Consider the following 112,245-nt stretch of genomic DNA (forward strand, 5'->3'; position numbering starts at 1 on the left):
GGCGGCCCGCGCCGAGCCCGTGGGCGGCTGAGCGCCAAGTGGTGCATCGAGGCCCCGAATCGTACATATCCCGGATACCCAGCGACGCGTACCCCAACGAACCCGTAGGATTCCCACATGGCTGCCCCACGTGACCGACAGCGCGGAGGCGGCGACGCCCCCCGGCGCTCCGCAGCACCCACCGCAGAGCGCGCGACGCCGCCACAGACGGTGCTGGTGCAGATCCGGGCCCTGCTGCCTTCTCTGCCACCCTCCGAGCGGCGGGTCGCCGAAGCCGCGATCGCCGATCCGGTCGGGGTCGCAGGGAAGACCATCAGCGAACTCGCCGCGGAATGCAGCACCTCCGAGACCACCGTCGTCCGGTTCTGCCGGGCCGTGGGCCTCAAGGGCTACCCCGACCTGCGGATCAAACTGGCCTCGGCGGCCGGCAGCGAGGACAGCGGCCCCGCCTGGTCCAGTGCCGGCAGCGACATCGGGCCCGGCGACTCGCTGGCCGACGTGGTCGGCAAACTGGGCTTCGCCGACGCCCGCGCGGTCGAGGACACCATTGCCCAACTCGACCTCAACGTCCTGCAGCGGGCGATCGACGAAGTGGTCGGGGCGAGTGCGGTGGATCTGTACGGCGTCGGCGCGAGCGCGCTGATCGCGCTCGACTTCCAGCAGAAGCTGCACCGCATCGGGCGCCGGGCGTCCGCCTGGCCGGACCCCGACGGTGCGCTCACCTCCGCGGCGCTGCTCGGCCGGGGGGACCTGGCGATCGGCATCTCGCACACCGGCGCCACCACCGACACCGTGGCAGCGCTGGGCGAGGCCTGGGACAACGGTGCCACGACCATCGCCATCACCAACTTCCCGCGCTCGCCGATCGCCGAGGTGGCCGACCACGTGCTGACCACCGCCGGGCGTGAGACCACCTTCCGGTCCGGCGCGATGTCCAGCCGGATCGCCGCGCTGACGCTGGTGGACTGCCTGTTCGTCGGGGTGGCCCAGCGCAACTACAGCCGCACGACACGCGCGTTGGAGCGCACGTACACGGCGGTGCACCGGCGGCGATCCCCGCAGTGACCGGTCTCCGGTGACAAGGATGCCCCGCGACCCGGTGGGTCACGGGGCATCCTTGTCAGCCCTCAGACGAGGGTGCGCAGGGCCGCGCGGACGCTCCCGCCGGCGGCCTCCAGCGCCTCGCGCGCCTGCTGCGGGGAGCAGTCGGCGAGCAGGCCGACCAGAGCCGTCTTCAACTCCCCTCCCGAGGCGGCAAGGGCAGCACCGCAGCGGTCCTCGTCGAGCCCGGTCGCCTCCACCACGATGTTGAGGACCCGGCCGCGCAACTTGTCGTTGCTGGCGGCCACATCGACCATGAGGTTCGAGTACGTACGACCCTGCGCCACCATCACTGCCGTGGACAGGTTGTTGAGCACCATCTTGTGCGCGGTGGCGGCCTTCAGGCGGGTGGAGCCCGCGATCGCCTCCGGGCCGGTGTCCACCCCCAGGTGGATGTCCACCTGATCCGCCAGCTCGGCCCCGGGGTTGGCGCTGACCAGCGCGGTGAAGGCGCCCGCCGCCCGAGCGGCGCGCAGGGCTCCGCCGACGTAGGGAGTGCGGCCGCTGGCGGCAATGCCGACAGCGATGTCACCCGGCCCCACCTCGGCAGCATCGGCCGCCCCGGCGGACTCCTGGTCCTCGACGCCCTCCACCGGTTCGACCAGTGCGCGCAGTCCGCCCGCGTGATGGGCGACCACGATGCCGGGCGGGAGGCTGAAGGTCGGGATCAGTTCGGCGGCGTCCATCACGGCGAGGCGGCCCGATGTGCCCGCGCCGAAGTAGTGCAGCCGGCCACCCGCCCGGACCCGGCGCGCCGTCTCGTCCACCAGCCGGGCCATGTCGGGCAGCACTGCGGCGACTGCCTCGGCCGGGATCCGGTCCTCGGCGTTGAGCAGACGCAGCACCTCCAGGGTGGACACGTCGTCGATGTCGCGGGTGCGGGGGTTACGGCGTTCGGTGGGGGCGTCGATTCGTACCGGAAGCTGCGGGTGCATCGCGGTTTCCTCTCGGTGGGAGGGCGGGGCGGACGAGCGCGCGTAACTTTGCCACATGGATTGACGGTTGAGCGTAAGTTTCCGCCCGAGTGCGTGGTGGCGTTGTCGACCCATCGCCGCGATTCGGGCGATCTCGGGCCTCACGTGCGGCGGTAAATTACGAACTGGATTCAGCCAACGCAACTCATTGACATACCCATGGCGCCGCTCCTACGGTCTGCACACCCCCCAGACCTTGTCCCACACTCCACTTCTGCCTGCCGATCGGAGACCACGCGCTATGGTCCGGTTCAAGCACTTCGTCGCAGCGTCCGCCGCCCTCGCGACCCTCGGTACCCTCGCCGCGTGCGCACCGGATTCCGGTGCGAAGAACGGCGCCAACGGCGGTGGCGTCTTCACCACGGTCGACGCGAACAACCCGATCACCCCGGGCGCGCCGATGAACCCGTACAGCCCGAACGGAAACACGTTCCTCAGCTACAACTCGATGCGCCTCGGGTTCGAGAAGAAGAACCCGATGGATGCGAACGACGCCTTCCCGGGCCTCGCCAAGAGCTGGGAGATCAAGGGCGACACGCTGGTCGCGCACATGCAGCCCGACGCCAAGTGGTCCGACGGCAAGCCGGTCACCGTCGAGGACATCAAGATGTCCATGGCCATCGCGCTCACCCAGGGCACCGCGTCGGTCGGCTCGGGCCAGCTGAGTGAGGGCCTCAACGTCGCCTCCGTGACCGCCGTCGGCAAGCACGACATCGAGTTCAAGCAGGCCGCCGGAACCAACAACGCGAACTTCGCGAAGCAGATCCTGGGCCAGTCCATCGTCCCCAAGTCGGTCTACGGCCACCTCGTGCCGGCCGACATCTGGGACACCATCGCCGCAAGCCAGCAGGTGGACGCGGCCCAGGCGAAAGCCGCCCAGGCCGCCGTCGACAAGCTCAACGAGACCGGCAAGGCCATCGCGGCCTTCGCGCCGAAGAAGGACGTCTCGGCCGGCCCGTTCGTGGTCAAGCGTGTCAACCCCGGCTCGGCCATCCTCGTCCGCAACAAGTACTTCTACGACCTCGGCAAGATCGCTCCGAGCCAGGTGGTCATCCGCCACTACTCCGGCAACGAGCAGATCTGGGGCTTCATGAAGAACGGTGACCTGGACGCCGCGCCCTTCACCGCCATCCCCACGAACGTCCTGAACCAGATCCTGGCCAAGGGCTACAAGCGCGCCGACGGCACCTCCTACGTCAACGCCTCCATCGCCTTCAACCAGAGCAAGGCACCGTACGACAAGAAGGAGGTGCGCCAGGCCCTGGCGTACATCCTCGACCGCGAGGCCATCACCAAGGTGGGCCAGCCGGTCGGCGGCATGGCCTCCACCGCTCCCGCCGGCATGATCCGCAAGTCGACCGAGCAGTGGCTGGGCGCCGACGAGGTCGGAAAGCTCAACCCGTACGCCCACGACGAGGCGAAGGCCACCGAGCTGCTGAAGGGCGCAGGCCTGAAGCAGAAGGGCGGCAAGTGGTACTTGGCGAACGGCAAGCAGTGGAAGATCACGCTGCAGACCGTCAACGGCTTCAGTGACTGGATCGCCGCCTCCACCGTCGTCGCCAACGAGCTCACCGCCTTCGGCATCGAGACCAAGCCGGCCCTCTCCGCCGACTTCGGCGCGTACCAGACGGACATGGCCGCCGAGAAGTTCGACGTCGGCTGGTGGCTGACCGCCGTCGGCGCCGACCCGCGCCAGAACTTCCAGCGCCTGTACGGCGAGAGCGACGGCTTCGTCGCCAACGGCGACAAGGTCACCCACACCGAGAAGAAGGGTGACGGCAACTGGATGCACGGCGACGAGACCTTCACCGTCGACGGGCAGTCCATCAACCCCGGTCAGCTCACGGCCAGCCTCGCCGGCCTCGACACCGAGGCCAAGAAGCCGGTCATCACACAGCTGGTCAAGGCCACCAACCAGGAAGTTCCCGTCATCCCGATGTGGGACTACACCAACGTGAAGTTCACCTACGACAAGAACTTCACCAACTGGCCGAAGAACGGGCAGGACGCGATCCTCGCCAACCAGCCCGGCGTGTGGATGATGCAGGGCTACATCCAGGCCAAGGGCAAGTGATCCAGGCCGGGTAACCACACCGAGCAACTACCGCACGGCGCACCACCGCGGGGCGGCAGCCGCACCAGGCCGTCGCCCCGCTCGCGCGCTGATCTACAACTACCCCCTACGACAAGGAAGGAGGTGCAGGAACGTGAAGGGACTGGCGCGCACCGTCGCGATCCGACTGGTCGGCGGCGCGGTTATGGTCTGGATCGTAGCCACGTTTACGTTCTTCCTCGTCCACGCCCTGCCCGGCAAACCGGGCGACGTGGCGTACGAGAAGTACGTCGCCATGGGAATGAACTCCCAGGAGGCCAAGGCCAAGGCTTCGATCATCTACGGGTACACCTCGCAGGACCCGCTGTTCACGCAGTACACGCACTACATCAGCGACCTGCTCCACGGTCACCTCGGGATCTCGATCTCCTACAGCGGAGTGCCGGTCGCGGATGTCATCGGCGACGCCCTGCCGTGGACAGTCATCCCCATCCTGAGCGGCCTGCTGATCAGCTTCTGCATCGGTGTCAGCAGTGGTGTGGTCGCGGCGGTGAAGCGGTCATCCCGTCTGGGCAGCGGGCTGAGCCTGGCCGCCTCGATGATCGCAGGCATCCCGTCGTTCGTGATCGCGATCCTGCTCATCACCGTCTTCTACACCAACATGGGGGCCTTGCCGTACGGCGGCACCGTCTCCGAGACGCTCCTGGTGGACCCCGGATGGAACGTCGAGTACGTGTCGTCGGTCGCGTACCACGCGATCCTCCCGGTCGCCACGTACGTCCTCATCTCCTACGGCGGCTGGATGCTCAGCATGCGCTCCAGCGTGGTCTCCGTCCTCGGTGACGACTTCATCCTCGCTTCCGAGCTGCGCGGCATCACCCCCAGCACCCGGATGCGTTACATCGGCCGCAACGCGATCCTGCCGCTGTTCACCACCCTCGCCCTCTCGTTCGGCACCTTGTTCGGCGGAGCGATCCTGATCGAGGCCACCTTCAACTACCCCGGCGTCGGGCAACTGCTGCTGAACAGCATCGGCAAGCGCGACTACCCCCTGATGACCGGTGCCTTCCTGCTGATCACCACCGCGGTGGTGCTTGCGAACATCGTCGCGGACCTCCTCTACTCCGTGATCGACCCCCGAGTGAGGCGCTGACCATGACCACCGCGACGCTCACCAAGCCGCCCCGTCCGGCTGATGCCCCCTCGGCGAGGCGTTCCCGCTGGACCGGCATCCGGCGCGTCCTCACGCGCAAGCCCGGCCGGATCATCGGCCTGTCCATCCTGGTGTTCTTCGTCCTGATGGGCACCTTCGGCCCGATGGTCTACGGCGACCAGCTCGCCATCGACCCGGACGCGATCTATCAGTCGCCGAGCGCAGAGCACTGGCTCGGAACCGACTTCGCCGGTTCCGACGTGCTCCAGGCCACTGTCGTCGGCAGCCGCTATGTACTGCTCACCTGCTCCCTCGCCGCCCTGTTCGCCTCGACGATCGGCACCACCGTCGGGCTCCTGGCCGGCTTCCACCGCGGCTTGTCCGACTCCGCGCTGATGCGCGTCACCGACTTCGTGCTCACGGTCCCCGGCCTGCCGCTGCTCGTCGTGCTCACCACCATGTGGAAGTTCGACAGCCCGCTGGAGATGGGCTTCGTGCTCGGCGTCGTCGGCTGGGGCGGCATCGCCCGTGCCGTCCGCTCCCAGGCGCTGAGCCTGCGCGAGCGCGGCTTCCTGGAGGCCGCACGTGGCCTCGGGCTGCCCAGCCGGCACATCATCGTGCGCGAACTCCTGCCGAACATCGCCCCGTACGTGGCGATGCACCTGCTCCTGTCGGTCATCGGCTTCGTCGAGGCCCAGGTCGGGCTGTTCTTCCTCGGCATCGTGCCGTTCACCAGCACCAACTGGGGCGTGATGATCAACCAGGCGGTGTTCTCCGGAGGAGCGCTGCAGAGCCCCGAGGCAATCTTCTACCTGCTGGCCCCGCTCACCTGCATCCTGCTCCTGATCATGGGCGTGGTGCTGTTCCTGGACGCGATCGACGAGCTCTTCAACCCGCGACTGAGGGAGCGCTGATGACCACGCCGACGAAGAAGGCCGCGCCCGAGGCCAGGGAGGCCGAGGTCCGCGTACGCGACCTCAGTGTCCACTACCGCATCAACGGCACGGAGTACCCGGCTGTCGCGAACGCCTCCCTCGACCTGCGCCGCGGTGAGATCACCGGTCTGGTGGGGGAGTCCGGTTCAGGCAAGTCGACCCTGGCCCTGTCCCTGATGAACGCCGTGCCCGAGCCGGGCCGGATCGCAGGCGGCGCCATCCACGTCGACGGTATCGGTGACGTGACGGCGCTCAGCGCCAAGGCGATGCGGACGGTACGGGGCTCGGCGCTCGGCTACGTCTTCCAGGCGTCGCAGAACTCCATGAACCCGCTGAAGACCATCGGCAAGCAGATCCTGGACCTGGGCCGCTCGCACGACGTCGAGGACCTTCCGGGCCTGCTCTCCCGCGCCAAGCAGCTCGCCGAGCGGATGGGCCTGGACGGCAACCGCGTTCTGGACTCCTATCAGCACGAGCTGTCCGGCGGCATGCGCCAGCGCCTCGGCATCGTCTTCGCTCTCGTTCTGAACGCCAAGGTCCTCATCCTGGACGAGCCGACCACGGCTCTGGACGTACTGTCCCAGTCCGCGGTGCTGAAGATCATTCGCCAGGTGCACGAGGAGAACAACCTCAGCACCCTCATCGTCACCCACGACATGGGCGTGGTCTCGGAGCTCGCCGACAACCTGGCCGTGATGTACGGCGGCCGGATCGTCGAGCACGGCCCGATGCTGGATCTCCTCCGCAACCCCACCCACCCCTACACCAAGGCTCTGATCGGCGCCACGGCACGCATCGTCGGCGACCCGGCCGCAGCCCGCGCCCTGCCGGGCCGCCCGCCGGACCTCACCACCATCCCGAAGGCGGGTTGCGTGTTCCGCGACCGCTGCGCCTTCAAGATGGACATCTGCGCCGAGGACGAGCCGCAGCTCGCGGAGCACTCGGCCGGCCACCAGCGGGCGTGCCACGCGGACGCCGCCGTGGTCAGCCCCACCACCTCGAAGGGAGACGCGTCGTGATCGAGGCGCGCGGCATCACCCGCACCTACCACTCCCGCGGGGCCTTCACCGGCGAGCGCACGGTCTACGCCCTGCGCGGCGTCGACTTCACGCTCCCCAAGGGCGGTGCCGTCGCCTTCATCGGCGAATCGGGCTGCGGCAAGACGACGCTGGGCAAGATCCTCACCGGGATCGAGACCTTCGACGGGGGCGAGCTCGTGGTCGACGGCGTGGAGCTCTCCAAGCTCTCGCCGCGCAAGCGTGCCCCGTACTTCCGCCGCATCCAGATGATCCACCAGGACCCGTACTCCGCCCTGAACCCCACCCGCACGATCGAGCAGATCCTGGGCGACCCGCTGCGGATGCGCGCGAAGGAGACGGGCGGCGCCGCTTCGGCGTCCGGTGTGCGGGCACGGGCCTCGGAACTCCTGGAACTGGTGGGTCTGGAGCCGGACGGGGTCCTCCCCAAGTACCCGCACCAGCTCTCGGGCGGTCAGCGCCAGCGTGTGGTCATCGCCCGCGCGCTCACCGTCGACCCCGAGGTGCTCATCGCCGACGAGGCCGTTTCGATGATCGACGTCTCGATGCGCCTGGGTATCCTCGCCCTCCTCCACGACCTGCGCGAACGCCTGGGTATCTCGCTGGTCTTCATCACCCACGACGTGGCGACGGCACGGTACGTCGGCGAGGGCGCCGAGCTGCACGTCATCTACCGCGGTCAGGTCATCGAAAGTGGCCTCACCGACGACGTCATCCAAGGGCCCGTCCACCCCTACACGCAGTGTCTGCTGTCGGCGATCCCGATCATGCGGGGTCTGGAGGAGCCCGGCCCCGACCGGCTGGCGCCACTGGCCCCGCTGGACGAGAAAGTGGCCACGGACGGCTGCCTGTTCGCACCCCGCTGCCCGTTCGCCACCGAGCGCTGCACGGCCGAACGGCCCGTCCTCGAAGCGGTGGGGGAGTCCGGGCAGCACCACGCCTGCTTCCACCCCACGGTGCGGCACGTGGTCGGTGTGGAGATCGAGCCGGCTGCCGTCTGACCTCTCGCCCCCCGGCATCGGGCGGGCCCGCTCCTTCCCTGGGTGCGGGCCCGCCCGCACCCGTGTTCAGAAAGGAACCCTGTGAGAGTCCTGGGACTCAGCTCCGGCACCTCGCACGACGCGATCGACGCGGCCGTCGTCGAATTCCGCCTCGACGGCGACACCTTGCACGGCACCCTCGTCCACGCGGCTGCACACCCCTACCCGGCCGATCTGCGCGCCGAGATCCTGGAAGCGCTGCCTCCGAGGGATGTGACGCTGGCCGCGGTGTGCCGCCTGGACACCCTCATCGGGCAGTCCTTCGCCGACACCGCGGCGGCGACAGTGGCCGCGGCAGGGCCGGTCGACCTGGTGTGCTCGCACGGCCAGACCCTCTACCACTGGGTGGACGACGGGACCGTGCGCGGCACCCTGCAACTCGGCCAGCCCGCCTGGATCGCCGAGCGCCTGGGCGTGCCGGTGGTGTCCGACGTACGCACCGCGGACGTGGCGGCGGGCGGCCAGGGCGCGCCCCTGGTGTCGCTCCTGGACACGCTGCTGCTCAGCGGACTGCCAGGTCCGGCGGGGGCGCTGAACCTCGGTGGGATCGCCAATCTGACATCAGTCGGCCACGGCGCGCCGGTCGCCTTCGACACCGGTCCCGCAAACGCCCTGATGGACGCGGCCGCGCTGGCCGGGACCGGCCGGCCGTACGACGAGGACGGCCGGCTCGCCGCCGCCGGACGGGTGGACCCGGCGCTGCTCGCCGCTCTGCTCGCCGAACCGTACTACCGGCGCGAGCCGCCGAAGAGCACCGGCAAGGAGCTCTTCCACGCCGACTACCTGGCCGGGCACCTGGCCGGACGTCCCCCGCTCCCGGTCGAGGACCTCCTGGCCACCCTGGCCGAACTGACCGCACGCACGGTTGCGGACGCGGTACGGGAGCGAGGCCTGCGGACCCTCGTGATGTCCGGCGGCGGCGCGGACAACCCGGTGCTGACCGAGCGGATCGGGGCACTGCTGCCGGGGGTCGAGCTGCTGCGCTCCGACGCGCTGGGACTGCCCTCGGCCGCCAAGGAGGCGGTGGCTTTCGCGTTGCTCGGCTGGTTCACCGCGCACGGCCTGCCGGGGACGCTGCCCAGCTGCACCGGGGCGACAGGCGGACGGCTGCTGGGCCGGATCACCCCGGGCCACGGGCCGCTGCGGCTGCCGGAGCCGTTGACCGGGGCTCCGGCGGCCGCCCGCTTCAGCTGCTGACTTCGCCTTGGTGCCTGCCGGGCCCGGAGAGCGAACGAACCGTCCGGGTGGCCGAACCGCGACGCTCCTGCGGGCACGGGAGGCTGCTCAGCCCCGCGCCCCCGGCGCTGCTCCGCTGGTGTCCGAGAGGTCGACATGGATGCGCATCGCATGCCCGTACAGCTCCGCCTCGGCGCGCAGTGAGGCGCTCACGCTGGACGCATGGCGGAAGCCGTGTCCCTCGCCCTCGAAGAGCAAGTAGCGGTGCCACAGCCCGCGTCGGGCCACTGCGTCGACGATGCGTTCGGCCTGGTCGGGGCGGCAGATGAAGTCGTCCGCTCCCTGCAGCATCACCAGCGGGCGGGTGATCTGCCCGGCCTTGCGGATCGGCGACACCCGGTCGAACCGCTCCTGGTCCTCGGGCAACTTCCCGACCAGATACTCCATATAGCGGGACTCGAAGTCATGGGTCTGTCCGTAGATCCAGGTCTCCGGGTCACTGATGGGGTAGTACACCGCACCGCAGCAGAAGGTGTCGGTCGACGTCAGCGCCGCGAGTGTCGTCCAGCCACCCGCCGAGCCGCCACGGATCGCGGTGCGCGAAGGGTCCGCGAGCCCGGCGGAGGCCAGTTCCGAGGCCACCGTCACCGAGTCCTCGACGTCGGTGACACCCCAGGTGTGCCGAAGCCGGTCCCGGTATGCGCGGCCGTAGCCGGTGGAGCCGCCGTAGTCGACGGCGGCGACGGCGAAGCCCCGGCTGCAGAAGAGCGAGAACTCCGCATCGGGGGCGGCGCCGTTGGAGTTGGTGGGCCCGCCGTGGATGTGGATCAGCAGCGGCGGCGCCTCGCCTGCCGGGCCGGTGCAGTCCGGGCTGGTGGGCGGGTAGTAGACGTACTGCACCTCGCCGCCGTCCGCGGCCTTGGCGACCCGCCGCTCCGGCACTGCCCGCCAGGCGTCGTACGTGGTGTCGCGCTCACCGTTGCAGCGCACCGGAGCGCTGCCGTCGAACGGCACCCGCAGCACGGCGCGGCCGAGCGTGGGGGAGGCCGCCAGCAGTACGGCGGCGTGGTCGTCGGCCCACAGGTCGGAGCCGAATTCCGTCCAGTCGGGCGCCAGATCGCGCAGCGTGCCGTCGGCGGGATCCCACAGTGCGAGCCGCTGCTCACCGACGCCGTGCCGCAGCACAACTCCGGCTGAGGTGGCCGCGAACCAGCTCGCGCCGACCCGCCACAGGGCACCCGCGCACTCCCGCTCCATGGGCAGTACGCACTCGGCGTGCCAGCTCCCGTCGGACGCCCGGGTGATCCGGAAGAGGTTCGCCCAGCCGTCCGGGTCCGCCATCGCGTACAGCGTGCCGTCGGGCGCCCAAGCGGCCTGCGGTACGGACACCGCACCGCCGCCCAGCACCCGCACCGGCTCGCCCGCGACGCCGTCCACCAGCGGCGCGACCATCAACTCGGTGGTCTCCCACGGCATCTGCGGGTGGTCCCAGCCGAGCCACACCAGGTGCCGTCCGTCCGGGCTGATCCGCGGGGTGGACAGGAAGTGGTGGGAGCGGCCGACCACCCGCAGCCGGTCCGGCGCGGTGGCGGCCGAGCCGTCGAGCGGCACGGCGACGATGTCACGGCGGGTGCGCGGGGCCGGATCCTCGCCCGGTTCCCGGGCTGCCTGCGTGACCTCCCGGACCAGCCAGACCTCGGTGCCACCCGGCGCGAACACCGGGTCCGCCCAGCAGGTTTCGTACTCGGGCGGATCGGCAGGAGTCAGCGGGACCGGGGTGCTCGCAACACCCGCTCCCAGCGGGGCGGTCCCGGCCGCGTACAGCCGCTGGTCGCGATGGTCGGTGAAGACCAGCAGATGCGCGCCGCCGTCCGAGCCGGGCCGGACCGTGTACGGGCGCCCGCCGTAGCCCAGCGAACGGTTGCGCACACTGACACCCGCCGGCAGCACCGGCTCGGGGGCGTGCCCGGGGCGGGTGCGCAGCAGCCGGACGGTGGCCGTGGCCGGATCGTTGGCGCACCACCAGGTCTCCTCGCCGACGCCGGACGGCCAGTTCGTGGCCCCGGAGCCGGCCGCGGCCGAACCGGCGGTCAGCGGTGAGGGCCACTCGCCGTAGGGGAGGACACGGCGCTCGGTCATCGAAGGTCTCCTGAGAGGTCTATGGCGGCGCCGGCGCCGTCGCGGAGCAAGAGGTCGGCGGGGGTCTCGCGACGCACCATGAGGCGCGCCTGCCCGTCGCGTACGGCGACGACGGCGGGGCGCGGCTGGAAGTTGTAGTTGCTGGCCATGACGTGGTGGTAGGCGCCGGTCGCGGGCACAGCCAGCAGATCGCCGACGGCCAGGTCGGCCGGGAGCGCGATGTCGGGTACGACGATGTCGCCGCTCTCGCAGTGCCGGCCGACGACGAGGGAGTGCACGGGGCGGCCGGTGAGCCTGCGGTTGGCGGTCCAGGCGGTGTACGAGGCCTGGTAGAGGGCGGGGCGCAGAGCGTCGCTCATGCCGCCGTCGACGGAGACGAAGCGTCGCTCGAGGCCCTGCTTGACCACTCCGACTTCGTAAAGCGTGACTCCGGCGGTGCCGATCAGGGAGCGGCCCGGCTCCACCGCGAGCCGAACGGAGGCAGGGTCCATCTCCTCGGCGACCCCGGCCCGCAGAGCGGCCACGAACTCGGCGGGCGCCAGCCGTTGCTGGCCGGGCACATAGGCGATTCCGGCGCCGCCGCCGAGGTCCAGTTCTTCGATGCGGATGCTGTGCCGCTCGGCGAGCATGCGGACGAATGCGGCCACCCGCGAGGCGGCCCGCCGGATGCCTGACGGGTCGAGGATCTGCGAGCCCAGGTGGGAGTGGATGCCCGTCAGACGCAACGAGGGGATGCCACTGACGGTGAGGACCGCCCGCTCGGCGAATCCACCGTTGACCGGGAAGCCGAACTTCACGTCGTCGCTGCCGGTGGCCATGTAGTCGTGGGTGTCGGCGGCGACGCCCGGCGCGATGCGCAGATACACGTCCTGGACCCGGCCGGCGTCGGCCGCGTAGCCGGCGAGCCGGTCGATCTCCTCGGCGCAGTCGACGACGATCACCCCGACGCCGTACGCCACGGCCGAGCGGAGTTCGGCGGGGAGCTTGTTGTTGCCGTGCAGCACGATGTGGGCGGGGTCGAAGCCTGCGGCGACGGCGAGTTCGAGCTCGCCGACGCTGCACACGTCCAGGTGCAGATGCTCCTCACCCACCCAGCGGACCATCTCCGGGCAGAGGAAGGCCTTGGACGCGTAGTGCACACGGTCCGCGCCGGACTCCCGCCACTGGCGGGCCCGCTCGCGGAAGTCCGCCTCGTCCACGACGTAGAGCGGAGTGCCGCAGGCCTGGGCGAGGCCCGTCATCGGCACGGAGCCCACATGCAGTTCGCCGTCCATGTCCTTGGCGGTGAGTGGCCAGACGTCCGGTGCTTCGTCCGGGCCCGCGGCGCGGGTGGGGGCGGCGTCGGGCGCGTTGTCGGCGGGTGGAACCACCTGCGTCACTCCTTCGTGAGGACGACGAGCAGGAGCAAGTCGTCGCTGGTCTGCGTGATCTGATGTTCTTCGGATGCGGCGAAGTGGCAGGCGTCGGCCGGATTCAGCACGCGCGCGGTGTCGGAGACGCGGAGCCGGCACTGTCCGGCCAGCACCACCACGAGTTCCTCCCCGGCGTGCCGGATCGGTCGGGCGTGATCGCCCGGTTCACCCCTTATCAGGCGTGAATGGAGCACGGTCGCGTTATGGGCCGTCATGTTCCAGATTCCTTGACTGTCCGACATCTCGGTCAATCCGGGAAGTGTGGTGAAACGCGCCGGGAACGGGCTGTTGTCGGACGTGTCACCACGTTCGGCGCCGAGCAGCTCGTGCAGTTCGAGGCCCAGCACTCCGGCGAGTTGCGCCAGGCTGCGGACGGTCGGATTCGCAGAGCCGGATTCGATCTGCGAGATGTATGCGGGCGAGAGACCCGACCCGGCCGCGGTGGCGGCCAGCGTCAGTCCTGCCGTCCTGCGCGCCGAGGCAACGACCTTGGCCAGTTGGGCGGTTGCCCGATCGGCTGCGGACGCCTCGACCGATGAGTCGACGGTCGTCGGGGCGGGGGCTGGAACATCCCTTGACTCAGGCATGCGGTGACAGTAATACTCGCGCCACCTTAGATCAATGTATCCGCCAGCAAGTGATACTCAGGGAAGAAATCCCTGGTCGCAGCGGTGGAGTTCACGGCATGGAGGGAGGTTTTGATGTCTGTCCTGACGCCCGATCCTGTGCTCCGGCTGTTGGAGCGTGCTGCTGCCCAATGCGGTCCCGGGGCCGCTCGCCTGCACGCCGTACTCGCTGCGGACTTCCCCGCCGCGCTGTCCCGGCGCCCCGCCCAGCTCCTGCGGGCCGCCGACGCGAACGCCGAGGATCTCGACCAACTGCTCGCCATGGCGGGCTTCGCCGACACCGAGGACCTGCGTGCCTGCGCCGCCCGTGAGACGGGCCGCCGGCTACCCGTTCCCGACCAGCGCATCGCCGACCGCGAGGGCGAGCCCGGTGACCGGACCGCGCTGCGCCGCATCCTCGCCCGGGAGCAGGAGAACCTGGCCGGCACCCTCGACGCGCTGCACGCCAACGGCGCCCTGGAACTCGCCGCCCGGGCCGTGGTCGCAGGCCGCCGCCGCTGGGTGTTCGGCGACATGAAGTCCATCGGGTACGCGGCTCTGGTTGCCGCCGATCTCTCCGCCGCGCTCCGTGACGTCACCCTCGTCCAGCCGGGGGTGGGAGCGGCCGTCACCGCGCTCGCCGACGCCGGCGACCAGGATGTACTGATCACCTTCAGCTTTCGCAGCTACAGCCGACACACCGTGCGCCTGGCCCGTGAGTTCCATGCGCTGGGCGGCACGGTCGTAGCGATCACCGACGGCTACGACAGCCCGGTGTGCGCGTACGCCACCCACGTCCTCGCGGTGAACACCCGAAGCGAGTCGCGCACCCATTCGCCGACCGCCGTCACCGCCACCGGCCATCTGCTCGCCTCACTTGCCGCAGCCGGCGCGAAGGGTGCGGCCCGTCGCGCACAGCGCCGGTACGCACTCACCTGGGCCCTGAGCGACGGCGAGAGCGCCACCCCCGCCGGCCCGCCTGAAAGGACTGCTCCGTGATCCAGGAGCCCACCGACCCCTCCGCGGAACAGTTCACCCACCACGAGGCACTGGCCACCGACACGGTTGACCACTGCTCGCGGCTGATCCGCTTCGACACCAGCAACTACGGCGGCGGTGAGTCGCGCGGCGAGCGGGAAGCCGCCGAGTGGGTGGCCGAAGTCCTCACCGACGCCGGATACGCGCCGCAGGTCCTGGAGTCGGAGCCGCGCCGAGCCTCCACCGTGGTCCGGATCCCGGGCGCCGACCCGCTGGCCCCCGCACTGCTGGTCCACGGCCATCTGGATGTCGTGCCCGCCGAACCCTCCGACTGGTCCTTCGATCCCTTCAGCGGCGAGATCACCGACGGCGCAGTACGCGGCCGCGGCGCCCTGGACATGAAGGACATGGACGCGATGATGCTGGCGTGCGCCACCGGATTCGCCCGCACCGGCACCCGCCCGCCGCGCGACATCGTGATGGCTTTCGTCGCCGACGAGGAGGACACCGGCGCGTACGGAGCGGGGTTCCTCGTCGACAGGCACCCCGGACTCTTCGAGGGCGTCACCGCCGCCATCAGCGAGTCCGGCGGCTACAGCGTCCATCTGCCCAACGGCCGCCGCCTCTACCCGGTCGCCACCGGCGAGCGCGGCAGCGCCTGGATGACCCTCAGTGCGCACGGCACCGCGGGCCACGGCTCCCGTCGCAACCCGGACAACGCCGTGGCCACTCTGGTACGCACCGTGGCCGAACTGGTCTCGTACACCTGGCCGGTTCATCTGATCCCGCCGGTCCGGGCACTGCTCGACGGGCTCGGGTCGGAGCTCGGCATCACGATCGACCCGGCCGACCCGGCGAGCATCGCCCAACTCGGCGAGGCCGCCCGGCTGGTGGAGTCGACCATGTCGAACTCCCTCAACCCGACCCGACTGAACGCCGGATACAAGCACAACGTCATCCCCAGCGAAGCCACCGCCGGCATCGACGGACGGGTCCTGCCCGGCGCCGAGAAGGAGTTCTTCGCTGCCGTCGACGCGGTGCTCGGTACCAAGGTGACCCGCGAGTTCGCCAGCTGGACCGAGCCGGTCGCCGCCGACCACAACTCTCCCGAGTTCGCGGCCATGGCGGATGCCCTGCGCGCCCACGACCCGCAGGCCCTGGTCCTGCCGTTCTGCATGTCCGGCGGCACCGACGCCAAAGCCTTCGCCCGGCTGGGCATCGCCGGCTACGGCTTCGCCCCCGGCACCACCCCGCCCGGCTTCAACAGCTGGGACTACGTACACGGCGTCGACGAGCACGTCCTCACCGAAAGCCTCGCCTTCGGTGTCCGGGTCCTGGACACCTTCCTCCGGGCGGATCCCTCCGGCCCCGCAGCGGGCTGACTCAACGGCCGTCACCGGCCGCACGACAGGCGAGCCACGCAGCATTGCGCCGGCTCGCCACAGCAAGGCAGCACACAGCACGTTCACCGGTACGACGCGGACCCCCGTGGTCCGCGCCGTACCCACGCTCCTGGAGTGGCACGAAATGACACACACAATGGTCCGCAGCGCGATACGCCGACGTGCAACCGCACTGGCCGCCGCAGCCCTCACCGGCACTCTCGCCCTCGGCTCGGTCGCCCTGGCCCCCGGGGCCGCCGCCGACACCAAGGGCACCACCCTGCGCGCCGCGATGACCGGCAACGGCATCGACTCGCTGAACCCGTTCCTGGCGTACTTCGCCGGCTCGCTGGATGTCTTCAGCGCCGTCTACCCCTCCCTGAACTCCCTGAACACCGACGGCACCCCCGCGCCGTACCTGGCGACCAAGTGGACGCCTTCGGCCGACAAGCTCACCTGGACCTTCACCCTCCGCAAGGGACTGAAGTGGTCGGACGGCAAGCCGATCACCGCCGAGGACGCCGCCTGGACCCTCAACCTGATCCGTACGAACGAGGTGGCAGGCACTGCCAACGGCTCGCTCGTCGAGAACTTCGCCTCGGTCACCGCGCCCGACGCCACGACGCTGGTCATCAAGACCAAGAAGCCCCAGGCGAACACCCCGTTCGTGTCCATCCCCTACAGCGGTGTGCCGATCGTCCCCAAGCACGTCTGGGAAAAGCACGTCACGGACCTCAAGAACTTCAAGAACGACTCCGGCGACATCGTCGGCTACGGTCCCTGGACGCTCACGGCCTACAAGGCCGAGCAGTACGTCAAGTACGACGCCAACAAGGACTTCGTCCTCGGCGCCCCCAAGTTCGACCACCTGGTCCAGCAGCGCTACAAGGCCGTCGACGGCGCTGTCGCCGCACTGCGCAGCGGCCAGCTCGACTACGTCTCCGATCTGAATTCCACCCAGTTCAAGGCGCTGCAGAGCGACAAGAGGACCACTGCCTTCCAGAACGCCGGCCGCCGCTGGATGAGCGTGGCCCTCAACTCCGGTGCCCGGACCCGCTCCGGCAAGAAGATCGGCACCGGGAACCCGGCTCTCGCCGACGCCGCCGTGCGCCGCGCCATCGCGCTGGCGACCGACAAGCAGACCCTCGTCGACAAGGTGCTCGACGGCCTGGGCCAGGTCGGCGCGGGCTACATCCCGCCCACCTGGAAGCAGTGGGCGTGGAAGCCTGCCCCGGGCGACGAGCAGTCGTACGACATCGCGAAGGCCAACTCCCTCCTGGATGAGGCCGGTTACACCAAGGGCAAGGACGGTATCCGCGTCTCGCCCAAGACGAAGAAGCCGATGAAGCTGCGCCTGGGCACCCACTCCGACGCCGCCACCGACACCCAGATCGCCACCTACCTCACCGGGTGGATGAAGCAGATCGGCGTCGAGCTGACCGCCGAGCCGCTGAGCTCCACCAAGCTCAACGACGATCTCGCCAAGGGTGACTGGGACCTGCTGATGGACGGCTGGGGCACCGGCCCCGACCCGACGTACCTGCTCTCCATCCAGAACTGCGACGCGCTGCCGCTGGACGACGGCACGAGCGGCTCCACGGACTCCTTCCACTGCGACAAGGAGTTCGACAAGCTCTTCAAGCAGCAGGTCACCGAGTTCGACCCGGCGCAGCGCGCGGCGACCGTCGGCAAGATGCAGGACATCCTCTACAAGGCCGACAACAACGTCATCCTGTACTACGCCACGGGCCTGAGCGCGACGAACGCCCGCACCGTGAAGAACCTCGCGGTCGGCAAGGCGGACTCCGCGGGCGTCTACCCGATGCAGTACACCTTCGGCCAGTTCCGCAGCGCCACCCCGGTCGCCGCCGTGAAGGAAGCCTCGTCGGGTTCCACCACTCTGTGGGCCGGCATCGGAATCGGCGTGCTCGTCGTGGCGGGCCTCGCCTTCGGCATCAAGCGCCGCTCGTCGGCCGACGAGCGGGAGTAACCACCTCGCCCGCCCCGCGCGCCCGGTCGCAGCACCGGGTGCGCGGGGTCCACCAGACCGAGCAGATCGAGAACTCATGACCATTACGTCCGATACGTCCGACAGCGCGAGCGCCGTCGGCCCCGTGCCCGGGAGCGACGCGGCCGACGCCGCCTCCCGCCCGGGCTCGGGGCGGGCAGACTTCCTCCGCTTCCTGGGCACCAAGCTCGCCGCAGCCGCCGTGAGCTTCGTCATCGTCCTGGGCATCGGCTTCGTGATCTTCCAGCTGATGCCCTCGGACCCGGTCCAGACAATGACCCGCGGCCGGCCCACCAGCGATGCGCAGATGGCTCATCTGCGCCAGACCCTGGGCCTGGACCAGCCGGTGTGGGAGCGCTTCCTGCACTTCGTGAACGACATCGTCCACCTGGATCTGGGCCGTTCCTGGCAGTACCAGCAGTCCGTCTCCTCGCTCATCGGCGAACGCGTCGGCCCCACCCTGCTCCTGATGGGCACGGCCACCGCGATATCCGTGGTGGTCGGCCTGTGGCTGGGGGTACGCAGCGGGTGGCGGCACGGCAGCCTCTTCGACAAGATCACCTCCTCGGCGGCGCTCACCTTCTGGTCGGTGCCCACCTACTGGCTGGGCATGATCCTGCTCATCTGGCTCAGCGTCGGCCTCGATCTGTTCCCCTCCGGCGGCATGTCCGACCCGTCGCTCGGTGCCACCGGCTTCGGTCACGTTCTCGACGTGGCCCGCCACATGGTGCTGCCGTGTCTGACGATGGTGCTTGTGGTCTTCGCCCAGTACGTGTCGATCATGCGCTCGTCGATCATCGATGAGCTGGGCAGTCCCTATCTGCTGACCGCCCGGGCCAAGGGACTTGTCGACGACGCCGTACGCCGCAAGCACGCCGTGCCCAACGCGCTGCTTCCCTCGGTCACCGTGATCTTTCTTCACCTGGGCACGATGGTCGGCGGTGCGATCACGGTCGAGACCGTCTTCAGCTGGCCGGGTCTCGGCTCGCTGACCATCGAGGCACTCAAGGTGCCCGACATCCCCGTACTGCAGGGCACGTTCATCATCTTCAGCGCAAGTGTGATTCTGATGAACCTCCTCGCCGACGTGCTCTACCGCTTCCTCGACCCCCGGGTGCGTGTGCGATGACGACTTCTGACACCACTGACATCACCGCCGCGGCCACCCCGGCCGGTTCGCCTCCCCGGCTGGCCTCCGTCGGCCGCTTCGCGCGCGCCTATGCCAAGCGCCCGTCCGGTCTCGTCGGCCTGGGCATCCTGCTCGTCGCCACGATCCTCGCGCTCTGCGCCCCGCTCTTCATAGGTCCCGAGCAGCTCGACGTCACCAAGGTCGACGGCCCGCTGCTCTCCGCGCCCGGCTCCGGCTACCTCCTCGGCACCGACCAGGCCGGCCGCTCCGTGGTGGACCTGCTGATCTGGGGTTCGCGCTCCTCGCTGTCCATCGGCGTCATCGCCACCGTGCTCACCATGGTGCTCGGCTCCACGATCGGACTGCTCGCAGGCCACTACCCGGGCAAGCTCGGCAAGGCCCTGATGCATGTCACCGACTGGTTCATCGCGCTGCCCAGCCTGCCGCTGGCCATCTCCCTCGCCGCGGTCCTGGGTCAGGGCACGGCGTCCATCACCATCGCCATCGCAGTGACCTCCTGGACATCCACCGCCCGCCTGGTTCGCGCCCAGACCCTCGCCGTGGAGGCCCGCCCGTTCATCGAGCGCGCCAAGGTCCTCGGCGCGGGCAACCGTCAGGTGATGGTCCGTCATGTACTCCCGAACGTGGCCCCGCTGATCCTGGTCTCCGCCACCCTCACCGTGGCCTCGGCGATCCTCTCCGAGGCCACCCTGACCTTCCTCGGTCTCGGCGACCCGACCGGAGTCTCCTGGGGTTCCATGCTCAATGCCGCCTTCTACCAGGGCGCCATGACCTCTGGTGCCTGGTGGTACGTCGGCACGCCCGGCATCGCGATCCTTCTCGTCGTCCTCGGCTTCACCCTCACCGGGCGTGCCGTGGAACACGTCCTCAACCCGCGGATGGTGGGCTGACCATGACCCTGCTCGACGTACGCGACCTCTCCGTCACCTACCGCGACGGCGACAGCCTCATCCCCGCCGTGCGCGGTGTCAGCTTCACCCTGGACCGGGGCGAGACCCTCGGCGTGGCCGGCGAGTCCGGCTCCGGCAAGTCCACCATGGTGCTCAGCCTGCTGCGGCTGCTGCCCAAGAGCGCCAAGGTCACCGGACAGGTGCTGTACGAAGGCGAGGACCTGCTCACCGCCAAGTGGTCCGCACTGCGCACCGTGCGCTGGAACGGCGCATCCGTGGTCTTCCAGGGCGCCATGAGCGCCCTCAACCCGGTGCGCCCCATCGGCGAGCAGATCTGCGAGCCGATCCTGCTCCACGAGAAGGTGTCCCCGCGCACCGCCCGTGAACGCGCCGCCGAACTGCTCGACAGCGTCGGCATATCGCGGCAGCGCATGGGCAGTTACCCGCACGAGTTCTCCGGCGGCCAGCGTCAGCGCATCATGATCGCCATGGCGCTCGCCTGCCGCCCCGACCTGATCATCGCCGACGAACCCACCACCGCCCTCGATGTGATGGTCCAGGCGCAGATCATGGAGCTCTTCACCGAGCTGGTACGGAACTCCGGGGTCGGCGTCATCATGATCAGCCACGACCTCTCGGTGCTCTCCGAGATGTGCGGACGGCTCGCCGTGATGTACGCCGGTGAGATCGTCGAGACCGGCCCCTCGCAGCAGGTCATCGAAGATCCCCGGCACCCGTACACCGACGCACTGGCCAGGGCGTTCCCCACCATCGGCGACCCCACGTCCCGCTTCGCGCCCTCCGGACTGCCCGGTGACCCGCCGGATGTCTCGGCGCTCGGCGCGGGCTGCGCCTTCGTCCCGCGCTGTGTGCACGCCGTCGACGCCTGCCGTACGAAGGCCGTCGAGCTGTGGCCCGCGGGCGATCGGCGCAGCGCCGCCTGTCTGCGCGTTCTGGACGCCCACACCCCCGTAACCGAAGGGAGCCAGGCATGAGCACCGCCGCCCCGGCCCTGGAGGTCAGCGACCTCCGCATCACCTACCCGGCGCGCGCAGGCCGTGGGCCCGCCCGCGCCGTGGACGGAGCCAACCTGACCGTCGGCGAGGGCGAGATCGTCGCCCTCATCGGCGAGTCGGGCTGCGGCAAGTCCACCCTCGCCCGCGCGCTCGTCGGCCTCATCAGGCCCACCAGCGGCGAGATCCGCTACCAGGGCAAGCCCCTCACCTATTCGGCCCGGGCGCTCAAGGAGTACCGCCGCCATGCCCAGCTGGTGCTCCAGGACCCGGGCGGCGCCCTCAACCCGCGGCAGAACGTGTACGACGCCGTCGCCGAGGGTCCCCGGCTGCACGGCATCACGGAGGAGCTCAACGCCCGTGTGCACACGGCTCTCTCGCGTGCCGGACTGCGTCCTCCGGAGCGGTTCCTGCACCGCTTCCCGCACGAGATGTCCGGTGGTCAGCAGCAGCGCGTCGTCATCGCGGGCGCCCTGGCCCTGAACCCCTCGGTGATCGTCGCCGACGAGCCGGTCGCATCCCTCGACGCCTCGGTGCGCGGCGAGATCCTCAAGCTGATTCTCGAACTCCGTGACAGCCTCGGCCTGTCCGCCCTCGTCGTCAGCCACGACCTGGGCCTGGCCTGGAACATCGCCGACCGGGTCGCCGTGATGTATCTCGGCCGGATCGTCGAGGTCGGCACCGTCGAGGAAGTGCTGCTGCACCCCAAGCACCCGTACACCAAGGCCCTGCTCTCGGTGCTGCCCGAGGCCGGACGCGACCAGCGGCCGACCGTACTGACCGGCGAGCCCCCGGACCCGACCCGTATCCCGTCCGGCTGCCGCTTCCACCCGCGTTGCCCGCTCTGGCCGGAACTGGAGGGTGCCGAGCGGGCCGCCGCCGGCTGCGACACACGCGAGCTGCCCGTACTGACCGCCGACCCGGCGCCCGCCCAGGCGGCCTGCCATCTCGCCCATGGCCGCTGACCCCGCGCTCGTCGTACGCGACGTCGACGGTTCTGCCGCCATGGCGGCCTGTATCGGCCTGTACACCGAGGTGATGGGGCTGCGGCCGTCGGACGGGGGCCTCAACCCCCGCCTGCTGACCGCGCTCCAGTCCAACGGAGGCATCGTCGTCGCCGCCTACGAGAGCGACGCCGACCTGGCGCGGCCGGTCGGATTCGCATACAGCTTCCTCGCCCGCGAGGGGGGCGGCGAGCTGTTCCAGTTCTCGCAGCTCGCCGTGGTCGCCCGCCACCTCCAGGGGCAGGGGGTGGGCCGGCTCCTCAAGCACGCCCAGCGCGAGCGGACCCTGGCCATGGGGCTGACCCGTATCCGCTGGTCCTACGACCCCCTGAAGACCCGTAACGCGCACTTCAATCTGGATGTGCTCGGCGGGCGGGTCCGCGTACTCAAACCGTCGATGTACGGCGGCGAGGGCTTCGGCGACGACGCGGGCGAGCCCACCGACCGGTTCCTCCTCGACTGGGACCTGACGCGACCGGCCATGGTCCAGCCCGGACTCCCCGACCGAGCCTGGCAACCCGGCGAGTGTCTGGCCCAGGGCGACGACCTGCTGATCGCCGTACCCGCCCGGTGGGATCTGCACCGCACCGCCATAGGAGCGCCCGCCGCCGCCGCACTGCGCACCTCGCTCAGGGAAACTTTCACCGAGGCCCTGGCCACCCATGTCGGGGTCTCCTGCCTGCGTGTCACCGACGACCTCGCGGTGTACCGGTTCGTCCCGCGCGGCACCGACCAGGAGGGCGCCTCATGACGATCACCATCACCGAGATCGAACTCTCCCTTGTGCGGCTGGACTTGATCCATGAGTTCGAGACCAGCTCCCACCGCAAGTCGCACCTCGACCACATCGTGGTCAGGGCGACCGCATCCGACGGCACGGTCGGCTGGGGCGAGTGCGCCTCGCCCAGCGACCCGTACTACTGCAGCGAATCCACCGAGAGCTGCTGGTACGTACTGAGCGAGCACCTCGCCCCCATGGTCGTGGGCCGCCCGTGGGAGCACCCCGACGACGCGGCGGGCCTCACCACTCGCCTCTCGGGCAACCACTTCGCCCGCGCCGGGCTCGACATGGCCTGCTGGGACCTGTACGGGCAGGCCCGCGGCGAGACCCTCTCCACCCTCGTCGGCGGCACGGCCGAGAGGGTCAGCGCGGGTGTCAGTCTCGGCATCGAGCCGACCGTCGACGCTCTCCTGGACCAGGTCGCCCGGCATGTCGGCGACGGCTACCGTCGCATCAAGCTCAAGTGCCGCCCGGGCTGGGACCTCGAGCCGGTACGGGCGGTACGGGCGGCCTTCCCCGGTATCGCCCTCCAGGTCGACGCCAACACCGGCTACCGGGCCGACTCCGCCGAGCACCTGGCCGCCCTCACAGCCCTCGACGACCAGGGCCTGCTGATGATCGAGCAGCCCTTCGCCGAGGACGACCTGCTCGGCCATGCCGGCCTGGCCGCCCGGCTCGACACCCCCGTCTGTCTCGACGAGTCGATCACCTCACCCGCCGTACTGGCCACCGCACTGCACCTGGGCGCCGCCGACATCGTCAACATCAAGGTGTCCCGGCTCGGCGGAATCGGACCGTCCGTCGCGGTGCACGACGTGTGCCGCGAGGCCGGAATCCCGGTGTGGTGCGGGGGAATGCACGAGTTCGGCATCGGGCGCGCGGCCAACCTCGCCGTCGCCTCGCTGCCGGGCTTCACGCTGCCCTCGGACGTCTCCGGCTCCGACAAGTACTACCGCCAGGACATCGTCACCCCGCCGATCCGCGCCACCGAGGGCCTGGTCCCGGTGCCCGACGCCCGCCCGGGCCTCGGTGTCCATGTCGACGAGTCCCTGATCCGGGCGAACCGGTTGCGGCACGCCGTACTGAAGGAAGGCTGAGCCGATGCGATTCGACGCCGAGCAACTGCGCGAGCGGGCACTCGCCCGCCTGGAAGCCCTGGTCATGGCCGAGAGTCCGTCCGGTGAACCCGAACTCCTCCGGATCGTCAACGCCGATCTGGAGCAGGCCTATCGGGCTCTCGGAGCCCGGGTCACCCGCGAGAGCGGACCGCACGGCGACCACCTGGTCTGCGAGTGGCCGGGCACCCTCGATGACGCACACATACTCCTCATCGGCCACAGCGACACCGTCCTTCCCGTCGGCACCACCGTCGAGCGCCCCTTCACGCTCCATGAGGACGGCGACACCGTCACCGGTCCCGGCGTGTACGACATGAAGGGCTCCCTCGTCGCCATCGAGCTGGCCTTCGCTCTCCTTCGCGAACAGGGCCTCTCGCCGTCCCGCCCGGTGCGCCTGGTCGTCGTCAACGACGAGGAGATCGGCTCCCCGGACGGCCGCCGTATCATCGCCGCCCACGCCGAGGGCGCCTTCGCAGCCCTCGGCTTCGAACCGCCGCTGCCCGGCGGCACACTGAAGACCGGCAGGCGGGGAGTGGCCCGGGTGCGCATCGACGTCCAGGGCGTGGAGGCACACGCCGGGCTCGACGCCTCGCTCGGCACCTCCGCGATCGACGAGCTCATCGACCAGATCGCCGCTGTGCGGGGGGCCGTCCCGGCGCCACCCGCCGCCGAGTTCAACATCGGCACCATCAGCGGCGGCACCCGCGCCAACGTCGTCGCGGGTACGGCTTCGGCCGAGGTCGGCCTGCGCTTCGCCACGCCTGCCGCCGAGGCTGCCGTACTCGGCGCCCTCGACGCCCTCACTCCGGTCCGCCCCGGCGCAAAGGTGACCGTCACCCGGCTGTCGTACCGCCCCGCCTGGGAGCGTGATCCGGAAAACCCCCTCGCCGCGCGACTTGCCTCGCTCGCCGCCGAGCGGGGCACCGATCTGCTCACCGGCACCTCGGGCGGCGCCGGTGACACCAATCTCACCGGTTCGCTCGGCATCCCCACCGCCGACGGCCTCGGCCCGGACGGTGCGGGCGCCCACTCCATGTCCGAACGCGCCTCGGTCGCCTCACTGCTGGACCGCGCCGCTCTGCTCGCCGCCTACCTCATCGCACCCGAGGAGTCCGTATGACCTCCCCCGAAAACACCGGCCTGCTCCGCCCGCCCGCTCTCGGAGCAGGTGACCGGGTCGTCGTCACCGCCGCCTCGGGCGCGCCGCGCGCCGAGGACCTGGAGAAGGGCGTCGCGGCCCTGGAGAGTCTCGGCCTGATCGTCGACGTGCTGCCCTCGGCGCGCGCCGCCGGCGTCCCTCTCGACTATCTCGCGGGCGATGACGCCACCCGCGCCGCCGACCTCACCACCGCACTCACCGACCCCCGCTACCGTGCCGTCTTCATGGCCCGCGGCGGATACGGCGCCCAACGCACCCTTGAGGGCGTCGACTTCGCTTCCCTGGGCACCCCCACGCCGCGTGTGCTCGTCGGCTACTCGGACGTCACCGCGCTCATCGAGGCGGTCTCGGTGCACCTGGGCTGGGTGTCGCTGTTCGGCCCGATGCCCGTCTCGGACGACTTCACCCCTGGTTCGTATGCCTTCGACTCCTTGGCCAGGACCCTTTTCACCCCGTCCGAGGCCACCCTTCTCACCTTCCCTGCGGCCCGCACCCTGGTGGGCGGCACGGCCGAGGGCATCACGCTCGGCGGCACCGCGAGCCTGCTCTGCTCCTCGCTCGCGACCCCCACCTCGCGCCCGGCACGCGGCGGCATCCTCTTCCTGGAGGACGTCGACGAGGAGCCGTACCGGCTGGACCGCATCCTCACCCAGCTGCGCCGGTCCGGCTACCTCGACGGGGTCGCGGGCATCCTCTGCGGCACCTTCACCGGCTGCGGTGACCCGGCCGAGATCGACGCCCTGCTCATCGACCGGCTCGGCGATCTCGGCGCCCCCGTCCTGGCCGGCGCCGACATCGGCCACGGCGTCCCGATGCAGACCTTCCCGGTCGGCGTCCGGGCCCGCCTCGACGCCGACGGGGGCACGCTCACCTTCGACGGACCGGTGCTCGCCTGAACGGACCGACGGCGGTCAAGGTGCCCTTCGGGCGGTGGCCGGGAACATCGGACGGAGAAGTGCAGAGGCGGCGGGGAGAAGAGTTCCTCGCCGCTTCGGCATGTCCTGACCAGGTCTGATCATTCGTCGGCGACCGCTGCACCGGACGCGATACGGACCACCGCTCATTCAGTTGAAGTTCTTCACTCTGAAGGGTTGTTTTCAATCTAGTGAAGCTCTTCAATATGACCAAGCCCGGGTCGCCGAGGCCGCACATGCTCCGCCGAAGCGCTTGTCGTTCCACGGCGAAGCTCCTTCCGTCCCCACGCCACTGAGGCAGGTCGAAGCTGTGAGTGACGCAACCTACGTACCCCAGGACGGTCAGCCGGATCTGGACGCGCTCGTCGCCACAGTGGGAATCCAGATCAAGGCACTGCGCAAGCAGGCCGGTTACACCCTCGACGACCTCAGCCGAGGATCCGGTGTGAGTACCGGCCTCATCAGTCAGATCGAACGAGGCAAGGGCAATCCGTCCTTTGCCACCCTGGTCCAGATCGCGCACGGGCTGGACATCCCCATCGGCAGGCTCTTCCACCTGACCGAACAGATCAGCCCCGTGGTGCGGCGTGCCGAACGGCGCGCTCTCGATTTCCACGGCACCGATGGACCCGACGACGCCAGCTACGAGCTGCTCACCCCTACGCTGAACGGCGCGCTCGAGGTCCTCTGGGTCGAGACCCAGCCGGGGCATGACACCAGCAGCACCCCCTTCCGCCACAACGGCGAAGAGTTCGGGATCGTCCTCTCCGGCGTCAAGGACGTCTATCTCGACGGCGTCCGGCACCGGCTCGAGGCCGGCGACTCGATCACGTACTCGTCGAGCGTCCCGCACTGGTACGCCAACCCCGGCGACGAGCCGTCCACTTCCGTCTGGGTCATCACCCCGCCCAGCTGGTAGGCCCCGGCCTCCGCCGTACTCCGCTCCCTCAACGCCCCGGCCGTCGGCCCGGGCGCAGGTCCCGCACGGCCTGAGCCGTGCGCCTTTCACTGCGAGGTGCCCCCGCTATGGCATCGCTCCACGAAAGATCAGCTACCGCAGTCCGTACTCCCCTCTCCCAGCGGCGCGCACTGCTGGCCCTCGGCGGCGGCAACGCCGTCGAGTGGTACGACTGGATGGTCTACGGCCTGCTCGCGTCCTCCATAGGACCGCAGTTCTTCCCCTCCACCGACGACCTGTCATCCACCATGTCCGCCCTGGCCGTCTTCGCGGTGGGGTTCGCCGCCCGGCCACTGGGCGCCATCGTGTTCGGCACCCTGGCCGACCGGCTGGGCAGGCGGCTGGTCATGCTGCTGTCCATCGGATCGATGGTCCTCACCACCACCGTCATCGCAGTGCTGCCCACCCACGCGGTCATCGGCGTGTGGGCAGGCGTGATCCTCCTCGCCTGCCGGATCCTGCAAGGGCTGTCCACCGGCATCGAGGCACCGCTCAACTCCGCCTACATCGTGGAGATGGCGCCGGAGGGCCGCACCGCCCGCTTCGGCAGCATCATCAGCATCTACGTCCAGGTCGGCATCGTTGCGGCGTCACTGGTCTGCTTCCTCACCAGCGAGGCCGTCGGCCCCGAGGTCATGGGTGACTGGGGCTGGCGCATCCCGTTCGTGATCGGCGCGTTGGGCGGCCTCTTCTTCCTCTGGCTGCGCCGTTCCCTGCCGGAGACCCTGCACACCGCGGCCGAGGCCGCGGACCCCGACACCACCGGGAAGCCCCGGAAGACGAGGGAGGTGTGGGCAGAGGTCGCCCACCACAAGCTGGCGCTGCTCACCATCATCTTCGTCGTCGCGGCCGCCCAGGCGATCAACTACACCTGGACCACCGGGCTGCCCAACCTGGCCCGCTCCGCATACGCGGAGGACCCCAGCACCGTGTTCGCGGTGACCACCCTGTCGGGTGTGGTCGTCGGCGCGCTCTACCCGCTGGTCGGCCGGCTCGCCGACCGGAAGCGGATCTCGCGGACGTTCATCGTCACTCGCCTCGCGGTCGTCCCCCTGGTGTTCGTCGTCCTCGCCTACCAGGGCAAGGGGATGACCACCTTCGCCCTCGTGATGCTGGTGGGCGCCCCGGTACTGGCCTTCACGATGGGCCTCTACAACACGGTGTCCGCCACCTTGATGCCGACGAGCTGTCGCGTCACCGGCGTCGGTCTCGGCTACGCAGTCGGCGTCGCCGGCTTCGGCGGCACCGCCCCGTACGTCCTGCTGTGGCTGCAGGACGCCGGCGCCGGATGGGCCTTCCCCGTCTACGTCGCTGTGCTGTGCCTGCTCAGCGTTCTGCTCTACATGCTCGCCTTCCGCCGCGGTTCCGTTCGCGCCGGAAGCTGAAAGGAGTCCCACCATGTCCACAACAGCCGCGCCGTCCGGCGCACTTGTCCACGGACAGTCCGTCACACTTGACGCCGTCGAGGCGCCGGTCGTCCGGCGTTCGGACGTGGTCGTGGTCGGCGGAGGCCCCGCCGGTGTGAGCGCCGCGGTCTCCGCCGCCCGCAGCGGGGCGAGCGTGACACTGCTGGAGCGCTACTCGGCGCTCGGCGGACTCGCCTCCGGCGGCATGGTCCTCGTCCTGGACGACATGATCAACGGCAACGAGATCACGGTCACCGGCATCGTCGACGAGTACGTCGAGCGGATGGCCAAGCTGGGACTCGCGGTCTACCCGCCGGCCGAGGAGCGCGTCTCCTCCCAGGAGATGTGGAACAAGTGGGGCCGCTGGGGGGCATTCGACTTCCACTCCCACACCAGCCCCAAGCCGATCTGCTACGCGGTCGCCTTCGACCCCGACGGCTGGAAGCGCGTCTCCAACGACCTCGTCCGCGAGAGCGGGGTCGACCTCCGGCTGCACAGCTGGTTCTCGCGGCCGATCGTCCAGGACGGGGCGGTCAAGGGCGTCGTCTGCGAGACCAAGTCCGGTCCGCAGGCGGTCATGGGCGATGTCGTCATCGACACCACCGGTGACATCGACGTGGCCTCCCGCGCCGGCGCCACGTACGACAAGGACAACTACCTCGTCACCCTGGTCTTCCGGCTCGGCGGCGTGGACACCGCGGCCGCGGAGCGATTCGAGCAGGAGAACCCGCGGGAGGCCCGCGCGATCAACCGCAAGATCAAGCGGCTGCTCGGCGGCGCCTGGGAGCTGTGGTGGCTCAAGACGCCCGTACCCGGCGTGGTGTGGTGCAACGCGCCGCACATGACCGGCTTCGACGGCACCGACCCGGAGTCGCTCACCGAGGCCGAGTTCGAGGCGCGGGGCCGTATCGGCAACGTGCTCGACCACATCAGGTCGGACCTGCCGGGCTTCGAGAGTGCGTATCTGCTCGATGTCGCCGAGCAGATGGGTGTCCGTCAGACCCGTCTGCTGCAGGGCGAGTACGTCGTCACCAAGGACGATGTCACGTCCCGTCGCCACTTCGCCGACAGCGTCTCGCGCGGCCGTGACTACTACACGCCGTACCGCTCGCTCCTGCCGCGCGGCGTCGACCAGTTGCTGGTCGCCGGCCGCCACTACTCGGCCACTCCCGAGGCACAGCGCATCTCGCGCGAGATTCCGCCCTGCATGGCCATGGGCCAGGCCGCCGGTATCGCCGCGGCGACCGCGGTCGAACAGGGCGTGCTGGTACGGGACGTCGACCCGGCCGTGATCCAGAGCCGGATGCGCGACCAGGGCGCCGACCCGGGCGACATCCCCGCCGGGAACGCGACCGTCGACGCAACCATGGAGGCCCGCGCATGAGCACCGTACAGCCGCTGAGCGGCATCACCGTCGTCGATTTCACCCAGGTCTTCATGGGCCCGTCGTGCACGCAGTTGCTCGGCGACTACGGCGCAGATGTGATCAAGGTGGAGCGGCCCGGTACGGGCGACATCGCCCGTACCTCGATTCCGGACCCGGCGGGCCTGGACAATCCCATCTTCCTGTCGATCAACCGCAACAAGCGGAGCATCAGTATCGACACCCGTACCGAGGAGGGCCTCAAGGCCGTCCAGGAGCTGGTGCGCGGCGCCGATGTCGTGGTCAGCAACTTCCGGGCCGGTGTGATGGAGCGTCTCGGCCTCGGTTACGAGGCGCTCCGGGAACTGAGTCCGCGGATCATCTGGGCATCCGGAACCGGCTTCGGCACCTCGGGGCCTTACGCGCACAAGGGCGGCCAGGACGCCATCGCCCAGGCGTACAGCGGTGTGATGTGGCGCCGGGTCGCCGACGACGACCCCGTGACGCTCTACCCGACGACGCTGTGCGACTACACCACCGGCATGCACCTGCTCCAGGGCATCCTGCTCGCCCTGCTGCATCGGGACCGGACGGGGGAGGGGCAGAAGGTCGAGGTGTCGATGTACGACTCCATGCTCCACATGCAGATGCAGGAGGCGTGCCAGCAGCTCAACCGCGGATCCGAGATCAACTGGGCCGCCATGCCGCTCACCGCCGTGCTTCCCACCAGCGACGGTGCACTGATCATGGTCGGCGGCTTCAAGGCCAACCCGCTGCACCACATCAGCCGCGCCCTGGAGCTCGACGAGGACCTGGGCGAGCGCGCCGAGTTCGACACCCTCGAGAAGCAGTTCACCCACAGGCCCGAGCTGCAGCGCATCTTCGCCGAGGCGGTCACAGGAAAATCCACCGACTACTGGGTCAAGCGCCTGGAGGAGGAGGACATCCTCTGCGCCCCGGTGCGGAGTCTGGAGCAGACGCTGGACGACGAACAGACCGCGGTCAACAACATGATCGTCGAGATGGACCACCCGGTCGCGGGCCGCATCCGCGCGCTCAACGCGCCGATCCACCTGTCCGAGGGCGCGGCCACCGTCCGCCGGGTGCCGCCGCAGCTGGGCGAGCACGGCGAGGAGATCCTCGGCGAACTCGGCTACGACACGCAGCAGATAGCGGTACTGCGCGAGAAGGGCATCCTGCGATGAGCGGCGCGTACACCGACGAGGTGCGCTACGAGCGCGACGGGCACGTCGCCCGGGTCACCATCAGCCGCCCCAAGGTGCTCAACGCCGTCGACGCCAAGACACTGGTCCGGCTGAACGAGATCTGGGCCGAGATCGAGGCCGACCGGGAGGTCCGCGTCGTCGTGGTCACCGGCGACGGCGACCGGGCGTTCTGCGTCGGCGCCGACATGTCCGCCGACGCGGTCGACAAGACCGGCCTGCAGTACTGGGCCGACCTCGACCCCAACGGCTTCGGCGGCCTGAGCCTGCGCACCAGCCTCGACGTCCCGGTCATCGCCCGGGTCAACGGCTACGCGCTCGGCGGCGGCATGGAGATGGTGCTCGGCTGCGACATCGTCGTGGCCGCCGAGAGTGCCAGGTTCGGCCTCACCGAACCGCGGGTCGGCCGTATTCCGCTCGACGGCGGCGTCTTCCGGCTCGTCCGCCGGCTGCAGCACACTCAGGCCATGGGACTGCTGCTCACCGGCCGCAAGGTGCCCGCGGCGGAACTGCACCGCATGGGGCTGGTCAACGAGGTCGTACCGGCCGGGGAGCTGGACGAGGCCGTCGACCGCTGGGTCGCCGACATCCTCGCCTGTGCCCCCACGTCGCTGCGCGCCATCAAGCAGATGGTGCAGCGCACCGAGCACCTGTCGGCGCGGGAGGCCCACGCGATGCGGCTGCCCGCCCTCACCGAGGCGCTGGACAGCGAGGACGGCAAGGAGGGCGTGCTCGCCTTCCAGGAGAAGCGCCCGCCCGTCTGGCCGGGCCGGTAAAGGAGAGCAACTCATGGTCGATAATTTGTCCTCCGGCGTCTGGGGAGTGGTCGCCACACCGTTCCTCGGCTCCGCCCTTGAGGTCGACGGGACCAGCCTGTCCCGGCTGGTGAAGCACTACGAGGGGATCGGTGTCACCGGCCTCACCGTGCTCGGCGTCTTCGGCGAGGCCGCCCGGCTGTCCGCCGAGGAGCGCCGCAGGGTGCTCGAGGTGGTTGCCTCATCCGTGGAACTGCCGCTCGTGGTCGGTGTCACCGGACTCGCCACGGCGCCGGTGATCGAGGAGGCCCGGCTGGTACGCGAGGTGGTCGGGGACCGCCTCGCCGGGCTCATGGTCCAGGTCAACTCCCCGGACCCGCGCGTCGTCGCCGCACACCTGAACGCCGTGCACGACGCCACCGGCGCCGGGATCGTGGTCCAGGACTACCCGGAGGCCAGCAAGGTCGCCATCCGTACGGCCGACCTGGTCCGCGCCGTACAGGCAGTCCCCTCGGCGGTCGGCGTGAAGGCCGAGGCACCGCCGACACCGGCGGCCGTCGCGGTCCTCACCGCCGAGCTCGACGTGCCCGTCTTCGGCGGCCTCGGCGGGCTGGGTCTGCTGGACGAGCTGGCGGCCGGGGCCGCCGGCGCGATGACCGGCTTCTCCTGCCCGGAGGGCCTGGTCGCCTGCGTCGACGCCTGGCTCAGCGGCGGTTACGACGCCGCCCGCGAGGCTTACCTGCCGTATCTTCCGCTGGTCAATTTCGAGGCCCAGGCGGGAATCGGACTGGCCGTCCGCAAGGAAGCGATCCGGCGCCGCGGGCTGGTCATGGAGTCCGGCGTCAGGCCGCCGGCCGCTGCCATGCCGGAGTCGCTCGTCCCGCAGCTGGAGCGGCATCTGGGGCCGGCCCTGGCCGCGGTGCAGAAGGAGGTGCGGTGATGGATCTCGGAATCCGTGGCCGTACCGCTGTGGTCGCCGCCTCCACCGGTGGTCTCGGCCGCGCGGTGGCCGAGGCGCTCGCGGCCGAGGGAGCCGCCGTCGTCGTCGCCGGACGGCGCGGTGACCTGGCCGAGAAGATCGCCGCCGGGCTGCCCGAGGCCGAGGGCGTCCAGGCCGACCTCACGGCACCGGACGGGCCGCGTGAACTGATCGAGGCCGCCCGCGAGGCGTACGGCGACCCGGACATCCTGGTGCTCAACGGCCCGGGCCCGAAGCCCGGCCGCGCCGTCGACCTCGACGGCGCCGGCACGGACCTCGGATCGGCCGTGGACTCGCTCCTGCTGGCCCAACAACGTCTGGTGGCACAGGTGCTGCCCGGCATGCGGCAGCGCGGCTGGGGACGGATCCTCGCCATCGGCTCCAGCGGTGTCGCCGAGCCGCTGGCCGGTCTGGTGCTGTCCAACGCCGGCCGGGCCGCCCTCGCGGCCTACCTCAAGACCCTCGCAGCCGAGGTCGCCCGCGACGAAGTCACCGTCAACCTGCTGCTGCCGGGCCGGATCGCCACCGACCGGGTCGCCCGGCTGGACGCCGCGCGCGCCGAGCGGGAGCAGCGTCCGGTCGCGGACGTCGCGGCCGACTCCCGGGCCGCCATCCCCGCCGGGCGGTACGGCACCCCGGAGGAGTTCGCCGCGGCGGCGGCCTTCCTTTGCGGCGCGCCCGCCTCGTACGTCACCGGAACGGCACTCCGGTGCGACGGCGGCCTCGTCCGCAGCCTGTGACCGGCCGGAACCCACCCGATGAAGGACCACAATTCATGAGCACTGTGCATCGGATCAGTAACCTGATCGGTGGCAAGGACTTCCCCGGCGACGGTTACGAGCGTCGCAATCCCGCGGACCCGTCCGACCTGGTGTCCGTCTCGCCGGCCTCCGGCGCGGATGCCGTGGACGCTGCGGTCACGGCGGCCTGCGACGCCCAGCCGGGCTGGGCGGCACTGTCCGCACCCGCGCGCGGCGCCGTCCTGATGGACGCGGCGGAGATTCTGCGCGGCCGTCACGAGGAGATCGCCCGTGACCTGGTGCGGGAGGAAGGCAAGACGCTGGCCGAGGCCCGGGGCGAAGTCCGCCGGGCGATCGATGTGTTCCGCTTCTTCGGTTCCGAGGGCTGGCGGCTCGGCGGCCCGACGCTGCCGAGCTCGCAGCCCGACACCCTGGTGCACACCCGCCGCGAGGCGCTGGGCGTGGTCGGACTGATCACCCCGTGGAACTTCCCGATCGCCATACCGGCCTGGAAGATGGCGCCGGCACTGATCGCGGGCAACGCGGTGGTCCTCAAGCCCGCCGAGCTCACCCCGGTGTCGACCCGTCACCTCGCCGACGCGCTGGTGCAGGCGGGTCTGCCGGCCGGCGTGCTGAATGTGGTGCACGGCGCCGGACCGGTCGTCGGTGAAGCGCTGGTGACCGACCCCCGGGTGTCGGCGGTGTCGTTCACCGGGTCCACGACGGTCGGCATGCACATCGAGCGCACCGTTCACGAGCGACGCGGCCGGGTGCAGGTCGAGATGGGTGGCAAGAACGCCTTGGTGGTGCTCGACGACGCGGACGTCGAGCAGGCCGCACAGATCGCCGCGGCCGGCGGGTTCGCCCTCACCGGACAGGCCTGCACCGCCTCCTCCCGGGTCATCTGCACCCCGGGCGTGTACGAGGCCTTCGTCGCGGCGCTCACCGAGCAGGCAGAGCGCTACCGTCCGGGCAACGGTCTGGACGGGGACACCCTGATGGGCCCGGTGGTCAGCGAGCAACAGCTCGCCGGTATCGAGGCGGCGATCGAGCGAGCCAGGGACGAGGGCGTGACCGTCGCGGCCGGCGGTGTCGCCCCCCAGGGCCTGATGCTGGCACCCACCGTGCTCACCGGTGTCGGCCGGGACAGCGCCGTCGCGCGTGACGAGATCTTCGGCCCTGTGGTGGCCGTACTTGTCGCCGAGGATCTCGACGACGCGATCGAGCTGGTCAACGACTCGCGGTACGGGCTGGCCGCAGGCGTGTGCACCCGAAGCCTCGCCGGTGCCCAGCGGTTTGCCGCGCGGGTCCGGGCCGGCGTGATCAAGGTCAACCGCCCGACGACCGGACTGGACCTGAACGTGCCCTTCGGAGGCGTGAAGGATTCGTCCAGCAATACCTACCGCGAGCAGGGAACCGTGGCCACCGAGTTCTACTCCTGGTCCAAGAGCGTCTACCTGGGCTGGGACGACTGAGCCACTGACCAGCCGCACCATCCCGCGGACCGCTGCGGTTGCCGGGCCCCTTCAGGCCCGGCAACCGCAGCGGTTCAGTCGTGGGCCGGAGCACCGAGGGCGTGACGCCCTCGGTGCTCCGGCCCGGGGGGCTACTCGCGGTCGCCCGCGCCGGCCTTGCGGCGGCGGACCGCCAGCCCGCCGACGACGCCGAGCACCGCCACAGCACCGACACCGGCGGCCACGGTTCCGGTGGACATGGAGGAGTCGGCGCTCTTGGCGGCCGGGGCGGCCTTGGCGTAGTTCCAGAACGCCAGCTGGGTGGGCATCACGCCTGCCGCGTCCGCCTTGCCGGAGATGAGGCCCTTGACGGTGTCCGTGCGGGCCGCGGACAGGCCGTTGTCGTAGTACAGGATCATGTCCTGGTTGTGGCGGTAGAGGATGTCCTGCATCTCGCCGACGATGCGCGCGCGCTCGGCCGGGTCGAAGGCCTGGATCTGCTCCTGGAAGAGCTTGTCGTACGCCTTGTCGCAGTGGAAGGAGTCGGTGGAGCCGCTCGTTCCGTCGTCCTGCGGGCGGGTGTCGCAGGTCTGGATGCCGAGCATGTAGCTGGGGTCGGGGCCGGTGCCCCAGCTGTCCATCAACATGTCCCAGTCGCCCTTGGCGAGGTTGTCGTTCAGCTTGGTCATGCCGAACGGCTGGATGGTGACCTCGATGCCGATGTCCTTGAGCCAGCCCTTGACGTAGGACGAGATCTGCGCGTCGCCGGTGCTGTCGGAGTGGATACCCAGGCGCAGATTCAGCTTCTTGCCGGACTTCGGGGCCGTTCGCACCCCGTCCTTGCCCTTCTTGTAACCGGCCTCGTCCAGCAGCGCGTTGGCCTTGGCGAGATCGAAGTCCACCGCCTTGCCGGCCTCGGGCGTCCACGCCCACTGGCTCCAGGCGGGCGGAAGATATCCCACGCCGGGTGCGCCGAGGTTGTTGAGGACCTTCTTGACCAGGGTCTTCTTGTCCGTGGCGTAGGCGATCGCGGTGCGCACGGCCTGATCGGCCAGTGCAGGGTTTGCCGTGCCGATCGGCTTCTCGTTACGGGTCTTCGCCCCGGCGTTGATCTCGATGGCGGTCCAGTGGTGGCCGGGCGTCTGGAAGGCCGTGACGTCCTTCTCGCTCTGCAGAGCCTTGAACTGCGTGGAGTTCATCGAGGTGACGTAGTCGATCTGACCGCTGCGCAGCGCGGCCACCGCGGCGTCGGTGGTCTTGTACTGCTGCTCGAGCAGGTGGTCGTACTTGGGGGCGCCGAGGAAGAAGTCCTTGTTGGCGTCGAGCTTGGCGTACTGCTCGGTCTTGTAGGTGGCGAGCTTCCAGGGGCCGTAACCGACCAGCGGGAAGCTGTTGTTCTTGAAGCTCTTCAGGTCGCCGGTGTGCTTCTCCCAGATGTGCTTGGGCACGATCGGGATGCTGCTGGGGGTGGAGACGTACAGCATGTTCGACTGCGGGGCCTTGGTGGTGATCACCAGGGTGTTCGCGTCGGTGGCCTCGACCTTGGCGAAGTTTCGGACCAGTGAGCCGTTGGCCGTGGCGGCGGTCTCGTTCGTCATGATCAGGTTCAGCGTCCAGGCGGCGTCCTCGGCCGTGATGGGCCGGCCGTCGGACCACTTCAGACCCTTGTGGATCTTGAAGGTCCAGCTGAGCTTGTCGGCGGAGGTGGTCCAGGAGTCGGCGAGGTAGGGCGCCGCGCTGCCGTCCGGGCGGAGCGAGTTGAGCGACGGGTAGACCTGGCCGAAAATGTCCAGCGCGCCGTCGAAGTACGCGAGGAAGGGATTGAGGGTGTCCACTCCGGACGTGTCCATGGTCACGCGGAGGGTGGTACCGGCGCCGTCGGCTTGGGCGGCGGTCGCGGGAAGCGCGAGGATCGGCAGGGCGAGAGCGGCGAGAGCGGCGGCGGCTCTGCGCGGTATGCGCACGTTCACAGGGGGCAACTCCCTTGGGCGGGGACGGGAATGCAGCGGAGGCGCATTGGCTGGAATGCATCTTCGTAAGTCACCTGCGCCAAAGTCCATAGCGACGGCAAGAATTTACAAAGATCCACTGGCGAAAGCGGCGGCCGGCCCCATCGTGCGGAGCCGGCCGCCTGAGCTGAGCTGAGCGTCAGCCGGTGAGGTGGTAGTAGCCGAGCAGGTCGCTGTGCGAAGCGATGGTGTCGTCGCGCACGTACGAGGCCGTCTGCGGGGCGTTGACCATCATCGCCACCCCGTTCACGGTGCCGGTGTAGACCCCGACGTGGTGCACGGTCGACGCCGAGCCGCCGAAGAACACCAGGTCACCGGGGATCGCGGTGGCAGCGGTTACCTTGGTGAAGCGCGGGTTGACCACCTGGTCCTTGGTGGTCTGGCCGATGTCGCCGGCGCCCGCCCGCCAGTACAGCCAGCGGGCGAATCCCGAGCAGTCCAGGCCCACCTCCTTGTCGGCCGGGCACGGTGTGATCGAGCCGCCGTAGCCGTCGCAGATGCCGATCGACGGGCCGAAGTCCGTCTCGTGGCCGCCGCCCCAGACGTACTGGATGTTCTGGCCGGTGGCCTGCTCGCCGAAATTGACGACCGCCGCGTAGCGGCCCGAGCCGAGGTCGGCCGGCTGCTGGGGCGCCGGGTCGCCGTAGAGCTTCGCCTTGGTGGCGGGGTCCACCACACCGGTGGCCGCCAGCCCCACCGAGGACTGGTAGGTGCGTACCGCGTTGGTGGTGCCGGAGCCGAGGACATGGTCCACGGTCAGCGAGGCGCCATGGGCGTTGAGCTTGTTCTGCAACTCGGTGACGCAGCCGTCGCTCTCGTTGGGCTCCAGGTCCACCGGGCAGCGCAGGCTGCGCAGGTCGATGGCGACCGTGGGGTCCTCGTAGTACAGCGCGGACTTGGTGGCCGGGCCGACCAGACCGTCCGAGGTGAGGCCCTTGGAGGTCTGGTAGGACTGGACCGCCGCAGTCGTCGCCGGGCCGAAGTCGCCGTCCACCGTCAGCGAGGCACCGCCGAAGTTGAGCAGCGTCTGAAGCTCGGTCACACAGCCGCTCAGTTGGCCCTGCTTGACGGTGCTCGGGCAGTCGGAGGAGAGCAGATTGGTCCGTGCGGGAATGGTCGCGGCCGCCGCGGGCATCGCGGTGCTCAGTGCGAGCAGTCCCGCTGCCGCCGCGACCGCGAATCCGCGGCCGGCCCGGCGGAGTTTTCCGTATGCAGGCATGGTTCTCCCAGGAGTCTGAATCGCCATGGATCGGGGGTTACTTGCCGGCTTGCAGGGCGGACCAGGTCAGATTGCCGACGATCCCGTCCGAGGTCAGGCCCTGGGCGGTCTGGTACGCCTTGACCGCGGTGGTGGTCGCCGGGCCGAAGTCGCCGTCGATGCTGAGCGTCTGACCGCGGGCCGCGATCAGCGCGCGCTGCAGACGCTTGACGTCGGTGCCGGTGGAGCCCGACTGGAGGGTCGGCCTGGTGCCCGCGGACAGCAGGGCGGTCCAGGTGTGGGAGTCGACGGTGCCGGTGACCGGCAGCGACTTGGCGCTCTGGAAGGACTGGACGGCGCTCGTGGTGCCCGAGCCGAAGGCCCCGTCCACGGTGCCGGTGAAGTACCCCTGGCGCATCAGCAGGCACTGGGCGGCGCTGACCAGGCCGCCGGAGGAACCCGCAGAAATCGATCCGTACGCCGAGAAGTCGAGGCTCGCCGTGCAGGAACCGGCGAACGGCCCCACGCCGACGTCCAGGTAGTCGCGGTCGATGTTGATCGTCACGCCGCCCCAGGTCTCGTCGGTGTCCCCGCTGAGCTGGTGGATGCGCTGGTGGTCGGCCCAGTACTCGTCGGGAACGTAGGGCGTGGCGTCGTTGTCGGCCTTGCCGTTCCAGCGGGCGAACCAGATGTGGTCCGGCATCGTGTAGGTGCCGGTGGTGTACTCCCCGGCCAGGTCGGCCATGGAGGTGGCGGAGGTGTAGACGCCGGAGAGGTAGCCGCTGCTGTGCAGTTCCTCGGTCCAGGCGCTGAGGAAGGTCATCACCGCGTTACTGCATGCGGTGTTGGTCTGGTCGTACGCCTCCATGTCGTCGTAGAGCACGCTGCCCTGCGGCAGCCCGAGTGCGGCAGCGGCGGCGACGGCTTCCTGCGCCTCGCTGTGACCCTGGCTCGCGGCGGTGGCAAGGGTGGACGACACCTTGTGGCTGAAGGTGTTGCACGGCGCCTGCAGTCCCACATGGATGGGGATGATGTGCCAGCCCGCCGAGGTCTGCGTCTGGATCCACGGCGCGGTCAGGTTCGGCTGGTCGCAGGCGGCGCTGATGCCGCTGATGTACACCCCGATGGCCCGGAACGGCGAGGCGGACCAGGCGGACATCTGCGCGTTGGACGGTGCGGCGCACGGGTCGAAGCCGAGACCCGTGTACGTGCCGGGCTGTGCGGCGACGGCGGACGCGGACGCGGACATGGCCTCGGCCCGGCCCGCCGGGGCTGCGGACAGGGTCACCGCCTCGGCGCCGGCGTCCAGGTCCGCGCTGTCCAGGATGGTCTGCGCGGCGGCATCGTCCGCACCCACCGAGGCGGTGACCAGCACTCCGGCTGCCGGCACCGCCTGGCGTATCCGCCCGGACGGCGCACCGCCGGTCCGCGGTGCCGCGGCCCTGGCAGCGCCCTTGGGTGCGATGCGGGTGGAGCCGTCCACCGACTTCCGGCCGGTCGCGTCCAGCGGTTCGATCACCAGCGCTTCGGTGCGGCCGACCAGCCCGGCCGGGCAGGTGGCCTGACCGGCATCGGTGGCGTGGCCGAGGTAGACCGCGTGGCGATCGAAGCGCACACAGGTATCGGGGTGCGCGGCCAGGTCGATGACCGGCCAACTGCTGGGCACACGTACGTGATAGCCCCGGTAGGAGACATCCTTGGCGCCGTCGGCGGCGCCGGCCGGTGCTGCGGCGGTGGCCAGGGCGGCGGTGCTCAGTGCGGCCAGCGCGGTGAGCACGGTGGTTGCGGCGCGCAGATGCGCTCGTGGTGGTCTGGGCAGTCTCATGGCACTCCAGGTCGGCCTCTGGGATGGACAGGACATGCGCCTTTCACCCGGATCACGGGGCCGGCTCGCATCGTCGTGCGGCGCCGCCGTGAGCAGGGCAGGCGAAAGGTAGCGCGTCATTGAGTTGCGTTGCACTACCTATTGCCGAAAATTTCTTACCAAGCTGCTGAGCCGTGTCGCGCTTCAACAGAACTGGCCGGTCCGGCAGTTCGATGTGAGAACTCATCAGCGCAGTTGTGAGTGCAGTGGTTTCGGGAGTCCCGGCATGGGGAATGACGGCCTGCGCAGCGATGTTGTGATGTCCATGACCTTCTTTGTTGACGTGACGGTGCGCGGCTACGAGCTCGATACGCAGGGACATCTGAACCAGGCGGTCTATCTGCAGTACGCAGAGCACGCCCGGTGGGAGCTGCTGCGAGCCGCCGGCCTGCCGCAGGAGAAGCTGCTGGCCGGCGGCGTGGGTCCGGTCGCGCTCGAAGTGACGGTGAAGTTCCTGCGGGAGCTGCGGGGCGGTGAACGGGTGCGGGTGACCTGTCAGTTCGTCTACGGCAGCGGAAAGACCTTCGAGGTGGTGCAGAAGATCATCAAGGAGGACGGCGCGGTCGCGGCGGAGATCACGGGCGTGGCGGGCATGCTCGACCTGACCGCCCGCAGGCTCATCGCCGATCCGGCCGGCCATCTCGCCTCGCTCGCCGGAAACCCGGACCTGCTCAGCGGCTGATCGCAGGCGGCCGGGCCGTGCGGGAGGCGGTGCGCAGGACGGCCGCCGCCTCGTGCGTGGCGTCGGCGCGGCTCCCGCTCTCGTTCACGGGGTGAGATCCGTCCCGTCCGCCCCGTGCCCGTGGTGCGATGCGGGGCAAAGTACGATGGGTCTCGTACCATGGAGCGTCCGGACGAAGCGACGACAGGAGCCGACGTGACCGCGACCAGCGCCACTGCCGCGAGTGGCACCGCCGCCCCGGGCGCCGGTGCCCGCGTGCTGGCCCACCCGGCACGTGAGGAGATGCGCATCGAGGCCGTGCTCCACGCACTCTCCGACCCGATGCGGTTGCGGGTGGTCCGCGAGCTGGCCGCCGCCGAGGGCGAGCTCACCTGCTCCCGTATCGAACTGCCGGTGTCCAAGTCCACATCCACGCACCACTTCCGGGTGCTGCGTGAGAGCGGCATCATCAGTCAGACCTACCGGGGCACCGCCAAGATGAACGGGCTGCGCCGCGACGACCTGGAAGTACTCTTCCCCGGCCTGCTCGACAGCGTTCTCGCCGCCGCGACCATGCAGGCGGACCGGCTCGGCGAAGGCTGACAGCGCACCGCGGATCCGTCCGCGGCCCTCGACTCAGCGCCGGTCGCTGTGTGCCGCCTCCAGCAGTCCCGCCCAGTCCGGGATCTTCACCGGCCCACGGCCGAGCGACCGCCCCAGCGCGGCTTCCGCCCGCTCGATCGACTGCCAGCCGCCCCACTCCACCGGCTGCAGTCCCCACGCCCGCAGCGCGGCCACCGGATCGGGGGCCGCCGGCCGTCCTGCGAGGAGCGGTGCGTCGTCCAGCAGCGACGCGACCGTCTCCTTTGCACACGACCGGTTCGAGCCGATCACTCCGGTCGGCCCCCGCTTGATCCACCCCGCGACGTACTCGCCGGGCGACGGCACCCCGTCGCGCAGCACCCGCCCCGCCAGATGGGGCACGGTGCCGCGGGCCGGATCGAACGGCAGACCGGGCAGCGGCAGCCCGCGGTAGCCGACGGCCCGCAGAACGAGCTGGGCGTCGATCTCCTCGTACGCACCGGTGTCCTTTATTCCGCCGCCGCCGTCCGGTGCGGTACGCGCGAACCGCACCCCGGCGACCCGCCCGTTTCGTTCGAGGAGCTCGACCGGGCGCAGAAAGAACCGCAGGTGGATCGTGCGCACCGGGGCCGGCCCGGCAGCAGGGACATCGGCTTCCGCCCACCCGCGCAGTACCTCGATATTGCGCCGCGCCACCGCCGGCAGCTGCACCGCTGAATCCGACGGCGCCCCGGCGGAGACGTACGCCGGATCGCGGGCCAGCTCCGCCCTGTCCACCACGACCCGCGCCCCCGGCAGCCCGCCCAGCTCGCGCAGCTCCTTGGTGGTGAACCTGGCCTGGGACGGTCCGCGCCTGCCCGCCATGTGCACCTCGCGCACCCGGCTGCCGGCCAGCGCACCGAGCGCCGGGTGCGGGACATCGGTGGGCCGCAGCTCCTCGGCGCTGCGCGCGAGGATCCGCGCCACGTCGACCGCCACATTGCCGACCCCGATCACCACGACCGAACGGGCCCGCAGAGCAAAGTTGTCGGCAGCCGAATCGGGGTGCGCGCTGTACCACGAGACGAACTCGGTCGCCGAGTGACTGCCGGGCAGATCCTCGCCGGGAATGCCGAGACCGCGGTCGGTCGCCGCCCCGACGCAGTAGACCACCGCATGGTAGAGCTCGCTCAGCCGATCGGGTGGCAACCCGTCCCCGCCCACCTGGACGTTGCCGAGAAAGGTGATCCGCTCGTGCTCCAGGACGGTCCGCAGACTGTTCTGCAGCGACTTGATCTTCTCGTGGTCGGGGGCGACGCCGTAACGCACGAGGCCGTACGGGCAGGGCAGCCTGTCCAGTACGTCCACCCGGACATCGGGCACCCGGGACTGCTGGACCAGACACTGCGCGGTGTAGACCCCGCTGGGTCCGGAGCCGACGACGGCGACACGAAGCACGGTGCACCTCTTCCCGGAGTGTGCCTCCAGCATTGCACCGGTCGGCGGGGCAGGGGAGAGGCGCGGCCGCACGGCGCGTCAGGAGGACAGCGCGCGCATCCGGTCGATCTCGACCGTCTGCTGGGCGACGACGTCGTCCGCCATCTCCTCGACCTGAACGTTGTTCCCCTCCGAGAGGGCATCGGTCGCCATCGTGATCGCTCCCTGGTGGTGGGTGATCATCAGCTTCAGGAAGATTTCGTCGAAGGCCTTGCCCTCGGCCGCGCGCAACTGCTTCAGCTGCGCCTGCGTCGCCATGCCGGGCATCCCGGCGTGGTCATGGCCGCCCGTGTGCTTCTCGCCGCCATTGTGTTTGAGCCATCCTTCCATGGCACCGATCTCCGGCTTCTGGGCCGCGGAGATGCGCTCGGCGAGTCGCTTGACCGGGATGGACGAGGAACGGGACGGCACCAGGGCCGTCAATTCCAACGCCTGGGCGTGGTGCTGAATCATCAACTGTACGTAGCGGAAGTCGGCCGAGTTGGGAGTGTCGTCCACGGTGGCCTTCGCCGCCTCCTCGGCGGACAGTGTCTGCGCGGGCTCCCCGGGCTTGCCAGGTGCAACGACCGAAGGGCCCCCGCCCGCCCGCGCGTTCGCGTCATGGTCTCCGCCGCCCGCATCGCACGCGGAGAGGGAGAGCGCGGCGGCCGCGACGGCGGCGACGACCAGGGATCTGCGCACCTGCACAACCTGATGGCGTATCAACAAGGCTTCCTCCATTGGCATATGGGATGTCTGTAAATCGTTCGGCACACTTGCGCGATCTCAAGTGTCGGAAACTTTCATTACGTTCCTGTTGCCATCTGTTGGGATACCCATGGGAGGGACGATACTGCCGGGGTCAGTCAACCGTTCAACCACGTATTGGTACAGGGGAGGACGCAGTGACTTCGTTGCACACCACCCAAGTGCGGCGCAGACGTCTGGGCGTGGCGGCAGCCGCCGCCGGGCTCTTCGCCACTCTGCTGACGGCCGGACCAGCGGTCGCGACACCCGACCCCGGTGATCACCCGGCCATCGGTACCGGTCTCTCCGCGAGTCAGGAGGCCGTTGCCGCGGCCGCCATCGAGGACGGCGAGATACCCGGCGTGGACGAGATCGTCCACAGCGACAACATCACCCCGCTGGCGAACATCCCGAAGGACGCGCTCAAGGGCCTCAACACGGACCTGGCGTTCCAGGGGAAGTACGCCTTCGCCGGGAACTACGACGGCTTCCGGATCTTCGACATCAGTGACCCGAGGTCCCCGAAGACCGTCGCCCAGGTGCTCTGCCCGGGATCGCAGAACGACGTGTCGGTCTCCGGGAACCTGCTGTTCCTGTCCACCGACTCCTCGCGCAGTGACAACTCGTGCGCCAGCACCACCCAGCCCGCCACGGAGAAGTCCTCCTGGGAGGGCATGAAGATCTTCGACATCAGTGACAAGCGCAACCCGAAGTACGTCGCCGCCGTCGAGACCGCGTGCGGCTCGCACACCCACACGCTGGTTCCGGAGCGCAGCAGCGTGTACGTGTACGTGTCCTCGTACTCGCCGAACGAGACGTTCCCCGACTGCCAGCCGCCGCACGACGGGATCTCCGTCATCAAGGTGCCGCGCAAGGCTCCGGAGAAGGCCGCGATCGTGAACTTCCCGGTGCTCTTCCCGGACGGCGGCAACCCGGGCGCGCCCACCAACCCGGGAGTCTCCAAGACGACCGGCTGTCACGACATCACGGTGCTGCCTTCGAAGGATCTGGCCGCCGGTGCCTGCATGGGTGACGGCCTGCTGTTCTCCATCAAGGACCCGGAGAACCCGAAGATCATCGACCGGGTCCAGGACAATGTGAACTTCGCGTTCTGGCACTCGGCGACGTTCAACCAGAAGGCGGACAAGGTCGTCTTCACCGATGAGCTCGGCGGCGGTGGCGCCGCCACCTGCAACGAGGAGATCGGGCCGAAGCGCGGCGCCGACGGCATCTACGACATCGTCGGCAGGGGAGACCACCGCAAGCTGGTCTTCCGCAGCTATTTCAAGATCGACCGCCCGCAGGCCGCCACCGAGGTCTGCGTCGCCCACAACGGTTCGATCATCCCGGTCAAGGGCCGCGACCTGATGGTCCAGGCCTGGTACCAGGGCGGAGTCTCGGTATGGGACTTCACCGACTCCTCGGCGCCGAAGGAGATCGCGTACTTCGAGCGCGGTCCCGTCAGTCTGGACGCCGTCACGACAGCCGGCCCCTGGTCGGCGTACTACTACAACGGCTACATCTACTCCAACGACATCGCCAAGGGCTTCGACGTCCTGAAGCTCGACGACCGGCGGACCGACCCCGCGAAGCGGGTACGGATGCCGGAGCTCAATGTGCAGACGCAGCCGGACTACTTCGACCACTGATCCGGCCGCGCAGACATCGCCGAACCGTACGCTCATACCGAGTGCCGCCGGGCGGATCCTCGCCCGGCGGCACTCGGCCGGCAACCTCGGTGCGACGCCTCGTTGACCGACGTCCGGCGCGCGCGCATGCTGTACCTCTGCGTTGACCGGCTCATGCCGTCCGTCATCAGCGCGGCCCCCGACGGATCCGGTCGACCGGGGTGGCTGCCTGGTTCCGGCGACGCAGGGGATCGCCGGAATCGGCCATTCCCTACGCGGCTTCGTACCGGTGGGCCCGCCCGCCCCGCCACTCGACCCATTCGGGACTGTCGAGGATGTGCTCGGGATCGTCGAGCCCCGCGCCCTCCAGAAAGACGATCACATCGTGATCGGAGTGGGCCAGCCCCAGGATCTGGAACCGCCCGTCACGCTGCACGGTGACGCGGCGCCCGCCGGAGGGGGAAGGGCGGAAAATCACGATCGGGGGAGAAGTCATGCCTACAGGGTGCGACGCGCCGAAGGCGGCTGCACAGCGAATGGCCCAGCCGGTCGGGTCCTCACGCGGCGGACCTCGCACTCCCGCCCGTCACCGCGGCCCACTCCACCAGCAGTCGCTGGTACTCCTCCTCGTCGTCCGGTGAGAGACATCCGCCGGAGCGCTGCCACAGGTCACGAATCTCTTCATTCACCACTGCGGCGGAACGCATGGAATTGGAGGAGTGCGGAGAACGGGACATGCCTACAGGCTAAGGCCCCGATGTGACAATCCGACCCATTGGGCGTCAGGGACATCTCTCACATGTCTCCTGGTCCGGATCATGGAACCAACCCGAGCGCCCGTAGCCCGTACGGCCGTTCCTCCACAGGCAGATGGTCCACGAAGCGCACCTCGCACCCCAGCGCCGCCGCTCCACCGTCCGCGTGTCGGTTGTCGCCGACCATCACCACATCCGTGGGATCCTGTCCGACAAGCGTGCAGGCAATGTGAAAAAGCTGTGGGTCCGGCTTCTGGATGCCGTGCTCGTACGACAGGACATAGGCGTCGACGAGGGCGTCCAGACCGTGGGCGCGGAAGACCGGTCGAAGGTCCCAGCCGATGTTGCTGACCACGCCGACCCGGGCCCCGCTCGTGCGCAGCGCCCCCAGCACCTCGGCCGCATCCGGGTACGGGCGCCACGCCGCCGGTGACTTGTGCCGGTCGTACAGCGCGTCGTACAGCCCCGGATCCGGCAGGCCGACCTGGCGGGCCAGCCCGGTGTACGCCGCCCGGTGCCGTTCCGCGCTCTCGTCACGAGTGGCCCACACCTCGGCGAGCCGGTCGGGAATGCGTTCCGGGTCCGGGCCGCCCGGCAGCGCCCCGGCAGTCGTCAGCCCCTCCACGTACCGGTCGAAGTCCTCATCGGTCACGGTCGCCTCCCGCTCGGCGAGGACCGCGCCCAGCCAGGACCGGACCGATTCGACACGGAAGAGGGTCCCGGAGAAGTCGAAGAGCGCACCCTTGAACACCATGGTCCGATCCTTGCCGCTTCAGGGACGATGCGGCAAGGCCGCCCCGCCTGCGCCGCCCGGCCCACGCCCCTCGTACCGTGCGAACCCGGCGATCGAGAATGCGACCACCGCCGCCCCGAGCAGCCAGCCGCCGAGCACATCGGTCAGCCAGTGAACCCCCAGATAGAGCCGGGTGAGCCCCACCCCGATCCCCGAGACCCACGCCACCGTGAGCGCCGCCCACCACACCCGCCGCCCTGCGCCGTGCCGGCGCAGCAGCCACAGCAGCAGGCCGCAGCTCACCACGGCCGTCATCGCGTGTCCGGACGGGAATGCCGCGTAATGGGCGGAGTCCACCGGGTCCGGCCATCGCGGCCGCTCCCGGCCCACCGCGGACTTGAGCCCCTGCTGCAGCAGGGTGGCGAACAGGCTCGTCGCCGCCACCCATCCCGCGAGCATCCGGGCGCCGCGCAACCACAGCCCCACCACGGCGACGGCGATCAGGGCACGCATCGTCCAGGGATCCCACACCCAGTCCGTCAGGATCCGGTTGGCGTGGACGAGTCCGGGCTCGGTCACCGCCCGCCGGTGCAGCCCGTCGGCGACCGTACGGTCCAGCGACATCAACGGGGACCAGCCCGCGGTGACCAGGATCAACAGCACCAGGGCGAGGGATCCGCAGACGATGCCCGTTCCGAGGGCCGGCACGGTGGCGGGCGTGCGGTCCGGCGGGGAAAGGGGTGGTGAGGGGGAGCGCATGGGGCGATCTTCGCGGACGGACCGCCGCACCGGCTATCCCAGCGCGCTGAGTCCCGGCACGAAGGCCACCAGCAGCGGCACCACCGGCACCAGGGCGGCTGCCGCGGTCAGCCGCAGCCGCCGTCCGGCGGTGAGCCGCTCCACCGGGGACAGCAGCCGGTTCACCCGCAGCGGCAGTTGCGCGCCCGGCGTCGGGCAGGGGCCGAACACGCCCCGGTCCTCGTTCAGTTCGACCAGGGCCAGAGCGATCGTCAGCCGTCCGAAGCGCCGCGACGCCACGTCGTCGGCGGCCAGTTCGACGAGCCGGTGCATCTCGTCGCGGAACGCGGCGAACACCGGGACCTGCGGGAACCCCGTCGCCAGCGCCGCCGAACAGTGCAGCAGCCAGTCGTGCCGTGCCTGGGCGTGCCCCTGCTCATGAGCCAGCACCGCATCCAGCTGGCGGCCTTTCAACCGGCCAAGTGCCGCGGTGGTGATGACCAGTTGGGGCGCATTTCCCGGCAGCCACCAGGCATCCGGGCGTTCGCCCTCCAGCACCACGAGCCGGCCGCTGCCGGCCTCCTCGCCGGGCATCAACGGGGAACGGACCAGCAGTTCGGCCCGGCGCTGCCTGCGTCGCAGCCGTGCCCGGCGGATCTCCCGGGTCAGCATCGCACCGGTCCAGACGCCGCCGAGCGCCAGCAGCACGGCGATGACGGCGGACCACGGCCCGTACGCGGCCAGCGCGTATGCCTCCACCACGGCATGGGGTGCGGGCGCGAACACCTGCCCGCGTACCGCCTGCCAGGCGGCGGCCGCGCTGAACGTCATGGAGAGTCCGAAGGACAGCAGCACCCCCGCCACCACGCACTGCCACACCCACAGCGCCACGACGGGCTCGCGCTCCGGCCATTCGGCCCGCGCCATCAGCCGCGGGGTCACGACGGCGGCCAGTGCACCGAGCAGCAGCAGCGCGAGGGAGACCAACATGGCGTCAGCCTATGAGCGGCGCACTACCCACGGGTATGGCTGCGCTCGGCAAGTGACGTACGCCACGCGTTGCCGTGCCTCCTGTCTCACAACGTGAGCAGCATCGCGAACATGGCGATCGCCATCGTCAGCCTGCAGGCCAGCGCAAGCTCGGGCCGTGCGCCCCAGGCGCCCCCGGTCGGCCCGCCGCCGGCGCCCGCCGTGGCGGCGATCGGTATCAGCCGTGCCCCGGACCGCAGCACATAGGCCGCGTAGTAGACCAGCAGCACCCCGGTCAGCAGCGGCAACCCCCCGGCGACCTGTGCCATCTGATGCCCGCCGTGCCCGGTGTGACCCCCGTGCGCCGCCGCGCCACTGCCGGGCGCCGCCATCACCACCGCCATGTAGACCATCGCCAGCGAGCCGACCAGATGGTGCAGATGGTGCCCCTTGTGCCGGGCGAACCACAGGGCGCGCAACGCGGCCCCGCCGAACAGCACCACGTACACCGCCCATCCCCACACGGGCGGCGTGACCACCGCGGCGGGCACCGCCATGGCCGCCATGCCGAAGCCCATCAGGGCCTCCGCACGCGCCGTTCTGCGCTCCTCCTGCGTCCCGTTGCGCATCCGCAGCAGGCAGTACGCGCCCGTCACCCCGCACAACGCCATCAGCAGCCAACTGGACATCGTCGGTCCGTGCACAGTGCACCTCCCCAGGACGTACGACGTCGGTGTCGACTAGTCGATGCCCCGGCCGGGCAGGTCGTACGCGGCGCACTGATGTACGAGGGGAGCGCGTGGCAGGAACTGACCGGAAGGAAACACCACTTCGGCGCCGTCGAGGGATCAGGGCCGGGAGCGCAACGGGTGGTCCGCCGGCACCTCGACGACCGCGATCCGGACCCCGTCAGGATCGGAGATCCACATCTCCACGAGCCCCCACGGCTCGCGCACCGGTGGCCGCTCCACGTCGACGCCGCGGGCCGACAGCTCCTCGTACGCCACCTGGACGTCCGCGACCTGGAGCCACAGCCGCAGCGCGGGCGAGGGCGGCGCTGCGGAGCGCCCGGAGACCTCCAGGAAGCCACCGCCGAGAAAGTAGACCGTGCCCCGCTCGGGACCGGTGCCGAACTCCCGGTACACCGGGAGCCCGAGGGACTCTCCGTAGAACACCCGTGACCGCTCGGGATCCGTCGGGCTCAACAGGACCCTGCTGCTCAGCACATGCACCATGGGCCAGACCCTAGGCACAGAGCTCCGGGTTACGCTGCTGCGGCACGGCCCAGCAGAGAAACGGAGAGCCTCACCATGGACACCGCCCCGCCCCGTGACTCGGGACAGCTGACCTTCCGCGACGCGACCGACGCCGATGTGCCCGCACTCGTGACGCTGATCGAGTCGGCGTACCGAGGGGACTCCAGCCGGGCCGGGTGGACCACCGAGGCGGACATCCTGGACGGGCAGCGGACCGACCCCGACGGGGTCCGTCAGGTCGTCGAGGCTCCCGGCAGCCGGCTGCTCGTGGTGGAACGGGACGGGGAGCCGATCGCCTGCTGCCAGCTCGAACACCGCGGTGAGGCGGCCTACTTCGGGATGTTCGCGGTCCGTCCCGAGCTGCAGGGCGGCGGGCTCGGCAAGGTCATCATCGCCGAGGCCGAGCGCACCGTTCGGGAGAGCTGGGGCGCGACCGAGATGCACATGACCGTGATCTCGGTGCGCGAGGAGCTGATCGCCTGGTACGAACGTCGCGGCTATCGCCGTACGGGAAAGCTGACCCCGTTCCCGTACGGCGACGAACGCTTCGGCATTCCGCAGCGCGACGATCTCGCCTTCGAACTGCTGATCAAGGATCTGCAGGACGACTAGCAGTACCCGGTACGACTGGTCGTACGCAGCACACAAGGGCAAGCAGCGGTACCGCGCACTGCGACTACGCGGTGAAGCGGCCGGCGCGGCGGATCTCCGGGAAGTCGGTGGTCGCGCCGTCCAGCCCAAGGCCGCGAGCCAGGCGCAGATGGTCCTGGGTGTTCACCACCCAGCCGATGACCTTCAGACCGTCGGCGTGCGCCTGCTCGACGACCTCCAGGGTGAGGCGGCGGATGTTCAGTACGAGCGTCGCCGCGCCCACCGCTTTGGCCCGGTCCACCACGTCGCTCTTCCACCGGCTGGCGACGAGCGCGGTCCGCACCCCCGGCACGAGTTGGGCGATCTCGGCGATCGCCTCGTCGTGGAACGACAACACCTCGACCCGGTCGACGAGATCGCGCCGCCGCATCACATCGGCCAGCGCCCGGGCGGCCGCCACATCCTTGATCTCCGCCTGCACGGGGGAGCGCACGGCGTCGAGCACCTCCTCGAAGACGGGCACCCGCTCGCCCTGCCCGGCATCGAGTTCACGCAGCTCGGCGAGGGTCTTCTCGGCGATCAGGCCCGTGCCGTCGGTCGTACGGTCCACGTCGGCGTCGTGCATGACGGCGAGCGCGCCGTCCTTGCTCAGATGAAGGTCCAGCTCGATGGCGTCCATTCCGGCCCGTTCGGCGTGGACGAACGACCGCAGAGTGTTCTCCGGCTCGACACCCATCACCCCGCGATGACCGATGGTGAGAAAAGTCAAGGCAATCTCGCTTCCGTCGACGGCGGCTCCCCGCGTGCTGCTCCTACCCACGCGGCAGTACGGCACTACAGTCTTGCGGCAATTCGGCACTCGGCAGCCTAGCGACCCGGCGCGAAGAGGTGAGCGGTCCCGCGCGGGGGAGCGGCGCCGTGACCCTGGATCTCGGCGGTGCCGAGCAGGAAACCCGTGATGACGGCTGCGACCAGGACGGCACGGATGCTCACGCGGAAAATCTCCCGTTGGCCGGGTGCAGCGACAGAGGGGGCGGGACGGCAGGCGGCGGGGCTGCGGGGGTGGGTGCCGTCCGTCCTACCGCCGGCGGCAGGTGCGCCGCGAGCCGTGTCACTCGTGCGTGGGCGCGCCGCGCGCGGCCTGAACGAACTGGTGTGCGAGTCGGGGTCGCCGTACCTCCCGCCCGGCCGACGGAAGCGGTCGCAGGGGCGGGGTATGACAGGAAAAATAGCGGTGACCATGGGGGGTCGACAGGATAATTTTCTGGGGCCCACTTGTCTCGAGGAACCGCACACGGATACGGTTGCTTAACGCGAGGTTCTCCCGTGGAGGAAGTGTGATGACGGAAATTCTTGTGCACGATGCCGCCCCCGGCGCGATAACTGCTGCCCGGCGGGTGGTTGAGCAGCCGGCCTGGCCTGCGCTCAAGAATGCCGTGGAGGAGATCCGCCCCTGGCAGTCGAAGGACGGCTCGATCGACTTCGACGCCGACGGCGCGCCTTCCCCGGCCACCGTCCGGGCGACGCTGGACCGGGCGATCGCCGCGATCGAGGAGCTTGCCCCGCTGCTCCCGCACGACGCCGCGTACCACCGCGCCCTTGTCATGGACCTGCGTCGCTGGGCGGACGACGGCTTCGGCGTGCCGGACTTCCTGGACTCGCTGCTCGCCTTCCAGCCCGCCAAGGACCGCGCCGACGGCCTGCAGCACCTGGTCGTCTTCGCGATGTACACGCAGAACGGCAACCCGGACCGCAACCTCGAAGCGGTCGTGCTGCGGATGGTCTGGCCGGAGTGGCTCGCCGAGCTCGAGGCCACCCGTTATGACAACCCGCTGTTCTGCGGCATCACCTTCGAGGACTTCACCTCCGGCTACGACACCAACTCCGCGGTGCTCTTCCCGGAGACGATCGCCGTGCGCGAGGCGCCCGAGCGCTTCAGCTGGGGCGGCATCTTCTGTGACCGCGAGGCCGCTCGCTTCCGCCGTGTCACCGAGGCCTCCGTCGAACTGCTCGGGGTCGAGCTGCCCGAGGACATCCGCGACATGGTCGGCGACCAGCAGCGCTGCGAGCAGGCCTTCGTGCTCTGGGACATGGTCCATGACCGCACCCACAGCCACGGCGACCTGCCGTTCGACCCGTTCATGATCAAGCAGCGCCAGCCGTTCTGGATGTACGGCCTGGAGGAGCTGCGCTGTGACCTCACCGCCTTCAAGGAGGCCGTGAAGCTGGAGGCCGACGGCTTCCCGCAGGGTCGCGATGTGCAGTACGCCGTGCTGTTCGACCGGATGTTCCGCTTCCCGGTCACCGGTGAGCGCGTCCGCAACTACGACGGTCTCGGCGGCCAGCTGCTCTTCGCGTACCTCCACAAGCACGACGTGGTCCGCTGGACCGACAACACCCTGAAGATCGACTGGGACCGCGCCCCGCAGGTCACCAACCAGCTCTGCGGCGAGATCGAGAAGCTCTACCGCGACGGCATCGACCGCCCGAAGCTGGTCCACTGGTTCGCCGCGTACGACCTGGTCTCGACCTACCTCGCCCCGCACCCCGGCTCCCGCTGGGCCAAGGGTCCGGACGCCCTGGACCTGACGCAGCCGCCGCGCAAGCTCGTGGACGACGTGCTTCCGGACGAGTTTCCCCTGAGCATGTTCTATGAGGCGCTCGCCAAGAAGCTGAAGCACGTGATCGCCTCCACCAAGGGGATCACCGCGGCCGACGCCGAGCAGGCAGCCGCGTGAGCGCCCGTACCGAGGAGGCGATGGCCATGAACGCAAACGGCACGGGCAACGGCAACGGCATGCTCGAAGGCGCTGTCATCGCGGTCGCAGGAGCCGCGGGACCGGCGGGCCGTGCGACGCTGCTCAGGCTCGCGGAGGCCGGCGCGATCGTCGTCGCCTCGGACGCGGACCCCACCCGGCTGGCGGAGGCCGTCGACGCCGCGCGGTACGCCCACGGCGGCGCCACCGTCACCGGCGACACGGTCGATCTGCTCGACCTCGCCGCCACCCGCGAATGGGCGGCCAAGACCGAGAAGGAATTCGGCCGGATCGACGGCCTGGTCCACCTCGTCGGCGGCTGGCGCGGCAGCGCCACCTTCGCCGAGACCGACCTCGCCGACTGGGATCTGCTGGAGAAGCTGCTGATCCGTACCGTGCAGCACACCTCGCTGGCCTTCCACGATGGCCTGCTGCGCAGCGACCGCGGCCGTTTCCTGCTGATCAGCGCGGCCGGGGCGAGCCAGCCCACCGCGGGCAACGCCGCCTACGCCGCGTCGAAGGCCGCCGCCGAGGCCTGGACCCTCGCGCTCGCCGATGCCTTCCGTAAGGCGGGGGGCGACGAAGGGCCGAGGACGGCGGCTGCGATCCTGATCGTCAAGGCACTGGTGCACGACGCGATGCGCGCCGAGCGCCCGAATGCGAAGTTCGCGGGCTTCACCGACGTCAAGGAGCTGGCCGATGCCATCGCCGGCGTCTGGGAGCGGCCCGCCCCGGAAGTGAACGGAAAGCGTCTGTGGCTGACCCCGCAACCATAAGGACCGACGCGCGACGTCACCACGATCCGCAGGTGCGCGGTTTCGCCAGTGACAACTACGCGGGCGCCCACCCGGAAGTTCTCGCGGCCATCGCCCTGGCCAACGGCGGTCATCAGATCGCCTACGGCGAGGACGACTACACCGAGCACCTCCAGCGGGTCATGCACAGCCACTTCGGCCCTACTGCGGAGGCGTTCCCGGTCTTCAACGGAACGGGCGCGAATGTCGTCTCCCTCCAGGCGATGACCGACCGCTGGGGCGCGGTGATCTGCGCCGAGTCCGCGCACATCAACGTGGACGAGGGCGGTGCCCCGGAGCGTGTCGGCGGCCTGAAACTGCTGACCGTCCCGACGCCGGACGGCAAGCTCACCCCTGAGCTCATCGACCGGCAGGCGTACGGCTGGGACGACGAGCACCGGGCGATGCCCCAGGTCGTGTCCATCACGCAGAACACCGAACTCGGCACGGTCTACACGCCCGACGAGATCCGCGCCATCTGCGAGCACTCCCACGAGCGGGGCATGAAGGTCCACCTCGACGGGGCGCGGATAGCCAACGCCGCGGCGTCGCTGGACGTACCGATGCGCACGTTCACCAACGCGGTCGGGGTCGATGTCCTCTCCTTCGGCGGCACCAAGAACGGGGCGCTGTTCGGCGAGGCCGTCGTCGTCCTCAACCCGGACGCCGTACGGGCCATGAAGCACCTGCGCAAGCTGTCCATGCAGCTCGCCTCGAAGATGCGCTTCGTGTCGGTGCAGCTGGAGGCGCTGCTCGCCCGCGACCTGTGGCTCCGCAACGCCCGGCACGCCAACGCCATGGCCCAGCGGCTGGCCGAGGGCGTCCGCGCGGTCGACGGCGTGGAGATCCTCCACCCGGTGCAGGCCAACGCCGTCTTCGCACGGCTGCCCCACGAGGTGAGCGAGCGGCTCCAGAAGCGCTTCCGCTTCTACTTCTGGGACGAAACCGCCGGTGATGTGCGCTGGATGTGCGCGTTCGACACCACGGAGGACGACGTCGACGCGTTCGTTCTCGCGCTGAAGGAAGAGATGGCCAAGTAGCGCGAATTGTCGTATGGATATGCGGTCGATCGGAAAGTTATTGCCTTCCGGTCGACCGCTTCCGTATGCTCTGTGCGCATGGAGCTGACACAGCAAGTCCCTGAGATTTCTGCCTATCTCGCTGCTGACGAGGCCATCGATCACGAGCATCCGCTCGTGAGGGACACTGCCGACCGCCTCCGCTCCGAGACTGTCGACGCATACTCATACGCGGTTGCGGCCTATGAGTGCGTACGCGACACCATTGACCACTCCGTCGACTCGGGTGATCTGCGGGTCACCTGGCGGGCCTCCGACGTCCTGGCCACCCGCAACGGCATCTGCCACTCCAAGTCCCACGCACTGGCCGCCCTGCTGCGTGCGGCAGGCATCCCGGCCGCACTGTGCTACCAGGGTTTCACCGACGACAACGGGGATCCGGAGGTCCTGCACGGTCTGATCGCCGTGCGCCTGCCGGGACGGGACCGGTGGGACCGCCAGGACCCGCGCGGCAACAAGCCCGGTATCGACGCCCAGTTCTCGCTCGACGAGGAACGGTTGGCCTGGGCGACCGGACCGGGGTCCAATGGAGTGGACTATCCAGTACTCTATGCAGTACCCCACCCTGCAGTTCTACGCGCAATGCAGTGCGCCGAGGACCGTACGCAGCTGTGGCGCACTCTCCCGACCGCGCTCTGAACCGTCCCGAGGCAAGGCAGCCGATGACTCCGACGCTCACCGTTTCCGACGACGTACGCACGCTCGCCCCCGGCTTCACCTACCTCGCCGTCGAGGCGCGCGGCCTGGTCAACGGGGAGAGCAACGAAGACAGTTCGGCCCTGCTCGACGATGCCACCCGACGGCTCGTCGCGCGGCTCGACGGCAGGGCGCCGCACGAGGCCCCTCATGTCGCCGCCTGGCGGGACACCTACACCGCCTTCGGCGCCAAGCCGTCCCGTACCCGCAACTCGGCCGAGGCTCTCGCCAGGCGGGCCCTCACGGACGCCGGTCTGCCGCGGATCAACCTGCTGGTCGACCTCTACAACGCGATCAGTGTCGCCCATCTGATCCCGGTCGGCGGCGAGGACACCGACCGCATCAAGGGCGCCATGCGGCTGGTGCGCTCCACCGGCCAGGAGCCGTTCCGCACCGTCGCGGGTGGCGAGGAGACCGTGGAGCACCCCGAGCCCGGCGAAGTCGTCTGGTGCGACGACGAGGGCGTCACCTGCCGGCGGTGGAACTGGCGGCAGGGCGTACGCACCCGGCTCACCGAGGCGTCCGTCAGCGCGTTGTTCTTGCTGGAGAGCCTCGCCCCCATGACGATCGGCGAGCTCGAAGCCGCGGGCACCGAACTCGCCGAGTCGCTGGAGAAGCTCAGCCCCGGAGTGCGGATCACCGTCCGCACCCCGGAGTGACGTTTCAGCCGTGGCCGTGACCCGGTCGGGTCAGCTCGTCTCGCGCACCTCGGCGGCCGTCGGAGCCGTACCGCCGAGATGCGTGGGCACCCACCAGGTGTCGCTCGCGTCCTTCGGCCGCACCGGGTACGCGCGCTGGGCAGCTTCGAGAAGCTCCTGCACCCGCTCGCGGAGCCGCCGGGTGATCGCACCCGCGTACTGGTCGGTGGGGGCTTCGACCGGCTCACCGACCCGGATCGTCACCGGGATGTGGCTGCGCTTGAAGTTGCGCGGCCGGCCCTTGGTCCAGATCCGCTGGGTCCCCCACAGCGCCATCGGGATCAGCGGTACGCCGGCCTCCTGGGCCAGTCGTGCGGCGCCCGACTTGAAGCTCTTCAGGGTGAACGACTGGGAGATGGTCGCCTCGGGGAAGACACCGATGATCTCGCCGGACCGCAGCGAGGCGAGGGCGTGCGCATACGCATCCTCGCCCTGCTTCCGGTCGACCGGAATGTGCTTCATGCCGCGCATCAGCGGACCGGAGACCTTGTGCCGGAAAACCGATTCCTTCGCCATGAAGCGGACCAGCCGCTTCTGCGGCAGAGCGGTCAGCCCGGAGAAGATGAAGTCGAGATAGCTGATGTGGTTGCTGACCAGTACGGCACCGCCGGTCTTCGGGATGTGCTCCGAACCCTGAGTGTCGATCTTCAGGTCCAGCGCCTTGAACATGGTGCGAGCGGCGCCGATGACCGGCCGATAGACGAGTTCTGCCATCTGGAGAAGACCCTTCTTCTGCGCCTGAGGAGGGTTCTCCCGGCGGAAGTTACGCAGCCGTAGGTTTTCGGCATTGCGCCGATCGTGCCCCATGTGCGTCGCGCTGGCCAGTCTCCGCGGCCACGGGGCGCGAGATTCTCGTCACGTGGAACGGCCGGGAATGCCTCTGCGTCCCGTGGTGCTGACCCTTTGCGAAGAGCTCTGACAGGAGGCCGAAGGTGGACGGGCAGACACATGCGAGAAGGCTGGATGCCGCCCAACTCGGCGCGGAATTGGGGGACCGGGCCACCCTTGTGCAGTTCTCCAGCGCCTTCTGTCAGCCCTGCCGGGCCACCCGCCGCACCCTCGACGAGGTGGCGCGCATGGTCGATGGCGTCGCCCACGTCGAGATCGACGCCGAGGCGCATCTCACTCTCGTACGCGAACTCGACATCAGCCGCACCCCGACGGTTCTGGTGCTCGACGCGACAGGCCGGATCGTCCGGCGGGCGGTCGGGCAACCACGCACTGTAGATGTCGTCGCAGCACTGGGGCACGCGATGTGACGGACCGTGATGCATCTCCCACATTGCGGAACCTACTTGACTGCACCCACCACGCATCGTCAGTCTGACGCTATGCCGCCGGAACTCCTTCTCTTCGGCCGGGCCCACGTGGACCTGGCCCGCAACGCGAGTGCGCGCTGTCCGGGTGCCTGAGCACCCACGGCCCCGTACGCCTCCCTCGCAGAAGGACACCTCCATGACGGCTTCGCCCGAGCTCGGCACCGCCCGCACGGCATCCCCCGACCTCCTCCGCTCCGTCTTCCGGCAGCACGCCGCCGGTGTCGCCGTGATCACCGCCGCCGGTGACCGGCCGGTCGGCTTCACCGCCACCTCCCTGAACTCCGTCGCCGCCGAGCCGCCGCTGATCTCCTTCGGCGTGGGGACCTCGTCGTCCAGCTGGCCGGTCGTGGCGGAGGCCGAGCACGTCGGCGTACACATACTCGGCGAGCACCAGCAGGAACTGGCCGCCACATTCGCGCGCAGCGGCGCCGACCGGTTCGGCCCGTCCACCTATTGGCGCAATGGGCCGGAAGGAGTGCCGGTGCTCGACGGAGTGCTGGCGTGGCTGGTCTGCCGCGTGGTGGCGCGCATCCCGGCAGGCGACCACCGGATCGTGATCGCGGAGGCCGTTGTCGGCGATCCGACCGGAGCCGGCCGTCCGCTCCTCTACCATCAGGGCCGTTTCACGGCGCTGCGGGACTGAGACATCCCAGGCGGCGCTTGGGCGCCGAGCGTCGGCTAGGTCACAGTCAAAGCGCTTGCTTATGGGTGACGCACTGGGTGTACTGACGAGTAATATTTCGCTCGGAGCGTCGGTCGCCCCGACCGGAATCCGCCCCATCAGGCGCCTATGCTGCGTGCATCAAGGCAGCCCAGAAATGACGATGCAGTAGGAGAGCCGGCGTGAGCTTGAGGATCGTTGTCTGTGTGAAGTACGTGCCCGACGCCACTGGTGACCGGCATTTCGCCGATGATCTGACGCTGGACCGTGAGGATGTCGACGGTCTGTTGTCGGAGCTGGATGAGTATGCGGTGGAGCAGGCGCTGCAGATCGCGGACGAGGCGGATGATGCGGAGATCACCGTGTTGACGGTGGGTCCGGAGGATGCCAAGGACGCGTTGCGCAAGGCGTTGTCGATGGGTGCGGACAGGGCGGTTCATGTCGAGGACGACGATCTGCACGGTACGGATGTGATCGGTACGTCGCTGGTGCTGGCGAAGGCGATCGAGAAGACGGGTTACGACCTGGTCGTGTGTGGGATGGCGTCGACGGACGGGACGATGGGTGTGCTGCCGGCGGTGCTGGCGGAGCGTCTGGGTGTTCCGCAGGTGACGTTGTTGTCGGAGGTGAAGGTCGAGGGCGGCACGGTGACCGGGCGTCGTGACGGTGACAGTGCGTCGGAGCAGTTGCAGGCGTCGTTGCCGGCGGTGGTGTCGGTGACGGACCAGTCGGGTGAGGCGCGTTACCCGTCGTTCAAGGGGATCATGGCGGCGAAGAAGAAGCCGGTCGAGTCCCTGGATCTGGAGGATCTGGAGATCGACGCGGACGAGGTCGGTCTGGCGGGTGCGTGGACCGCGGTGGATTCCGCGGCGCAGCGTCCGGCTCGTACGGCGGGCACGATCGTCAAGGACGAGGGCGAGGGCGGCAAGCAGCTGGCCGAGTTCCTCGCGGGCCAGAAGTTCATCTAGAGCCGGCTGTTTCGTCCGTTCCTCGTTCCTTCGTTACCTGCAGGAGATTGAAGTCCCATGGCTGAAGTTCTCGTCTATGTCGACCACGTGGACGGTGCCGTCCGCAAGCCCACTCTGGAGCTGTTGACGCTGGCGCGTCGGATCGGTGAGCCGGTCGCTGTCGCGCTGGGCGCGGGTGCGGCCGAGACGGTGTCGGTGCTGGCTGAGCACGGTGCGGTGAAGGTCCTGACCGCGGACGCCGCTGAGTTCGCCGATTATCTGGTCGTGCCGAAGGTGGATGCGCTGCAGGCTGCGGTCGAGGCGGTGTCCCCGGTCGCGGTGCTGGTTCCGTCCTCCGCGGAGGGCAAGGAGATCGCTGCCCGTCTCGCGGTCCGGATCGGTTCCGGGATCATTACCGACGCGGTGGATCTGGAGGCCGGTGAGCTGGGTCCGGTGGCCACGCAGTCCGCGTTCGCGGCGTCGTTCACCACGAAGTCCCGTGTGTCCAGGGGTGTCCCGGTCATCACGGTGAAGCCGAACTCGGCGCCGGTCGAGGCGGCCCCGGCCGCGGGTGCGGTCGAGACCCTGCCGGTCGGTTTCTCGGCGCAGGCCACCGGCACGAAGGTGCTGTCGCGTACTCCGCGTGAGTCGACGGGGCGTCCGGAGCTGACCGAGGCCGCGATCGTGGTCTCCGGTGGCCGTGGTGTCAACGGTGCGGAGAACTTCGCGATCATCGAGGCGCTCGCCGACTCGCTGGGCGCGGCGGTGGGTGCCTCGCGTGCCGCGGTCGACGCCGGCTGGTACCCGCACTCCAACCAGGTCGGCCAGACCGGCAAGTCGGTGTCGCCGCAGCTGTACATCGCGTCCGGTATCTCCGGTGCGATCCAGCACCGGGCTGGCATGCAGACCTCGAAGACGATCGTCGCGATCAACAAGGACTCCGAGGCCCCGATCTTCGACCTCGTCGACTACGGCGTCGTCGGCGACCTCTTCCAGGTCGTCCCCCAGCTCACCGACGAGGTCAACACCCGCAAGGGCTGATCCTCCGGGGAGCTGTACCCGTTCTCGACGGTCCGGGGCCGCGTGGTGTGTTCTCACCGCGCGGCCCCGGACCGTTTCTGATCACCATTGACGCAGGTCCGACAGCCTTATAACTTCACTATACGGATTACTGATTCCGGGAAGCGGAAACAGTGAGAGTGTGGAGGGTGCCGAAAATGGGTCAGCAGGAGAAGGTGGCAACGAGCCTCGCCGGTGCGGTCAGCGAGGAGATCAGCGCCTCCCTCACGGCAGTGGACGCCGAGCTCGCCCGCCGCTACCCAGGAGACCCCGGAACCCGCCAGCCCGTCCACACGGTCTACGTCCCCGGCGACACCTTCACCGCCGGCACCATCCGTTCCTGGGGCGACCAGGCGCTCAAGGCCCTCGACGAGCATGCCCCCGACGCGGCCTCGTTCGCAGCCGTCCTCGGCATCCCGGAGGAGCTCGCCGCGCCCGTCCACGACCGCGTACGCGCCAAGCTGAGCCGCGAGCCCGTCGAGGACCTGCGCATCGACTTCGAGGACGGCTACGGACCCCGGCCCGATGCCGAGGAGGACGAGGCGGCAGCCCGAGCCGCCCGGCTGATCTCGGAGGCGTACCGGAACGGCACGGCGGCCCCGTACATGGGCATCCGGATGAAGTGCATGGAGGCCGCGGTACGCGACCGGGGCATCCGCACCACGGACATCTTCCTCACCGGGCTCATGCAGGCGGGCGGCCTCCCCGACGGCCTGGTCCTCACCCTTCCCAAGGTGACGTACCCCGAACAGGTCACCGCCTTCGTCCGGCTCCTCGAAGCCTTCGAAGAGGCCCACGGTCTGCCGTCGGGCCGGCTCGGCTTCGAGATCCAGATCGAGACCAGCCAGTCGATCCTGGCCGCCGACGGCACCGCCGCCGTGGCCCGCATGATCGACGCAGCGCGAGGGCGCGCGACCGGCCTGCACTACGGCACTTTCGACTACAGCGCCTGTGTCGGCGTCAGCGCCGCCTACCAGGCGAGCGACCATCCGGCCGCGGACCATGCCAAGGCCGTCATGCAGGTGGCCGCCGCGGGCACCGGCGTGCGCGTCTCCGACGGCTCGACCAACGTCCTCCCTGTCGGCCCCACCCACCAGGTCCACGAGGCCTGGCGACTCCACTACGGCCTCACCCGCCGCGCCCTGGCCCGCGCCTACTACCAGGGCTGGGACATGCACCCGGGCCACCTGCCGACCCGTTACGCGGCTGTCTACACCTTCTACCGCGAGGGCCTGGAACAGGCCGCGGCCCGCCTCGCCGCATATGTGGCCAAGGCCGGCGGCGATGTGATGGACGAGCCCGCCACCGCAAAGGCCCTCAGTGGCTATCTGCTGCGCGGCATCGACTGCGGCGCCCTGGACACCGCCGAGGTCGCCCGCCTGACGGGGCTGACCCGGGCAGACCTCGACGCCTTCGCTTCGCCGCGGCGCGGGGGACTGACGGTGACGGCGCCGTAGCGCGCGCGTGGTTCAGGCCCGTACCGTCGCCCCCTCAGAAGGCACGGGCTTCGACCCGTGCCGTCAGCCCCGCAGGAAGGTCTCGACGGTCCCGCTGAAGCGGAAGGGATCGTCCAGCCACGGGAAGTGGCCGGCGCCCGGCTGGACGGCGAGTTCGGCCTTGGGGAACAACCCTGCGACGGTGGCCGCGACGCGAGGAAGCGGACCACCGTCCAGCTCGCCCGCAAGGATCAGGACCCGGGCATCCAGCGCGGTGATGGCGTCGCGGGCCGCGGCAGGGTCGAAGGCGCCGTCGGACGCGTAGATGTCCGCGGCCTCGTAGTTGCTCTGCTCGACGTCGGCTGCGGCGTGGGCCCGGGCGGCCGTGTCCCAACGCCCGTAGAAGAACGGGGCGATGGCATCCCAGTCGGCTTCGGTGGCGGAGCCTGCCCAGACGGCCTCGTACGCGTCCCGCGCGGTCGTGAACCACGGCTCGGCCGTGCGCAGGGCGGCGGCTTCGCGACGATGCTCCTCGGTGAAGTCGACACCGAGGGCACGCGCACGGGCGGTGATCAGTGTAAGGGTCCGGATGCGCCGGGGATGCCGGGCCGCGAGGATGATCGCGAGATCGCCGCCCGCGGAGTGCGCCAGCACGTCCACGCGGTCCAGACCGAGGTGTTCGCGGAGGGCCTCAACATCGGCCGCCTGACGGTCGACGCGGTAGGTGGCCGGGTCGGCGGGGATGCCTGAGTCGCCGGTGCCCCGCAGGTCGAGCATGACCAGTTGGCGCCGGCTCGACAGCCCACCCAGATCGCCGAGGTAGGCGGAGGCGCGCATGGGACCACCGGGCAGAACGAGCAGTGGCTCGCCCTCACCCACGAGGTGATAGGCGAGTTCGGTTCCGTCGGGAGCGGTGAAAGCAGTCATGGCGCAATCCTGGTGACCGTACGACAGGGACAACAAGCGGTTTACGCAGAGCTTCTCGGCCGTGCCGGTCGCCCTCGTGAGGACCGGGTGGCACGGGAGCGGAAAACGGTGAGGATAGGGGGACCGACTCGCGAGGAGACGCCATGACCGATGCAGCCAGCCGCTCCGCCGACCTCCGTGGATCCGCCGCCGCGCTCCTGCCCGAACTGGTCGCGCTGCGCCGCGCACTGCACCGGGAGCCCGAAATCGGCCTGGAACTGCCGCTGACCCAGGCGAAGGTACTGGCAGCGCTGGACGGGCTGCCCCTGGAGATCACCCTGGGCAAACAGCTCACCTCGGTCACGGCCGTGCTGCGTGGCGCGCTGCCCGGTCCGGTGGTGCTGCTCCGCGGCGACATGGACGCGCTGCCGGTGCAGGAGACCAGCGGGCTGCCGTACGCCTCCGAGATCCCCGGCGTGATGCACGCCTGCGGCCACGACCTGCACACCGCCGGACTGGTCGGCGCGGTACGGCTGCTCTGCGAGCGGCGCGATGCACTGGCCGGAACCGTGGTGTTCATGTTCCAGCCCGGCGAGGAAGGCGACGCCGGGGCCCGGGTCATGATCGACGAAGGTGTGCTCGAAGCTGCGGGCACCAGGCCGGTGGCCGCATACGCCCTCCATGTCGCGTCCGCACTGCTGCCGCACGGTTTCGTCAGCACCCGCCCCGGACCGATCCTGGCCGCCGCCGATGTCCTCGACGTGACGGTGCGCGGGCGCGGTGGGCACGGGTCCAGTCCGCACAGCGCCCTGGACCCGATCCCGGCCGCCTGCGAAGCCGTAACAGGTCTGCAGACCATGGTGACCCGCCGCTTCGACGCCTTCGACCCGGTTGTCGTGACCGTCGGCAGCTTCCACGCGGGCACCACCCACAACGTCATTCCCGACGAGGCCGTGTTCTCCGCGAGTATCCGGTCCTTCTCCGCGGCGGCGCGGGCCCGTGTACACGAGGAGGCGCCACGGGTCGTACGCGGCATCGGGGAGTCGCACGGGATGATCGTGGAAGCAGTCGTCGACGAGGGCTACCCGGTCACCGTCAACGACCCCGCCGAGGCGGCGTACGCGGCCGACACGGTCGGCCAACTGTTGGGAGTCGAACGCTACTTCGAGCTGCCGAACCCGATCGCCGGGGCCGAGGACTTCGCCTTCATCGGTCAGCACATCCCTTCCGCCTACCTGATGCTCGGCGCCTGCCCCGCCGATCTCGACCCCGCCACAGCCCCCTACAACCACTCCCCGGAAGCCGTCTTCGACGACTCCGTGCTGGGTGACGCGGCGGCGCTCCTCTCGGAGCTGGCGCTCGGACGGCTCAGCAGGGGCTGAGGACCAGGCTCACCGGCCTCTCAGGCCGCCAGTTCGTGCTCCATCCGGTGCGTGATCCGGCCGGCGAGGGCGAGGGGCGCGAGGGAGCAGAGGACACCACCGAGCAGCGCCGTCCACCAGAGGACGGCCGGGCCGGTACCTGTATAGAGGGCGACGCCCACGGTGAGGGCGGCGAACCGGGCGACCCCCCAGGTCCACTGGAACGCTCCTTGGTAGCGGCCGCGTGCGTGCGCCGGGGCGAGGTTGGCGACGATCGCGGAGGCGATCCCGGACACGCACGCCTCGCCGACCGACCAGACGACCACCGACAGCGTGTAGCCCACGACGCTGTCCGCGACACCTGTGAGCGCCACACCCCCGGCGATCAGTACGCTGCCCGCCGCGTGGACCGGAACCTGCGGGAACCGGGCGAGCCGGGCTGTCGCGAACGGCTGCAGGACCACCACCAGCACCGCGTTGACCGCCGCCATCGCCCCGTAGACCGCGGGGGAGAGCGCACTGTCATGGATGGCCAGCGGCAGCGCGACCTCGGTCAGCGAGTAGACGAAGAGCTGGACCCCGAACAGCGGGAGCAGCGCGAGCATCAGCCGGTCCCGAAGGACGACGCTGTATCCGACGCCGTCGCGCGCCCCGGTCCGGTCCTTCGCCGCCCGGGTCTCGGTCACCCGGGTGGCGACGACGACGGTGTACGCCAGCATCGTGCCGGCGTCGACCGCGAAGAGCAGCCAGTAGCCGTGCGCGGCGAGGAAGCCACCGAGGACGCCTGCCGCCGCCGTGCCGATGTTGATGCCCCAGCCGAACAGGGCGTACGCGCGCCGTCGGCGCTCCGCGTCCACGGAGTCGGCCATCAGCGCGTACACGGCAGGGCTGATCATCGCTCCGGTCGCACTGAGCAGCAGTGCGGCGCAGGCCATCGTCAGCACACCCGGTGCCACGAAGAGCGCCCCCTGCGCCGCGGATGCGCCGAGGAGACCGATGAGCATCGTCGACCGGCGGCCGATCCGATCGGCGAGCAGCCCGCCGATCGCCGGTCCGAGCAGGTTGCCCGCGCCCAGGGCGCCGAGGACGTACGAGGTCTGCGTACCGGTGATGCCGCGTGCTGCGAGGAAGAACACCAGGAAGGGCGTGACCAGATAGCCGAGCCGGTTGATGATCGTGCCGGCGAAGAGGGTCCAGACCGTGGGCGGCAGACCGCGAAAGGTGGAGAACATGCGAGGAGCGTGCAGCCCGACCGCTGTGCCGGACCATTGATTAAGCTGAGACCGAATCCAATGAGCGGGCGGCTCGGGAACTCCGGACAGGTGGGGGCACATGGAGTCGGAACTCAGTTTCTCCACCGCGGACTTGGCGCAGACCCGCTTCGCCATCTCCCCGATGTGGGAGGTCGTCACCAGCTTCCGGCTGCTGCGGGCCGAGGCCGAGCCGCCGCTGCACCGGCGGTGGGCCGCACAGGTGCGGCCCCGGCTGGTGGAGGCGGGGCTCGACCGCGGGTGGCTCGCTGAGCTGATCCCCGCAGGCGGCTACCTCGCGGATTTCCTCAATCCGACTCCCCCCGCCCCGTTCCCCGAACTCGCCGGTGAGCTGGAGGCGATCCGGCAGACCTCTCCTGAGCGGGTACGGACCGACCTCGGCAGACTCGGCGTCGAGCGGGATCTCGGCCGGTCCGCGCGGCTCAGGCTGCTGGGCGAGGCACCGGAAGCGGCGCTGGAGAAGGTCGCCGCGGAGATCGAGATCTACTGGGAGCTGGCGCTCGCACCCTACTGGGCCCGGATCCGCCGCCTGCTCGAAGCCGATGTCTTCCGCCGGGCGCGGCAGGTGGCCGAGCTCGGTGCCGCACAGGTCCTGAACGAGCTGCACGAGTCGGTACGTTGGGACGAGAACAGCCTGCGCCTGGTCCGCCGACACTGCGCCCTGACCCGCGCCGACACGGGCGCGGGGCTGCTGCTGGTGCCCTCCGTATTCGCCTGGCCGCGGGTGCTGACGCGCTCAGTGGCGCCGGACCCGCCACAACTCGCATATCCGGCACGGGGTATCGGCACCCTCTGGGAGCCGCGGACCCCTGTCGCCGGTGAGGCGGTCGCCGCCGTCCTGGGCCGCTCCCGCACCCTGCTCCTCACCGAGCTCGACACCCCGGCCTCCACCACTGTGCTCGCCCAGCGCTCGGGGCTGTCCGCGGCCGGGGTCTCCCAGCACCTCACGGCCCTGCGGAATGCGGGCCTGGTCACCGCCCACCGGGCCGGACGCTCGGTCCTCTACGCACGTACGTCGGTCGCTGACGCGCTGCTGACGCCCGCCGGAGGCTGATCGAGCCCGCTGCCGACGCCCCGGCTCAGGCAGGCGGCAGTTCGCCGGAGCCGCGGGCGATGAGTGACGTCGGCAGCTCCACCCGCGCCGGGGCGTCGTCCGCGCCGTCCAGCCGGCGGAAGAGGTGCTCGGCCGCCGTCCGGCCGACGGCCGCGGCGTCCTGGGAGATGACCGTGATGCCCAGCAGGTCGGCGAGTTCGATGTCGTCGAAACCGACCAGGGCGACCGGGCGCTCCCGGTCCGCCAGCACACGTACCGCCGTGACCGTCACACGGTTGTTGCCGGCGAACAGGGCGGTGACGGGTTCGGGGCCGGAGAGCATCGCCTCGGCCGCCGCCCGGACCCGCGCGGGGTCGGTGGAGCCGAGGGAGACCCAGGAGTCCTGGACCGTGATCCCGGCGTCCACCATCGCGGCGTGATAACCGCGCAACCGCTCGGTGGCGGTGTGGATACGGGGCTGGTCACCGATGAATCCGATCCTGCGGTGGCCGTGCGCGATCAGATGGGCGACACCCTCGCGGGCGCCGCCGAAGCTGTCGGAGAGGACGATGTCGGCGTCGATCCGGCCGGCCGGGCGGTCCACGAAGACGGTCGCGATGCCCGCCTTTATCTCCGGCTCCAGATAGCGGTGGTCGTCACCGGCCGGAATCACGATCAGTCCGTCCACCCGGCGGGCGCACAGCGCGAGCACGAGCTCCTGCTCGCGCTCCGGGTCCTCCGCGCTCGACCCGTTGATGAGCAGGGCGCCGTGGGCGCGGGCCACTTCTTCCACGGCGCGGCTCAGCGGCCCGTAGAAGGGGTCGGCGAGATCCTCGAGGACCAGGCCGATGGAGGCGGTGCGGCCCTTGCGGAGTACTCGCGCGCTGTCGTTCCGGCGGAAACCGAGCGCCTCGATCGCTTCCTGCACCCGGCGCTCTGTGTCGGGTGTCACTCCGGGCTCGCTGTTGACCACGCGGGAGACCGTCTTGAGGCCCACTCCGGCGCGGGCGGCGACATCCTTCATGGTCGGCCGGTTGCCGTAACGGGGCTCGTGATGACGGGCGGTCTCTGCCACGGTGCGCTGTCCTGTCGTCGGGTGCGGGGCTGTCCGGCGGGCCTGCAGTCGGTGCTGCGGAGCGGGCTGGAGGCTGTGGCGTCGAGCATAGGCCCTGGACAACGTTGTCAGCTGACTGGAGACTATGCAGACTATTTACTGAAGATGCAGGTCCACCCCCTCACATCCGGAGCCCACACCGATGCATACCGACCTCGTCGCCGCGCTCGACATCGGCGGCACCAAGATCGCCGGCGCTCTGGTGGACGGCACCGGTGCGCTTCTCGTACGGGCGCAGCGGCCGACGCCCGCCCGGGAGAGCGGCGAGACGGTGATGGGTGCGGTGACGGATGTGCTGGCCGAGCTGACCGCCTCGCCGCTGTGGGGGCGGGCGACCGCCGTGGGTATCGGCAGCGCGGGCCCGGTGGATGCGTCGGCGGGTACGGTCAGCCCCGTCAACGTTCCCGGCTGGCGCGACTTCCCGCTGGTGGAGCGGGTACGGAGGGCGGCCGGCGGGCTGCCCGTCGAGCTGGTCGGTGACGGGGTCGCGATGACCGCTGCCGAGCACTGGCTGGGTGCGGCCCGCGGTTATGACAACGCGCTGTGCCTGGTCGTGTCGACCGGGGTGGGTGGCGGGCTGGTCCTCGGCGGCAAGCTTCACCCGGGCCCCACCGGTAATGCCGGTCACATCGGTCACATCAGTGTGGATCTGGACGGCGACCTTTGCCCGTGCGGTTCGCGCGGCTGCGTCGAGCGGATCGCCAGCGGACCGAACATCGCGCGACGCGCCCTGCAGGGTGGCTGGCAGCCCGGCCCGGACGGCGACGCCACGGCCGCCGCCGTGGCCGCCGCCGCCCGGGCCGGACATCCGGTCGCCATCGCGTCGTTCGAGCGCGCCGCCCAGGCGCTGGCCGCCGGAATCGCCGCCACCGCCACGCTCGTCGAAATCGACATCGCCGTGATCGGCGGGGGAGTGGCGGGCGCGGGCGACGTCCTCTTCGCCCCGCTGCGCCGCGCCCTGCGCAGCTACGCCACGCTCTCCTTCGTGCAGCAGCTCACGGTGGCCCCTGCGGTGATGGGCACGGACGCCGGCCTGGTGGGCGCAGCGGCCGCCGCAACGTCGGTCAGGCCCGGCGGGACGGCAGCCACGGCGGCGCTCAGCGGCTGAACACAGGCCGGCGGTCGGGCAGGTCCGGCTTCCGAATCGGGCGGTGATCGATGCGGTCCGGCAGCCGAGCCCGCCCGGTGGTCGCGCCCATGTCCGGAACCGGTCCGGAGGCGGCACCTGGTCCGTACGCCTGGCCCGCCCGGCCCCCGTACCGACCCCGGCTCCCGTACCGGACGAGGCCCGCGTACCCGACCTGGCAGCCGCGCCGGACTCGGCACCAGGTCCGGACGGGGCCCGGCCCGGCACCGGTCCGGGCTCAGATGCCGATCCGACTCAGCACCCCATCCGCAGGTCCGCCCAGTCCGCGTGGTCGGAGTCGATCCCGTCCCCGCCGTCGGTGACCACCAGACGTACCACCTGCGCACCGCTCACATCCGCAGTGATCGGCTGCGCGGCCATCGCATTGGTCAGCACCCCGGTCGACGCCACCTTCGTGCCGTCCGCCCAGATCTCGAACGCCACGGTGCCCTTGGCGCCCTTCTCGTCGTCGACGCCGGCCTGCGCGGTCACGGCGCTGCACGCGCCGCCCGCGTAGAACTCGACGGTGCTCTGTGCGTGCACCCCGAGCCCCTTGGCGAAGACCGTGCCGCCGATGGTCAGCGGATTGCCGTCGCCCGCATTGCTCTCACCGTTGCTGGTGTCCTTCTCGACCGGCCCCCAGCCGTTGGACGCGGAGAGCTGCGGCAGATCGCTGAGATAGCTGCTGCCCGCCGGTGGCGCCACCACCACATGAGCCTGGAACGGGACCGAGGACCGGACACGCGTCCCGGCCGGTGAGCGGTACCGGGCGGAGAGCGTCAGATCGTACGTGCCGGTGGCGGCGCCCGCGGGTGGCGTCACCTGCCAGCGCGTGGTCAGCGCCTTGCCGGTCGGCACGGTCGCGGATCCGGTCGGCGACAGCGGCTTGAGCTGCCAGCCCGACGGGCCGGTGAGCGCCGCGGAGACCTTCTTGGCAGGCGTACGGCCCAGATCGGTGACGGTCGTCGTCAGCAGCGTGGTGCGACCCGCTTCCACCAACGGGCTGCCGTTCAGGCCGAGTTCCACGGCGGGCGGGTGCGCGGCCCACTTGCGGTCGGCGGCGACGCGCAGCAGGACCGTGCCGTGTGCCGGGACGGTAGCCGAGATTGTGCCTGCCGTGTTGTACGTCGCGTGCTCCCACAGGTCGCGCATCGTGTACCCGGCGGCTCGCGGGAGCCCCGCCGCCTCGGCGGTCGTCGAGATGCGCTGAGCGCTCCCGGACTCGTTGAAGAGCGCCACGACGCGGCTGCCGTCCTTCATCTCCTTGGCGACGACCCACCGTCCGTCGGTGGAGGAGAGCACGGTGCCCTGCTTGCCCAGCGGGTCCTGATCGACGGCGATGACCTCTCGGTTGGAGAGGATCTCGAAGGTCTCCGGCGTCGCCTTGCGCAGATCGGAGCCGATCAGCAGCGGCGCCGCCATCACGGACCACATGGAGAAGTGAGTGCGGTACTCGGTGTCCGTCATTCCGCCGTTGCCGACTTCGAGCATGTCGGGGTCGTTCCAGTGCCCCGGTCCCGCGGCGGAGGCGAGCGGCAGGTTCTGCTTCATGATCGACAGCATGCTGCCCCAGCTGTCGCTGATGTCGCCCGTCGTGCGCCAGAGATTGCCGACGTCGGCGGCCCACTCCCAGGGTTTGTTCTCGCCCCACTCGCAGATGCTGTAGACGATGGGACGGCCGGTGGCCTCCAGCGCGTCACGCATGGTCGTGTAGCGCAGCTTCGCATCGACGCCCTGGTTGTTGCAGTTGTCGTACTTGAGATAGTCGACGCCCCAGTCCGCGAACTGCTGCGCATCGCTGTACTCATGGCCCAGCGCACCCGGCAGGCCGACGCTGTCGCACGTCTTCGTGCCGGCGCTGGTGTAGATGCCGAGCTTGAGCCCCTTGGAGTGGACGTAGTCCGCGACGGCCTTGATGCCGTTCGGGAAGCGCACCGGGTCGGCCTCCAGCTTGCCGTCCGCATCGCGCTGCGGCTTCGCCCAGCAGTCGTCGAGGTTGACGTACTGGTAGCCGGCGTCCTTGAGGCCCTTCTCGACGAAGATGTCGGCGATGCCCTTGACCATCGACTCGTTGAACTCGGCCCGGCAGTGGGTCGAGTTCCAGTTGTTGAACCCCATCGGCGGGGTGAGCGCGAGACCGTTGCCGGACTGCGGGGCGGCCGCCGTCGCAGTGGCCGGAGCCGGTGAGTCGGCCACGGCGGGAGCGGTTGCCCCTGCCGCACAGAGCAGCCCGGCCGTCAGCGCTCCGATGACTCTTCTGTGGCTTGTGCGGGTTGTACGGGTTGGAAGATGACGCATCGTTACGTTCCTCCATACTCGTGCCGGATCGGATGACGTCATGTGCACGCCAGTGACGCGCGATTACGTTAGGGCGTGTTGAAGTCTGTTGGAAGGGGAGCGGTAACGGTTGTTCGGTATCTCGTCAAAACCCTTGACGGCACCCTGACTTGGGGGTGAGATCCAATCGCACGTTCGGTTGTGTTGGGTTGGCATCCCGGAGGAGGGGGTCATGGCGCACTCTTCGTACGACAGTTCAGACGTGCCGGGCAGTGTGGCAGGACATCGGATGTCCCGACGGAATCTGTTGCGTGGTGCAGCAGTTGGTGCGGGCGCGATCACACTGCCCTCGCTGCTCACCGCATGCGGCAGTGGCCCCGGTGGTGACGGCAAGACGATCCACATGGGGTCGAATTCGTCCGACCCCATTCCGAAGAAGGCGTTCGCCGAGGCGTTCAAGGCGTACGAGGCGCAGTCCGGTGGCCGCAAGATCGCGGTGAACACCGTTGACCACAACACCTTCCAGGAGAACATCAACAAGTACCTGCAGGGCAATCCGGACGACGTCTTCATGTGGTTCGCCGGCTACCGGATGCAGTTCTTCGCCAAGAAGGGCCTGCTGTACGACATCAGTGACAACTGGGAGCACTACGAGGGCTTCTCGGACGCGCTGAAGGCCCAGTCCACCGGTGAGGACGGGAAGCAGTACCTCACGCCGTACTACTACTACCCGTGGGCCGTCTTCCACCGTAAGAGCCTCTTCGCCGACCGCGGCTACCAGGCGCCCAAGACGCTCGACGAGTACGTGGCGCTCGCCAAGCAGATGAAGAAGGACAAGCTCGACCCCATCGCGTTCTGCGACAAGGACGGCTGGCCCGCGATGGGCACCTTCGACTACATCAACATGCGGACCAACGGCTACGAGTTCCACAAGAGCCTGATGGCCGGCGAGGCGGCCTGGACGGACAAGCGGGTCAAGGAAGTATTCGACACCTGGCGCCGTCTTCTCCCGTACTGCCAGCAGGGTGCCAACGGCCGTACCTGGCAGGAGGCCGCGACCAGCCTGCAGAAGAAGGAAGCCGGCATGGCGGTCTTCGGACTGCCGCACCCCGGTGCCCAGTTCCCGAAGGGCGAGCAGGAGGACATCGACTTCTTCCCGTTCCCGGTCATCAACCCGGAGCACGGCCAGGACGCGGTCGAGGCCCCCATCGACGGTTTCCTGCTGGCGAAGAAGTCCAAGAACCTCAAGAACAAGAAGAGCGTGGAGAGCGCCAAGGACCTCCTGAAGTGGCTGGCCACCGGGAAGGCCGAGGACATCTACCTCAAGAGTGACCCCAACAACATCGCGGTCAACGACCAGGCGGACATCTCCCAGTACTCGGCGCTGCAGAAGAAGGCCGTGGAGCTCGTCTCCGGAGCGAAGCAGATCTCGCAGTTCCTGGACCGCGACACCCGGCCGGACTTCGCCTCGACCGTCATGATCCCGGCCATCCAGAAGTTCATCAGCAACCCGAACGATGTGGACGGTCTGGTCAACGACATCGAGCGGCAGAAGAAGACCATCTTCGCCTCCGACTGAACCTGGAGACCGACCGTGTCGTTCCTCTCGGGGCGGCGCACCGAACGACGGGGCCCGCGGCGATTCTCCGGCCGCGACCTCGTCGTCATCGGTCTGCTGCTCGGTATACCGGTCCTGCTCGACATCGCCGTCGTGTGGGGCCCGACCCTCGCTTCCGTCGTGCTCTCCTTCACCAGCTGGGACGGCATCGGCGACATCAAGTGGGTCGGTACGCAGAATTACGCGAACCTCTTCACCAACTACCCGCAGTTCTGGCCCGCCGCCCGGCACAACCTGCTCTGGCTGGCCTTCCTCGGTCTCGTCGCCGCGCCGTTCGGACTGCTCCTCGCCGTACTCATCGACCGGGGCGTGCGGTTCAGCCGCTTCTACCAGTCGACGCTGTACATGCCGGTCGTGCTGTCGCTCGCCGTGGTCGGCTTCATCGCGCAGCTCGTCTTCTCCCGCGACCAGGGAGCCCTCAACGCGATCATCGGGGACACCAAGTCGCCGACCGACTGGCTCGGCGACCCGGGCCTCAACATCTGGATGGTCCTGCTCGCCGCGGCCTGGCGGCACACCGGCTATGTGATGATCCTCTACCTCGCCGGGCTCAAGGCCGTCGACCCCTCACTGAAGGAAGCTGCCGCCATCGACGGGGCGAACGAGGCCCAGACCTTCTTCCGCATCGTCTTTCCCACACTGCGGCCGGTCAACGTCATCGTCGGCGTCATCACCGTCATCGAGTCCCTGCGCGCCTTCGACATCGTGTACGCCGTCAATCACGGCCGCAATGGACTCGAACTGCTCTCGGTGCTCGTCACCGACAACATCATCGGTGAGGCCAGCCGGGTCGGCTTCGGCTCCGCCATCGCCGTCGTGCTGCTGACCGTCTCCCTCGGATTCGTCGTGACGTACCTGGTCCAGGAGCTCCGAGGGGAGAAGAACCGATGACCGTCGACACCGCCACCGCCCGCCCCGCCGCACAGCCCGCGCCTTCGGCACCCGCAGTCGGGCGCCGCAGAATCCGCCCCGGCCGGCTCGGGGTGCACGCCTTCCTGATGGTGGTCTCGCTCGCGTTCCTCGCCCCGCTGCTGCTCGCGGTGTACGCCTCGCTGCGGCCGTACGACGAAACCTCCGAGTACGGCTACTTCTCGCTGCCGAAGCACCTCTCGTTCGACTACTACCGGCAGGCGTTCACCGACTCGGGGATGACGAAGTACTTCGTCAACACGATGATCATCGCCGTCCCCGGGGTACTCGTCACCCTCTTCCTCGCCTCGTTCGTGGCCTTCGCGCTGGCCCGGCTGAAAATGCGCGGCGGGATCGTCCTGCTGATGCTCTTCACGGCCGGGAACCTGCTGCCGCAGCAGGTGATCGTGACGCCGCTGTACGTGGTGTTCAACCGCATCCCGCTGCCGTACTGGATGTCCGACTCGATGACGATGTACGACTCCTACTGGGCCGTCGTCGTCGTGCAGATCGGCTTCCAGATCGGCTTCTGCGTCTTCGTCCTCGCCAACTTCATGCGCACACTGCCGCAGGAGATCCTGGAGGCCGCCATCGTCGACGGCGCGGGCGTATGGACGCAGTACTGGCGGATCACCCTGCCGCTGTGCCGCCCGGCTCTCGCCGCGCTCGGCACACTTCAGTTCACCTGGATGTACAACGACTTCCTCTGGGCACTTGTCTTCGTCTCCGACGGCGACAAGCTCCCCATCACCTCGGCCCTCAACAACCTTCGCGGGCAGTTCTTCACGGACTACAACCTCCTGGCCGCGGGCTCGGTGATCGTCGCCCTGCCCACGCTCGTGGTCTTCCTGCTGCTCCAGCGCCACTTCATCGCGGGGCTGACGCTGGGGTCGAGCAAGGGGTAGAGGTTCCAGGCGCGAGGTCCAGGGGGACGGTGACGTGCTCGACCTCGGCCGGCCGCACGTGAGGTCGTGTCATTCTCTGACGAAATGTCACAAGTGACTGCCGGCACTGCTGTTGGACCATGGCCCACTATGATCGCCTGTCCATGGACGTGAACGCGGAGAACGAGATGATTGCCGTCCCGCCGGGGCGCGTGACGTTGTCGGACCGGCGAACGCAGCGGAGCTGGTCGGCCGATCTTGCGCCCTATCGGCTGGCTGCGTTCCCGACCACTCAGGCGCAGTTTGCACAGCTCACCGGCCGACGACCGAGCAGTGGGCACGGCGACCGGTGGCCCGTCGAGGGCGTTTCGTGGTGGGACGCGGTCCGGTTCTGCAACGCCCTGTCCCGACGCGAGGGGCTGACGCCCGCCTATCGCCTCGATGCCGACGCCGAGGGCATCGAGTGGGACACATCTGCTGACGGATACCGGCTGCCGACCGAAGCCGAGTGGGAGCACGCGTGTCGTGCCGGGACGGCCGACGCGCGGTACGGGCGGCTCGACGAGATCGCTTGGTATCGCGGCAACTCGTGCGAGCGGATTCACGACGTGGGCGGCAAGCAGCCCAACGCATGGGGCCTGTACGACATGCTGGGCAACGTCTGGGAGTGGTGCTGGGACATCTACGATGCCGAGGTCTACGGCTCCTATCGGGTGTTGCGCGGCGGTGGATGGTTCGACGAGCACTGGAGCTGCCGGGCCTCGGTGCGGCGCCGAAGCCACCCGACCTTCCAGGTCGACGACGTGGGATTCCGCGTCGCGCGTTCCGTCTTCTCCGAACTTTGAGAGCTGCGAGGTCGCTGCGACGTGGGCTGCGGGTGCCCGCTCCGCACCGACCGCCGGGCGCTCCCCGCGGCATCCGACCGCGCCCGCCGACTCCTCGCCTGCGGCTGTTTGTCGTCCTGCCCGGGCTCGTGGTCCTTCTGCCGCTGCAGTTCCACTTCGAGCGGGGCTCACGCCGGGGCCGGGCGCGGGCCGAGAGAGCGTCGGCGGACAGCGCGTCCCGGCCGGCCCGCCGGCAACTCCCGCGAGCCGGATCAATGCCCCCGGTCCGCCGACTGCTGCGGTACGACCACCAGGAACGCGTCCTCCTCCAGGTCCATCACGACCTCGGCCGCCATGCCCTCGCCACGGCGTGCTGCCGCGAACTCCTCCGCAGGCCAGCTGCCCCGCGGACCGCCCGCCGGGAACCGCTCCAGTACTGTGCGCCGCACGGTGTACCCCCTTGCCCTCGACGGCTCCAACGACCTCCCGCCGCCGTCGTTACGGCCGCGCGGAGGTCCGGACTCGTACAGTGGGACGCCCGTCGACGGCTTCCGGCGGTCCCGTTCGTGCAACAGGATCGCCACGGTCGGGTTTTCGCGGCAGGGTGTTGCGGGCAAGCCACAGGGGGCTACGGAAGAGGGGGAACCGTGATCGTCTGGGTCAACGGTGCGTTCAGCGCGGGCAAGACGAGCGCCGCGCGCGAACTGATCGATCTGATCCCGAACAGCACCTTCTACGACCCCGAACTGATCGGCGGGGCGCTGCGGTACCTGCTGCCCCAGAAGAGACTGGCCGAGGTGACCGACTACCAGGATCTGCCGATCTGGCGGCGGATGGTCGTGGACACCGCAGCGGCTCTGCTCGCCGAACTGCCCGGGGTGCTCGTGGTGCCGATGACGCTGCTGCGGCAGGAGTACCGCGACGAGATATTCGGAGGGCTCGCATCCAGGCGTATTCCGGTGCGTCATGTGCTGCTCTCATCTGAGGAAACGATCCTGCGGCAGCGGATCGCCGGTCGTGAGGAAGTACCGGACGACCCGGAAGCGAGCGAACGCGTACGGCAGTGGGCCTACGAGCACATCGAGCCCTACCGGGCGGCCCTCGGCTGGATCACAGCGGACGCCCACACCATCGACACCAGCACACTGACCCCGCAGGAAACGGCCGAACGCATCGCCGACGCCGTCCGCACCGGAGCGGCGGGCGCGTGCGAGATCGTGCAGACGCCCGAGCCGACCGCCGAGACCCTTGCCGCCGGGGTGCTGCTCTTCGACGAACACGACCGGGTCCTGCTCGTCGACCCCACGTACAAGCCCGGCTGGGAATTCCCCGGCGGAGTGGTGGAGCCGGGCGAGGCACCGGCCCAGGCCGGGATACGGGAAGTGGCCGAGGAGATAGGGATACAGCTGGACCGGATACCGAAACTGCTGGTCGTCGACTGGGAGCCGCCGCAACCGCCCGGGTACGGAGGACTGCGGCTGCTCTTCGACGGCGGCCTGCTGCGCCGCGAGGAAGCGGACCGGCTGCGGCTGCCCGGCTCCGAACTGCGCGGCTGGCGGTTCGTCACCGAGGCGGAGGCCGCGACGATGCTGCCGCCCAACCGGTACGAACGGCTCCGCTGGGCCCTGCGGGCCCGCGAGCGGTCGACCGTGCTCAACCTGGAAGCCGGAGTCCCGGTCGGCTGACGCCCGCAGCACCGCCGCCGCGTCGACGGTGAGCGGATCGCCGTGTCCGAAGCAGACGGTGGACGGTGCCGGCCCGGCCGGCCGCCGGAACGAGGCCAGGGCCTCGTTCCGGTCGGTGTGAACACACCCGGCGTCGCCCGGCCCACCCCGGCCACACCGTCGCCCGTGAACAGCACACCGTGTGCGGAAACGGACCGTGAGAGAGCCGGGGGAGTGGGCCACGCGGGCCCCGCCGCCGAAGGCGGGCACATCGCCCTCGGCCACCTCGCGGTCCAGCCATGTCCGGCGGGGCCGCGGGCACGGTCACCGCATGCTCGTACAGGGGCCGTTCCCGGTCGACACCGGAGCGGGCAATGAGGGATCAGGCCCGCTTGGACTCCGCGTAGTTCTGCAGGAACAGCGCCTCGGCGACCGACAGCCGCTCCAGCTCCTCGGGCGACACGCTCTCGTTCACCGCGTGGATCTGGGCCTCCGGCTCGCTCAGGCCGATCAGCAGGATCTCCGCCTCCGGGTAGAGCGTCGCGAGAGTGTTGCAGAGCGGGATCGAGCCGCCCATGCCGGACGACTGCATCTTCTCGCCGGGGTAGGCGGTCTCCATGGCCTGCGCCATCGAGGTGTACGCCGGGCTGGAGATGTCCGCGCGGAACGCCTGGCCCTGGCCCACCTGCTCGACGGCCACCCGTGCACCCCACGGGGCATGCGCCTTCAGATGGGCGGTCAGCAGCTGCGTCGCCTCGGCGGCGTCCTGGCCCGGCGGTACCCGCAGGCTGACCTGCGCCCGCGCTGTCGCCTGCAGCGACGGCGTCGCGCCGACCACGGGCGGGCAGTCGATGCCGATGACGGTGACGGCCGGCCGGGCCCAGATGCGGTCGGCGACCGTACCCGTGCCGATCAGCTGCACACCGTCGAGCACCTTCGCGTCCGCGCGGAACTCGGCCTCCGGGTACTGCAGTCCCTGCCAGTCGGCGTCCGCGGCGAGCCCGTCGACGGTCGTGGTGCCGTCCTCGGCGCGCAGCGACGCCAGCAGCTGGATCATCGCGGCCAGCGCGTCGGGCGCGGCGCCGCCGAACTGTCCGGAGTGCAGGTTGCCTTCGAGGGTGTCGAGCGTGACCCGGAGCATCGTCATCCCGCGCAGCGTCGCGGTGACCGTCGGCAGACCGACCCGGAAGTTGCCCGTGTCGCCGATGACGATGGTGTCGGCGGCCAGCAGATCGGGGTGCGCCTCCGCGTACCGCTCCAGACCGCCGGTGCCCTGCTCCTCCGAGCCTTCGGCGATCACCTTGACGGAGACCGGGACGCCGCCGTTCGCCTTGAGCGCGCGCAGGGCGAGGAGGTGCATGATGAAGCCGCCCTTGCAGTCCGCCGCGCCGCGGCCGAACCAGCGGCCGTCGCGCTCCGTCAGCTCGAACGGCGGGGAGAGCCAGGCGGACTCGTCGAGCGGCGGCTGCACGTCGTAGTGCGCGTAGAGCAGCACGGTCGGGGCACCGGCCGGACCGGGCAGGAAGCCGTAGACCGACTGGGTGCCGTCGGGGGTGTCGAGCAGGGCGACGTCCTGGAAGTCCTCGGCGCGCAGTGCGTCGGCGACCCAGTTGGCGGCCGCCTCGCATTCGCTCTTCGGGAACTGCGCGGGATCCGCCACCGACTGGAAGGCCACCAGCTCGGCCAGCTCCGCCTTGGCGCGGGGCATCAGCGAGGCGACAGTCTCGGAAATCGGATGGGCGGTCATGGGCACGCTCCTCGTGGGTGCGACGTTATGTGTACGAATCCGTCTGCACGAACGCCGTGGGTGCGGCGTTGCATGTATGGCGAACGCACGGTCGATCCTCCCACAGCGGGGGACGACCGCAACGCGCCGTAGGATGCCGTGAGCAGTGTGGGCCACTGGTCGGGATCGGGAGCAGAAGCACATCGTGAGCAGCGAGAACGCAGACGCCGGACGTGAGCTGGAAGAGTCGTCCGTGTGGGACGTCGTCGTAGTCGGCGCCGGACCGGCCGGAGCCTCCGCGGCATACGCGGCGGCGGTTGCCGGCCGACGGGTATTGCTGCTGGAGAAGGCGGAACTGCCCCGGTACAAGACCTGCGGCGGCGGCATCATCGGGTATTCGCGTGACGCGCTGCCGCCCGGGTTCGAACTGCCGTTGCAGGACCGGATCCACGCGGTGACGTTCTCGCTCAACGGCAGGCTGGCGCGGACGCGCCGTTCCAAGCGGATGCTCTTCGGGCTCATCAACCGGCCCGAGTTCGACGCGGGCCTGGTCGAGGAGGCGCAGAAGGCGGGCGCCGAACTCCGGACCGGAGTGACGGTGACACGGGTCGAGCAGCACGGCGCCGCGGTCCCGGACCGGCGCACGGTCGCCGTGGTGCTGTCCGGCGGCGAGACCGTCCTCGCCCGTGCGGTCGTCGGCGCCGACGGCAGCGCGGGACGCATAGGGGCCCACGTCGGGGTGAAGCTCGACCAGGTTGACCTCGGCCTGGAGTCGGAGATCCCGGTCCCGGCCACGGTCGCGGAGGACTGGGCGGGGCGGGTGCTGATCGACTGGGGCCCGATGCCCGGTAGTTACGGCTGGGTGTTCCCGAAGGGCGACACCCTGACCGTCGGTGTGATCTCGGCGCGCGGTGATGGCGCGGGGACCAAGCGGTATCTGGAGGACTTCATCGCCCGGCTCGGTCTCGCCGGGTTCGAGCCGAAGATCTCCTCCGGCCATCTCACGCGCTGCCGCAGCGACGATTCGCCGCTGTCGCGCGGGCGGGTGCTCGTCTGCGGCGACGCGGCGGGCCTGCTGGAGCCGTGGACCCGTGAAGGCATCTCGTTCGCGCTGCGTTCGGGGCGGCTCGCCGGTGAGTGGGCGGTCCGGATCGCCGAGTCGCACGACGCGGTGGACGCCCGCCGCCAGGCGCTCAACTACGCGTTCGCCATCAAGGCCGGACTGGGCGTCGAGATGGGCGTCGGCAGGCGCATGCTGAAGCTCTTCGAGCGCCGCCCGGGCATACTGCACGCGGTGCTGACCGGATTCCGCCCGGCCTGGAAGGCGTTCGCCGGGATCACCCGGGGGACGACTTCGCTGGCCGAGCTGGTCCGTTCGCATCCGCTGGCACAGCGCGCCCTTTCGGCGATGGACCGCTGACGGACCAGGGGAAGGGTCCGCATCGGCGGACCGACGGGCCGGAGGAGTCCGGAGGCCGGAAGGTTCGGAAGGGCGGACCGGAAGTTACGTGGCGGCCGGGACGGGCCGGAAGGTCCTGAGCGCAAGGCCGGAGGGGCGGGGCAGGGCGGCCGGCCCGGGCCGGATGAAGGTACGCCGGTCTGTCAGACCTCGATCGTGACCCGGAAGATCGGGTGATCGGGGGCGATGCGGCGCAGCTCCTCGACGGACGAGTCCGGGCCGACGCCGCCGAAGAAGACGCCGACCTCCGCCTTCCACCGCTTGAGGTAGGCGCGCAGCAACTCGGGCTTCTCGTCGTCGGGAACCTCGATGGCGGTGAAGACGTCGACCTTCTTGCCGAGGTGGAGCTCGCCGCCACCGGCCGCGCGCATGTTGTGCGTCCACTGGACGTGGCCACGGGGCGCGACGAGGTACTGCCGGCCGTCCACGGTCAGGAGGTTGACCGGGGTCCGGCGCCACTCGCCGCTCTTGCGGCCGCGGACCGCCAGGACCCGCGAGCCCCAGACGCTGATGCCGCGCCGGGTGATCCAGGCGACGGTGCGGTTGAAGACGTTGACGGTGAACCAGCCGGGCTTCTGAACGTGCACGGACATCGAGACTCCCCTTCGGAAAGTGTGAGCACTGCTCTCGCTTGAGATCAGTGTGCACGTGCTTGGTGCTCAAATGCAAGAGCGCTGCTCTCGTTATTGGTCGGTGCTCCAAGCTCATGGCAGACTGATCGCCATGAGCACCATCCGAGGAGCCAGGGAACGGGCCCGTATCGAAGTCACCGCCGCCATCAAGGACGAGGCGAGGAAGCAGCTCGCGGCCGACGGCGCCGCAAGACTTTCGCTGCGCGCGGTCGCCCGTGAACTGGGCATGGTCTCGTCCGCGCTCTACCGCTACTTCCCCAGTCGCGACGAGCTGCTCACGGCCTTGATCGTCGATGCGTACGACGCCGTGGGCGAGGCCGCCGAAGCCGCCGACCGGGCATCCTGCGCAGGATCGTCCGCCTCCCACCTCGCCCGCTGGACCGCGGTCGCCTGCGCCGTACGCGACTGGGCCCTCGCCCACCCCCATGAGTACGGTCTGATCTACGGCTCGCCGGTGCCCGGTTACACCGCGCCCCAGGCGACGATCGGCCCCGCCTCCCGCGTCGGCTTCGTCCTCATCGCGATCGTCGGCGACGCCCACCGCACGGACGGTCTCGCGCTGCCGCCGCTCGCCGCCGAGCTGCGTTCCGAGGCCGAACGGATGGCCGCCGACTTTGCCCCCGACCTCCCCCCGGCGGTCGTCGCCCCGCTCGTGGCAGCGTGGTCGCAGCTCTTCGGGCTGATCTCCTTCGAGATCTTCGGGCAGTTCAACCGGCTCGTCGAGGCGCGGGAGGCCTTCTTCCGGCAGGCCGTCGGTGAACTGGCCCGTCATGTCGGTCTGCTCGGTGACCGGGGCGGCCACAAGGCAGGCACCGGCGCCTGAGCCTGCCGCAGCCCCTTGCGCCCGCCCGCGCTCGCAAGGCCGCGCCGACGGCGTACTCCGCTGGGAGTATGCGTGATCACCACACCCGGCTGACGCCGCTGCCGTGGCCCGCGGTCTAGCGTTGCCGGTATGGAAGAGCAGCGCTCACACGGAAGCGGCGGTCCCCCTCGGGTGCAGGGCGGACCGCCGCAGCGGCGGCCCTGGATGCACGCGGGCCCCCGCGGACCGTGGGGGCACGACGGGCCGCCGCGCCGGCTGACGGGGACGAGCGTGCGGTCCGCCGCCCGCCTGCCGTGGCCGTCCACCCTCCTGCTCGGTGCGATCGTCATGATCGGCTCGTCCGTCGCGGCCCGGGGCCAGCTCGGCGAGCGCGCCCCGTTGGACCTCTTCGCCCGGGCGCTGCTCTTCATCGCCGTCGCCGTACTGCTGCTGCGTCACCGCCACCCCGTCCTGGCGGTGTTCGTCTCCGCGGCCGCGGCCATGATCTATCTCGGGGCCGGCTATCCGTACGGTCCGGTGTTCCTGGCCGTTGCCGTCGGATGCTTCAGCGCTGTTGTCGCGGGGCACCGGCGGGCCGCCTGGTCGGCCGTGGGGATGGTGTGGGTGGGGCATCTGCTGGTGGCCCACTGGCTCTACCGCCGGCTGCCGCCGATCGGCGACTCGGCCGCACCGTGGGGGCAGGAACTGGGCATCGCCGCCTGGGTGGTGGCGATCGTCGCGGCAGCGGAGTTCGTGCGCGTACGTCGTGAACAGTGGGCCGCACAGCGGGCCGAACGGGACGCCGCGGAGAAGCGGCGGGCCGACGAGGAGCGGCTGCGCATGGCGCGGGAGCTCCATGACGTGCTCGCCCACAGCATCTCCGTCATCAATGTCCAGGCGGGCGTCGGACTCGCGCTGCTCGACTCCGACCCCGAGCAGGCCCGCACGGCCCTCACCACGATCAAGGCAGCCAGCAAGGAGGCGCTCGGCGAGGTCCGTCAGGTCCTCGCCACGCTCCGTACCCCCGGCGATGCCCCCCTGGCCCCGGCCCCCGGCCTCGACCGGCTGCCCGAGCTGGTCGACCAGGCGGCGAGTGCCGGACTGACCGTCACGGTGGAGGCGGACGGCGTGCGGAACGCCGTCCCGCCCGGTACGGATCTGGCGGCCTTCCGGATCGTGCAGGAGGCGCTGACGAATGTGGTGCGGCATTCGGGCTCGCGCAGCGCGCGGGTCCGGATCGGTTACGGGGCCGGCAGCATCCGGCTCCGTATCGACGACGACGGACCCGCCACCGGCAGCGAGGCCGGGGGCAGCGGCAACGGGCTGGCCGGCATGCGGGAGCGGGCCGCCGCGCTGGGCGGCACGATCGACGCGGGCCCCCGGCCCGACGGCGGTTTCCGGGTGCGGGCCGAGCTTCCGCTGCGCCCGGCGTCACCGGAAGCCACCGCGCAGGACGCGACGGGGGACCCCGAGCAGGACACGAGGCGGGACACGGCGGGGGAGACTGTGCAGGACACGACGGAGGAGACACCGTGATCCGCGTACTGCTCGCCGATGACCAGCTGTTGGTCCGGGCCGGTTTCCGCGCCCTGCTGGACGCGCAGCCGGACATCGAGGTGGTGGGGGAGGCTGCCGACGGTGCGGAGGCGGTACGTCTGGTGCGCGAACTGCGGCCGGACATCGTGCTGATGGACATCCGGATGCCGCATCTCGACGGCCTCGCCGCCACCCGCACGATCACCGGCGATCCGGAGCTCAACGACGTCAAGGTGGTCATGCTCACCACCTTCGAGCTCGACGAGTACGTCTTCGAGGCGATCCGCTCCGGCGCCTCCGGCTTCCTGGTCAAGGACACCGAACCCGAGGAACTGCTGCGGGCGGTACGGGCCGTGGTGGGCGGCGACGCGCTGCTCTCGCCCGGAGTGACCCGACGGCTGATCGCCGAGTTCGCCGCCCGCTCCAAGGAGCCTGCGGCCGCGACGGGACTGAGCGAACTCACCGAACGGGAACGGGAAGTGATGGCGCTGGTCGGCATCGGCCTCACCAACGAGGAGATCGCCCGCCGACTCGTCGTCAGCCCGCTCACCGCCAAGACCCATGTCAGCCGCACCATGGTGAAGCTCGGCGCCCGCGACCGGGCCCAACTCGTCGTGCTCGCCTATGAGTCCGGGCTCGTACGCCCCGGTTGGCTCGGCTGAGACGGAGCCTGCGGGCGGTGCGCGGCGGCCGCACGCCGGCTGCCCGGGCGGGGAAAGCCCCACAGCACATCGACGAGGCGGGCGACGAAGACGACGGCTGCGACGACGGCTCCGATCCGGACCAGCACATGTTCGGCCGTACGGGGAAGATCGAAGTACACGGTGGTCATCGTGACCGCGACGAACGCGGCCGCGGCCAGAAAGGCCGCGCTCACCAGGGCGAAGCCGATCTCGACGGTCATGGCGTCCCGGTCTTCCTGACTTCGGCGTCCCATGTCCGAAGTGTCACAGGGGCGGTGGGCGACGGACAAGGATGCCTCGCCGTCCACCGCCCCGTTCCCCCTCGTCGGTCAGTCACGGGGGCAGTGGGCCGGCTCGGTCAGTCCCGGACCGCCACCTTCTGTGCGGCCGGCTGCTGGGCGGCCGATGCCTCGGCGGCGGCCCGGTCGCCCTCGGACGACGCGACCAGCACGGAGTGCTGTACGGGCCTGCGGCGACGCAGCCCGGTCAGCGTGATCAGCAGTCCGGCGAACGCGATCGCCGTCACCACCACGAGGCCCGGCCGGTAGCTGTCGAGGACCGCTTGCGAGGAGCCGTCGCCACTGCCGTGCGCCGTGATCACCGCCGTCACGACGGCCAGGAAGATCGCCCCGCCCACCTGGATCGAGGTGTTCAGCAGACCCGACACCATGCCCTGCTCGTCGTCGTCGACCCCGTTGGTGGCCTGGATGTTGAGGGACGGGAAGGTCAGTGCGCAGGCCGCTCCCAGCAGCAGCATCGAGGGCAGGATGACCGCCGCGTACGACGGGGTGAGGGTGATCCGCAGGAAGAGTCCGTAGCCGACGACAAGGAAGGTGAAGCCGGCCGCGATCACGCGCGGCGTCCCGAACCGGTCGACCACATCGCCGATCTTCGTCGACGACAGCGCGACCAGCACACCCGCGGGCAGGAAGGCCAGCGCGGTCTGCAGGGCCGACCAACCGAGCAGCGACTGCATGTACTGGGTGACCAGGAACTGGAAGCCGACGTAGCTGCCGAAGAACGCAGCGGCGCCCAGCTGCGCCCTGACCTGGCTGCCGGAGCGCAGCACACCGAGCCGGACCAGCGGGTTCGCGGTGCGTCGCTCGATGGTGACGAAGACGGTCAGCAGTGCGGCGACGGCGAGGAACGACAGCAGGGTCCGGGCGGAGGCCCAGCCGGCCTCCGGGGCCTGGACGACGGTGAACACCAGCAGCAGCATGGAGGCCGTGCCGGTGACGGCACCCGGCAGGTCGTAACCGCGACGGGTGTCCTCGCGGTCGCTGTGCGGGATCAGCCTCAGCCCGGCTACCAGGGCGATCAGCGCGATGGGGGCGGGCAGCAACATGGTCCAGCGCCAGGACAGCTGGGTGAGCAGACCGGACAGCACCAGGCCCATGGAGAAGCCGGTGGCCGCGCACGTGGTGTAGATGGACAGCGCGCGGTTGCGCTGCGGGCCTTCCTTGAACGTCGTGGTGATGATCGAGAGACCGGCCGGTGCGGTGAACGCGGCACTCAGCCCCTTGATGAAGCGGCTGGCGATCAGCAGCGGTCCGGAGTCGACGAATCCGCCGAGCAGCGAGGCGAGGGCGAAGACGCCGAGCGCGATCAGGAAGACCTGGCGCCTGCCGAGCAGATCGGCCGCGCGGCCGCCGAGGAGCAGCAGTCCTCCGTAGCCGAGGATGTACCCGCTGACGATCCACTGCAGGGTCGAGGTGGTCAGGTCGAGGTCGTCGGCGATGGACGGCAGAGCGACGCCGACCATGGAGACGTCCAGGGCGTCCAGGAACATCGCGGCGCAGAGCACGAGCAGGGTGCCCCACAGGCGCGGGCTCCAGCGCGCATGGGAATCGGAGACGTTTAGCGGAGAGGTCATGACGACGAAGGTACATGCACATGCATTGAATGCAAGTGCATTTAATTCCGATGCAACAATCGGTCCCATCTCTGCTAACGTGCGGCTATGGCAGCGAACAAGCCCGAGCGGGTGCTCGTCGAGGAGTGGCGGGACATGCTTGCGCTGCATGCCAGGACGTTGTGCGAGCTCGATCGTGAGCTGCATCGGCACGGCCTCGGCGCCAGCGACTTCGAGGTGCTCGACGTCCTCGCGGAGGGCGCGTCGGAGGACGGCGGCGCCGCTTATCGCGTACAGGAGCTGGCCTCCCGGGTCCATCTCAGCCAGAGTGCGCTGTCACGCCTGATCGCACGGCTGGAGAAGGACGACCTCGTGTGCCGCGGGATGTGCAGCGAGGACCGGCGGGGAGTCCGGGTCGAGCTGACGGCGAAGGGCCGGGCGCGTCATGCCGAGGTGAAGCCGCTGCAGCGCACGGTGCTCGCCCGGATGCTGGGCGGCGCGACCGGCTGAGTGCGGTACCGGCCGCGGCGGGCGCCCTCGTTCCCGTACATCTGTCAGGACCAGGTCACCCCGGAGTTCTCGCACCACAGACGGGCCAGTCCCCGGTCGCCCGTCACCGTGACCGCGGTGAGCGGCAGCCTGTTCCAGAGCATCAGATAGATCCCCTCGGCCGTACCGCTCAATTCGCAGTCGCCGGACCCCGCTCGGTGTGCGTCGGCCTCCGATTCGCGTACGGCCTGCGGCGGCTCCGACGAGAGCCGTACGGTCCATGCGTCGCCCGTGTCCGTGGCGCGCACCCGCAGCGTGCGTGGTGCATCGGTGCGCACCCTGCTCTTCGGGCGGGCGTGGAACCCGCGCAGCAGCTCGTCGATCCCGTCCAGCGCCTGCTCGGCCGCCACCGGCGAGACCGGGCCACCGCGCGCGGACTCGGCGTCCACCCGGTGAATCGTCGTCTCGTGGGCCTGCCGCCGTGCCCAGAACGCCAGCGAGGACGGCGCGGGCAGAAAGGTCCAGCACTCCAGGTCGGCCGAGGCACTCTCCAGCGCGTTCACCAGCAGGCCGTGCCCCTCGCGGAACCAGTCGAGCAACTCCCCGCCGTCCAGGTCGGGTTCGCCGCCGTCGGGGTGGTACGAGGTATGCCCCTCGGCGACGAACGCGGTCGCCCAGCGGTGCACCATGCCGGTGTGCCGGAGCAGATTGCGCACCTGCCAGCCCGGGCAGGTCGGCACCGAAGCGCCGGGCCCGGCCTGCTCCGCCGCAGTGGCCAGCAAGTGTCCTGCGTCCGCGAGGGACTTGACGTGGTCCATGGTCTCCATGGCGGAGATTCTGCCAGCGGCTCAGACGCCCTGGGGATGGGCGGTACGGGACCGTCCCCCGCCACGCACCAAGCGTACGAACCAGCCGAGAGCGAGCGCCTGCACGAGGACGGACACGACGAGGGCGAGATATGTGAACCAGGCCGGTCCGGCCGTGTCCGCTCCCCACAGTTCACTGCCGACGAAGAACACGAACACCGTCGGCGCCGCGAGCAGGAACAGCCAGACGCCCGCGAACGAGGCGTCCTCGTGCGGGACGAGCAGTGTGTCCACGGCAACGAACACCGTCGTCGCCAGCACCACCCCGAGGTAGATCAGCGAGGCGGCATTGCCGAAGGTCAGCCGTGCGAGCGTGCGGAGGTGCTGCTTGTTCATGACCGGCTTGTTCATGGCCTGCTCCCCGTAGATGGTCGATGCCTCCATCGTGCTGCCGGGGAGCCGGTCCTGCCTGAGTACGCCTACTCAATCGGGCAGGTGTGCGTGCGGGTGGAGGCCTGTCGCGCGTTCGGCGATCAGGCGCGGGCCGTCGCATGCCGTGCCGCGTACCCCAGCACCGCTGCAGCACCGGCGAGCACCGCCACCGTCGTGAGGGCCAGCGGCAGCGAGAACCAGTCGGCCAGGAATCCGATCGCGGGCGGTCCGAGCAGCATCCCGCCGTAGCCGATCGTCGACGCGACGGCCACTCCGCTCGGGCCGGCCAGCTCGCCGGCCCGGCCGACCGCGACGGGGAAGATGTTCGCCAGGCCGAGTCCGGCGACGGCGAAGCCGAGAAGGGCGAGCCAGGTGGTCGGTGCCAGCGAACCGAGGAGCATTCCGGCCGCGCCCGTCGCGCCGCCCGCGACGAGCGTGCGGGTCTGGCCGAGCCGTTCGAGCAGGGCGGTACCGGTGAGCCTGCCCGCGGTCATGGCCAGGGCGAACAGCGAGTATCCGGCGGCGGCGACGCCCGGACGGGCGTGCAGGTCCTGAGTCAGATGGAGCGCGCTCCAGTCGGCCAGGGCCCCTTCCCCGTAAGCGGTGCAGAGCGCGATCACGCCGAACAGCAGCACCAGGTTGCGGGCCCGCCCCGCCATGCGGCGCGGCGGCGCGGCACGGTCCGCAGCGGTCGCCGCCCGGGGAGCCGGGTACCGGAGCAGGGCCGGTCCGGCGGCGGCGGTGACCAGCAGCCCGACCCCGGTGAGGATGTAGAGATGGGTGGCGGGGGAGAGGCCACCGGCGACCAGTCCGCCGAGCCCGGCACCGAGCATGCCGCCGAGGCTGAACGCGGCATGGAAGCTCGGCATCACCGGGCGCCGCAGCCCGGCGACCAGGTCGACCGCGGCGCTGTTCATCGCGACGTTCATCGCGCCGTATGCGGCTCCGAAGACCAGCAGGACCAGACCGAGTGCGAGGGCCGAATGCGTCTGCGCGGGCAGGGCGATGGCGAGCGAGAGGAGTGCTCCGCAGACCACCGTCAGGGGGTGGCTGCCGAACCGCCTGCACAGCCTCCCGGCGAGCATCATGGTGATGACGGCTCCGGCGGAGACCCCGAGCAGGGCGAGGCCGAGGGTGGATGCGGAGGCGCCGGTCTGGTGCTTGATGGCCGGGATACGGACCACCCAGCCGGCGAAGAGGAAACCGTCGAGGGCGAAGAACACGGTCAGCGCGGTACGGAGGCGGGCCGACGAGGGTGGGGCGGTGTCTCCGCCTGGTCCCCCCGGTAGGGCCGTCCGCAGTTTGTTTAGTTGCGGCACAAAAGAAGCATAGGGGCCCGTGGACAACGGACGCAAGACGGCGGGCCGCCACGGCCGACACGGTCGGAAAGTGCGATCACGGTGACCGGGAGGAGCGATGACAGTGACGGGAAGGGGTGATCACGGTGACCGGGAGGGGTGGTCGCCGCGGGCCGAAACGGCGTCCCTCGTGGCAGCACGCGGGCAGGAGTGCCCGACCGGAGCGTCGGCAGTCGCTCCGGATCATGGGAGACTCGCCCCCATGAACGGCAAGGCGACCACCACCCGGACGAAGTTGGAGAGGGGCCGGAGCGCGCTCGGGCCCGCCCTGGAGCTGGTCCACACCGGACGCGCGCCCACCCGCGCCGTGCTCACCTCCGAGCTCGGCGTCACCCGCGCGACCGCCGGTGCGGTCGCCGCCGAGCTGGAGGCGCTCGGTCTCATCCGCGTCGACTCCAGCCCCGGTTCCGCGGCAGGCTCGCAGGGCCGCCCCTCGCACCGGCTGGCGATCCGCGAGTCCGGCCCGGTCGCCATCGCCGCGCAGGTGCATGCCGACGGGTTCCGTGCCGCGCTGGTGGGGCTCGGCGGCCGACTCGTCGCCACGGCTCCCGGCTGTGTCACCGTCACATCGGACCCGGCCCAGGTCGTGGGCGAAGTCGTCGACGCATGCGCCCGGTTGCTGCGCGACAGCAGGCTGCGCTGCGTCGGTGCGGGTCTCGCCGTCCCCTCCGCCGTGGCCGAGCCGGAGGGCACCGCGCTCAACCCACTGCACATCGCCTGGCCGGCGGGCTCCCAGGTCCGTGAGATCTTCGCCACGTGTGTACGTGAAGCGGGCATCCCCGGCCCCGCGTTCACCGGAAACGACGTCAACCTCGCCGCGCTCGCCGAGCACCGGCACGGCGCCGGCCGCGGAGCCCAGCATCTGCTCTGCGTGGCCACGGGCCACCGCGGCGTCGGCGGCGCCCTCGTCCTCGACGGCCGTCTGCACACCGGCAGTTCGGGGCTGGCCCTCGAGGTCGGCCATCTGACCGTGAACCCCGAGGGGCGTCCGTGCCACTGCGGCGGGCGCGGCTGCCTCGACGTCGAGACCGACCCGCTGGCCTTCCTCGTCGCCGCCCGCCGCGAACCGGGCCCCGAGGAGTCACTGCTCAAACAGGCGAGCGACCTGCTGCGCACGGAGTACGAGGACGCGGCGGTACGGGCCGCGTCCGAGGAGCTGATCGACCGGCTCGGCCTCGGACTGGCCGGACTCGTCAACATCCTCAACCCGGACCGGATCATCCTCGGCGGACTGCACCGCGCACTGCTCGACGCCGACCCGGAGCGGCTGCGCGCCGTCGTCGCCGATCGCAGCCTGTGGGGGCGCAGCGGCAGCGTGCCGATCCTGCCGTGCACCCTCGATCACAACAGCCTGGTCGGCGCGGCCGAACTGGCCTGGCAGCCGGTTCTCGACGACCCGCTGGCCGCGCTGGCCTGAACCGGCGACCGCGGAGCGCCGGCGAGGGAACCCGCGTGCCGCTGCTCCGCGGACTCCGGAGCCATAGCCGCAGCTCCGCGACGCGCGCCTGCGCCCGGGCGGCGGGATTACGCGGTCGGCCCGAACGCGAAGGCCTGTGCCGGATTCTCGATCAGTATCGCGGCCAACACCGGCCCGGGTGGCCGAGGACCACGTGCTGGGGAGTCACCTCCAACTCCCCGCACAGCAGGTCCAGTACATCGAGTGCACCCGTGGCCAGCTCCAGATGGACCGCGATCGGTGCGCCCGTCCGCCCGTGGTCCCGATGCCTGCCGTCAGCTCCGCGACGAAGAGGTCGGCCAGGTCGTCCCGGACACGGTCGAGCAACTCCGGTGTGTAGTGCGCTGCTTGGTGCAGACCGGTGGCCGCCACCACATGGCTGCCCGTCGAACGGGCCGGCGCCGCGAGCGTGTCGGCCCTGCGCGCGCCCCATCCCGTGCGGCGTCCACTGCACCACCGACCGGCCCCCGAGACCCCGGAAGTCGCGCAGCCGCTCGGCCGCTCGCCCGCGGTCGTCCAGCTCCCGGCCCGGCAGGACCGGGCTGCGCAGAAGGAGATGCCGTGGGCGTCGCACACGCCCAACTCCCCGGCAGGGATGTCGCCGAGGACCTGCCAACCGTGGCTACCACTGCCTTCCCTCGCCGAGCCGCTCACGCTCCGGCATGGACAGATGCAGCACCTCGTAGTGCTCTCCGGGCGCCTCGGGGGCGTCGTGCTCCCAGAGCGTGAAGTGGAGCAGCTCCCAGTGGCGGGGGTCGACGGCCAGCGCCGTGGCGACCGTGCCGGGGGCCTTCGCCCGCGTCCCGCTCTCCACCAGCGCGGCCTCGACCGCTTCCGCCGGGGCCATCGAGGCCGGGATGGGTACGCGGTGGCGGGTCGCCGTGCGGGGGAGTGCCGCCGCAGCAGGGCCTTCCGCGTACGACAGACCGCTCCAGTGCTGCACCTCGGGACGGCCGAAGTCATCGACGATGCCCTGGAATCCGGGCCCCCGGAGGAACGCGTTCATGCCCTCGGAAGCCGTCCACAGGTACAGCGGCGCGTACTGATTGACCGGTGAGTGCGTGCCGCGCTCGCGTACCAAATACGCCTTGATGCCCAGGCCGGGGAAGGTGTCGAGGAGGTGGCCCCTGGTTGCGACGCGGGTACGGATGATCCCCATGTCGTAGTCGGCGGGCAGGGTGATCTCGTACTGCATGGCATGCATCGCGTAATCCTCAGGCAGTAGTGGTGCGTGGGAGAGGTCAGGCGGAGCCGGTGCGCGGGGCGAGCAGCGAGAGCAGGCCCCTGACGCCCGCGTCGAAGGCCGCGGTGGAGCCCGAGGCGCGAGCCAGCACATAGCCGCCCTGCACCGTCGCGACCACCGTCGCCGCTATCTCGTCCGGGTTCAGCGAGCGGTCGAACTCGCCCCGGTCCAGGCCCTGCTGGACGATCTCGCCGAGCCGTCCGCACAGCCAGCCGATCGTCTCGTCGACGGGTGCGCGCAGCTTGTCGCTGGCGACGACATCCGGGTCCATCGTCAGCCGGCCGACCGGGCAACCGCGCAGCACGTCGCGCTCGCGCAGGAGATATGCCGAGATCCGTTCGTACGCCGATCCCGGGCCGCCCAGCACCAGTTCGGCGGTGGCCCGCAGCTCCGCCGCCGTGCGGACGATGGCGGCGAGCGCCAGATCGGGTTTGCCCGCGAAGTGGTGGTACATGCTGCCCTGGCCGGCGCCCGCGTGCTGCTGGATGGCCTTCGGGCTCGTGCCCACATAACCGCGCTCCCACAGAAGCTCGCGGGTGGCTTCGATCAGACGGTCCGGAGTGCTCATGAGGCCACTGTACATACTAGTAGGTACAGGGCTCCAGGGATCTTGCCCGGTCAGCGGGAGCAGCTGCCCGAAGGCCGCGTACTCCCACGGGGGTACGCATACGGCCGCTCGCCGTACGACGACTCGGACGCCCTCCCGGAGCCAGGCTCGTCAGCGACAGAACAACAGCACAACAGAACCCCGCAACGAGGGAGCTGACCGAGATGAACACCCTGGCGTACTCCGGTGGACCCGGACCGTGGATCCTCTTCTTCCCGCTGATCTGGGCGGCCGTCGTCGTCACCGTTGTCACCGTGCTGCGCCGTACCGGCCGGCGCGGTGGCCGACCTGGCCCCTGGGGCCCGCGCACCGCGCACGGCGCTCCAGGTGTCCCCGGCGAACAGTCGCCCATCACCCTGCTCGGCCGCCGGTTCGCGGCGGGCGAGATCGACGAGGACGAGTACTGGCGACGGCTCTCCGTGCTGGACGAGCAGTTCGGCCGAACCGGTCGGGGAGATGCGGCATGACCACCACGGTCAGCTCGACCGCCACCTTTACCGCCGCCCGCGTCGTCGACGCCGCGAAGATCTACGGCACCGGCGACAATCACCGCGGGACGCACGAGGAGCGGGGTGCCTCCGGGCGCCCCGCTCCTCGTGCGTCCCTGATACGGGACAGCCCTCAGCCCACCGCGGCGGACCGGGCGTCGGTGTGGGCCACCTTCTCCAGGGACGGGGTGTCGACATCGCCGAACGGACCGTCGGTCGTCGCCCCGTACACCGAGTGCCGCCGCACCGCGGCGAACAGGGAGGGGGCCGGAAGGGTGAACCAGACGACCTTCCCGGCCCGGCCCCGCGGCCGGACCCCCCAGCTCTCGCTGACCGCGGCGATCAGGGCCAGCCCGCGCCCCGATGTGCTGGACGCGTCGGCCTCGCGCACGGTCGGCAGCCGCGGGTCGTGGTCGTGGACGGAGACAGTCAGGCGTTCGAGCAGGAACTCGATCTCTACGGTGCACGTTTTGTCCGGCTGTGCATGCCGGTGGACATTGGTCAGCAGTTCGGTGACGCCCAGCGCCGCCTGGTCGATCAGAGGGTCCAGATGCCAGTAGCGCAATTGCGCCGAGACGATTCTGCGGACCTGACCGATCCGCGACGGCAGTGCCTGGAGCTCCACCGTGCAGTGCCTGCTTGGCTCGCTGATCACGGCTGCGACTCCCCGAAATAGGTCCGGAAGAAGACGGCGGAACGGAATCGGCGGAAAGCCGGCTGCCGTTCCCGGGCCGGCGGACTGGATCGCAGTGTCACCGCCGGTGAACCATGAGTGACGTGTGTCCAATGTCGCTCAGGGGTAACGGCTCCGCAACTTGCGGTGTCCGGGTGGCTCCGCTCCGTCAGCACCGCTGTGTCGACCCTGCGATATCGGCTGTCCGAGGCCGGCCCGTGATGTCAGTCCAGTCGGGCGCCCGCACTGCGCAGTGCCTCGAGGAACCGGTGCGACGGTCCCGCTCGGTCCCGCCCGTGATCGCGCTGTCCCATCGTCAGCCGGTAGCGCGTCCCGTTGAATCGCGCCACCGCCGAGTCCGCGCCGGCGAGCCAGGGCCTGCCCGCGCTGACCACCCCCACCGGGGCGCTGTCGATCTCCCGGCCGTAGCTGGTCAGCAGTGCCACCCGGCCGTCCTTCACGATCACCTGCCCGGCTCTCGTGAGCGAGCGGGCCCATCGTTCGATCCGTACCCCCGTCGCGCTGAACTCCGCTTCCGTCATGACTGCTTCACCCCCTTCGTCATGCTTCCGACGGCAAGTCTGCATGTGGCTCGGCCGGTGCGCCAGACCGTGTCGGGGTCGGATGTCGCATTTGCGCCAGGGCGGTCGGCGGCCGTCCGGGCCACCGAGGCCAAGGCAGGGCTATGGATCCCCAAAGTCAATGTTCGTGCAGGTAGGGGGCATATCGTTGATGTGCAGAGTCCGGGGGTCCGGGGGGTCCGGCAGTCCGGTGACGACGAGCAGGAGTGTGCTGATGGACACCAATGGGCACAGGCTTGACGGCCAGGTCGTGGCGACCGTCGACGTCGACCGCACCGACCACGAGTACCGGGCCTGGCTGAACGAGGCCGTGCGGAAGGTCCAGGCCGACGCCAACCGCTCTGCCGACACGCATCTGCTGCGCTTCCCGCTGGCTGAGGCCTGGGGGATCGACCTCTACCTCAAGGACGAGTCGACGCACCCGACGGGCAGCCTCAAGCACCGGCTGGCCCGCTCGCTCTTCCTCTACGGGCTCTGCAACGGCTGGATCCGGCCGGGCAAGCCGGTGATCGAGGCGTCCAGCGGCTCGACGGCCGTCTCGGAGGCGTACTTCGCGAAGCTGATCGGGGTGCCGTTCATCGCGGTGATGCCCCGCACCACCAGCCCCGAGAAGTGCCGGCTGATCGAATTCCACGGCGGCCAGTGCCACTTCGTCGACGACGCCCAGAAGCTGTACGAGGAGTCGGCCAGGCTCGCCGCCGAAACCGGCGGTCACTACATGGACCAGTTCACCTACGCCGAGCGGGCCACCGACTGGCGCGGCAACAACAACATCGCCGAGTCGATCTACCAGCAACTGAGGCTGGAGCGCTACCCGGAACCCACCTGGATCGTCGCCACTGCCGGTACCGGCGGCACCTCCGCGACCATCGCCCGCTATGTGCACTACATGCAGTACGACACCCGGATCTGTGTGCCCGACCCGGAGAACTCCTGCTTCTTCGACGGCTGGACCCACCACAATGCCCTCGCCACCAGCGACTGCGGTTCACGCATCGAAGGAATCGGCCGGCCTCGGATGGAACCCAGCTTCGTGCCCGGCGCCATCGACCGGATGATGAAGGTGCCGGACGCGGCCAGTGTCGCCACCGTACGCGCCCTGGAGCAGGCCATCGGCCGCAAGGCGGGCGGTTCCACCGGCACCGGGCTGTGGAGCGCGTTCAAGCTCGTCGCCGAAATGCTGGCACAGGGCCGCACCGGCAGCGTCGTCACGCTGCTCTGCGACCCGGGCGACCGCTACCTCGACAAGTACTACTCCGACAGCTGGCTCGCCGGACAGGGCCTCGACGTCGCCCCGTACGCCGCGACGATCGAACGGTTCCTGGCCACTGGCATCTGGCCCCGCTGAAGCCCGCCCCTCACCCGCGATCCGAGCCTTCAGGCGGAGGTGGCGGCGAGCCGCTCGTCGAGATTGCGCACCGCGTCCCGGAACGCCCGGGCCAGCCCGGCCCGGCCCAGCCGCAGGGTGAACCGGAACGGCGCCGGCCCGTCGGCGGCGAAGGTCCACTGCACCCTCGTGCCCGTCCCGGTCGCGGCCGGGGAGAGCCGCCACTCCTCCAACAGGGCTTGCAGGGCGATTGCGTTGGTCTCGTCGACCCGGTACGCGTACCGCTCGCCCGGCTCCTTCGCGAGAACCGTCTCCTGGAACACGGTGCCGCCCTTGAGCCGGATCTCGCGGCCCGCACCGGCTGCGGTGGGGCGGGCAGCCGTCACCGCGGTGAACCAGGACGGCCAGCCCTCGACATCCTCGGCGAGCGCCCGGTACACCACCTCGGGAGGTGCGGAGACCTCGGCGGCGAACACCAGCCGCAGCGGAGCGACCGGGACGAAGTCGAGGTCCACGGAGCGGAGTCGACGTGCCATGGAACGCACCTCCCGTGCGATCGGCAGCGGACGCACCCCGTCCGCGAGGGGCCACACCATATCTGCCACACCATCAGATGTCCGCACCGGTACGTGCTGCAGCTACGGCCGCACCGGGACTTCCAGGAGACCGTCCAGTACCCGGCGGAAGATCCGGCGGCCCGCGCCGGAGATCAGGGCGTCTCCCCACTGCGGCAGCAGCCGGATGCGAAGCTCCTCCACCCACACCACATGCGATCCGCACTCCGCCGGATACACGTCGATCGAGGCCCGGCCCAGCACCACGGAACCGCGTTTCTCCAGCCGGCAGAGCCCGGCCCGGCCGGCCGCGGGCGGTGTCCAGCGCACCACTTCCATCGGATCGTCGAACCCCAGCGGGCCCACGCCCGTACGGGCCACGAAGACGGTCCCGATTCCGGTGGGAAGCCCCGTCGGGACGCTGATCCGGGTCAGCGGGACATGCACGGCGTGCTGTTCCCAGTCGGTCACCCGGCGCCACGACTCGGCGGCGGGAAGGGGAGTGAATCGCTCGATCCGGAAGACGGCCACAGCACGATCCTAGGACGTGACGGGCACGGCGCGCGCAGAGCGGAACGTGTGGCTCGGCTCTGCGCCGCCCATTCCCTAGCTGTCGGAGGGCTCGTCCTCGGCGGTCCCGCCCGCCACCACCAGGCCCGGCAGGTGCTCCTCGATCTCCTCGCGGGCCTGCGCCGACAGACCGGAATCGGTGACGAGGGTGTCCACCTGCTCCAGCGTTGCGAACGAACTCAGGCCCACGGTGCCCCACTTGGTGTGGTCGGCGACGACCACCACCTGCCGCGCGGAGTGCACGAAGCGCCGGTTGGTCTCGGCCTCCGCCAGATTCGGCGTCGACAGCCCGGCCTCGACCGAGATCCCGTGCACGCCGAGGAACAGCACGTCGAAGTGGAGCGAACCGATCGCCTGATCGGCGACCGGGCCGACCAGGGAGTCCGACGGAGTCCGTACTCCACCGGTGAGCACCACCGTGGCGGCCCCGGCCCGCGGTCCGCCCGTCGCCGCCGAACGCTGCGCGGTGTGGAACACATCGGCGACCCGCACCGAGTTCGTCACCACCGTCAACTCCGGTACGTCCAGCAGATGCTGGGCAAGCGCATACGTGGTCGTGCCACCGGAGAGCGCGATCGCGCTGCCGGGCACGGCCATGGTCGCGGCCACCCGTGCGATGTCCTCCTTGGCGGTCAGCTCCAGCGTCGACTTCACCTCGAAGCCGGGCTCGTGCGTGCTCGCCTCGACGACCGGCACCGCGCCGCCGTGCACCTTCTCGATGACACCCTGGCGGGCCAGTGCGTCCAGATCCCGGCGGACGGTCATGTCGGAGACGCTGAGCTTGCGGGTCAGCTCATTGACCCTGACCCCGCCGCGCCTGCGCACCTCGTCGAGGATCAGGGCGCGCCGCTGCTCCGCGAGGAGGTTCTGATTCTCGCTCAACGCCGGGTCCGGTCCTTCCCTCTCGCCTGTAGCAGGCTGGCCGTCTGTCGGACGGGGTCATCCTGCCACGCAGCTCCGTCCGGCGCCGCACTGGGGAGATTCGGTGAGACAGGTGCCACCGCGGCCGCTGTTCCGCGATTCTGGTGACTGCGCATCAGCGCACCGCCCGGAACGTCGCGAGAGCGAGAGAGCGAGTCACCCACGTGCCCCCTGTCACCCAGGCCCCGCAGAGCACGGGGGCCGCGCTGGAACTGCTCGTCCATGGCGTCGGCGGAGCCACTCCCCAGGGCATGCTCGACGATCCGCGTATCGCCAGGGTCACCGGTGACGCGACGGCGGCCATCTACCGTCGCACCGGGGACATCGACGCCGAGCAGCACCCCGAGCGGTACCGGGATCGGCCCATCGAAGAGGCCTACTGCTGGTCCAACCTCACCTCCGGCAACGGTTCCCGCGCGCTCTGGCTCCTGCTGCTCCCGTTCATGGTGGTCAACCTGGCCCACTGGATGCGGCCCACCGCCAAGGGCCGCACCCGCGCGGTGCGGCTGTACGGCGTGCTCGTCCGGCTCGTCGCCCTCAGCCTCACCGTGCTGCTCACCGCGGCGGCCTGCGAGGTCGCGCTCGATCTGGTGGCCTGGCAGTGCGCGGGCGTGCCCGACTGCTCGAACCGGCGGTCCTGGCTCGGCTTCCTGTCGACGGCGCAGGGCGGCTGGTGGTCGCAGCCGGGCCGCCGGCTCGCGCTCGCGGCCCTGGTGCCCACCGCGCTGGTGGGGCTGCTCTGGTACCTGTCCAACCGGACCTGGAGCGCGTACGAGTCGCAGCGCCCGCTCACCGGCGCCGAGCCTGACGACAACGCTCCTGACGAAGACGTTCTGGACGACGTTCCGGCCGACCCTCCCAGCGGTCGTTCCGGCGGCCCCTCCGTCGGCGGGATCGACGCCACCTCCATCCCCGTCGTCCGCCCCGCCCTCGGCCGCCCCGGCTTCTGGTACGGCCGGCGGCTGGTCGCCCGGCTCCGGGCCGCGCACACCGCCGCCGGGTTCCTGACCGTGGCGGCCTCCGTCGCGGGCGCCGCCGCCCGGCACGACCGCGTCGTCGGCGGCCCCGTGCCCGACCTCCTCGGCCGGCTGCTCGAGACAATGCTCGTGCTGGGCACGCTTGTTGTGCTCTGGGTGGTCTGCCGACGCGGCCGCAGCGAGCGGCGGATCGACAACCGGCTCGACCGCGCCGTCATCAGCTGTCTGCCGGGCGCCGCCCTCGCCCTGCTCGCCCTCGCCGCCGTGTACGCCGCCTGGTCCCGCCCCGGCTGGGTCTCCGCGGGCTCGCTCCCCGGAGACGTCACGTTCCGTGTCCTCACCGTCGGCCAGGGCGCCCTCGTGGTCGCGCTCACGGTGGTGGCGCTCGGCCTGTACCGCCGGACGCCCGAGCCGCGTACGGTCCTGTACGGACTCGGTGGCCCCGCGGTCGCGATGCTCGCCTGCGCCCTCGGCGGCGTCATGTCCGGCGGGGTCGCCCAGCGCGTCGCCGACTGGCTCGACGGCTCCGGCACCCCCGGCATGGGGCGGGCGTCCGTCATCGACGGGCCGCCGGTGCTGCTCAGCTGGCAGGCCTCCGTCATCCCCGTGCTCCTGGTGCTGTTGCTGGTTCCCGCCGTCGTACTGGGTGTACGCACCTGGCTCGCCGCCCGCGCCCTGGAACCGGAGGTCGACCGGGAGTACGGGCAGAAGCGGCCGGACGCCGCCCGGACCCGGCAGATCGCCAGGATCCGGGCCACGGCCGCGCTGACCGACTCCGCGCCCTGGCTGCTCGGCCTGGTCTCCGGCGCCACTCTGCTGCTCGGCGCGGGGGCCGTCGCCGGCGCGTGGGCGAGCGGAGAGGTGCCGGGACTGGCGCTGGACGGCGCCGGCCCGTTCATCGAATCGGTGGCGGAAGCGGCCCAGTCGACCGGATCGTGGATGGTCGGTTTCGGCTTCATCCTCTTCGTCACCTGGGGGCGGCGGGCCTACCGCGATGCTTCCGCCCGCCGCACCATCGGCATCCTCTGGGACGTCGGTACGTTCTGGCCGCGCGCCGCTCACCCGTTCGCGCCGCCGTGCTACGCCGAGCGTGCCGTCCCCGACCTGGCGTCCCGGATGTCCGGCTGGACCGGCCGCACCCGCGGCAGGCTCGTCATCTCCGGCCACTCGCAGGGCAGCGTCCTCGCGGCGTCCGCGGTCTGGCAGCTACCCGCAGAGACCCGGAAGCGGGTTGCCCTGCTCACCTACGGTTCGCCGATCGAGCGGTTGTACGGGCGCTGGTTCCCGGCCTACTTCGGTCCCGGACCGCTGCACGGACTGCACCGGTCCGTGCACTGCTGGCGCAATCTGTGGCGGGCCACCGACCCGATCGGCGGCCGGGTCCGGCTCGACGACGGGTCCGAGCCCGAGGTGGACCGGGGGCCGCTGCGGGACCCGCTGGTCTACGGGCGTACCCAGGAACATCCACTGCCCGAACCGGTGCTGGGTCACTCGGACTACCAGGCCGACCCGGTCTTCGCCGAGGAGCGGGCCGCGCTGCTCGCCCGGCTCGGTCCGCTCCTGCCCCGCCAGGCCGACGGGGGCTCCGGCGAGACTCAGGGGAGCTCCGGCAGGTCCTCCGGGTAGAGCAGGGTGAGGTCGTCCGTGCTCGGCTCGGCGAGCTGGGCGACCCGGCCCGCATGCCGTTCGACCATCGACTCGAAGGTCTGGCGGGCCGTGCGGCCGTTGCCGAAGGCGGGGCCCTTGGGCAGCTCGGTGAAGTACTTCAGCAGTGCATCCCCGGTGCCCTCGGCCAGGCTGTACTCGTGCTCCTCGGCCTGCTGCTCGACGATCCGCAGCAGTTCGGCGGGCTCGTAGTCGCTGAAGGTGATGGTCCGTGAGAAACGGGACGCCACACCGGGGTTGACGGTGAGGAACCGCTCCATCTCGTGGGTGTAGCCGGCGACGATGACGACCACCGCGTCCCGGTGATCCTCCATCAGCTTCACGAGCGTGTCGATCGCCTCGCGGCCGAAGTCCCGGCCCGAGTCCTCGGGCGACAGGGCGTACGCCTCGTCGACGAACAGCACGCCACCGCGCGCCCGGTCGAAGGCCTCCTGGGTACGGATGGCGGTCGAGCCGATGTGCTCGCCGACCAGATCGACCCGGGACACCTCGACGAGATGCCCGCGCTCCAGCACGCCCAGCGAGGCGAGGATCTCGCCGTACAGCCGGGCCACGGTGGTCTTGCCGGTACCGGGGGAGCCGGTGAAGACGAGATGGCGCCGCACCGAAGCGGCCTTGAGCCCGGCCTCCAGACGGCGGCGGCCCACCTCGATCATGTCCGTGAGGGCCCGCACCTCGCGCTTGACGCTGTCCAGGCCCACCAGCGCGTCCAGTTCGCCGAGAACGGCGCCCGACGTACGCACCGGCTCGGCGGGCACGTCGATCACGGCGGGCGCGGCCGCACGCTGCGTGGGTACCGCACCGAGCACCCCGGGGGCGGCCTCGGTCGCCGTCAGCACCGTGGGCGGCGGGGGAGGGGGAGTGCGCAGCCCGCTCTCGTCGCTGGTGCAGTCCTCCACTACCGGGCCCGCCCCCTGACCGTCGCCGTGCGAGCCGCCTTCGGCGAATTCGTAGCCCCCGCGGGCACACCGCTCCGTGCGGCACCGGGTGAGCGTCGTACGGCAGCCGTCCATCACATGGAAGCCGTATCCGTCGCTTCCGGTGACCCGGCAGCTGTGGAACGTCCCGCGGCCCTCGGCCGAGACATAGAAACCGGCCTCGGCGGGCGACGTGACCGTGCAGCGCTCGATGGTCGGGTCGGCGCCCTTGGTGACGATGACGCCGGTCTGCGCCGCGTCGATGGTGCAGTTGTTCAGCGTGCCACCGCTGCCGTGGTCACGGAACCAGGCGCCGGTCGACGCCTCCCGGATCCGGCAGTCGTCGAGCTGTGCGGTCGCCCCGTCGCTCACCGACACCGCCGTGTTGCGGACCTGGGTGAGATCGCTGTCGACGACATCGGCGCGCGAACCCCGGTCGAGGACGAAGATCGCGTCCGGCACGTCGTGGACCCGGCAGGAGTCCAGTATCACGGTCGCCCCGTCGCTCACCCAGACCGCCGGGTAGTCACCCGTACTGTCGTGGATCTCGCACTGGTTGGCGTCGACCCGGGTGCCCGGGTCCCACACGGAGAGGCCGTTGCGGCCGAAACGGCGCACCGTGGACCGGGTCAGCGTGAGGACCGAACGGGAACGCAGATCCACCGCGTTCTCCGGGATGTCATGGATGTCGCAGTCGGCGAGCGTCAGCACCGCATCCGTGTCGAGCGTGACCCCGTCCGACGAAGTGCGGTGCACCGTGCAGTCGGTGAGATGGGCGGTGGCGCGGGCTGTCACCTGTATCCCGCTGCCCTTGATCTCGTACACCTCGCAGCCGACCCCCTCCAGAGCGCTGCCCTCACCGGTGACACTCAGCCCCGCACCCGAGGCGTGGTGGATGCGGCAGCGCTCCAGCCGCGGATGCGCACCATTGCGCACCGAGACCCCGGCCTGTCCGGCCGCGACGATCTCGCACTCCTCGAACACCCCGCCCGCACCGTCGAGTACGGCGATGCCGACCCCGGCGGGGTTGTCGACCGTGCAGCGGCGCACGGTTGGGCGGGCCGCGCCGCGCACCTCGATCCCGGCGGCGGACCGCGTCACGATCCGCAGATCCGTCAGTTCCGGAGTGCCGTCCTCGATGAGGAGCGCGGGGGCCGCCGAGTCCTGGCCCTCCACATGCAGGTCCTGGACGACGGCGGAGGCGCGGAGCGTCAGCGGTACGCCGTCGACCGGCGCGATCCGTACGGAGCCGACGGAGCCCTCCGGGCCGCGCAGCGTCACCGCGCGGTGCAGGACCAGATTCTCCCGGTAGGTGCCCGGCGCGACGGTGAGGACATCACCGTCCGCCGCGGCCTCCAGGGCTGCGGTGAGGGAGGCGTATTCGCCAGTGCGGCGCCGCCACCGCGATGTGCCGGTGTGCGTCACCTGGACCGTGCCCTGTGCCATGGCGCTGCTGTGCCCCCACCTCGTGCGTGTGCGATGCCCTGACCACCGGTCTCGCGGCAGCGGTCATTCCGGGTCCGCCCGCCGAAGAGGCGGGCGGGCCGGTCCACCGTAGCGCGCGCGGAGGGCGGGAGTTGACGCGATCAGCAGCTCGTCAGCTGCCGGTGCCCGTCCTGCCCCAGTCGGGACCGGCCTCCGCCCATGCCCGGTCGAGTTCTGCGTACCGCCGTTGCACCATGCGCCATACGACCAGACGTCGCCCGGCCTCGACCAGACCGACGCCGATCAGCGTCACCCCGAACCCGGCCAGCGCCGCATGCGTGCGGGCCGTCGCCGCGTCCATGGGGCGCGGCGCCGGGTGGCCCTGCGGATCCGTCCAGATCCGCACCCGGGCGCCGGGGTCCGTGACCCGGGAGGAGGTCACCACCGTGCCCCTGAGGGGTGTGCCGTCCGGGGCCTTCCAGCGGGCCAGCACCGACGTCTGTGTGGCACGCTCCGAGTACACCTCGGGATCGGTGACCAGGTGCCGCGCCCCCGGCGCCCGGCGCACCACGACCGCCGTCGTGGCATGGCGCTGCGTCTGCTGGAACCGCACCGACTGCTGCAGGACGTCGTCGGTGAGCGCCCCGCACAGCCAGCCGAGCGCCGGCGCCGCCAGCACCATCAACAGCAGTGCGACCAGAGCCACCCATGCCTCGCGCCGATCGGTGGCGCGGCGCAGGGGATTGTGTCTCCAACGCCAGACTCCCGATACCGCTCGCACAGTTCTGCACCCCCTTCCGCATCCGTCATAACCTGATACGGCAAAGTTCGCGCGCTGGAGCAGCGAAGAGAGAGCTACTTCACCCCGTCCAACGCACGGGCGACCCCGGTGAGTTCCCCCTCGACCGGTCCGTGGTGAGCAGGGTGATGAGACGGCCGCCCAGTGCCGTGCGCGGCTGCTGACGTGGTGCGACGGCCCGGTCCGCGGCGGCGGACGGCATCCGGCGGCGGTCGCCGTCGAGTCCCCATGGCTCGACGGCGCGCTGACTGGATGCATGGGTACAGCACGCAGTGCGGAAGGACGCATGCGCGCATCCTGCCGGTCCCCGGACAGGCCCGTGTGCGGCGGGTCGCTCCGGCTCGGTACGCCTTGCTCCGTACCTCCGGCTCAGTACCCCCGGCCCTGGTACGGGCGGTTGTACGGGTCCTCGTAGGGAGAGGGCGTGGGCGCGGGCCGCGGCGACGCCGGACGCATCGACTCGTACCCGGTACTCGGCGCGGGGCGCTGCTGCTGGGGCTGAGGCGCCTGGTAGCCGCCACGCATCCCGGTCGGCTGCTGCGGGATGTACGGCGCCGGGGCGTGCTGCAGATGAGCCGGCTGCATCGGCGCGTAACCCTGCTGCTGTGCGGCCATCGGCTGCGGGTAGCCGTACGACGGGCTGGGCTGGGACGGCGCCGCGGGAAGAGCAGGGAGCGCCGCCGGGAGCGCCGGCAGGTAGCTGTGGCCGCTGTCATAGGCGGCAGGCACTCGGATCGGGGCGATCTGAGGGGTACCCCGCTCCGCGACCAGGGAGTCGTAGATCGGAGTGTCGGGGAACGACGGTGCGGCGTAGTAGCCGCCGCCGTAGGTGGAGCGGGGGGAGGTCATGGAACATAAGTTAAGCCCACGATGTGCTGGTTGGGGAGCCCGATAAGAGGGTTGGTTTACGAGATGTGAGTGAACCAGGATCCCCAATGCGAGCGAACTTGGGAAAAAAGGGCGCCCGAGCGCGTTGGAATCGTGTAAAGGGCGAGTTCACGGGGGGTTACCGGCGGATCGCCGGACGGGGTTGGTCATCGCTGTGGGCTCCGCAAGGGAGGGCGGATTAGGTTGGCCCGGGAAAGACTTCGGCAGCCGTACTCGCGATGGGGGCGAGCATGACCATGCTAAAGGGAACCAATGTTCCGGTGGCGGCTCAGGCCGTGCGGGTCGAATTGGGGTGGCGTGCCACGCCGGGCGCACCGGACGTCGATGGATCGGCGCTCCTGCTCGTGTCGGGAAAGGTACGCAGCGACGCGGACTTCGTCTTTTACAACCAGCCGGTGCACGCCTCGGGCGCGGTACGTCACGAGGGCAGACGGAGCGTGGCCGACGGCGTCACGGACAGCCTCGCGGTGGACCTGGAGCGGGTGGAGCCCGACATCGATCGCGTCGTCCTGGCCGCCTCGGCGGACGGTGGCACCTTCGGGCAGGTGACGGGACTCCACGTACGGATCATGGACGCGTCGGACGGCACCGAGCTCGCGCGCTTCGACAGTGCCGACGCGACGGTGGAGACCGCGTTCATTCTCGGTGAGCTGTACCGACGGCAGGGGGCCTGGAAATTCCGGGCCGTGGGCCAGGGGTACAGCAGCGGTCTCGAAGGTCTCGCAACGGACTTCGGTATTTCCGTCGACGAACCACAACAGCCCCAGCAACCTCAGCAAGGGCAGCAGCCTCAGTCGCCTCAACCGGCGACGCGAGTCGACCTGCCGCCACCGCCACAGGTGTCCCCCGGGCAGTACCCCCAGTCCCCGCCTGCCGCCCCGATGGCACCACCCGCACCGCCGACACCCCCTCCCGCCCCGCCGGTCGCTCAGCCCGTCCGGCTGACCAAGGTGACGCTCACCAAGGAAGCGCCCTCGGTCTCCCTCGCCAAGCAGGGCGGCACTTCGGGAGCCATGCGCGTCAATCTCAACTGGCAGGTGCGCAAACAGTTCACGGGCTGGGGCAGCAAACTCGGCAGAGCCATCGCCAACCACGCGGACCTCGATCTTGATCTCTGCGCCCTCTACGAACTGACCGACGGCAGGAAGGGAGTTGTCCAGGCACTCGGAAACGCCTTCGGCGCTCTCGGACAGCCCCCTTATATCCATCTCGACGGAGACGACCGCACCGGCGCCGTCTCCACCGGCGAGAACCTGACCATCAACCTTGATCACAAGGATCGGCTCCGCCGCGTCCTGATCTTCGTCACCATCTATGAAGGCGCCCGGAGTTTCGCCGATCTGCACGCGACCGTCACCCTGCAGCCGCAGCACGGCGCCGCGATCGACTTCTCGCTCGACGAATGCACCGTCCCCTCCACGGTCTGCGCGCTCGCACTCATCACCAACAACGGCGGAGACCTCACCGTGCAGCGCGAAGCCCGCTATCTCGTACCCGAGCGCGGGGTGAGCCCGCAGCGCACCGTCGACTACGCCTACGGGTGGGGGATGAACTGGACACCCGGCCGTAAATGACCGTTCCTAACCAGCGTGCATGAGTGAGTCTTGGGCCCACTGCTGCGTGCTGCGCGCATCCCGAACGGTGTTGGATGCGCTGGTCCCCCGCTTTCGCTTCCCGCTCGGTGACGGCCCTCCAGGGGGCCGGTCCGTTGTGGGTGGGCGGGTTCCCTCACGCCCCCGGTCACCTGGTGCGGCCTGGGCGGTCCGATGCCCCGCACGATCACTCCGGTGGTGTGGGGGCGGTGCCGTCCGACGCCGGACCGGGTGTCCGAGGGCGCGTCTCCCGATCGCGATGCCCGCGGCATCGTGACGGGACATCTTTCGGTGTGGGGTGGTCAGTGGTTTCTGCCAGTGCTGGGCTCCCCACCTGCTGGTGTAGGCGGGGTCGACCGCGACAATGCTCAGGCCCTGTTCGGCGGCCATGGACACCAGCCGGGCCTTGAGCTTGCCGGTGGGGATGCCGGAGATGAGCTGCCGGAACCGCTTCTGACGGCCGTGCTTCTCGCGGGTTTTCTCGTTGGTGAAGTCGAGGTCTTCGATGCCGATCGCGGCGACACCGACCCGCACCGCCCAGTTGATCAGGCAGGTCAGGGCGTGGCGGATCTGTGCGTCGCGGTGCGTGGTGGTCCCGGACAGGTCGTAGCCGAAGCGGTGCGGCTCGCCGACCGGGTTGCCGTGCCGGTCGAGCCGGTAGGCGGCGAAGTGGTCCGCGTTGGTGTCGACGCCGATCATGCCCCGGGCGCGGGCGGTTTCCAGCGGGATGGTTTTCACGGCGGGGCGTTGCCAGGATGCGGTGAGGTACCAGCGTCCGCGCTCCGTGTCGAGGTGGATGCGGTAGGCGACGGCCCGGTTGGCTTCGATGCGGTCGGCCCACTCCTGGCCCCGGTGCGCGAACGCCACGGTGGCGGTGAGGGTGTACCGGCCGTGCCGGGTGTTGGCCAGGTGCGCGAGCGGGGCAGGCAGTCTGATGGACACTTCGCCGTCCGGGGTGACGCGGATCGTCTCGTTCCCGAACCGCTTGCCCGACTCACCATGGGCAGCGAGGAACCAGCGTTCCGCTTCCCAGCGTTCCCGCCACTGCTCCTCGGGGAGACCGGCCTGGGCGAGGTGGTGGCGGGTGTTCAGGAGACGTTTACCGCCCCGCACCACCCGGACCCGTCCGGCCTGCCAGTCGGCGACAGCCGCCGTGTGCCGCGCCGTAAGTGTTGCGAGACGCCGGGATTTGCGAAACCACTCGTTCTTCGACCGATAGCCACCCGCAGCCCGCTTCGTTCCGGGCTCCCCGACCGGGAGGGACAGGCGGTGCCGCAGCATCTTGATCCCGGCATCCAGCTTCCGGATATACGCCGCCTGGCAACGCCGCGCCAGCGCCCACTGATCGTGCGTTGCCTTGGTGATCGCACCCGCGATCCGCGACGACGACACCCCAGTCAGCTCCCCGCTTACGCGACGCCCAGGTGTCCGCACCGTGCTCCAGACCGTCCACACAGCGAGCCCTGAGATCACGGGACGCCAGCGCACCCTGATGCTCACCGACCGCACGCAGCACCCTCTCGTCCTGGGCGGTCAGGTGCTTGAGACGGTCCCGGACCGCCACCCCGCAAGGCCCGGGCACCACAAAGGGGGCCGTCAGCTCCCGCAAGGTACCCACCACATCACCCCCCTCAGGCCGGACACCTGCCACCCAGCCCAACGAGCAACGGCCGCCAAGGTCACCCATTCGGCCCCAGAACTCCCGTTCCCACCTCCGCAAACCCACCGGCAGAACTCACTCCCGCACGCCACCACTCACTTCGGCTCAGTAAACCGGCAGCAGCTCACCACCCCCGGTCCGTCCGGTCCCGCCACCGCCGGCGGACCGGTACGGCCATCGGCTCAACGGTCCGGCGCGGCCTCGGGACGGGCGTAGGTACGCCCCTTCCAGGCCGCGCCACGGCCCCGGTGGTGCTGCAACGCCGAATCGACCGTCATCAGCAGATAGAGCACGGCCGTGAACGGCAGCAGTGGCGCCAGCCAGAGCGACTGCCGGTAGAAACCCAGCATCGGCATATACGTCCCGGCCATCACCACCCAGGCCGCGCCGCCCGCCCACGCCGCCGGCGGATCCCCGCCCAGCAGCCCCGCCGCGAGCGTGACCGGCGGTGCGAGGTAGACGAGCGCGAGGCCCAGCACCGTACCGACGAGCAGCAGCGGGTTGTGCCGCAACTGGGCGTACGCGCTCCGCGACACCATCCGCCAGAGATCCGCCAGCCGGGGATACGGCCGCACACTGTCCACCCGCTCCGCGAGCCCCAGCCAGATCCGGCCGCCGCTGCGCTGCACCGCGCGCGCCAGCGACACATCGTCGATCACCGCCTGCCGGATCGACTCCGGCACCCGAGCCCGCTCCGCGGCCGCGGTCCGCAGCAGCACGCACCCGCCCGCCGCGGCCGCGGTCCGCGCCGTCGCCCGGTTCACCCACCGGAACGGATAGAGCTGCGCGAAGAAGTACACGAAGGCCGGCACGACGAGGCGTTCCCATGCACTCGCCACCCTCAGCCGCGCCATCTGCGAGACCAGATCGAACCCGCCGGAGCGGGCGGCGGCGACCAGCTCCCGCAGGCTGTCCGGCTCATGCGCGATGTCCGCGTCCGTCAGGAGCAGGTACTCCGGCGCCGGCTCGCGGGCCCGCGCCAGGGAGATCCCGTGCCGCACGGCCCACAGCTTGCCCGTCCAGCCCGGCTCGGGCTCCCCGGGCGACACCACCGTCACCGGAAGCCCGCCGTACCGCACGGACAGCGCACGGGCGAGGTCCCCCGTGCCGTCCTTGCTGCAGTCGTCGACCAGGATGACCTCCGCGGCCCCCGGATAGTCCTGCGCCAGCAGCGACGGCAGACTCACCGGCAGCATGTCCGCCTCGTCGCGGGCGGGCACCACGATCGCGACCGACGGCCAGCCGTCCGGGGCCGTACGCCGCGGCAGCCGCTGGTCGGTCCGCCAGAAGAAACCTTGTCCCAGCAGCAGCCACATCCATGCGGCCAGCGAACCCACGGCGATCCAGGCAACGGCGCTCATTCGCCGCAGTCTGCCCCACTGTGACGAGACCGCAAGGGCGGTCGACTATGGTGACCGGGTGAAGATCGCGCTCATGGACTCCGGAATCGGCCTGCTGGCGGCGGCCGCCGCAGTACGCCGGCTGAGGCCCGACGCCGATCTGGTGCTCTCCTCCGACCCCGACGGCATGCCGTGGGGTCCTCGTACGCCGCAGGACGTGACCGCACGCGCGCTCGCCGTGGCCCGTGCGGCGGCCGCCCACCGGCCCGACGCACTGATCGTCGCCTGCAACACCGCCTCCGTGCACGCCCTGCCGACGCTCCGTGCCGAGCTGGAACCCACGCTGCCGGTCGTCGGCACCGTCCCCGCGATCAAGCCGGCCGCGGCCGGTGGCGGTCCGGTCGCGATCTGGGCCACCCCCGCCACCACGGGCAGCCCGTACCAGCGCGGACTCATCGGTGACTTCGCCCGCTCGGTCGCCGTCACCGAAGTTCCGTGCCCCGGTCTCGCCGACGCCGTACAGAACGCGGACGAAGCCGCGATCGACCGTGCCGTCGCAGCGGCGGCCGCTCTCACTCCACCGGACGTAAGGGCCGTCGTTCTGGGCTGCACCCACTACGAACTGGTCGCCGAGCGGATCCGGGCCGCCGTGCAGCAGCCCGACCTGCCGCCCGTCACGCTGCACGGCTCCGCCGGGGCCGTCGCCGCCCAGGCGCTGCGCCGGATCGGCGCCGCACCCGCTCCTTCGGCCGAACCGGCCACCTCGCTCACCGTGCTCCTCAGCGGCCGCGCCGCCGAGCTGCCGGACGTCGCCCTGGCCTACGCCGAGGGTCTGTTGCTGGGCGCCGTCAGCCCTGCCCGCTGAGCCTGCGGCGGCCCGATGAGGGCCGTCGGAGCCGTCGCGGCTGCCCGGATTCTGAGTACGCTGCTGGCATGAGGGACCAGCCCCGAAAACCGACGCATGCCGGAGCCGAGACGTCTCCCGCAGTCTGGACCGGCCGGGCCACCAACAAGGCCCAGTGGGTGCTCGCAGCCGCCGGTGCGGCCTGCACGGCCCTGGGTATTCAGCTCGCCGTGAGCTCCAACTGGACCTCCGGCGTCATCCCGCTGCTGATGTCGGTGATCGGCTGCGTGGCGGCCGGACTCCTCATGCTGTTCGGCACGCTCGCCTTTGTGAACGTGGCCGTCCGGGTCGACGGGCACGCCCTCGAAGTGCGCTGCGGCCACATGGGGCTGCCGCGCCGCCGGATCCTGCTCACCCACGTGGTGGGCGCGGATTTCGTACCCCGGGTCACCCCGCGCCAGTGGGGCGGCTGGGGCTACCGCTGGCGCCCCGAGCAGGGCACGGCAGTGGTGGTCCGCAAGGGGGAGGGGCTGGTCGTCAGGCTCGGCGACGGCAGGACCTTCACGGTCACGGTGGACGACGCGGAGGCGGGCGTACGGTTCATCCGCGAGCAGCTCCAGATGCCGGCGGCCGGCGCAGCGGCCGGTGCCTGAGCGGGTAGGAGCCTGAGTGGTTCAGCCGCCCCGGTCGGTCAGAGCGGGGTGTGATCTGCTTGCGGGCCGCGGTCGGCCGTGGTCCGCGTCACCTGCGCGGAACGTCCCGCATCCTCGTCACCCTCCGTACGGCTCCCGTCAGCCGCTCCTGCTGTGTACGAAGCGGCTCTGCCGTCCCCGATGGGCAGCCGGGCCGATGCCAGCCCCGCGAGCAGTCCTGCGCCCGCCGTCACGGGCGTGAAGCTCAGTGCGTTTCCGACACTCGCCAGGGCCGCGAGCGCGGTGAGCGCGGCGCCCGCCGTCAGGACGACTGCCGTGGAGCGGGGCGAGCGCCAGAGCACGTACAGCAGCCAGCCGAAGGCCGCACCCAGCAGCGTCACCCCCACCACGCCCTGTTCGGCGGCCTGCTGCAGCGGCGCCGAGTGGGGTTTACCGTCGGACCGCAGAGTCTGCTGGGCGGTCGGGCTCATCTCGGCGAACCGGTCGGGTCCGACGCCCAGCACCGGATGCTCCTTGGCGAGCGTCACCGCGTCCTGCCACAGAAGCACGCGGTTCCCGGTGAGCTGGCCCTCCAGGGAGATCATCAGGCCGTCGGGCAGCGCTTCCTCCGCCACCGACCACGACGCACCGACGACCAGCGCCGTGACCAGTGCGAACCCGGCGAGCCCGAGCAGCCTGCGGCGCATTCTCGCCGCGGCCAGCGAACAGAGCAGTACGCCGAGCGCCGCGACGAAACCGGCCACCGACCGCATGGTCAGCGCGGCGCAGGCGGTGCCGAACGCGAGCAGCCGCAGTGTGAGGCGCAACGGAGCCCGCCGGGCCGCCGCGGCCGCGCAGCAGGCGGCACCCGCAGCCAGTACCAGCAGCGCGGCCGCCGCCCCGGTATGCCCCGGCGCGATGTCGACGGCGGCGGTGGCACCCGGCATGCCACTGCTGCGTGAGACGAGGGCCATGACGAGGGCGGCGACGGCGGCGGCCGTGGCGGTGGCCACCGGCAGCAGCGTGCCGCAGATCCGACCGCAGGCGAAGCCCGCGGCGACGGCCAGCAGTGCCAGCAGCACACCCTCCGGCCTGGTCTCCCGCCCGGCCGCGCTGACCAACGACCAGATCGCGCAGGCGGCGAGAATCACCGCTCCGGCGCCGTCGGACGCGTTGCCGCGTTCCCGGGCCGCGTACCCGCTTGCCGGTGCAGTCATCCGTTCGACCCCCCGAACTGTGACCGTCCCGTCCGCGACGGCCGGATGCGGCCGGTCGGCGGGGGACTGGCGCACACGGTAACGGCAGTGGTGCGACTTTGTGGAGGAAAAGCGCAGGAACGATCCGGCGGGGAGGATTCCGGCAACGGCACGGGACTGCCCCGCACACAGCCGACCACCGTAGACTCCGCCTGGTGAGCGCCACTATCACCCCAGTCGACGACCCGCAGTCCGCCCCTCCGGCCGGGGGCAGACGGCTTCTGCCGGGGCTCGTACGGCCTGCCGCGGCCGTGCTCTCGGGGGTGATGCTGTATCTGAGCTTCCCGCCCCGGCCCCTGTGGTGGCTGGTTCTGCCCGGCTTCGCACTGCTCGGCTGGTGCCTGCACGGCCGTCGGCTGCGCGCCGGATTCGGCCTCGGCCTGCTGACCGGCCTCGGCTTCATGCTGCCGCTGCTGCACTGGACGGGCGAGGAGGTCGGCCCCGTCCCATGGCTGGCGCTCGCCGTCGCCGAAGCGCTGTTCGTCGCCGTGGGCTGCATCGGGATCGCCGCCGTGTCCCGCCTCGCCTGGTGGCCGGTCTGGGCCGCCGCCGTCTGGACGTTGGACGAGGCGGTCCGGGCCAGGGTGCCCTTCGGTGGCTTCCCTTGGGGCAAGATCGCGTTCGGGCAGGCGGACAGCGTGTTCCTGCCGCTCGCGGCCGTCGGCGGCACACCGCTGCTCTCGTTCGCGGTGGTGCTGTGCGGCTTCGGCCTCTTCGAAGCGGTGCGTTCCTTCCGTACGTACCGCAGCACCGGTCAGGTCCCCCGAGCCGCGGTCGCCGCCGCAGCCGTGACCGTCCTCGTACCCCTGGCCGGGGCGCTGGCCGCGCTGCCGCTCGTCGACGACTCGGCGGAGGACGGCACCGCGACCGTCGCAGCGATCCAGGGCAACGTGCCCCGCCTCGGACTCGACTTCAACTCCCAGCGCCGCGCCGTCCTCGACAACCACGCACGCCGAACCGAACAGCTCGCCCGCGATGTGAAGGCGGGCAAGGTGCCGCAGCCCGACTTCGTCCTGTGGCCTGAGAACTCCTCCGACCTCGACCCCTACCGCAACGCGGACGCGCGGATCGTCATCGACGACGCAGTGAAGGCGATCAACGCCCCCACCGTGGTCGGCGCGGTCGTCGAGCCCAGCACCGGCAAACTGCGCAACACCCTCATCCAGTGGGACCCGAACGGCGGCCCCGTCGCCACGTACGACAAGCGCCACATCCAGCCCTTCGGCGAGTACATGCCGATGCGCTCGATCGCACGCGTCTTCAGCTCGGACGTCGACCGGGTGCAGCGCGACTTCGGACCGGGCAAGAAGGTCGGCGTCTTCGATCTGGCGGGCACCCAGGTGGGGCTCGTCACCTGCTACGAAGCCGCCTTCGACGACGCCGTACGGGACACCGTCGAACACGGCAGCCAGCTGATCGCCGTCCCCAGTAACAACGCCACCTTCGGCCGAAGCGAGATGACGTACCAGCAGCTGGCCATGAGCCGGGTGCGGGCCGTCGAGCACAGCCGGTCCGTCGTCGTCCCCGTCACCAGCGG

105 protein-coding genes and 3 pseudogenes (2 of these 108 running past the window's edge) are annotated in these 112,245 nt (G+C 70.3%); 62 read left to right on the top strand and 46 right to left on the bottom strand.

Features of this window, described 5'->3' with window-relative positions:
* Positions 1 to 31 carry the 3' end of a serine hydrolase domain-containing protein gene (locus tag OHA88_RS38240; RefSeq protein WP_328628879.1) on the top strand. The gene continues 1,046 nt to the left of window position 1, outside the view, so only the last 31 of its 1,077 coding nucleotides appear in the window; the start codon falls outside the window, past its left edge; it ends in the stop codon at positions 29 to 31.
* 86 nt (positions 32 to 117) lie between these two features.
* Positions 118 to 1,065 carry a MurR/RpiR family transcriptional regulator gene (locus OHA88_RS38245; RefSeq protein WP_267006682.1) on the top strand — a complete coding sequence of 316 codons (948 nt, stop codon included), beginning with the start codon at positions 118 to 120 and terminating at the stop codon, positions 1,063 to 1,065.
* A gap of 62 nt (positions 1,066 to 1,127) precedes the next feature.
* Here the strand turns inward: OHA88_RS38245 and murQ are convergent, their stop codons facing one another.
* Positions 1,128 to 2,036, bottom strand: coding sequence for an N-acetylmuramic acid 6-phosphate etherase (gene murQ, locus OHA88_RS38250; protein ID WP_328628880.1), 909 nt, complete (start codon positions 2,034 to 2,036; stop codon positions 1,128 to 1,130).
* A 280-nt stretch (positions 2,037 to 2,316) separates the two neighbouring features.
* On the opposite strand from murQ, the gene OHA88_RS38255 reads away from it, so the two are divergent.
* From OHA88_RS38255 to OHA88_RS38280, 6 genes are all read left to right on the top strand, one after another.
* The gene (locus tag OHA88_RS38255; RefSeq protein ID WP_328628881.1) at positions 2,317 to 4,149 is read left to right on the top strand and encodes an ABC transporter substrate-binding protein; all 1,833 of its coding nucleotides are present in this window, start codon (positions 2,317 to 2,319) and stop codon (positions 4,147 to 4,149) included.
* Between the two features lie 133 nt (positions 4,150 to 4,282).
* On the top strand, positions 4,283 to 5,281 hold the full coding sequence (locus OHA88_RS38260; protein WP_328628882.1) for an ABC transporter permease: 999 nt from the start codon (positions 4,283 to 4,285) through the stop codon (positions 5,279 to 5,281).
* Positions 5,282 to 5,283: 2 nt separating this feature from the next.
* A complete protein-coding gene (locus tag OHA88_RS38265; protein WP_267006686.1) occupies positions 5,284 to 6,195 on the top strand; it encodes an ABC transporter permease in 912 nt (303 codons plus the stop codon).
* The gene (locus OHA88_RS38270; RefSeq protein WP_328628883.1) at positions 6,195 to 7,235 is read left to right on the top strand and encodes an ABC transporter ATP-binding protein; all 1,041 of its coding nucleotides are present in this window, start codon (positions 6,195 to 6,197) and stop codon (positions 7,233 to 7,235) included. The genes OHA88_RS38265 and OHA88_RS38270 overlap by 1 nt, the downstream gene beginning before the upstream one ends.
* On the top strand, positions 7,232 to 8,254 hold the full coding sequence (locus OHA88_RS38275) for an ABC transporter ATP-binding protein (RefSeq protein ID WP_267006688.1): 1,023 nt from the start codon (positions 7,232 to 7,234) through the stop codon (positions 8,252 to 8,254). The genes OHA88_RS38270 and OHA88_RS38275 overlap by 4 nt, the downstream gene beginning before the upstream one ends.
* An 81-nt stretch (positions 8,255 to 8,335) precedes the next feature.
* The gene (locus OHA88_RS38280; protein WP_328628884.1) at positions 8,336 to 9,490 is read left to right on the top strand and encodes an anhydro-N-acetylmuramic acid kinase; all 1,155 of its coding nucleotides are present in this window, start codon (positions 8,336 to 8,338) and stop codon (positions 9,488 to 9,490) included.
* An 87-nt stretch (positions 9,491 to 9,577) separates the two neighbouring features.
* Here OHA88_RS38280 and OHA88_RS38285 read toward each other — a convergent pair whose 3' ends face one another.
* Genes OHA88_RS38285 through OHA88_RS38295 form a run of 3 tightly spaced genes read right to left on the bottom strand, consistent with a single transcriptional unit; the run spans position 9,578 to position 13,607 of the window.
* The gene (locus OHA88_RS38285; RefSeq protein ID WP_328628885.1) at positions 9,578 to 11,608 is read right to left on the bottom strand and encodes a S9 family peptidase; all 2,031 of its coding nucleotides are present in this window, start codon (positions 11,606 to 11,608) and stop codon (positions 9,578 to 9,580) included.
* Positions 11,605 to 12,978, bottom strand: coding sequence for a diaminopimelate decarboxylase (lysA, locus tag OHA88_RS38290; RefSeq protein ID WP_328628886.1), 1,374 nt, complete (start codon positions 12,976 to 12,978; stop codon positions 11,605 to 11,607). The genes OHA88_RS38285 and lysA overlap by 4 nt, the downstream gene beginning before the upstream one ends.
* 5 nt (positions 12,979 to 12,983) lie before the next feature.
* Positions 12,984 to 13,607 carry a helix-turn-helix domain-containing protein gene (locus OHA88_RS38295; protein WP_328628887.1) on the bottom strand — a complete coding sequence of 208 codons (624 nt, stop codon included), beginning with the start codon at positions 13,605 to 13,607 and terminating at the stop codon, positions 12,984 to 12,986.
* Between the two features lie 114 nt (positions 13,608 to 13,721).
* Here OHA88_RS38295 and OHA88_RS38300 point away from each other — a divergent pair, with 114 nt between their 5' ends.
* The 19 genes from OHA88_RS38300 (at position 13,722) to OHA88_RS38390 (ending at position 34,921) form a co-directional block, all read left to right on the top strand.
* Positions 13,722 to 14,624 (top strand): MurR/RpiR family transcriptional regulator, encoded by a 903-nt coding sequence (locus OHA88_RS38300; protein WP_326602081.1) that lies wholly within the window; start codon positions 13,722 to 13,724, stop codon positions 14,622 to 14,624.
* Positions 14,621 to 15,985, top strand: coding sequence for a M20/M25/M40 family metallo-hydrolase (locus tag OHA88_RS38305; protein WP_328628888.1), 1,365 nt, complete (start codon positions 14,621 to 14,623; stop codon positions 15,983 to 15,985). Before OHA88_RS38300 ends, OHA88_RS38305 begins: the two co-directional genes overlap by 4 nt.
* 145 nt (positions 15,986 to 16,130) lie before the next feature.
* A complete protein-coding gene (locus OHA88_RS38310; protein ID WP_328628889.1) occupies positions 16,131 to 17,975 on the top strand; it encodes an ABC transporter substrate-binding protein in 1,845 nt (614 codons plus the stop codon).
* Positions 17,976 to 18,051: 76 nt separating this feature from the next.
* On the top strand, positions 18,052 to 19,122 hold the full coding sequence (locus OHA88_RS38315; protein ID WP_267006696.1) for an ABC transporter permease: 1,071 nt from the start codon (positions 18,052 to 18,054) through the stop codon (positions 19,120 to 19,122).
* The gene (locus OHA88_RS38320) at positions 19,119 to 20,033 is read left to right on the top strand and encodes an ABC transporter permease (RefSeq protein ID WP_267006697.1); all 915 of its coding nucleotides are present in this window, start codon (positions 19,119 to 19,121) and stop codon (positions 20,031 to 20,033) included. The genes OHA88_RS38315 and OHA88_RS38320 overlap by 4 nt, the downstream gene beginning before the upstream one ends.
* Positions 20,034 to 20,035: 2 nt before the next feature.
* On the top strand, positions 20,036 to 21,028 hold the full coding sequence (locus OHA88_RS38325) for an ABC transporter ATP-binding protein (RefSeq protein ID WP_328628890.1): 993 nt from the start codon (positions 20,036 to 20,038) through the stop codon (positions 21,026 to 21,028).
* Positions 21,025 to 22,011: an ABC transporter ATP-binding protein gene (locus OHA88_RS38330; RefSeq protein WP_328628891.1), complete on the top strand. Its 987-nt coding sequence runs from the start codon at positions 21,025 to 21,027 to the stop codon at positions 22,009 to 22,011. Before OHA88_RS38325 ends, OHA88_RS38330 begins: the two co-directional genes overlap by 4 nt.
* Positions 22,001 to 22,801 (top strand): hypothetical protein, encoded by an 801-nt coding sequence (locus OHA88_RS38335; RefSeq protein WP_328628892.1) that lies wholly within the window; start codon positions 22,001 to 22,003, stop codon positions 22,799 to 22,801. The genes OHA88_RS38330 and OHA88_RS38335 overlap by 11 nt, the downstream gene beginning before the upstream one ends.
* Positions 22,798 to 23,928 (top strand): o-succinylbenzoate synthase, encoded by a 1,131-nt coding sequence (gene menC / locus OHA88_RS38340; protein WP_328628893.1) that lies wholly within the window; start codon positions 22,798 to 22,800, stop codon positions 23,926 to 23,928. The genes OHA88_RS38335 and menC overlap by 4 nt, the downstream gene beginning before the upstream one ends.
* A 4-nt stretch (positions 23,929 to 23,932) precedes the next feature.
* Positions 23,933 to 25,069, top strand: a complete 1,137-nt coding sequence (locus tag OHA88_RS38345; RefSeq protein WP_328628894.1) for a M20/M25/M40 family metallo-hydrolase — start codon at positions 23,933 to 23,935, stop codon at positions 25,067 to 25,069.
* The gene (locus tag OHA88_RS38350) at positions 25,066 to 26,004 is read left to right on the top strand and encodes a S66 peptidase family protein (protein ID WP_328628895.1); all 939 of its coding nucleotides are present in this window, start codon (positions 25,066 to 25,068) and stop codon (positions 26,002 to 26,004) included. Before OHA88_RS38345 ends, OHA88_RS38350 begins: the two co-directional genes overlap by 4 nt.
* A gap of 328 nt (positions 26,005 to 26,332) precedes the next feature.
* The gene (locus tag OHA88_RS38355) at positions 26,333 to 26,941 is read left to right on the top strand and encodes a helix-turn-helix domain-containing protein (protein ID WP_328628896.1); all 609 of its coding nucleotides are present in this window, start codon (positions 26,333 to 26,335) and stop codon (positions 26,939 to 26,941) included.
* Between the two features lie 107 nt (positions 26,942 to 27,048).
* Complete coding sequence (locus OHA88_RS38360) at positions 27,049 to 28,365, top strand: MFS transporter (protein ID WP_328628897.1); 1,317 nt, start codon at positions 27,049 to 27,051, stop codon at positions 28,363 to 28,365.
* Positions 28,366 to 28,378: 13 nt separating this feature from the next.
* A complete protein-coding gene (locus OHA88_RS38365) occupies positions 28,379 to 29,770 on the top strand; it encodes an FAD-dependent oxidoreductase (protein WP_328628898.1) in 1,392 nt (463 codons plus the stop codon).
* Positions 29,767 to 30,954 carry a CaiB/BaiF CoA transferase family protein gene (locus OHA88_RS38370; protein ID WP_328628899.1) on the top strand — a complete coding sequence of 396 codons (1,188 nt, stop codon included), beginning with the start codon at positions 29,767 to 29,769 and terminating at the stop codon, positions 30,952 to 30,954. The genes OHA88_RS38365 and OHA88_RS38370 overlap by 4 nt, the downstream gene beginning before the upstream one ends.
* On the top strand, positions 30,951 to 31,748 hold the full coding sequence (locus OHA88_RS38375; protein WP_328628900.1) for an enoyl-CoA hydratase-related protein: 798 nt from the start codon (positions 30,951 to 30,953) through the stop codon (positions 31,746 to 31,748). Before OHA88_RS38370 ends, OHA88_RS38375 begins: the two co-directional genes overlap by 4 nt.
* Positions 31,749 to 31,761: 13 nt before the next feature.
* A complete protein-coding gene (locus OHA88_RS38380; RefSeq protein ID WP_328628901.1) occupies positions 31,762 to 32,667 on the top strand; it encodes a dihydrodipicolinate synthase family protein in 906 nt (301 codons plus the stop codon).
* Positions 32,667 to 33,446, top strand: a complete 780-nt coding sequence (locus tag OHA88_RS38385) for an SDR family oxidoreductase (RefSeq protein WP_328628902.1) — start codon at positions 32,667 to 32,669, stop codon at positions 33,444 to 33,446. Before OHA88_RS38380 ends, OHA88_RS38385 begins: the two co-directional genes overlap by 1 nt.
* A 35-nt stretch (positions 33,447 to 33,481) precedes the next feature.
* Positions 33,482 to 34,921: an aldehyde dehydrogenase family protein gene (locus OHA88_RS38390; protein WP_328628903.1), complete on the top strand. Its 1,440-nt coding sequence runs from the start codon at positions 33,482 to 33,484 to the stop codon at positions 34,919 to 34,921.
* Between the two features lie 131 nt (positions 34,922 to 35,052).
* Here the strand turns inward: OHA88_RS38390 and OHA88_RS38395 are convergent, their stop codons facing one another.
* The 3 genes from OHA88_RS38395 to OHA88_RS38405 form a co-directional block, all read right to left on the bottom strand.
* Positions 35,053 to 36,870: an ABC transporter substrate-binding protein gene (locus tag OHA88_RS38395; protein WP_328628904.1), complete on the bottom strand. Its 1,818-nt coding sequence runs from the start codon at positions 36,868 to 36,870 to the stop codon at positions 35,053 to 35,055.
* Positions 36,871 to 37,048: 178 nt separating this feature from the next.
* Positions 37,049 to 38,128: a C40 family peptidase gene (locus OHA88_RS38400; protein WP_328628905.1), complete on the bottom strand. Its 1,080-nt coding sequence runs from the start codon at positions 38,126 to 38,128 to the stop codon at positions 37,049 to 37,051.
* Between the two features lie 37 nt (positions 38,129 to 38,165).
* Complete coding sequence (locus tag OHA88_RS38405; RefSeq protein WP_328628906.1) at positions 38,166 to 39,932, bottom strand: glycoside hydrolase domain-containing protein; 1,767 nt, start codon at positions 39,930 to 39,932, stop codon at positions 38,166 to 38,168.
* 304 nt (positions 39,933 to 40,236) lie between these two features.
* Here OHA88_RS38405 and OHA88_RS38410 point away from each other — a divergent pair, with 304 nt between their 5' ends.
* On the top strand, positions 40,237 to 40,653 hold the full coding sequence (locus OHA88_RS38410; RefSeq protein ID WP_328629894.1) for an acyl-CoA thioesterase: 417 nt from the start codon (positions 40,237 to 40,239) through the stop codon (positions 40,651 to 40,653).
* A 282-nt stretch (positions 40,654 to 40,935) separates the two neighbouring features.
* Entirely contained in the window at positions 40,936 to 41,235 is a 300-nt protein-coding gene (locus OHA88_RS38415) for an ArsR/SmtB family transcription factor (protein WP_328629895.1), read from the top strand.
* Positions 41,236 to 41,268: 33 nt separating this feature from the next.
* Here the strand turns inward: OHA88_RS38415 and OHA88_RS38420 are convergent, their stop codons facing one another.
* Both OHA88_RS38420 and OHA88_RS38425 read right to left on the bottom strand, forming a co-directional pair.
* Positions 41,269 to 42,651 (bottom strand): FAD-dependent oxidoreductase, encoded by a 1,383-nt coding sequence (locus OHA88_RS38420; protein WP_328628907.1) that lies wholly within the window; start codon positions 42,649 to 42,651, stop codon positions 41,269 to 41,271.
* Positions 42,652 to 42,729: 78 nt separating this feature from the next.
* Positions 42,730 to 43,416 carry a DUF305 domain-containing protein gene (locus OHA88_RS38425; protein WP_328628908.1) on the bottom strand — a complete coding sequence of 229 codons (687 nt, stop codon included), beginning with the start codon at positions 43,414 to 43,416 and terminating at the stop codon, positions 42,730 to 42,732.
* A gap of 158 nt (positions 43,417 to 43,574) precedes the next feature.
* Between OHA88_RS38425 and OHA88_RS38430 the strand changes: the two genes are divergently transcribed.
* Positions 43,575 to 45,065, top strand: a complete 1,491-nt coding sequence (locus tag OHA88_RS38430; protein ID WP_328628909.1) for an LVIVD repeat-containing protein — start codon at positions 43,575 to 43,577, stop codon at positions 45,063 to 45,065.
* A 250-nt stretch (positions 45,066 to 45,315) separates the two neighbouring features.
* Here OHA88_RS38430 and OHA88_RS38435 read toward each other — a convergent pair whose 3' ends face one another.
* The 7 genes from OHA88_RS38435 to OHA88_RS38465 form a co-directional block, all read right to left on the bottom strand.
* Complete coding sequence (locus OHA88_RS38435) at positions 45,316 to 45,540, bottom strand: hypothetical protein (protein ID WP_267006717.1); 225 nt, start codon at positions 45,538 to 45,540, stop codon at positions 45,316 to 45,318.
* A 61-nt stretch (positions 45,541 to 45,601) separates the two neighbouring features.
* On the bottom strand, positions 45,602 to 45,781 hold the full coding sequence (locus OHA88_RS38440; protein ID WP_326602049.1) for a hypothetical protein: 180 nt from the start codon (positions 45,779 to 45,781) through the stop codon (positions 45,602 to 45,604).
* A gap of 79 nt (positions 45,782 to 45,860) precedes the next feature.
* Positions 45,861 to 46,553, bottom strand: a complete 693-nt coding sequence (locus OHA88_RS38445; protein WP_326602048.1) for an HAD family hydrolase — start codon at positions 46,551 to 46,553, stop codon at positions 45,861 to 45,863.
* Positions 46,554 to 46,571: 18 nt separating this feature from the next.
* Positions 46,572 to 47,291, bottom strand: a complete 720-nt coding sequence (locus OHA88_RS38450) for a phosphatase PAP2 family protein (protein WP_328628910.1) — start codon at positions 47,289 to 47,291, stop codon at positions 46,572 to 46,574.
* A 33-nt stretch (positions 47,292 to 47,324) separates the two neighbouring features.
* Positions 47,325 to 48,260 carry a M56 family metallopeptidase gene (locus OHA88_RS38455; RefSeq protein WP_328628911.1) on the bottom strand — a complete coding sequence of 312 codons (936 nt, stop codon included), beginning with the start codon at positions 48,258 to 48,260 and terminating at the stop codon, positions 47,325 to 47,327.
* An 86-nt stretch (positions 48,261 to 48,346) separates the two neighbouring features.
* Entirely contained in the window at positions 48,347 to 48,943 is a 597-nt protein-coding gene (locus OHA88_RS38460; RefSeq protein WP_328628912.1) for a DUF5134 domain-containing protein, read from the bottom strand.
* Between the two features lie 144 nt (positions 48,944 to 49,087).
* Entirely contained in the window at positions 49,088 to 49,474 is a 387-nt protein-coding gene (locus tag OHA88_RS38465; protein WP_328628913.1) for a VOC family protein, read from the bottom strand.
* Positions 49,475 to 49,549: 75 nt separating this feature from the next.
* Here OHA88_RS38465 and OHA88_RS38470 point away from each other — a divergent pair, with 75 nt between their 5' ends.
* Positions 49,550 to 50,107: a GNAT family N-acetyltransferase gene (locus OHA88_RS38470; protein ID WP_267006724.1), complete on the top strand. Its 558-nt coding sequence runs from the start codon at positions 49,550 to 49,552 to the stop codon at positions 50,105 to 50,107.
* A 64-nt stretch (positions 50,108 to 50,171) separates the two neighbouring features.
* Here the strand turns inward: OHA88_RS38470 and OHA88_RS38475 are convergent, their stop codons facing one another.
* The gene (locus tag OHA88_RS38475; protein WP_328628914.1) at positions 50,172 to 50,855 is read right to left on the bottom strand and encodes a glycerophosphodiester phosphodiesterase; all 684 of its coding nucleotides are present in this window, start codon (positions 50,853 to 50,855) and stop codon (positions 50,172 to 50,174) included.
* A 98-nt stretch (positions 50,856 to 50,953) separates the two neighbouring features.
* Complete coding sequence (locus OHA88_RS38480) at positions 50,954 to 51,079, bottom strand: hypothetical protein (protein WP_328628915.1); 126 nt, start codon at positions 51,077 to 51,079, stop codon at positions 50,954 to 50,956.
* Between the two features lie 347 nt (positions 51,080 to 51,426).
* Here OHA88_RS38480 and OHA88_RS38485 point away from each other — a divergent pair, with 347 nt between their 5' ends.
* The 5 genes from OHA88_RS38485 (at position 51,427) to OHA88_RS38505 (ending at position 56,070) form a co-directional block, all read left to right on the top strand.
* On the top strand, positions 51,427 to 52,824 hold the full coding sequence (locus tag OHA88_RS38485; RefSeq protein WP_328628916.1) for a DUF6421 family protein: 1,398 nt from the start codon (positions 51,427 to 51,429) through the stop codon (positions 52,822 to 52,824).
* Positions 52,825 to 52,850: 26 nt separating this feature from the next.
* Positions 52,851 to 53,618 carry an SDR family NAD(P)-dependent oxidoreductase gene (locus tag OHA88_RS38490; RefSeq protein ID WP_328629896.1) on the top strand — a complete coding sequence of 256 codons (768 nt, stop codon included), beginning with the start codon at positions 52,851 to 52,853 and terminating at the stop codon, positions 53,616 to 53,618.
* On the top strand, positions 53,615 to 54,676 hold the full coding sequence (locus tag OHA88_RS38495) for a threonine aldolase family protein (RefSeq protein WP_267008201.1): 1,062 nt from the start codon (positions 53,615 to 53,617) through the stop codon (positions 54,674 to 54,676). The genes OHA88_RS38490 and OHA88_RS38495 overlap by 4 nt, the downstream gene beginning before the upstream one ends.
* A gap of 78 nt (positions 54,677 to 54,754) precedes the next feature.
* Positions 54,755 to 55,354: a transglutaminase family protein gene (locus OHA88_RS38500; protein WP_328628917.1), complete on the top strand. Its 600-nt coding sequence runs from the start codon at positions 54,755 to 54,757 to the stop codon at positions 55,352 to 55,354.
* A gap of 23 nt (positions 55,355 to 55,377) precedes the next feature.
* Positions 55,378 to 56,070, top strand: a complete 693-nt coding sequence (locus tag OHA88_RS38505; RefSeq protein ID WP_328628918.1) for a B3/B4 domain-containing protein — start codon at positions 55,378 to 55,380, stop codon at positions 56,068 to 56,070.
* A gap of 30 nt (positions 56,071 to 56,100) precedes the next feature.
* On the opposite strand, the gene OHA88_RS38510 is transcribed toward OHA88_RS38505, so the two are convergent.
* Positions 56,101 to 56,823 (bottom strand): lysophospholipid acyltransferase family protein, encoded by a 723-nt coding sequence (locus OHA88_RS38510; protein ID WP_328628919.1) that lies wholly within the window; start codon positions 56,821 to 56,823, stop codon positions 56,101 to 56,103.
* Between the two features lie 218 nt (positions 56,824 to 57,041).
* On the opposite strand from OHA88_RS38510, the gene OHA88_RS38515 reads away from it, so the two are divergent.
* From OHA88_RS38515 to OHA88_RS38535, 5 genes are all read left to right on the top strand, one after another.
* On the top strand, positions 57,042 to 57,368 hold the full coding sequence (locus OHA88_RS38515) for a TlpA family protein disulfide reductase (protein WP_267006731.1): 327 nt from the start codon (positions 57,042 to 57,044) through the stop codon (positions 57,366 to 57,368).
* Positions 57,369 to 57,564: 196 nt separating this feature from the next.
* Positions 57,565 to 58,071 (top strand): flavin reductase family protein, encoded by a 507-nt coding sequence (locus OHA88_RS38520; RefSeq protein WP_313935904.1) that lies wholly within the window; start codon positions 57,565 to 57,567, stop codon positions 58,069 to 58,071.
* A 200-nt stretch (positions 58,072 to 58,271) separates the two neighbouring features.
* On the top strand, positions 58,272 to 59,057 hold the full coding sequence (locus tag OHA88_RS38525; RefSeq protein ID WP_328628920.1) for an electron transfer flavoprotein subunit beta/FixA family protein: 786 nt from the start codon (positions 58,272 to 58,274) through the stop codon (positions 59,055 to 59,057).
* A 57-nt stretch (positions 59,058 to 59,114) separates the two neighbouring features.
* The gene (locus OHA88_RS38530) at positions 59,115 to 60,077 is read left to right on the top strand and encodes an electron transfer flavoprotein subunit alpha/FixB family protein (protein WP_328628921.1); all 963 of its coding nucleotides are present in this window, start codon (positions 59,115 to 59,117) and stop codon (positions 60,075 to 60,077) included.
* Positions 60,078 to 60,253: 176 nt separating this feature from the next.
* Positions 60,254 to 61,552, top strand: a complete 1,299-nt coding sequence (locus tag OHA88_RS38535) for a DUF6986 family protein (protein ID WP_328628922.1) — start codon at positions 60,254 to 60,256, stop codon at positions 61,550 to 61,552.
* A 63-nt stretch (positions 61,553 to 61,615) separates the two neighbouring features.
* Here OHA88_RS38535 and OHA88_RS38540 read toward each other — a convergent pair whose 3' ends face one another.
* Positions 61,616 to 62,458: an alpha/beta fold hydrolase gene (locus OHA88_RS38540; RefSeq protein WP_328628923.1), complete on the bottom strand. Its 843-nt coding sequence runs from the start codon at positions 62,456 to 62,458 to the stop codon at positions 61,616 to 61,618.
* Positions 62,459 to 62,601: 143 nt separating this feature from the next.
* On the opposite strand from OHA88_RS38540, the gene OHA88_RS38545 reads away from it, so the two are divergent.
* Positions 62,602 to 63,819, top strand: a complete 1,218-nt coding sequence (locus tag OHA88_RS38545; protein ID WP_328628924.1) for a M20 metallopeptidase family protein — start codon at positions 62,602 to 62,604, stop codon at positions 63,817 to 63,819.
* Positions 63,820 to 63,839: 20 nt separating this feature from the next.
* Here the strand turns inward: OHA88_RS38545 and OHA88_RS38550 are convergent, their stop codons facing one another.
* Positions 63,840 to 65,030, bottom strand: coding sequence for an MFS transporter (locus tag OHA88_RS38550; RefSeq protein WP_328628925.1), 1,191 nt, complete (start codon positions 65,028 to 65,030; stop codon positions 63,840 to 63,842).
* 100 nt (positions 65,031 to 65,130) lie between these two features.
* On the opposite strand from OHA88_RS38550, the gene OHA88_RS38555 reads away from it, so the two are divergent.
* Positions 65,131 to 66,123, top strand: coding sequence for an ArsR/SmtB family transcription factor (locus tag OHA88_RS38555; RefSeq protein ID WP_328628926.1), 993 nt, complete (start codon positions 65,131 to 65,133; stop codon positions 66,121 to 66,123).
* 25 nt (positions 66,124 to 66,148) lie between these two features.
* On the opposite strand, the gene OHA88_RS38560 is transcribed toward OHA88_RS38555, so the two are convergent.
* On the bottom strand, positions 66,149 to 67,177 hold the full coding sequence (locus OHA88_RS38560; protein WP_030975253.1) for a LacI family DNA-binding transcriptional regulator: 1,029 nt from the start codon (positions 67,175 to 67,177) through the stop codon (positions 66,149 to 66,151).
* 181 nt (positions 67,178 to 67,358) lie between these two features.
* Here OHA88_RS38560 and OHA88_RS38565 point away from each other — a divergent pair, with 181 nt between their 5' ends.
* Positions 67,359 to 68,324, top strand: a complete 966-nt coding sequence (locus tag OHA88_RS38565; protein ID WP_328628927.1) for an ROK family protein — start codon at positions 67,359 to 67,361, stop codon at positions 68,322 to 68,324.
* A gap of 273 nt (positions 68,325 to 68,597) precedes the next feature.
* Here OHA88_RS38565 and OHA88_RS38570 read toward each other — a convergent pair whose 3' ends face one another.
* Positions 68,598 to 70,640 (bottom strand): NPCBM/NEW2 domain-containing protein, encoded by a 2,043-nt coding sequence (locus OHA88_RS38570; RefSeq protein ID WP_328628928.1) that lies wholly within the window; start codon positions 70,638 to 70,640, stop codon positions 68,598 to 68,600.
* Positions 70,641 to 70,908: 268 nt separating this feature from the next.
* On the opposite strand from OHA88_RS38570, the gene OHA88_RS38575 reads away from it, so the two are divergent.
* The 4 genes from OHA88_RS38575 (at position 70,909) to OHA88_RS38590 (ending at position 74,875) form a co-directional block, all read left to right on the top strand.
* A complete protein-coding gene (locus OHA88_RS38575; RefSeq protein WP_326602025.1) occupies positions 70,909 to 72,198 on the top strand; it encodes an ABC transporter substrate-binding protein in 1,290 nt (429 codons plus the stop codon).
* 15 nt (positions 72,199 to 72,213) lie between these two features.
* Positions 72,214 to 73,128: a carbohydrate ABC transporter permease gene (locus OHA88_RS38580; RefSeq protein ID WP_328628929.1), complete on the top strand. Its 915-nt coding sequence runs from the start codon at positions 72,214 to 72,216 to the stop codon at positions 73,126 to 73,128.
* On the top strand, positions 73,125 to 74,051 hold the full coding sequence (locus OHA88_RS38585; RefSeq protein WP_328628930.1) for a carbohydrate ABC transporter permease: 927 nt from the start codon (positions 73,125 to 73,127) through the stop codon (positions 74,049 to 74,051). Before OHA88_RS38580 ends, OHA88_RS38585 begins: the two co-directional genes overlap by 4 nt.
* Before the next feature lie 143 nt (positions 74,052 to 74,194).
* On the top strand, positions 74,195 to 74,875 hold the full coding sequence (locus OHA88_RS38590) for a formylglycine-generating enzyme family protein (protein ID WP_328628931.1): 681 nt from the start codon (positions 74,195 to 74,197) through the stop codon (positions 74,873 to 74,875).
* 251 nt (positions 74,876 to 75,126) lie between these two features.
* On the opposite strand, the gene OHA88_RS38595 is transcribed toward OHA88_RS38590, so the two are convergent.
* Positions 75,127 to 75,303: a hypothetical protein gene (locus OHA88_RS38595; protein WP_267006746.1), complete on the bottom strand. Its 177-nt coding sequence runs from the start codon at positions 75,301 to 75,303 to the stop codon at positions 75,127 to 75,129.
* A 198-nt stretch (positions 75,304 to 75,501) separates the two neighbouring features.
* Between OHA88_RS38595 and OHA88_RS38600 the strand changes: the two genes are divergently transcribed.
* Positions 75,502 to 76,539: an NUDIX hydrolase gene (locus tag OHA88_RS38600; RefSeq protein WP_328628932.1), complete on the top strand. Its 1,038-nt coding sequence runs from the start codon at positions 75,502 to 75,504 to the stop codon at positions 76,537 to 76,539.
* Here the strand turns inward: OHA88_RS38600 and OHA88_RS38605 are convergent.
* Positions 76,501 to 76,879: pseudogene (locus OHA88_RS38605) on the bottom strand (MBL fold metallo-hydrolase); the annotation flags it as partial. The gene OHA88_RS38600 and the pseudogene OHA88_RS38605 sit on opposite strands and share 39 nt — an antisense overlap.
* 21 nt (positions 76,880 to 76,900) lie before the next feature.
* Complete coding sequence (locus tag OHA88_RS38610) at positions 76,901 to 78,265, bottom strand: dipeptidase (RefSeq protein WP_328628933.1); 1,365 nt, start codon at positions 78,263 to 78,265, stop codon at positions 76,901 to 76,903.
* 184 nt (positions 78,266 to 78,449) lie between these two features.
* Here OHA88_RS38610 and OHA88_RS38615 point away from each other — a divergent pair, with 184 nt between their 5' ends.
* Positions 78,450 to 79,664 carry a geranylgeranyl reductase family protein gene (locus OHA88_RS38615; protein ID WP_326602019.1) on the top strand — a complete coding sequence of 405 codons (1,215 nt, stop codon included), beginning with the start codon at positions 78,450 to 78,452 and terminating at the stop codon, positions 79,662 to 79,664.
* 182 nt (positions 79,665 to 79,846) lie between these two features.
* Here OHA88_RS38615 and OHA88_RS38620 read toward each other — a convergent pair whose 3' ends face one another.
* Entirely contained in the window at positions 79,847 to 80,296 is a 450-nt protein-coding gene (locus tag OHA88_RS38620; RefSeq protein WP_328628934.1) for a nitroreductase family deazaflavin-dependent oxidoreductase, read from the bottom strand.
* A gap of 130 nt (positions 80,297 to 80,426) precedes the next feature.
* Between OHA88_RS38620 and OHA88_RS38625 the strand changes: the two genes are divergently transcribed.
* The 3 genes from OHA88_RS38625 (at position 80,427) to OHA88_RS38635 (ending at position 83,335) form a co-directional block, all read left to right on the top strand.
* Positions 80,427 to 81,158, top strand: a complete 732-nt coding sequence (locus OHA88_RS38625) for a TetR/AcrR family transcriptional regulator (RefSeq protein ID WP_328628935.1) — start codon at positions 80,427 to 80,429, stop codon at positions 81,156 to 81,158.
* A gap of 129 nt (positions 81,159 to 81,287) precedes the next feature.
* Complete coding sequence (locus OHA88_RS38630; RefSeq protein ID WP_328628936.1) at positions 81,288 to 82,673, top strand: sensor histidine kinase; 1,386 nt, start codon at positions 81,288 to 81,290, stop codon at positions 82,671 to 82,673.
* The gene (locus OHA88_RS38635) at positions 82,670 to 83,335 is read left to right on the top strand and encodes a response regulator transcription factor (RefSeq protein ID WP_328628937.1); all 666 of its coding nucleotides are present in this window, start codon (positions 82,670 to 82,672) and stop codon (positions 83,333 to 83,335) included. Before OHA88_RS38630 ends, OHA88_RS38635 begins: the two co-directional genes overlap by 4 nt.
* Here OHA88_RS38635 and OHA88_RS38640 read toward each other — a convergent pair.
* Entirely contained in the window at positions 83,296 to 83,610 is a 315-nt protein-coding gene (locus OHA88_RS38640) for a DUF6332 family protein (protein WP_328628938.1), read from the bottom strand. The two genes, OHA88_RS38635 and OHA88_RS38640, sit on opposite strands and share 40 nt — an antisense overlap.
* A gap of 104 nt (positions 83,611 to 83,714) precedes the next feature.
* Positions 83,715 to 85,229, bottom strand: coding sequence for an MFS transporter (locus tag OHA88_RS38645; RefSeq protein WP_267006755.1), 1,515 nt, complete (start codon positions 85,227 to 85,229; stop codon positions 83,715 to 83,717).
* An 87-nt stretch (positions 85,230 to 85,316) separates the two neighbouring features.
* Between OHA88_RS38645 and OHA88_RS38650 the strand changes: the two genes are divergently transcribed.
* A complete protein-coding gene (locus OHA88_RS38650) occupies positions 85,317 to 85,718 on the top strand; it encodes a MarR family winged helix-turn-helix transcriptional regulator (protein ID WP_328628939.1) in 402 nt (133 codons plus the stop codon).
* Positions 85,719 to 85,762: 44 nt separating this feature from the next.
* Here the strand turns inward: OHA88_RS38650 and OHA88_RS38655 are convergent, their stop codons facing one another.
* The 3 genes from OHA88_RS38655 to OHA88_RS38665 all read right to left on the bottom strand — a co-directional run bounded on the left by OHA88_RS38655 (position 85,763) and on the right by OHA88_RS38665 (position 88,254).
* The gene (locus tag OHA88_RS38655) at positions 85,763 to 86,524 is read right to left on the bottom strand and encodes a maleylpyruvate isomerase family mycothiol-dependent enzyme (protein ID WP_328628940.1); all 762 of its coding nucleotides are present in this window, start codon (positions 86,522 to 86,524) and stop codon (positions 85,763 to 85,765) included.
* A gap of 21 nt (positions 86,525 to 86,545) precedes the next feature.
* Positions 86,546 to 86,914 carry an SCO4225 family membrane protein gene (locus OHA88_RS38660; protein ID WP_328628941.1) on the bottom strand — a complete coding sequence of 123 codons (369 nt, stop codon included), beginning with the start codon at positions 86,912 to 86,914 and terminating at the stop codon, positions 86,546 to 86,548.
* A gap of 122 nt (positions 86,915 to 87,036) precedes the next feature.
* The gene (locus OHA88_RS38665; RefSeq protein ID WP_328628942.1) at positions 87,037 to 88,254 is read right to left on the bottom strand and encodes an MFS transporter; all 1,218 of its coding nucleotides are present in this window, start codon (positions 88,252 to 88,254) and stop codon (positions 87,037 to 87,039) included.
* Between the two features lie 241 nt (positions 88,255 to 88,495).
* On the opposite strand from OHA88_RS38665, the gene OHA88_RS38670 reads away from it, so the two are divergent.
* The gene (locus OHA88_RS38670) at positions 88,496 to 89,710 is read left to right on the top strand and encodes an ROK family protein (RefSeq protein ID WP_328628943.1); all 1,215 of its coding nucleotides are present in this window, start codon (positions 88,496 to 88,498) and stop codon (positions 89,708 to 89,710) included.
* A 169-nt stretch (positions 89,711 to 89,879) separates the two neighbouring features.
* Here the strand turns inward: OHA88_RS38670 and OHA88_RS38675 are convergent.
* The 3 genes and pseudogenes from OHA88_RS38675 to OHA88_RS38685 form a co-directional block, all read right to left on the bottom strand.
* Positions 89,880 to 90,403 (bottom strand): annotated as a pseudogene (locus OHA88_RS38675) (phosphotriesterase); the annotation flags it as partial.
* Positions 90,372 to 90,953 (bottom strand): DUF4865 family protein, encoded by a 582-nt coding sequence (locus OHA88_RS38680; RefSeq protein ID WP_328628944.1) that lies wholly within the window; start codon positions 90,951 to 90,953, stop codon positions 90,372 to 90,374. The pseudogene OHA88_RS38675 and the gene OHA88_RS38680, both read right to left, overlap by 32 nt.
* A gap of 37 nt (positions 90,954 to 90,990) precedes the next feature.
* On the bottom strand, positions 90,991 to 91,560 hold the full coding sequence (locus tag OHA88_RS38685) for a TetR/AcrR family transcriptional regulator (RefSeq protein ID WP_328628945.1): 570 nt from the start codon (positions 91,558 to 91,560) through the stop codon (positions 90,991 to 90,993).
* Positions 91,561 to 91,763: 203 nt separating this feature from the next.
* Between OHA88_RS38685 and OHA88_RS38690 the strand changes: the two genes are divergently transcribed.
* Entirely contained in the window at positions 91,764 to 92,066 is a 303-nt protein-coding gene (locus OHA88_RS38690; RefSeq protein WP_328628946.1) for an SHOCT domain-containing protein, read from the top strand.
* A 154-nt stretch (positions 92,067 to 92,220) separates the two neighbouring features.
* On the opposite strand, the gene OHA88_RS38695 is transcribed toward OHA88_RS38690, so the two are convergent.
* Complete coding sequence (locus OHA88_RS38695) at positions 92,221 to 92,742, bottom strand: ATP-binding protein (protein WP_328628947.1); 522 nt, start codon at positions 92,740 to 92,742, stop codon at positions 92,221 to 92,223.
* Positions 92,743 to 92,984: 242 nt separating this feature from the next.
* Positions 92,985 to 93,302 (bottom strand): hypothetical protein, encoded by a 318-nt coding sequence (locus OHA88_RS38700; protein WP_328628948.1) that lies wholly within the window; start codon positions 93,300 to 93,302, stop codon positions 92,985 to 92,987.
* Positions 93,303 to 93,555: 253 nt separating this feature from the next.
* Between OHA88_RS38700 and OHA88_RS38705 the strand changes: the two genes are divergently transcribed.
* On the top strand, positions 93,556 to 94,689 hold the full coding sequence (locus tag OHA88_RS38705) for a PLP-dependent cysteine synthase family protein (protein WP_328628949.1): 1,134 nt from the start codon (positions 93,556 to 93,558) through the stop codon (positions 94,687 to 94,689).
* 29 nt (positions 94,690 to 94,718) lie between these two features.
* On the opposite strand, the gene OHA88_RS38710 is transcribed toward OHA88_RS38705, so the two are convergent.
* From OHA88_RS38710 to OHA88_RS38720, 3 genes are all read right to left on the bottom strand, one after another.
* Entirely contained in the window at positions 94,719 to 95,204 is a 486-nt protein-coding gene (locus OHA88_RS38710) for an SRPBCC family protein (protein ID WP_328628950.1), read from the bottom strand.
* A 102-nt stretch (positions 95,205 to 95,306) separates the two neighbouring features.
* Entirely contained in the window at positions 95,307 to 95,753 is a 447-nt protein-coding gene (locus OHA88_RS38715) for an SRPBCC family protein (protein ID WP_326601996.1), read from the bottom strand.
* Positions 95,754 to 95,828: 75 nt separating this feature from the next.
* Positions 95,829 to 96,674, bottom strand: a complete 846-nt coding sequence (locus OHA88_RS38720; RefSeq protein WP_328628951.1) for a DeoR/GlpR family DNA-binding transcription regulator — start codon at positions 96,672 to 96,674, stop codon at positions 95,829 to 95,831.
* 290 nt (positions 96,675 to 96,964) lie between these two features.
* On the opposite strand from OHA88_RS38720, the gene OHA88_RS38725 reads away from it, so the two are divergent.
* Positions 96,965 to 99,316 (top strand): hypothetical protein, encoded by a 2,352-nt coding sequence (locus tag OHA88_RS38725; protein WP_443044392.1) that lies wholly within the window; start codon positions 96,965 to 96,967, stop codon positions 99,314 to 99,316.
* Here the strand turns inward: OHA88_RS38725 and OHA88_RS38730 are convergent.
* The 3 genes from OHA88_RS38730 to OHA88_RS38740 all read right to left on the bottom strand — a co-directional run bounded on the left by OHA88_RS38730 (position 99,286) and on the right by OHA88_RS38740 (position 103,345).
* Positions 99,286 to 101,718, bottom strand: coding sequence for a right-handed parallel beta-helix repeat-containing protein (locus OHA88_RS38730; RefSeq protein WP_326632573.1), 2,433 nt, complete (start codon positions 101,716 to 101,718; stop codon positions 99,286 to 99,288). The genes OHA88_RS38725 and OHA88_RS38730 overlap by 31 nt on opposite strands.
* Before the next feature lie 151 nt (positions 101,719 to 101,869).
* Positions 101,870 to 102,478, bottom strand: coding sequence for an Rv1733c family protein (locus tag OHA88_RS38735; protein ID WP_425901248.1), 609 nt, complete (start codon positions 102,476 to 102,478; stop codon positions 101,870 to 101,872).
* A gap of 387 nt (positions 102,479 to 102,865) precedes the next feature.
* Positions 102,866 to 103,345, bottom strand: coding sequence for a DUF6643 family protein (locus tag OHA88_RS38740; protein ID WP_328628953.1), 480 nt, complete (start codon positions 103,343 to 103,345; stop codon positions 102,866 to 102,868).
* Positions 103,346 to 103,602: 257 nt separating this feature from the next.
* On the opposite strand from OHA88_RS38740, the gene OHA88_RS38745 reads away from it, so the two are divergent.
* Complete coding sequence (locus OHA88_RS38745) at positions 103,603 to 104,958, top strand: TerD family protein (RefSeq protein ID WP_328628954.1); 1,356 nt, start codon at positions 103,603 to 103,605, stop codon at positions 104,956 to 104,958.
* Between the two features lie 6 nt (positions 104,959 to 104,964).
* On the opposite strand, the pseudogene OHA88_RS38750 reads toward OHA88_RS38745, so the two are convergent.
* Positions 104,965 to 106,594, bottom strand: a pseudogene (locus OHA88_RS38750) (IS200/IS605 family accessory protein TnpB-related protein).
* A gap of 224 nt (positions 106,595 to 106,818) precedes the next feature.
* On the bottom strand, positions 106,819 to 107,997 hold the full coding sequence (locus OHA88_RS38755) for a glycosyltransferase (RefSeq protein ID WP_328628955.1): 1,179 nt from the start codon (positions 107,995 to 107,997) through the stop codon (positions 106,819 to 106,821).
* Between the two features lie 58 nt (positions 107,998 to 108,055).
* Here OHA88_RS38755 and OHA88_RS38760 point away from each other — a divergent pair, with 58 nt between their 5' ends.
* Positions 108,056 to 108,841, top strand: coding sequence for a glutamate racemase (locus OHA88_RS38760; RefSeq protein ID WP_328628956.1), 786 nt, complete (start codon positions 108,056 to 108,058; stop codon positions 108,839 to 108,841).
* Positions 108,842 to 108,909: 68 nt separating this feature from the next.
* Entirely contained in the window at positions 108,910 to 109,473 is a 564-nt protein-coding gene (locus tag OHA88_RS38765) for a hypothetical protein (RefSeq protein WP_326632581.1), read from the top strand.
* 38 nt (positions 109,474 to 109,511) lie between these two features.
* Here the strand turns inward: OHA88_RS38765 and OHA88_RS38770 are convergent, their stop codons facing one another.
* Positions 109,512 to 110,669 (bottom strand): O-antigen ligase family protein, encoded by a 1,158-nt coding sequence (locus tag OHA88_RS38770; RefSeq protein WP_328628957.1) that lies wholly within the window; start codon positions 110,667 to 110,669, stop codon positions 109,512 to 109,514.
* Positions 110,670 to 110,863: 194 nt separating this feature from the next.
* Here OHA88_RS38770 and lnt point away from each other — a divergent pair, with 194 nt between their 5' ends.
* Positions 110,864 to 112,245: the 5' portion of an apolipoprotein N-acyltransferase gene (gene lnt, locus OHA88_RS38775; RefSeq protein WP_328628958.1), read on the top strand. It continues 211 nt past the right edge of the window; the window shows 1,382 of its 1,593 coding nt (coding positions 1-1,382); the start codon lies at positions 110,864 to 110,866; the stop codon falls past the right edge of the window.

Source organism: Streptomyces sp. NBC_00353, assembly GCF_036108815.1.
Taxonomy (GTDB): Bacteria; Actinomycetota; Actinomycetes; order Streptomycetales; family Streptomycetaceae; genus Streptomyces.

What these genes read in the sequence shown, in the direction of transcription:
- OHA88_RS38245 (WP_267006682.1), top strand. Translation starts at nt 118, where the DNA reads ATGGCTGCCCCACGTGACCGACAGCGCGGAGGCGGCGACGCCCCCCGG.
- murQ (WP_328628880.1), bottom strand. Translation starts at nt 2,036, where the DNA reads ATGCACCCGCAGCTTCCGGTACGAATCGACGCCCCCACCGAACGCCGT.
- OHA88_RS38255 (WP_328628881.1), top strand. Translation starts at nt 2,317, where the DNA reads ATGGTCCGGTTCAAGCACTTCGTCGCAGCGTCCGCCGCCCTCGCGACC.
- OHA88_RS38265 (WP_267006686.1), top strand. Translation starts at nt 5,284, where the DNA reads ATGACCACCGCGACGCTCACCAAGCCGCCCCGTCCGGCTGATGCCCCC.
- OHA88_RS38270 (WP_328628883.1), top strand. Translation starts at nt 6,195, where the DNA reads ATGACCACGCCGACGAAGAAGGCCGCGCCCGAGGCCAGGGAGGCCGAG.
- OHA88_RS38285 (WP_328628885.1), bottom strand. Translation starts at nt 11,608, where the DNA reads ATGACCGAGCGCCGTGTCCTCCCCTACGGCGAGTGGCCCTCACCGCTG.
- OHA88_RS38295 (WP_328628887.1), bottom strand. Translation starts at nt 13,607, where the DNA reads ATGCCTGAGTCAAGGGATGTTCCAGCCCCCGCCCCGACGACCGTCGAC.
- OHA88_RS38300 (WP_326602081.1), top strand. Translation starts at nt 13,722, where the DNA reads ATGTCTGTCCTGACGCCCGATCCTGTGCTCCGGCTGTTGGAGCGTGCT.
- OHA88_RS38310 (WP_328628889.1), top strand. Translation starts at nt 16,131, where the DNA reads ATGACACACACAATGGTCCGCAGCGCGATACGCCGACGTGCAACCGCA.
- OHA88_RS38315 (WP_267006696.1), top strand. Translation starts at nt 18,052, where the DNA reads ATGACCATTACGTCCGATACGTCCGACAGCGCGAGCGCCGTCGGCCCC.
- OHA88_RS38320 (WP_267006697.1), top strand. Translation starts at nt 19,119, where the DNA reads ATGACGACTTCTGACACCACTGACATCACCGCCGCGGCCACCCCGGCC.
- OHA88_RS38325 (WP_328628890.1), top strand. Translation starts at nt 20,036, where the DNA reads ATGACCCTGCTCGACGTACGCGACCTCTCCGTCACCTACCGCGACGGC.
- OHA88_RS38330 (WP_328628891.1), top strand. Translation starts at nt 21,025, where the DNA reads ATGAGCACCGCCGCCCCGGCCCTGGAGGTCAGCGACCTCCGCATCACC.
- OHA88_RS38335 (WP_328628892.1), top strand. Translation starts at nt 22,001, where the DNA reads ATGGCCGCTGACCCCGCGCTCGTCGTACGCGACGTCGACGGTTCTGCC.
- menC (WP_328628893.1), top strand. Translation starts at nt 22,798, where the DNA reads ATGACGATCACCATCACCGAGATCGAACTCTCCCTTGTGCGGCTGGAC.
- OHA88_RS38345 (WP_328628894.1), top strand. Translation starts at nt 23,933, where the DNA reads ATGCGATTCGACGCCGAGCAACTGCGCGAGCGGGCACTCGCCCGCCTG.
- OHA88_RS38350 (WP_328628895.1), top strand. Translation starts at nt 25,066, where the DNA reads ATGACCTCCCCCGAAAACACCGGCCTGCTCCGCCCGCCCGCTCTCGGA.
- OHA88_RS38360 (WP_328628897.1), top strand. Translation starts at nt 27,049, where the DNA reads ATGGCATCGCTCCACGAAAGATCAGCTACCGCAGTCCGTACTCCCCTC.
- OHA88_RS38365 (WP_328628898.1), top strand. Translation starts at nt 28,379, where the DNA reads ATGTCCACAACAGCCGCGCCGTCCGGCGCACTTGTCCACGGACAGTCC.
- OHA88_RS38370 (WP_328628899.1), top strand. Translation starts at nt 29,767, where the DNA reads ATGAGCACCGTACAGCCGCTGAGCGGCATCACCGTCGTCGATTTCACC.
- OHA88_RS38375 (WP_328628900.1), top strand. Translation starts at nt 30,951, where the DNA reads ATGAGCGGCGCGTACACCGACGAGGTGCGCTACGAGCGCGACGGGCAC.
- OHA88_RS38380 (WP_328628901.1), top strand. Translation starts at nt 31,762, where the DNA reads ATGGTCGATAATTTGTCCTCCGGCGTCTGGGGAGTGGTCGCCACACCG.
- OHA88_RS38385 (WP_328628902.1), top strand. Translation starts at nt 32,667, where the DNA reads ATGGATCTCGGAATCCGTGGCCGTACCGCTGTGGTCGCCGCCTCCACC.
- OHA88_RS38390 (WP_328628903.1), top strand. Translation starts at nt 33,482, where the DNA reads ATGAGCACTGTGCATCGGATCAGTAACCTGATCGGTGGCAAGGACTTC.
- OHA88_RS38400 (WP_328628905.1), bottom strand. Translation starts at nt 38,128, where the DNA reads ATGCCTGCATACGGAAAACTCCGCCGGGCCGGCCGCGGATTCGCGGTC.
- OHA88_RS38405 (WP_328628906.1), bottom strand. Translation starts at nt 39,932, where the DNA reads ATGAGACTGCCCAGACCACCACGAGCGCATCTGCGCGCCGCAACCACC.
- OHA88_RS38410 (WP_328629894.1), top strand. Translation starts at nt 40,237, where the DNA reads ATGACCTTCTTTGTTGACGTGACGGTGCGCGGCTACGAGCTCGATACG.
- OHA88_RS38415 (WP_328629895.1), top strand. Translation starts at nt 40,936, where the DNA reads ATGCGCATCGAGGCCGTGCTCCACGCACTCTCCGACCCGATGCGGTTG.
- OHA88_RS38425 (WP_328628908.1), bottom strand. Translation starts at nt 43,416, where the DNA reads ATGCCAATGGAGGAAGCCTTGTTGATACGCCATCAGGTTGTGCAGGTG.
- OHA88_RS38435 (WP_267006717.1), bottom strand. Translation starts at nt 45,540, where the DNA reads ATGACTTCTCCCCCGATCGTGATTTTCCGCCCTTCCCCCTCCGGCGGG.
- OHA88_RS38440 (WP_326602049.1), bottom strand. Translation starts at nt 45,781, where the DNA reads ATGTCCCGTTCTCCGCACTCCTCCAATTCCATGCGTTCCGCCGCAGTG.
- OHA88_RS38445 (WP_326602048.1), bottom strand. Translation starts at nt 46,553, where the DNA reads ATGGTGTTCAAGGGTGCGCTCTTCGACTTCTCCGGGACCCTCTTCCGT.
- OHA88_RS38450 (WP_328628910.1), bottom strand. Translation starts at nt 47,291, where the DNA reads ATGCGCTCCCCCTCACCACCCCTTTCCCCGCCGGACCGCACGCCCGCC.
- OHA88_RS38455 (WP_328628911.1), bottom strand. Translation starts at nt 48,260, where the DNA reads ATGTTGGTCTCCCTCGCGCTGCTGCTGCTCGGTGCACTGGCCGCCGTC.
- OHA88_RS38465 (WP_328628913.1), bottom strand. Translation starts at nt 49,474, where the DNA reads ATGGTGCATGTGCTGAGCAGCAGGGTCCTGTTGAGCCCGACGGATCCC.
- OHA88_RS38470 (WP_267006724.1), top strand. Translation starts at nt 49,550, where the DNA reads ATGGACACCGCCCCGCCCCGTGACTCGGGACAGCTGACCTTCCGCGAC.
- OHA88_RS38485 (WP_328628916.1), top strand. Translation starts at nt 51,427, where the DNA reads ATGACGGAAATTCTTGTGCACGATGCCGCCCCCGGCGCGATAACTGCT.
- OHA88_RS38490 (WP_328629896.1), top strand. Translation starts at nt 52,851, where the DNA reads ATGAACGCAAACGGCACGGGCAACGGCAACGGCATGCTCGAAGGCGCT.
- OHA88_RS38500 (WP_328628917.1), top strand. Translation starts at nt 54,755, where the DNA reads ATGGAGCTGACACAGCAAGTCCCTGAGATTTCTGCCTATCTCGCTGCT.
- OHA88_RS38505 (WP_328628918.1), top strand. Translation starts at nt 55,378, where the DNA reads ATGACTCCGACGCTCACCGTTTCCGACGACGTACGCACGCTCGCCCCC.
- OHA88_RS38510 (WP_328628919.1), bottom strand. Translation starts at nt 56,823, where the DNA reads ATGGCAGAACTCGTCTATCGGCCGGTCATCGGCGCCGCTCGCACCATG.
- OHA88_RS38520 (WP_313935904.1), top strand. Translation starts at nt 57,565, where the DNA reads ATGACGGCTTCGCCCGAGCTCGGCACCGCCCGCACGGCATCCCCCGAC.
- OHA88_RS38530 (WP_328628921.1), top strand. Translation starts at nt 59,115, where the DNA reads ATGGCTGAAGTTCTCGTCTATGTCGACCACGTGGACGGTGCCGTCCGC.
- OHA88_RS38535 (WP_328628922.1), top strand. Translation starts at nt 60,254, where the DNA reads ATGGGTCAGCAGGAGAAGGTGGCAACGAGCCTCGCCGGTGCGGTCAGC.
- OHA88_RS38540 (WP_328628923.1), bottom strand. Translation starts at nt 62,458, where the DNA reads ATGACTGCTTTCACCGCTCCCGACGGAACCGAACTCGCCTATCACCTC.
- OHA88_RS38545 (WP_328628924.1), top strand. Translation starts at nt 62,602, where the DNA reads ATGACCGATGCAGCCAGCCGCTCCGCCGACCTCCGTGGATCCGCCGCC.
- OHA88_RS38550 (WP_328628925.1), bottom strand. Translation starts at nt 65,030, where the DNA reads ATGTTCTCCACCTTTCGCGGTCTGCCGCCCACGGTCTGGACCCTCTTC.
- OHA88_RS38555 (WP_328628926.1), top strand. Translation starts at nt 65,131, where the DNA reads ATGGAGTCGGAACTCAGTTTCTCCACCGCGGACTTGGCGCAGACCCGC.
- OHA88_RS38565 (WP_328628927.1), top strand. Translation starts at nt 67,359, where the DNA reads ATGCATACCGACCTCGTCGCCGCGCTCGACATCGGCGGCACCAAGATC.
- OHA88_RS38570 (WP_328628928.1), bottom strand. Translation starts at nt 70,640, where the DNA reads ATGCGTCATCTTCCAACCCGTACAACCCGCACAAGCCACAGAAGAGTC.
- OHA88_RS38575 (WP_326602025.1), top strand. Translation starts at nt 70,909, where the DNA reads ATGTCCCGACGGAATCTGTTGCGTGGTGCAGCAGTTGGTGCGGGCGCG.
- OHA88_RS38585 (WP_328628930.1), top strand. Translation starts at nt 73,125, where the DNA reads ATGACCGTCGACACCGCCACCGCCCGCCCCGCCGCACAGCCCGCGCCT.
- OHA88_RS38590 (WP_328628931.1), top strand. Translation starts at nt 74,195, where the DNA reads ATGGACGTGAACGCGGAGAACGAGATGATTGCCGTCCCGCCGGGGCGC.
- OHA88_RS38610 (WP_328628933.1), bottom strand. Translation starts at nt 78,265, where the DNA reads ATGACCGCCCATCCGATTTCCGAGACTGTCGCCTCGCTGATGCCCCGC.
- OHA88_RS38620 (WP_328628934.1), bottom strand. Translation starts at nt 80,296, where the DNA reads ATGTCCGTGCACGTTCAGAAGCCCGGCTGGTTCACCGTCAACGTCTTC.
- OHA88_RS38625 (WP_328628935.1), top strand. Translation starts at nt 80,427, where the DNA reads ATGAGCACCATCCGAGGAGCCAGGGAACGGGCCCGTATCGAAGTCACC.
- OHA88_RS38630 (WP_328628936.1), top strand. Translation starts at nt 81,288, where the DNA reads ATGGAAGAGCAGCGCTCACACGGAAGCGGCGGTCCCCCTCGGGTGCAG.
- OHA88_RS38640 (WP_328628938.1), bottom strand. Translation starts at nt 83,610, where the DNA reads ATGGGACGCCGAAGTCAGGAAGACCGGGACGCCATGACCGTCGAGATC.
- OHA88_RS38645 (WP_267006755.1), bottom strand. Translation starts at nt 85,229, where the DNA reads ATGACCTCTCCGCTAAACGTCTCCGATTCCCATGCGCGCTGGAGCCCG.
- OHA88_RS38650 (WP_328628939.1), top strand. Translation starts at nt 85,317, where the DNA reads ATGGCAGCGAACAAGCCCGAGCGGGTGCTCGTCGAGGAGTGGCGGGAC.
- OHA88_RS38655 (WP_328628940.1), bottom strand. Translation starts at nt 86,524, where the DNA reads ATGGAGACCATGGACCACGTCAAGTCCCTCGCGGACGCAGGACACTTG.
- OHA88_RS38660 (WP_328628941.1), bottom strand. Translation starts at nt 86,914, where the DNA reads ATGAACAAGCCGGTCATGAACAAGCAGCACCTCCGCACGCTCGCACGG.
- OHA88_RS38670 (WP_328628943.1), top strand. Translation starts at nt 88,496, where the DNA reads ATGAACGGCAAGGCGACCACCACCCGGACGAAGTTGGAGAGGGGCCGG.
- OHA88_RS38680 (WP_328628944.1), bottom strand. Translation starts at nt 90,953, where the DNA reads ATGCATGCCATGCAGTACGAGATCACCCTGCCCGCCGACTACGACATG.
- OHA88_RS38685 (WP_328628945.1), bottom strand. Translation starts at nt 91,560, where the DNA reads ATGAGCACTCCGGACCGTCTGATCGAAGCCACCCGCGAGCTTCTGTGG.
- OHA88_RS38690 (WP_328628946.1), top strand. Translation starts at nt 91,764, where the DNA reads ATGAACACCCTGGCGTACTCCGGTGGACCCGGACCGTGGATCCTCTTC.
- OHA88_RS38700 (WP_328628948.1), bottom strand. Translation starts at nt 93,302, where the DNA reads ATGACGGAAGCGGAGTTCAGCGCGACGGGGGTACGGATCGAACGATGG.
- OHA88_RS38705 (WP_328628949.1), top strand. Translation starts at nt 93,556, where the DNA reads ATGGACACCAATGGGCACAGGCTTGACGGCCAGGTCGTGGCGACCGTC.
- OHA88_RS38710 (WP_328628950.1), bottom strand. Translation starts at nt 95,204, where the DNA reads ATGGCACGTCGACTCCGCTCCGTGGACCTCGACTTCGTCCCGGTCGCT.
- OHA88_RS38725 (WP_443044392.1), top strand. Translation starts at nt 96,965, where the DNA reads ATGCTCGACGATCCGCGTATCGCCAGGGTCACCGGTGACGCGACGGCG.
- OHA88_RS38730 (WP_326632573.1), bottom strand. Translation starts at nt 101,718, where the DNA reads ATGGCACAGGGCACGGTCCAGGTGACGCACACCGGCACATCGCGGTGG.
- OHA88_RS38740 (WP_328628953.1), bottom strand. Translation starts at nt 103,345, where the DNA reads ATGACCTCCCCCCGCTCCACCTACGGCGGCGGCTACTACGCCGCACCG.
- OHA88_RS38745 (WP_328628954.1), top strand. Translation starts at nt 103,603, where the DNA reads ATGGGGGCGAGCATGACCATGCTAAAGGGAACCAATGTTCCGGTGGCG.
- OHA88_RS38755 (WP_328628955.1), bottom strand. Translation starts at nt 107,997, where the DNA reads ATGAGCGCCGTTGCCTGGATCGCCGTGGGTTCGCTGGCCGCATGGATG.
- OHA88_RS38765 (WP_326632581.1), top strand. Translation starts at nt 108,910, where the DNA reads ATGAGGGACCAGCCCCGAAAACCGACGCATGCCGGAGCCGAGACGTCT.
- OHA88_RS38770 (WP_328628957.1), bottom strand. Translation starts at nt 110,669, where the DNA reads ATGACTGCACCGGCAAGCGGGTACGCGGCCCGGGAACGCGGCAACGCG.